Below are 115,343 nucleotides of genomic sequence, written 5' to 3'. Positions count from 1 at the left end.
ACGACCCTGGTGAAACTGCTGGCCCGGCTCTACTCGCCGGATGCCGGTGCGGTGCGCGCCGACGGCGTCGACCTCGCCGACCTGCCGGCCCGGGACTGGCAGCGGCGGATCGCCGTGGTGTTCCAGGACTTCGTCCGCTACGAGCTGTCGGTGGCGGCCAACATCGGGTTCGGCGCGGTGGAACATCTCGACGACCGGGCCGGGATCCGCCGCGCGGCGGAGGCGGCCGGGCTGCTCGACACCCTCGACGCGCTGCCGGACGGCCTGGACACGCTGCTGTCGCGCGCGTACGACGGCGGGGTCGACCTGTCCGGCGGGCAGTGGCAGCGCATCGCCATCGCCCGGGCCCTGTTCGCGCTCTACCACGGGAGCACGGTGCTGGTGTTGGACGAGCCCACGGCGGCGCTGGACGTGCGGGCCGAGGCCGAGTTCTTCGCCAGGTTCGCCGAGCTGACCCGGGGCCGCACGACGGTGCTCATCTCGCACCGGCTGTCCAGCGTGCGGCTGGCCGACCGGATCGTCCTGCTCGACGGGGGGCGGGTCGTCGAGCAGGGCAGCCACGACGAGCTGATGGCGGCGGGCGGCCGGTACGCGGCGATGTTCACCCTCCAGGCGGAGCGGTTCGCCGACGACGAGGCCGAGCGGGACACCGGCGGGGACGACCGGGAAACCGACGAGGGCGCCGGTCCGCTGGCGCAGCGGGTGGGCTGAGCGATGATGCGGGCGATCACCGGGCTGCTGCGGCTGTCGTGGCGGCAGGACCGGCGCAAGATGGCCGTGGCGCTGGCGTTGATGCTGGGCAACGCGGTGGCGGTGCCGGCGAGCGCGGTGGCGCTCAAACACCTCACCAACGCGGCGGCGGCCGGCCGGGCCGGGGCGGCGGCCTGGGCCGGGCTGGCCGTCGCGGTGGCCGCGATCGCGGCGCTGACCTGCGCGCACTTCGCCCACATCGGGTACTTCGAGGTGTCCGAGCTCAACGTGCTCAGCACCGACGAGCAGCTCATCGAGATCAGCAACGGCACCCCGTACCTCGACCACCACGAGCGGCCCGAGCACGCCGACCGGATGGCGTTGGCCCAGGACGAGCTGCAACGCATCGGGGAGGGCCTCCAGGCGCTGCTGACCGGGGGGTCGCTGGCGGTCGGCCTGCTGCTGACCACCGTGCTGCTCACCCTGACCCATCCGGCGCTGGTGCTGCTGCCGCTGCTGGCCGCGCTGCCGGTGCTGGCCGGTCGCCGGGCCGAGGCCGCCGCCGACCGGGCCCGTGCGGACAGCGTCGTCGACACCCGGCAGGCCCGGCACCTGTTCGAGCTGACCACCACGGCGGCCTCGGCCAAGGAGCTGCGCCTGTTGGGCCTGGTGGGTCACCTCCAGCAGCGCTACGCCACGCACTGGCAGCGCGCCACCGCCCGGCTGTGGCGCGGCGAGCTGGCCGCCGGCCTGTGGCGCGCCGCCGGGCAGGCCGTGTTCGCCCTCGGCTACGTCGCCGCCCTGGTCCTGGTGGTCCGCGACGCCGTACGCGGCCGGGCGGACGTCGGCGACGTGGTGTTGGCGATCATGCTCGCCTCGCAGCTCAACCACCAGGTCGCCGCCGCCGTGACGATCACCCAGCAGTTGGCGCGCAGCGGCCGGTCCCTGCGCCGCCTGGACGAGGTGCGCGAGCTGGTGCCGCAGCCGGTCACCCCGCCCGACGCGCCCGCCACGCCCCTGCTCCCACCCGCGCGCCTGCTGGAGGGCATCCGGCTGCGGCAGGTGAGCTTCACCTACCCGGGCGCGGCCACCCCGGTGCTGCGCGACGTCGACCTGCTGCTGCCCGCCGGCAGCACCGTGGCGGTCGTGGGCGAGAACGGCGCGGGCAAGACCACGCTGGTCAAGCTGCTCAACCGGTTCTACGAACCCGACCGGGGCGCGATCCTGGTCGACGGGGTCGACCTGCGGCATCTCGACCTGGCCGCCTGGCGGGCGCGGACCACCGCCGCGTTCCAGGACTACGCACGGCCGGAGCTGACCGCCCGGCTGGCGGTCGGCATCGGGGACCTGCCCCGGGCCACCGACGACGACGCGGTCCGCACCGGCCTGGCCCGCGCGCACAGCGAGGTCGCCGACAAGCTGCCGTACGGGCTGGACACCCGGCTGGGGCGCAGTCACGCCGACGGCGGGGTGGACGCCTCCGGCGGGCAGTGGCAGCAGTTGGCGCTCGGCCGGGCGATGATGCGCGACGCCCCGCTGCTGATGGTGCTGGACGAGCCGGCGTCGGCGCTGGACGCCGAGGCCGAGCACCGGTTGTTCGCCAGGTACGCCGACGGGGCGGCCCGGGTCGCCGCCGACAGCGGCGGGGTGACGGTTTTCGTGTCGCACCGCTTCTCGACGGTCCGCACCGCCGACCTGATCATCGTGATCGGCGACGGCGGGGTACGCGAGGTGGGCACCCACGACGAGCTGATCCGCCTCGACGGCGTGTACGCCACCCTCTACGGCACCCAGGCCGCGGCCTACCGCTGAGGGTGGCGTCGGAACGGGGCGGTGGCGTCGGGGAGGATGGCGGGGTGACGGTGGATGCGGTGGTGTTCGACCTGGACGGCGTGATCGTGGACTCGGAGCCGGTCTGGGAGGAGGTGCGCCGGGCGTACGTGGCGGCGCGGGGCGGCACCTGGCAGCCCGACACCCAGCGGCGGCTGATGGGGATGAGCACCGGCGAGTGGGCCGAGTACCTCAGCGGTGAGCTGGGCGTCGACCGCAGCGCCGAGCAGGTCGCCGTGGACGTGGTCGAGGAGATGGCCCGGCGGTACGCGGTGCGCGTACCGCTGATCGACGACGCCGACCTGGTGGTGCGCCGGCTGGCCGCGCGCTGGCCGCTGGGGCTGGCCAGTTCCTCGCCGACCCGGCTGATCGCGGCGGCGCTGACCGCCGCGGACCTCACCGCCGAGTTCCGGGTGACCCTGTCGACCGAGCGGACCGCCCGGGGCAAGCCCGCGCCCGACGTGTACCTGGCCGTCGCCGAGCGGCTCGGGGTCGACCCGGCCCGGTGTGCCGCCGTGGAGGACTCCTCCAACGGGGTCCGCTCGGCCGCCGCCGCCGGGATGCGGGTCATCGCGGTGCCGCACGGGTCGTACCCGTTGGACCCGGACGCGGCGGAGCTGGCCGCGACGGTGCTCTCCTCGGTGCACGACCTCACCCCCGAGGTGGTGGACCGGCTCGGCTGAACCGCCTCCGCGACCCGGCCGGGCCGCCTAGCGTCGGACCCATGAGAGCTGTGGTTTACCAGGGGCCGCACGAGGTGACGGTCGAACAGGTCGAGGACCCGCGCATCGAGCACCCCGACGACGTCGTCGTGCAGATCACCACGACCGCGATCTGCGGCTCGGACCTGCACATGTACGAGGGACGCACGCTCGCCGAGCCGGGCATCGTCTTCGGCCACGAGAACATGGGCACGGTGGTCGAGGCCGGCACCGGGGTACGCGGGATCAGGGTCGGCGACCGGGTGTCGATGCCGTTCAACGTGGCGTGCGGGTTCTGCCGCAACTGCCGGGAGCAGAAGACCGGCTTCTGTCTCACCGTCAACCCCGGCTTCGCCGGTGGCGCGTACGGCTACGTGGCGATGGGGCCGTACCGGGGTGGGCAGGCGGAGTACCTGCGGGTGCCGTTCGCCGACTTCAACTGCCTGAAGCTGCCGCCCGGCACCGAGCACGAGAACGACTACGCGATGCTCGCCGACATCTTCCCCACCGGCTACCACGGGGTGGCGATGACCGGGCTGCGGCCCGGCGAGCGGATCACCGTGATGGGTGGCGGGCCGGTCGGGCTGATGGCCGCGTACTCGGCGGTCCTGATGGGTGCCGCCGAGGTGTTCCTGGTGGACCGGGTGCCGGACCGGCTGCGGCTGGCCGAGTCGATCGGGGCGACCCCGATCGACTTCTCGGCCGGGGACCCGGTCGCCCAGATCCTCGACCGGACCGACGGGGTGGGCACCGACCACGGGGTGGACGCGGTCGGCTACCAGGCCACCGGAGAGGGTGGCGCGGAGCAGCCGGCGGCGGTGCTGAACAGCCTGGTCGAGGTGGTCCGGGCGACCGGCGCGATCGGCGTGGTCGGCCTCTACCTGGCCAACGACCCGGGTGCGCCGGACGAGCACTCCGGCAGGGGTGAGCTGCTGTTCAAGGTGGGCAAGCTCTTCGAGAAGGGCCTGCGGATGGGCACCGGGCAGGCCAACGTGAAGACCTACAACGAGTACCTGCGGAATCTGATCATGGCGGGGCGGGCCACCCCGAGCTTCGTGGTGAGCAAGGAGCTGCCGTTGGACGCCGCGCCGGACGCGTACCGACGTTTCGACCGCCGCGAGGAGGGCTACTCGAAGGTGGTGCTCAAACCGGCGGCCTGAGGAGACGGCATGCAGACGATCGTGTACGAACGCACCGGTGACCCGTCGGTGCTCCAGTTGGTCGACCGGCCGGTGCCCGAGCCGGGTCCGGGGGAGGTGCTGGTCCGGCTGGCGGTGGCCGGGGTGAACCCGACCGACTGGAAGAGCCGGCGACAGCAGCCGCTACCGGTCGGCTGGCAGACCCCGGGGCAGGACGGGGCGGGCGTGGTGGAGTCGGTCGGCGCGGGGGTCGACCAGGGTCTGACCGGGGAACGGGTGTGGGTCTGGGAGGCCGCCTGGCAGCGCCCCTGGGGTACGGCCGCCGAGTACACGGTGGTGCCGGTCCGGCAGGTGGTGCCGCTCGGGGACGCCTCCTTCGACCTCGGCGCGTGCCTGGGCATCCCGTTCCTCACCGCGCACCGCTGCCTGACCGCCGGGGAGTACATGCCGGACACCCTGCACGCCGGGGCGCTCAGCGACCACGTGGTGCTGGTGCAGGGCGGGGCGGGTGCGGTGGGCAACGCGGCGATCCAGTTGGCCCGCTGGGCCGACGCCTGCGTCATCGCGACGGTCAGCAGTCCGGAGAAGGCGCAGTTGGCGGCGGCGGCCGGGGCGTCCTTCGTCATCGACTACCGGGAACAGGACGTGGCCGACGAGGTCCGCAAGGTAGCCCCCGACGGGGTGCACACCATCGTCGAGGTCTCCGCCGCCCGGAACGCGGCCACCGACGTGCAGGTGCTGCGGGCCGGCGGGGCGGTCTGCGTCTACGCCGACGACGGTGGCGGCGAGGTGACCCTGCCGATCCGGCCGTTGATGGCCCCGAACGCCCGCTGGCAGTTCGTGCTGGTCTACACGGCACCGAAGGCGGCCAAGGCGCAGGCGGTGACCGACGTGGCGGCGGCGGTCGCCCAGGGGGCGGTACGGGTGGGCGCGGAGGCGGGCCTGCCGCTGCACCGTTTCGGCTTGGCGCAGGCCGCCGACGCGCACCGGGCGGTGGAGGACGCGGTGGTGGGCAAGGTGCTGCTGGACACCGCCGGACAGTAGATCCGGACACCGCCGACCGGTGAATCTGAGGACATTTCGCAATCGCCCGGACAGACGCGAGTAATTCTCGCAACAATGACATGGCGGGTCACCCCGCAAGGAAGGGCGGCCCCGGCGCGGTGCGAACGCCGGGGCCGCCCCTGGGGAGGGATGTTTCAGGAGTGACGTCCCTACCCCATCGGCGACGGATCGCCGAAAAGTGTTACGGCCCCGCCAGCTCCCGTACCTCCAGGTCGCCGGCGGCGTACCGCGAACGCACCACCTTCTTGTCGAACTTGCCGACGCTGGTCTTCGGCACCACGTCGATGACCGCCCAGCGCTCCGGTAGCTGCCAGTGTGCCACCGAACCGGCGAGGAACGCACGGAGCTGCTCCACACTGGTCGACGCGCCCTCGCGGACCACCACGGTGGCCAGTGGACGCTCACCCCACCGCTGGTCGGGCACCCCCACCACGCAGGCCTCCTGCACGTCCGGATGGGCCATCAACGCGTTCTCCAGCTCCACCGAGGAGATCCACTCCCCACCGGACTTGATCACGTCCTTGGCCCGGTCGGTGAGGGTGATGAACCCGTCCGGCGAGAGCGTGCCGACGTCACCCGTACGCAGCCAGCCGTCGCGGAACTTCTCCGGATCGGGGGCGTCGTCGCCGACGTACCTGGCGGTCACCCACGGCCCGCGAACCTCCAGCTCCCCCACGGACGTCCCGTCGGCGGGCAGCGGCTCGCCCAGCGGGCCGACGATCCGGGCCGCCACCCCGGCCGGCACCCGCCCCTGCGTGTAGCGGTACCGCCAGGCGTCGTCGCCGGTCACCCCGGCCGGTGCCCGGGACACCGACCCCAGCGGGGACATCTCGGTCATCCCCCAGGCGTGGATCACCTCGATGCCGTGCCGTTCGGCGAACGCGTGCATCAGCGCGGGCGGGCACGCCGAGCCGCCGACGATCACCTCCTTGAGCGACGAGGTGTCCACGTCGTTGGCGTCCAGGTGGGCCAGCAGGTCGTTCCAGATGGTCGGCACCGCGCCGGCCAGGGTGGGCCGCTCGGCGGCGATCATCTCGGCGATCGGCGCGGCCTGGAGGAACCGGTCCGGCATGATCAGTGACGCGCCGGAGAGGAACGCCGCGTACGGCAGCCCCCAGGACATCGCGTGGAACATCGGCACGATGGCCAGCTCCCGGTCGCCCGGCCCGAGCCCGAACCCCTCCGGCAGGCACACCTGCAACGAGTGCAGGTAGATCGACCGGTGCGAGTAGGCGACACCCTTGGGGTGGCCGGTGGTGCCGGAGGTGTAGCAGAGCGCGGCGGCGTCCCGCTCGTCGACCTCGGGCCAGTCGTAGTGCTCGGGCCGACCGGCCAGCAGCTCGTCCCAGTGGTGGAAGGTGACCCGGTCACCGGCGACCGCCCGCAGCGGCCCGGGGTCGCCCCCGCCGACCACCACGACGTGCCGCACCGTGGTCAGTTCGCCGAGCACCCGGGCCAGCAGCGGGATCAACGTCGAGTCGACGAGCACCACCCGGTCCTGCGCGTGGTTGGCGATGTAGGCGACCTGGTCGGGGAAGAGCCGGATGTTCAGGGTGTGCAGCACCGCGCCCATGCTCGGCACGGCGAAGTACGCCACCAGGTGCTCGGTGTTGTTCCACATGAAGGTGGCGACCCGCTCGTCGCCGGTCACCCCGCACTCGTCGCGCAGCGCGTGGGCCAGCCGGGCCGCCGTCCGTCCCACCTCGGCGTACGACATCCGGCGCGGCTCGGCCCCCGTCCAGGTGACCACCTCGGCCGTGCCGTGCACGGTGACACCGTGTTCGAGGATCCGGGCGACCTGCAGCGGGGCGTCCATCATCGTGCTACGCATGGGTGACAAGCTAGTGTCGCCGGTCACACGTTGGGAACCCCCGGAACGTCGAACCGTCCCCGGAATGCTGCGTAGATTGTCCGGGTGAGTATCTCCTGGGCCGACTCGTACGTGGGACAACTACGCGCCCTGGCCGGTGACCGGACGCTGATGTTCGTCGGCGCCCGGGCCGTGGTGCGCGACGACGACGGCCGGGTGCTGCTGATCCGGCGCTCCGACAACGGCCAGTGGGCGCTGCCGGCGGGCGCGATGGAACTCGGCGAGTCGATCGCCGACTGCGCGGTGCGGGAGGTGCGCGAGGAGACCGGCCTGCGCGCCCTGCGGGTCAGCGCCTTCGCCCTCTACACCGGCCCGGACCGCACCCACACCAACATGTACGGCCACACCTACCAGATCTTCACCACCGCGTTCCGGGTCGACGAGTGGGACGGCGAGCTGGCCCGGGTCACCGACGAGACGACCGACGCGGCCTTCCTGCACCCGCACGAGTTCCCGGCCCCGCTCTCCCTCTCGGTCCCGGAAACCCTCGCCGACCTCGACGTCTTCACCCAGACCAACCGCCTCATCCTGAAGTAGCCCCCGCTACCCCCTCCCCCTTCCCCCACTTCCCCCGCCTCCCCGGTGATCAAGAGGTTTGCGTCAGCCTCGGCGCGATTTCTGACGCAAACCTCTTGATCACCGGAGCGAGCCGGGGTGGGCCGGAGCGGGACAGAGCGGGAGAGAGCGGGCGGAATGGGGTCGAGCCGGGCCGGGCGGGACCGGGTCAGAGCATGGTTTGGGATTTGGCGTTGAGGTCGGCGGCGGCTTCCTCCTTGGACTCCCGGGTCAGGGGCTTGCCGCCGGGGGCGGGGGCCGTTCCACCGAGCGGGTCGGTGCCACCGGTCGCGCCCTCCGGGCCGGCACCCCGGAGCTGGTCGTTCGGCAGGGCCAGGGTGACCAGCACGGCGAGCAGCGCGATCAGGCCGGTGGTCAGGAACACCAGGTGCAGCGCGTCGACGAAGGATGCCTGGATGGCCGCCCGGACCGGGCCGGGCAGGACCAGGATCGTCGCCGGGTCGTTGATCGAGATGTTCGTGCCGCTGCCCGCCACCGCCGCCCGCTGCTCGGGCGGGAGCTGGGCGATCGCGCCGGGCAGCCGGTCGGCCAGGCCACCGGCGAGCCGGGAGGAGAGCACCGCGCCCAGGATGGCCACCCCGAACGAGCCGCCCAGCGACCGGAAGAACGTCGCCGAGGAGGTCGCCGCGCCGAGGTTCCGGACGTCCACCGCGTTCTGCACGCCGAGGATGAGCGACTGCATGCACAGGCCCAGCCCGACGCCGATGACCACCATGTAGCCGAACGCCGCCCAGAGCGAGCTGTCCACCTGGAGCCGGGTGAACAGCAGCATGCCGGCGACCAGCACCACCGAGCCGGCCACCGGGAACCACTTGTACCTGCCGATCCGGCTCATCGCCCGGCCGCTCACGATCGAGGTGACGATGATGCCGGCCATCATCGGCAGCATCAGCAGGCCACTACGGGTGGGCGAGGCGCCCTTGACGATCTGCAGGTAGAGCGGGATGAAGATGATCGACCCGAACATCACCAGACCGAGCACGAAACCGGCCGAGTTGGCCAGCGCGAACGTCGCCGAACGGAACAGCCCGAGCGGCAGGATCGGCTCGCCGACCCGGGCCTCCTGGAGCACGAACGCCACCCCGAGCACCGCGCCCGCCACGAACAGCCCGACGATCGTCGGCGAACCCCAGGCGTACGAGTTGCCGCCCCAGCTCAGCGCCAGCAGCAACGCGCTCACCCCGGCGACCAGCAGCGCCGCGCCCAGCCAGTCCACGGTGTGCTCCCGCCGCTCGAACGGGATCAACCGCAGCACGTGGTAGCAGACCACGATCGCCAGCAGCGCCAGCGGCACGTTCAGATAGAAGATCCACCGCCAGCTCGTCTCGGCGAAGTAGCCGCCGACCAGCGGCCCGGCCACCGAGGAGACGCCGAAGACCGCCCCGAACAGCCCCTGGTAGCGGCCACGCTCCCGGGGCGACACCACGTCCGAGATGATGGTGAACGCCAACGTCATCAGGCCACCCGCGCCGATGCCCTGTACGCCCCGGGTCACGATCAGCTGGGTCATGTCCTGCGACAGGCCGGCCAGCAGCGAGCCGAGCAGGAACGTGCCGATCGAGAAGAGGAAGACCGGGCGGCGGCCGTACAGGTCGGCCATCTTGCCGTAGAGCGGGGTGGAGGCGGTCGAGGCGAGCAGGTAGGCGGTCACCACCCACGAGTAGTGGTCGATCCCGCCCAGCTCCCCGACGATGGTGGGCAACGCCGTACCGACGATGGTCTGGTCCAGCGCGGCCAGCAGCATGCCGGTCATCAGACCGAACATCAACAGGCGGAGCTGGCGGGCCTGGAGCACCGGCTGGCCGTGGGTCTGGGCGGTCATCCCGCCTTCTTTCCCGCTCCCCCGCGAACATGCCTGCGGGCCGGGGAAACCTGCCCCCGGACCCACCGGCGGGCACGCGGGCGGACCCCGCGTGCCCGTCGTGGTACGACTCAGTCGCCGGCGGCGAACCGGTCGACGATCGTGGCGCAGAACGCCGGCAGGTCGTCGGGCTTGCGGCTGCTGACCAGGTTGCCGTCGGTCACCACCTGCTCGTCGACCCAGGTCGCGCCGGCGTTGGTCAGGTCGGTACGCAGGCTCGGCCAGCTGGTGATCCGGCGGCCCGCCACCACACCCGCCTCGACCAGGGTCCACGGGCCGTGGCAGATCACCCCGACCGGCTTCCCGGCGGTGAAGAACGCCTGCACGAACCGGACCGCGTCCGGGTCGGTGCGCAGGAAGTCCGGGTTGGCCACCCCACCGGGCAGCACCAGCGCGTCGTAGCCGTCGGCGTCCGCGTCGGCCGCCGTCACCGCCACGTCGTACGTCCCGCCCTGGTCCAGGTGGTTGAAGGCCTGGATGGTGCCGGGCTTGAGCGACACCAGCTCGGCGGTCGCGCCCGCCTTCTCGACCGCCTCACGCGGCTGCACGTACTCGACCTCCTCCACGCCGTCGGTGGCGAGGAACGCGATCCGCTTGCCCTGCAATGTCGTGGCTGCCATGTCGGTTTTCCCCTCTCCGGATACCTCTGGTCGGTTCCCGGGGCGTAGGGCCCGAAACGTGACCCCGGTCGCCGGTCGCGGCGGAGGGTTTGGCCTGGTCGGGGCGGGGGACCCCGGTGGGCATGGCAGGAGCAGCAGCGGAACAGCGCCGGCTCGCCACCGTCGTGGCGAGCTGGCGGGAACGCGCCGTCCTCGTCGTCGGTGACGCCATGCTCGACGAGTGGCGCTTCGCCGAGTCGGAGCGGCTGTGCCGGGAGGCCCCCGCGCCGATCCTCACCCTGCGCCGACGGATCACCGCCGCCGGTGGGGCCGCGAACACGGCGGTCAACATCGCCACCCTCGGCGGGCGGGCCCTGCTCGTCGCCCCGGTCGGCGCGGACGTGGCCGGCGACGAACTGCACGACTGCCTGGACCGGGCCGGCGTCTGGGACCGTACGGTCAGCGAACCGCACCGGCCGACGCCGGTGAAACGCCGGATGCTCGCCGGCAACCAGATCCTGCTCCGCGAGGACTCCGGCGACCCGGACGACCCGCTCGACGACGACGGGGTCGGCCGGCTGCTCACCGCCCTGAGCTGCGCCACCGAGGAGCTGCGGGCGGTGGCCGACGGGGCCGCGCCCACGCTGGTGGTCTGCGACTACGGCCTCGGTGCGCTGCCCGCCCCGGTCCGCGCCTGGCTGGTCGCCCACCGGCACCGGTACGCCACCGTCGCACTGGACGCCCACGACCTCGCCGACTGGCGGGGGCTGAACCCGACGGTGGTCACCCCCAGTTTCGCCGAGGCGACCCGGCTGCTGGCCCGCGCCGCAGCCGGCTTCGGCGCGCCGCCCGCCCCGGCCCGTACCGGCGGCACCGGCCTGCACCTGGACCACCCGCCCAACGACCCGGCGGACGGGCCGTCGGAGCTGGTCGTGGGCACCGCCCCGGGCGGCGTCGGCCGGGCCACCGGCCCGACCGGGGAGCCGACCCCGGGCGAGGGGCGGGTCGCGATGACCGGGGACGGGCTGAGCGTGACCGGGGCCGGGGTGACCGTCAACGCCACCGTCGGCGAGGGGGTCGACCGGGCCGGGCTGGCGCAGGCGCGGCTGGCCGAGCTGCGGGCGCACACCGGCGCGGACGTGGTCGCGGTGACCCTGGACACCGAGGGCGCCATCGTCGGCGGCCCGGACGGTGCGCCCCGGCGCAGCCACAGCACCCCCGTCCCGGCCAGTCACGCCGTCGGCGCGGGCGACGCGTACCTGGCGGCGATGACCCTCGCGCTGGCCGCCGGGGCGCCGCTGCCGACCGCCGCCCAACTGGCCCAGCTCGCCGCCACCATCACCGTCTCCGACACCGGCACCTGCGTGTGCCGCCGGGAGGACCTGCTCGACGCGCTCGGCGGCACGTCCGGCGGCGGCACCCATCCGACGCTGGTCGGCACCGGGGAGCTGGACGCGATCGTCGCCGACCACCGGCGGGCCGGCCGGTCCGTGGTGTTCACCAACGGCTGCTTCGACGTGCTGCACCCGGGGCACGTGCGTTACCTGGAACAGGCCCGCGCGCTGGGCGACCTGCTGGTGGTGGCGGTCAACTCCGACTCCAGCGTCCGCCGGCTCAAGGGGGCCGACCGGCCGGTCAACCCGGTGGAGGACCGGATCGCCCTGCTCGCCGCGCTGTCCTGCGTGGACCACGTGGTGGTCTTCGAGGAGGACTCGCCGGCCGGCCTGATCGAGGCGGTCCGCCCCGACGTGTACGTCAAGGGCGGCGACTACCCGCCGGAGATGGTCCCGGAAGCACCGCTGGTGCGCCGCCTCGGCGGTCAGGTGCGCACCCTCGGCTACGTGCCGGACCGGTCCACCTCGGCGATCATCGACCGGATCCGCGCCCAGGCCGCCGTCGTCCCGACCACCGGCCGGGCCACCGCCGCCGACCGGCCCGGCACGGTGCCGTCCGGCGTCGATCCGCCGACCACACCCGGCCCGGCGTCGACCCCGGCCACCCCGACCCCGACCGCCGAACACCTGGGCAGGACCACGTGAACCGACCGCTCGACCTCGGCTCGACCGGGGAGTTCCGCCGACCCCGTCGGCTCGACGTGCTGATCCCCACCCGCAACCGGCCGGCCGAACTGGCGGTCACCCTGGCCGGGCTGGCCGCCCAGGTCGAGGTCCCCGACTTCGGGGTGGTGGTCAGCGACCAGTCCGACCACGACCCGGCGTACGCGCACCCGGCGGCGGCCACCATGGTCCGGGCGTTGCGCCACCGGGGGCACCCGGTGCTGCTCACCCGGCGGCTGCCCCGGCGCGGGCTGGCCGAACACCGGGCGTACCTGCTGGACCGGTCGGTGGCCCGGTACGTGCTCTGCCTCGACGACGACGTCTGGCTCGAACCGGGCACCCTGGACCGGCTGGTCACCGCGATCGGGGAGCTGGGCTGCGGGTTCGTCGGCAACGCGGTGCACGGCCTGTCGTACGCCGACGACGTCCGCCCCGAGACGCACCGGCACTACGAGGAGTGGGACGGGCCGGTGGTGCCGGAACGGGTCCGCCCCGACACCCCGCAGTGGCAGCGGGCCGCCATCCACCCGGCCGCGAACCTGCTGCACGTCCAGCAGAAGCTGGGCCTGCCGGCGGGGGCGTGGCGGGCGTACAAGGTCTCCTGGATCGGCGGTTGCGTGCTCTACGACCGGGCGGCGCTGGTCGACGCGGGCGGCTTCGAGTTCTGGCGGCGGGTGCCGGCGAACCACCAGGGCGAGGACGTCGCCGCCCAGCTCGCGGTGCTGGCCCGGTACGGCGGCGCGGGTGTGCTGCCCAGCGGCGCGTACCACCTGGAGTCACCGACCACCGTGACCGACCGTGACGTCGAGGCGTGGGAGGTCGTCGCCGCCGACACCCCGCAGCCGGCCTGAGCCCTGCCGGTTCCGGCCGCCGACCCGCCGGGCTCGCCCCGGTCCGGGGCCGTCGACCGACCCGCCCCGGCCGGGGCCGTGGACCGGCGTGACCACCGGGCTGAGGCCGTCAGCCGGCGGCGCTGCCCGGTCCGGGGCGGAGCAGGTCGGCGGCGGCTTCGAGCACCTCGGCCACCGGCACGTCGGCGACGAACGAGTCCCGGTGGGGGCAGTTGCCGTCGCCGGGCCGGTGCGGATAGATCCCGGGCGTGCAGTCGACCCCGCAGACCGGGCAGCGTGTCGTCCAGGCGGCGATCGGGCGGTGCCGGGCGCGCAACGGCGTCGCCCCGTTGATCATGTTGCCGACCCAGTAGACGCCCACCGTCGGGGCCCCCACCGCGCCGGCCAGGTGCAGCGGGCCGGTGTCGTTGGAGACCACCAGCCCGCATCCGGCGTACGCGGCGGCCAACCCGCCGAGGCTGAGCGTGCCGACCTGGGGACGGACCGGCACCCCGGCCGCCGCGACCACCTCGTCCACCACCGCCCGCTCGGCGGGGGTGCCGGTGACCAGCACCTCGTACCCGTCGTCGTGCAGCACCCGGGCCACCTCGGCGAACCGCCGCGCCGGCCAGCGCCGCCGGGTGTCGGTCGCCCCCGGGTGCAGCGCCACCCGGGGCCGGTCCGGCTCGCCCAGCACCGCGAGCGCCTGCGCCCGGTCCGCGTCGGTCACCGTAAGCGTCGGTACGACGGTGACCGCCTCCGCCCCGACCAGACCCACCACCTCCAGGTAGCGGGTCACCTCGGGCTGGTAGTAGACGTAACGCAGCCAGCGGTCCAGCGGTGGGGCGTCCTCGGCGCGCAACCCGGCGGTGACCCGGGCCCCCAACCGGCTCATCACCGGATTCGAGTTGGCCCCGCCGCCGTGCACCTGCAACGCCAGGTCGTAGCCCTCCCGGGCGGCGTCGGCCAGGAAGTCGTCGAGCGACCCGGGCGGTTCGTCGGGGCCGGGCTCGCGGATGCCGGGGGCCGGCGGCACGACCAGCACCCGGTCGACCGGGCCGGGCCGGTCCCGCCAGAACGCCGCGTGCCACGGCGCGCCGAACAGCACGATCTCCGCCGCCGGGTACGCGGCCCGCAGCGAGTCCAGGGCGGGCAGCAGGAAGACGAGGTCGCCGAGCGCGTTGGCCCGCAGCACGGCGATCCGGGCCACGTCGGGCACCCGCTCCCCCAGCGGGCCCCCCAGGGCGGGGCTGGCCACCGGGGCCTACGGCCGGTCGAGCGGGTCGACGGCGGCACCCGGGTGGTGCAGCTCCCGGTCCGCCGCCGGGTCCACGCCGGTGGGCGTACCGGTGCGGGTGGGGCCGGGCGGGTAGCCGGCGCGGCCGACGGTGATGGTGCGCGGCGCGGGCCGGGCCGCCCGGGGCAGGTGGACCCGGAGCAGGCCGTGGTCCATCACCGCGTCGATGGCGTCGGGGTCGACCCGGGACGGCAGGTCCACCCGGTATTCGAAGCCCCGGGTCTCGAACCCGCCGGGGATGCCCTGGTCGGCGTTGACCTCGGCCTCGGAACGGGCCCGGACGCAGAGTTCCCGGTCGTCGAGTTCGACGGCGACCTCCTCCGGCGCCACCCCGGGCAGCCGGACGACCACCTGCCAACCGTCGGCGACCTCGGTCAGCTCGACGTCGGGCGACGCACCCCGGCCGCCGACCAGCCGGCTCAGCTCGGCGCGTAACGCCTGGAGCTCGCCCATCGGGTCCCAGCCCTGCTGGCGGCTGCGCCAGCCCCGGCCCGGCTGCTCGCTCACCGCACCTCCCCCACCGGTCGGCCGGTCGCGGCGGGCCGCAGCGAGCTGGGGGCGTCCAGGCCGGCGTCGGAGTCGACACCCACCCCCAACCGGTCGACCAGTTCCCCGCCGAGCCAGGCGCTGACGCCGAGGATGGCCAGGCCGACCACCTCGATGGCGATCAGCGCGCCGCCGGCCGCCCGGGATTCGGCGTTCAACCGGACCGCCCAGACGGCGGCGAAGAGCAGGATCACCGCGACGTTCGCCGCCGCGTGGGTGAGCGCCACCCGCTTGGCCCGGGTGCCGGCCGGGATGGCCAGCAGGTCGAACGTGCCGGCCCCCGCGGCCAGCAGGCCACCGACCAGGCCGACGGTGATGTTCCAGTACGCCACCTCGGCGAGGAAGTCGGGCCCGCCGACCGTGTCCACGATGTCGAAGAGGGTGCCGGTGACCAGCAGCGCCACCGGGAACATCACCAGCATCGGGTGCACCGGGTGCCCGAGCACCTTCAGTCGGCTCTCCATGGCGGCCCTTCCCCTGCGTCGTCGCGGGCGGGTGGAGCCGGTACCCGCCGTCCGGGGCGGACCCGCTCGCCACGCCCGCCTAGGCTGACGGACGGCGGCCGGTGTGCCACCGTCCGCCACCGGGACCAACGGACGGGGGAGGCGGACGTGACGGCAGAGATCACCTCGCACGAGGAGTTACGCGCGCTGCTGGGGGCACCGATGCCCCGCGCGGCGGCCAAGGAACGCACCGTGCTGCACGAGCGGGACCGGCAGTGGCTGGCTGCGTCGCCGTTCTGCCTGGTAGCCACGGCCGGCGCGGACGGCAGCTGCGACGTCTCGCCCAAGGGCGACCCGGCCGGCTTCGCGCTGGTGCTCGACGACCGGACGATCGCCGTCCCGGAGCGGCCGGGCAACCGGCGGGCCGACGGCTACCGCAACATCCTCGACAACCCGCACGTCGGGCTGATCTTCCTGATCCCGGGCCGGACGGACACCCTGCGGATCAACGGTCGGGCGAAGCTGGTGCGCGACGCGCCCTACTTCGACGACATGCTGGTCCAGGGGCACCGGCCGGTGCTCGCCGTCGAGGTGGCCGTCGAGCAGATCTTCTACCACTGCGCGAAGGCGTTCCTCCGCTCCGCGCTGTGGCAGCCGGAAACCTGGCAGCCGGACGCGCTGCCGTCGCGGGCCCGGCTGGTCAAGGAGGTGGAGACGCCGACCGAGAGCCTGGCCGACCTGGAGCACTACTACGGCCCGACGTACGCGGAGAAGCTCTACCGGGGGTGACGGCCCACGGCCGGTGGGGATTCAGCGTTGCCAGGGTGGCGGGACCCGGACCGAGGCCATGCCCGCCGCCGTCGCCGCCGCGACCCCCAGGTCGGTGTCCTCGAACACCAGGCACTGCTCCGGCGGTACGTCGAGCAGCCGCGCCGCCATCAGGTAGCACTCCGGGTCCGGCTTGGCCCGCGCGTAGTCCTCCGCGCAGACCAGCACGTCGAACCGGTCAAGCAGGCCGAGCGCGGTCAGCGAGGCGGTCACCGACTCCCGGGTGCTGCCGGACACCACGGCGAACGGCACCTGCCGGTGTGCCCGTTCGATGTGCGCCAGCACGCCCGGCACGGCGGTGAGCTGCGGCAGGAAGCTCTGGTAGGCGTCCTCCCGGCGACGGGCCACCACGTCGACAGGCATCGCCAGCCCGTGCCGCGCGTTGAGGTCGACGACGATGTCGGCCACCGGCCGGCCACCCCAGGCGTAGAACAGGTCCTCCGGCAGGTCGCAGCCCCACTCGTCGAGCGCCGCCCGCCAGGCCAGGTGGTGCACCGGCATGGAGTCGACGATGGTGCCGTCGCAGTCGAACAGGTAGGCCCGGAAGTCGCCGGGCGGCAGGGGCAGCACGCGCCCAGGATAGCCACGGCGGGACCTGCCCCTTCGCCCGCGCCGGCTGCCGCCGGGCGGCGTGGTGGCCGGTCAGCGGTCCGGGTCGGTGCGGGTCAGGTCGCGCAGCGCGTCCTGCGGGGCGGCGCGGCGCAGGTAGTCGCGGCGCATCCGGCGACGGTCACGCCGGCACCGGCCGCACGCCCAGGGCAGCGGCCACCACCGGCCACAGAAGGCACATCTCATCGAGGGGTCCCATCCTCGTATGCGTACGGTAGCCGACTGCTGACCTTAGCCGTACCGGACAACGGGCATCGACCGGTCCCGTTGCGATGGTGACCGGCGGCCCTGCGGGCCGCGGAACCGGCGACCCGGGCCGCCCGGAGTCCGACGGCACGTGGGGACCGCGCCGACCACCACCGACAGGTTCGGGCCCCGTGCAACCCTGAGCCGAACGGAGGGGTCAGGTGGGTGTGAGACAGGACAGCAGCTCGGGCACATCCGAGCGCGACCAGAAGTTCCCCGAGTTCGTGGCCGGCCGGCGTCCGTGGATGCTGCAGACCGCGCGGCTGCTGACGGCCAATGATCCGCACCTGGCCGAGGACATCGTGCAGACGGCACTGACCAAGCTGTACGTGTCCTGGTCGGCGTACTGCCGGGCGGACAACCCGGACGGCTACCTGCGCCGGGTGCTGGTGAACGCGTTCCTGAACGAACGCCGCCGCTCGTGGTGGCGATTCGAGCGGCCGACGGAGCGGCTGCCGGAACACGCCGCCGTGGGGCATGCGCCAGCCGACCTGGATCCGCAGCTGTCGCGCGCGTTGGGCGAGTTGCCACGGCGGATGCGGGCCACGGTCATCCTGCGGTTCTTCCACGAGCTGGACGTCGCCGAGACAGCGGCGGCGCTGGGCTGCTCGACCGGAACGGTCAAGAGTCAGACCGCCCGGGCCCTGGACAAGCTGCGGACAGCGCTGCAGCCAGCCGGGGTGCCTGATGTTCCACCTGTGCCGTACACCATCCTTCCCGAACAGAGGTTTGCCAGATGATGGATCTTCACAGCCGTTTGCAGCGCCTCGCCGGCCCGGCCGACGAGACGCCGACCACCGTCATTCAGGGCGACCTGGCTCGCGGACGTCGGGCCGTACGGCGTCGCCGGATCGCGCAGAGCGGCGCCGGCTCCATGTTCGCCGTCGCGGCGGTCGTGGCCGCCCTGTCGCTGTCCGGCGGGACGGCCCACGGTCCCGCCGCACCGGCCACGGCGCACGACGCCGGTCTCGCCACGGCCACGACCGCAGGTGTCCAGTTGGTCAGTTACACGGGCGAACAGCCCCACCTGTTCACCATCGACACCGTGCCGCAGGGCTTCTTCGTCCAGAGCCAGAACGAAGACCACCTGCTCCTCGCCCCGGAGAGGGCGAAGACCTTCGACCCGACCAAGCCGCACCTGTCGGACCCCGCGGTGTACACCGACAAGATCGGCGTCTATCTGCAGAACAAGGACTACACGGTCGACCCCACCGGCGACGAACAGTTCACGATCGGCGGCAGGGCAGCCGCGCTGCGTGTCGTCCACACCGACGAGGGGACCCCGAGCGAGGGAACCATCGTCGAGGCCACCCAGATCTACGTCGTCCAGTCGCCCAGGGTCTACCTCACCGTCCAGTTCGACGCCAGTACCGGCCTGACCAAGGAACAGATGATCAAGGTCGCCGGTGGCATCAACCTCACTGCCGAGGCGGTCGGCAAGGCCGAGAAAAGGTACGCCGCACAGACCGAGAACCCCAAGACCCGCGGCAACTGAAGCCCACCCCTCCCGCAACGGCCGCGTCGGCGATTCGCCGGGGCGGCCGGAGCGCTGGCACCGCACCCGCTCCGGCGGCAGGTTCTTCTCGGGTCTCGTCCCGGCCACCTTCCGCCACCGGGCACCGGGCGTCGATGAAAGAGACGTAGCAGACGGCTCTCCCCGTTCGCCCCTGGATCAACCGTGGCCGCCCGGGGTGACGGGCACGATCAGTGCAGCCGCCTGGAGTTCGGGGATGGTTCCCGCTCTCACCTACCAGGGCGCGCTGCGTCTCCTCGGCCGGCACGACTCGAAGGCGCTGACCCTTCTGGACAGCCTGCTCGGCGGCGTGATCCTGGCGGCGGGGCCGGCAGCGGTCGGCGGGGCGCAGGCGGCACCGCACGCTGTATCTCCAACTCGCGACCGACGTCAGGGAGTTCCTGATCTGGGCGATCCTGGCCGGACAGGACTCGCTGCGCGCCGACCTCGCCCGTCAGACCGGTGCGCAGTCGGCCGGGTTGGCGCGACTCACCGCCCTGCTGACGCCACCCGGGCCCCGCCCGGACCCGGCCGGGCAGTCGGTCCTGGTGCACCACGCGAACCTGGCCGTCCTGCGCCGGCCCCCGATCGCCGCCGACACGCTGCGGCCGGGCGAAGCTGGCTGTCGCCACGCAGCGGCCGGGTGAGCTGATCTCGGCGGCACCGCAAAAGGCCCCGCGACCGTGGCATTTCGCCTGGTCACGGGGCCTTTCGGCTACCGAGCCGCCTGACGGAATCGAACCGTCGACCTACGCATTACGAGTGCGTCGCTCTAGCCGACTGAGCTAAGGCGGCAACGATCGTCAAGTGTACGGTACGACCCCCGGCGCGACCGAGGGGGTTCCCCGCCGGAGGACCCGGACATCAAGGGACATCCGTGTCGGGCGGGACGGCTAGGCTGCCCGGGTGAGCGACGACCCCGCCACCCCCGAGCGCCCCGCCGCCCCCGGACGTCCCGCCGATCCGCTCGGCCCCGGAACGGACCCGGACGCCGAGCACGCCCCTGGTGAGCGGGCCGTCCGCAGGCCACGCGGCACCGATCCGGTGGAGCTGGGTTTCACGCCCCGCAAACCGGTCCCCTGGCTGGCGCCGTTCCTGCTGATCAGCACCGGCATCCGTACCCTGCTGGCGATGCTGTTCGGGGCGTACCTGGACAAGCGGGAGCTGCAGAACGCGCTCGACGCCAGGATCGGCACGCAGGTCGGCCCGGACGGGGGTCTCTGGCTGGATTACGTGGCCGACCTGGGCGACGGCTTCGACGCCACGTACTCGGTCGCGTACCTGCTGGCCCAGCCGGAGCTGACCGTGGACGGGCACCGGCTGCCCCGGGCGCAGACCCTGGTGATGGGCGGCGACCAGGTCTACCCGTCGGCGGCCTACGAGGCGTACGAGGACCGGTGCAAGGGGCCGTACCAGGCGGCGCTGCCGGTGGCCCCGCCGCAGCGGCCGATGCTGTTCGCCGTGCCCGGCAACCACGACTGGTACGACGGGCTGACCGCGTTCCTGCGGCTGTTCGTCCGCTCCCGGGACCGCAACTTCGGCGGCTGGGGCACGGGCCAGTCCCGGTCGTACTTCGCGGTGGAACTGCCGGCCGGGTGGTGGCTGCTGGGGCTGGACGACCAGTCCGGGTCCTACCTGGACGACCCGCAGTTGTCGTACTTCGACGAGGTGGCCCGCCGGCTCGGCCCGGAGTCCCGGGTGATCCTGGCGGTGCCGGCACCGACCTGGGTGAAGTCCGTCGACCATCCCACCGCGTACGACTCGATCGACTACTTCGTCCGGACGATCATCGCGCCCACCGGTGCGCACGTGCGGCTGCTGCTCTCCGGCGACCTGCACCACTACGCCCGGTACGCCGGCCCGGAACGGCAGTTGATCACCTGCGGTGGGGGTGGCGCGTACCTGTATCCGACGCACACCCTGCCCGAGCGGATCGAGGTGCCACCGAAGGACACCCTGTCCCGCCGCGCCAGCCGCACCCGGGCGTACGACCTGGTGGCCCGGTTTCCGGACGCGGCCCGCTCCCGCCGCTACGGCTGGGGGATCTTCCACCGGCTGCCCCGGCGCAACCCGGGTTTCGGGACCCTGCTCGGCACCCTGCACACGCTGCTGATGCTCGCCATGGCCGGGGTCGCGGCGAACCGGACCGGCACCGAGCAGCGGCTGTTCAGCGTCCCGTTGGTGATCATGTTGGGGGTGACGCTGCTCGGCGCGGCCTTCTTCGCCCAGCCGCCCAGCGCCGGCGGCAAACGGCACGTCCGGCACTGGCTGCTCGGTATCGGTCACGGCCTGGCCCACGTGGCACTCGGGGTCGCCGGCACCTGGGCGTGGCTGCACCTGCCGTTCTACCACTGGCCGTGGCCGCTGCCGGCGGTCGCCGCCGCCGTGGTCTACGGCCCGGTGATCGGCCTGGTCGCCACCCAGCTGGTGGCCGCTTATCTGCTGGTGGCGGGGGCCTTCGGGGTCAACGTCAACGAACTGTTCGCCGGGCAGGGCATCGAGGACTCGAAGTCGTTCCTGCGGATGCGGATCGACCCGGACGGCACGCTGACCGTCTATCCGATCGCCGTCGACCGGGTCTGCCACGACTGGCAGCTCAACCCCGACCAGTCTCCGACCGCCTCCTGGCTGACCCCCCGCACCCCACTGACCCCCCGCCTCGCCGAACCCCCGGTGACCCTCACCTGACGTCCCGGCCGCACCCGGGCCGCACCCCGGCACGGACCGCGCCGCCCACCCCGCGCCACCAACCGACCGCCGCCCGACCACCCGCCGCTCGCCGCCGCCCGTCGAAGTCGACGACCAAGAGGTGTGCGTCACCCGTCGCGCCCCTTCGGCCGGACATTCACCCTCGCCGACCCCGACGGCTACCAGGTCACCCTGCACGACCGCGCCTGACGGGCCGTGCCCGACACCCGTGAACCGTCGGTCAGCGCGCGGCCCCTCCGGGGCCGGCCGGGTCGCGGCTCTCGTAGGCGCTCCGGGAGCCACAGACGTCCGCGCGGGAGCACATGGAGCGCGAGCCGTCAGCGTCCAGGCGGACGGTCACCGCGTCCCTCGGGACGCTGTGGCCGACCACCCGGCCGTCCCCCTCGGGCGTGCTGACCCGGCTGCCGATCGCCGGGGCGGACTCGGTGAACGTGGTGTACAGCGGGTGCTCGTACTTCAGGCAGCACATCAGCCGGCCGCAGGCGCCCGAGATCCGCAGCGGGTTCAGCGGGAGGTCCTGGTCCTTGGCCATCCGGATGGTCACCGGCTCGAAGTCGTTGAGGAAGGTGGCGCAGCACAGGTCCCGGCCGCAGGAACCGATGCCACCCTGCACCCGCGCCGAATCCCGGGCGGAGAGCTGCCGCAGCTCCACCCGGCAGTGCAGGGTCGCGCCCAGGTCCCGGACCAGCGAGCGGAAGTCCACCCGGTGCGGGGCGGTGAAGTAGACGGTCGTCCGGTCCCCGGTGCCCTCGGCGGCGGCGAGGACGTGATCCACCGCGACCACCTTCATCGGCAGGCCGTGCTCCCGGATCAGCCGCTTCGCCGCCACCTTCGCCTCGGCCTTGCGCCGCCGCAGCAGCTCGTCGCGGCGCAGGTCGTCGTCGCCGGCCAACCCGGCGAGCTTCGGGAAGCCGTCGGTCTCCTCGGCGACCCACTGCGCCGCCCAGACGCACTCCGCCACCTCGGGACCGTCGTCGGTGGGGACGAGCACCCGGTCACCGACCTGCGGGCTGAACTCCCCCGGGTCGAGGTAGTAGAGCCGCCCGTACCGGTTGAAGCTGACCGCGCAGAGCATGCCCATGCGTTCAGCCTACGACGGATCGACGGAACCGGTCCGGGCGCGACGGGCGGGCCCCCCGCCGGGTCGGTCGGCCCATCACCCGATCCGCACCGGGCCGCCGTGGTACGACGGCCCGCCGGTCGGCCGCCAGGTGAACTCGGCGAGGCTGGGCGACCACTGGCGCAGCAACGTCTCCGCCCCGTCGTAGGCCACCCCGAGCACCGCGAGCACCCGGGTGGCGATCTCGGCCGCCGCGGCCGCCCCGGCGGGCCCGGCACCCGCCCCGGCGGCCGCCCGCACCCGGACCGCCTCGCTGGAGCCGAGCACCTCGGCCAGCACCCGGGCCACCGCCAACCGGCTGCCCTCCACCCAGTCGGCGAGCGCGTCGGCGTAACCGGCGGTGGACTCCAGCCGGCCCACCAGGCTCTCCGGGCCCTCGTCCAGGTGGCGCAGCAGGGCGGTACGGGCCTCGTCGTAGGACGCCCCGGCCGGGCCCGACCAGATGCCCGGATCGGTGAGGGCGGCGCACGCGTCGTCGTACCCCCGCACGAGACGGCGCACGGCGTGGCCGGCGGTCGCCAGCGGCGCGGGATGCAGGTCGAGGAAGGCGCGCAGGGCCTCCCCCGGCAGCAGCTGCATCCGGCGCAGCAGCGGCCAGACCGGGTGCGCCTCGGGCGCACCGGCGGCGAGCAGCGTGTCGACCCGGGCGAGCAGGTCCAGGCCGGGCTCGGCGAGCCGGTCCAGCGGGTCCATCACGCCTCCCCGGCCAGCCGGCGGCGGGCGGCCTCGTCGCTGGACGTGTAGCGGTCGGCGGCGCTGCGGACGGCCGACGCGGCGGCGGCCAGCCGGGCGGCGGCGGCACCCGCCTCGCGGGCCCGGCCGTCGGTGGCGGTCGTCCACTGCCGGTGCAGGGCCCGGCCGACCTCGCCGGGACGGCCGGCGGCGTGCGCGCCGAACGCCGGGTGCGGCGGGTCGGTGGCGGTGACCGTCCGGGACAGCGCGGCGAGGGTGGCGCTCGCCTCGTCGAGGCGGTCGGCGAGGGCGCGCAGGGGATCCATCTCACGCCCCCGCGAGCGGACGGTAGGCGGTGAACGTCTCGTTGTGCAGCTTCTCCCGGGCCCACTGGGCGGCGTCGGCGGCGGCGGTGACGGCGGCCTGCACCGAGCCGGCCACGTCCCGGGGGTGGCGGTTGTGCAGCGGCCCGAGGAAGCGCACGTCGGTGATCCGCCCACCGGCGGTCACCACCACCTCGACCAGCCCGTCGGGCGAGCGGACGGTCACCTCGACGGTCTCCACCGCCCGGTCGAACTCGGCCTGGAGGGACTCGATCCGGCGGTACCGCCGCACCGCCTCCTCGATCCACGCCTCGTCGATCTCGCCGCGCGGCATCCGATCTCCCCCCAGGTCGACCTCACCCTGCGTGCCACCACGATCACCGCGGCCCACCGGGACCGTACCGCACCCCGTCAACACGTGTCGATGGGCGGGAACCGGGGGTCAGCCGCGCCAGAGCGAGAGCATCATCGCCTCCACGGCGATGCGGGGTTTGACGTTCGCCTCGATCGCGGCCCGGCACTCCAGGACCGCCTCCAGCCGGCGCAGCGCCCCCTCCGGGGCCCACTTCTGCCCGCCCGCCTCGGCCAGCGCGGCGGTGTCGGTGTGCACCGGGGCGACCGGCGCGCGCAACGACGAGGTGAGCGCGTCCCGGTAGAAGCCGGCCAGGTCCACCAGGGCCCGGTCCAGGGCGTCCCGCTGGGCCCGGGTGGCCCGCGACTTTTGCCGCTTCTCCAGGTCCTTGAGCTGGCCGGCGGAGCCGCGTGTCGCGCCCGCCGCACCCCGGCCGGTGCCGCCCGCGCCCAGCGCGGTCTGCAAGGCGGCCCGCTCCGCCGCGTCGGACTCCGCCACCGAGGCCGCCGCCTCGGCCTCGGCCGCCTCGATCAGCGCCGACGCCGCGTCCAGCGCGGTGCCCACCCCGGTCAGCCGGCGCGGCACCGCCAGCACCGCGTCCCGGCGCTGACGCGCCTCGGGGTCGCGGGCCAGCCGTCGGGCCCGCCCCACGTGCCCCTGCGCGGCGGCGGCCGCCCACTGCGCCACGTCGGGCGCGATGCCGTCCCGCCGGACAAGCACCTCGGCGACCGCCGCCGCCGAGGGCTGCCGCAGCGGTACGACCCGACACCGCGACCGGATCGTCACCGACACGTCCTCCGGGTGGGTGGACGGGGCGCAGAGCAGGAAGACCGTCCGCGGTGGGGGCTCCTCGACCGCCTTGAGCAGCGCATTGCCGGCCGCCTCGGTGAGCCGGTCGGCGTCCTCGATGATCACCACCTGCCAGCGCCCGCCGGACGGGGTGCTCGCCGCCCGCAGCACCAGGGCGCGCATCTCGCCGACGCCGATGGAGAGCCCCTCGGGAGCCACCAGGCGGACGTCGGCGTGCGTGCCGGTGAGCGTGGTGTGGCAGCCGGAGCAGGTGCCGCAACCGGTGCCGTGCACGCACTGGAGGGCGGCGGCGAAGGCGCGGGCGGCCACCGAACGGCCGGAACCGGGCGGGCCGGTGAAGATCCAGGCATGGGTCATCCCGGCCCCCGGGTCGACGGCCGTGCCGGTCCCCCCGGCTTCGGCCCCCTCGTCGGCCTCGGCCAGGGCGGCCAGGTCGTCGTCCGGGTCGACGGTGGCGGAGGGTGCCGGGAGGTGGGCGGCACGCAGCACGGCGGCGGCCGACGCGGCGGCCCGGCGCAGGGTGTCGACCGCGTCGTCCTGGCCGACCAGCTCGGCGAAGACGTCCGGCATCAGGTCCGGTGCTCCATCCCCACCAGCTCCGTGTCGGATAACTCGGGCTGGACCGAGGTGTCCGGCCCGTGCGCGGGACGCGGGTGCACGATGCCGGCCGGGTCCACCAGGAACTCCTGCACCCGCCGGCCGACCTGGCCGGCGATCTCGTCGACCGGGCGGGCCGCGTCGAGCACCAGGTAACGCTTCGGGTCGTTGGCCGCGAGGTCGAGGAAGGCGTAGCGGACCCGCTCGTGGAAGGCCACGGACTCGGCCTCCAGCCGGTCGGCCCCCTGGTTGCGGGCGGCGGCCCGGGACAGGCCGGTGCGCGGGTCGACGTCGAGCAGCACCACCAGGTCGGGCTTGAGCCCGCCGGTGGCCCAGGAGGAGAGCCACGAGACCTCGTCGACCGGCAGCGTACGACCCGCGCCCTGGTAGGCCAGGGACGAGTCGACGTACCGGTCGCTGATCACCACCGCGCCCCGGATCAGGGCGGGGCGGACCACGGTGGCGACGTGGTGGGCCCGGTCGGCGGCGTACAGCAGCGCCTCGGCGCGCGGGGAGGGGGCGTCCGCGCCGGAATCCTCAAGCACCAGGGCCCGGATCCGCTCACCCACGGCCGTGGCACCCGGTTCCCGGGTCACCACGACGTCCCGGCCCTGCTCGCGCAGGCGGGCGGCGAGCTTCTCCAACTGGGTGGACTTGCCGGCCCCCTCACCACCCTCGAAGACCACGAAGAGACCGTTGGAGACGAACGGCTCGGCCGGCATCAGCGGCCGACCGCGCATCGAGCCCCACAGGTCGGCCAGGACCGGCACGCCCTTCTTGTCGTCCATCTGCCCGAACGCGCTGATCCCGGCGAAGATGCCGGCCAGGCCGGCGGCGAGCAGCAGCAGCCGGGTGGAGGAGACCGAGATGCCCAGGTCGGCGATGGTGAGCTGACGCGAGCCGCCGACCCCGACCAGCAGGCTGCTCAGCGCGATCGCCAGGATCAGCACCAGCCGGGTGCCGATCTGCACCACGGCGAAGACCCGGCCGCGTACCTCGTCGGCGACCTCGCCGCCGAGCAGCGTGGTGCCGGCGAGGAAGGCCATGCCGGCGCCCGCGCCGACCATGATCGCACCGAGGATGGCCATCGACAGGTGGATGGCGAAGGCCAGCACCAGTACGGACGCGCTGGCCAGCACGATGCTCATGCCGAACCAGCGGCGGCGGGACATGTCCCGCACGATCATCGGGCCGAGCCCGATGCCGACCGCCAGCCCGATGAAGATCGCGCCGAACAGCATGTAGAACGCGGCGTCGCCGGCACCGAGCGAGGCGGCGAAGAACTTGGCGGTGCCGATCACGATGCCGCCACCGGCGAACGCGCCGAAGATGCCGAGCACCAGGCCCCGGACCAGCGGGGTCTGGCCGATGAACCTCCAGCCCTCGGTGAACTGGCTGAACATGCCCTGCTCGGCGCGCTCACCGCGTTCCCGGGCCTGGGCCTGGCTGATCTCCTTGATGCCGAAGGCCACCACCAGCGCGGTGGCCAGCCGGGAGAAGGCGTTGAACCAGAGGGCGAGCTGGGCGGGCTCGGCCCAGCTCGGCATCTCGCCGCCGGTGACCCCGCGCACGCTGCGGTCCAGCACCGCCAGGGCGATCGCGGCGGCGACCGGCGTCAGGCCGTACGTGGTGATCAGGGTGAGCTGGTTGGCGGTCTCCAGCCGGGCGCGCGGGATGAGGTTGGGGACCGCGGCCTCCTTGGCCGGGATCCAGAGCAGGGTGATCGACTCGATCAGGAAGGTGGCGATCGCCGCCCAGGTGACCACCACGCCACCCCGGACGCCGAGCAGCGCGACCAGCGGGATCGAGGCGAACAGCAGGAAGCGCAGCAGGTCGCAGATGACCATCGTCCAGCGCCTGTCGAACCGGTCGGCGAGCACACCGGCCACCGGCCCCAGCACCAGCGCCGGGAGCAGCCGGATGGCGATCACGCCACCGAACACCGCCCCCTGGGCGGTGCTGCCGGAGACCTGCGCGGCGGCGAAGACGGAGGTGGCGAGCAGGCCGAGCCAGTCACCGAAGGAGGCTGCGCCGAGGACGATCCAGAGCCGCCGGAACGGCCGGATGCGCAGCACGGACCGGATCGCCGCAGCCCCGGACCGGTCGGTCTGGGCGGCGGCTCCGGCGGGCCCGGACGACGACGCGCCGGACGACTCGCCGTTCTGCTGGCTTTCGATGGCCGTACCTCCACGCGCCGGCCCAACACTGGGCAGTCCCGGTGCAACACTCTAGACCCGGTGGGGGCCTCCCCACCGGCGACATTCTCCTGCTCGCCGAGCCTAGGCCGCTGACGCCACCGTCCGCAGCCCGGTAGGACGTGAGGGTATTTCGCATTGCCGTCCGGACAGTTAGCGTGCATTCGTGGCCATCGACAGCGACACCCTGCGCGAACGCCTCGACAAGGCGACCGCCCACCTCGACCCGCCCTACGCCGTGGTGGACCTCACCGCCTTCGACGCCAACGCCGCCGCACTGGCCGCCCGCAGCGCCGGTAAGCCGGTCCGCGCCGCCAGCAAGTCGATCCGGTCCCGCGACCTGCTCGACCGGGCGCTCGGCCGGGCCGGCTGGGCCGGCGTGATGGCGTTCACCCTGGCCGAGGCGAACTGGCTGGTCCGCTCCGGCGCGACCGGCGACGCGCTCGTGGCGTACCCCACCGCCGACCGGGGGGCGCTCGCCGCCCTGGCCGGTGATCCGCAGCTCGCCGCGGCGGTCACCCTCATGATCGACAGCACCGAGCAGCTCGACCTGATCGACACCGTGTGTGCCCCGGGCCGCCGACCCGAGATCCGGGTCTGCCTCGACCTCGACGCCTCCTGGCGACCCCTACGCGGCCGGGTGCACGTCGGGGTCCGCCGCTCGCCGGTGCACAGCGCCCGGGCAGCCGGCGCGCTCGCCGCCGCCGTCGCCCGTCGGGCCGGCTTCCGGCTGGTCGGCCTGATGTCGTACGAGGCACAGATCGCCGGGCTCGGGGACGCCCCGCCCGGACAGGCCGCGCTCAGCGCAGCGATCCGGATCGCCCAGCGCGGGTCGTACCGGGAGCTGCTGGCCCGACGGGGTGCGGCGGTCGCCGCCGTCCGCGAACACGCCGACCTGGAATTCGTCAACGGCGGTGGCACCGGCAGCGTGGCCGCCACCAGCGCCGACCCCTCGGTCACCGAGGTCACCGCCGGCTCGGGGCTGTACGGCCCGACGCTGTTCGACGCCTACCGCGCCTGGCGACCGACCCCGGCGGCGTTCTTCGCCTGCTCGGTGGTCCGCCGCCCGACGCCGGAGATCGCCACCGTGCTCGGCGGCGGTTGGATCGCCTCCGGACCGGCGGCGACGAGCCGGCTACCGCGGCCGTGGCTGCCGGCCGGGCTGGAACTCGTCGGCACCGAGGGCGCGGGCGAGGTGCAGACCCCGCTCACCGGCGCCGCCGCAGCCGCCCTGCGGATCGGCGACCGGGTGTGGTTCCGGCACGCCAAGGCCGGCGAACTCTGCGAACGGGTCAACGACCTGCACCTGGTCGACGGGGACAGCGTGGTCGCCACGGTGCCCACCTACCGGGGTGAGGGCCACGCCTTCCTCTGATCCGCCCCTCGCGGTGCCGGTCCCGGGCCGGCCGTCGACGGCACGGAACCGGCTACGGCCGGCCCAGGGGCGGCTTCGCGGGCCGGCCGGGGCGGTCGGTCAGGGCCGGTCGGTCAGGGCTGGGCGGCGGGTTCGGTCGGGGCCTCGACGTGCCGGTGAAGGTACTCCCGGATGAGCGCCTTGGCCTCGGCGAGGACCCGTTCGTCGCCCTCCTGCTTGCGGCGGAACGCCAGCTTGATCAGGGCGTCGGCGGCCTCGACGGCGATCTCCAGGCAGAACCGCAGGCGCGGCTCGTCGACCATGCCGAACCGCTCGGTGAGCACCCGGGCCAACTGGTCGGCGATCACCCCGTTGTTGTCCCGCTGCTCGTCGAGCAGGTGCAGGTCGACGACGTCACCGAAGTGCAGGGTCCGGAAGCCCGGGACCGTCCGGTGCATCGAGATGTACTCGTCGATGCCCGCGTCGACGCCGTCCCACCAGTGGGTCAGGTCGTCGGAGGCGAAGCGCTCGTCGAGCCGCTGGAGGTAGGACTCCATGGTGCGCAGCGTCAACGCCTGCACTATCGCCCGCTTGTCCGGGAAGAACTGGTAGACCGACCCGATCGCCACCTCGGCCCGCTCGGCGAGCAACGTGGTGGTCAACCCCTCGTACCCCACCTCGTCGACGAGCTCGGCACAGGCGTCCAACATCCGTTGGACGCGCGCGACACTTCGACCCTGCACCGGAACGCGGCGCAGCGGCCCGGTCGTGGCGGCTGGTGTGGACACTCGACGCCACCCCCCTTCGACGGAAGAACATATCCACATGTCACGAGGCCGTGACTACCGGTACAACGAGCGGACCTCGATTGCGGTATTTACCAGGCACAACGTTCCTGATATGAAGTCAGTTCACGTTCATGTCGAGGAGCGCCGATGGCCGGTAACACCACCGCTTGGTCCAACTGGGCGGGCAACCAACGCAGTGTCGCCACCGCCATCCTGCGCCCTACCACCGTCGAGGACACAGCCGAGGCGGTCCTCGACGCGGCGGGCGCGGGTGAGCGGATCAGGGTGGTCGGCAGCGGTCACTCGTTCACCCCCATCGCCCTGTCCGACGGCCGGCGGATGGAATTGTCCGCCCTCGACACCGGCGTCCGGGTCGACCGGGACGCCCGACTGGTCACCGTGCCCGCCGGGATGACCCTGCAGGCGCTCAACGCGCTGCTCGCCGGGCACGGCCTGGCCATGCCCAACCTGGGCGACATCGACGCGCAGACCATCGCCGGGGCGATCTCCACCGGCACCCACGGCACCGGCGCCGCGTACGGCTGCCTGTCCACCTTCGTCGAGGCGCTCACCCTGGTCACCGGCACCGGCGAGGTGCTGCACTGCTCGGCCGAGGAACACCCGGACATCTTCGCCGCCGCCCGGGTCGGCCTGGGGGCGCTCGGCGTGCTCGTCGAGGTCACCCTACGCTGCGTCGACGCGTTCACCCTGCGCGCACACGAACGCCCCGCCCCGCTCGACGAGGTGCTTGGCGACCTGTCCGGTCTCATCGGCCGGCACGACCACGTCGAGTTCTACTGGTTCCCGTACACCGACCGGGTGCAGCTCAAGACCAACGACCGGGTGCCCACCGACGACCGGCCGCTGCCCCGCTGGCGGGGCTGGCTGGACGACGAACTCCTCGCCAACACCGTCTTCGCCGGGGCCTGCCGGCTGGGTCGGGCCGTCCCGACGCTGGTGCCCACGATCAGCGCGGTCTCCGCCCGCGCACTCACCGAACGCACCTACACCGGCCGCTCCGACACCGTCTTCTGCACCCCGCGTCGGGTCCGCTTCGTGGAGATGGAGTACGGCATCCCGCGCGCCGCCCTGCCGCAGGCGCTGGCGGAACTGCGCCGCCTCGTCGACCGGCTGCCGTTCAAGGTGCTCTTCCCCGTCGAGGTGCGGTTCACCGCAGCCGACGACATCTGGCTGTCCCACGGCTACGGCCGCGACTCCGCCTACCTCGCCGTCCACCAGTACGTCGGCATGCCCTACGAGCCGTACTTCCGGGCCTTCGAGGAGGTCGCTGCGGGGCTGGGCGGCCGACCCCACTGGGGCAAGATGCACTACCGGGACGCAGCCTCCCTGGCGACCGTGTACCCGAAGTTCGCCGACTTCCAGGATCTGCGGGCCCGCCTCGACCCCGGCCGGGTCCTCACCAACCCCCACCTCGACCACATCCTCGGCCCCTGACCGACGACCCATCGGGATCCTGGAGGAAACGGCCTCAGGGGGCCGTCTGCCTCCAGGATCGCCGGGTGGGTGGCCGGGGACGGGTGGGTCACTCGGCCGCGGTGGTGGCCTTGCGGGGGGCGGCCTTCCTGGCCGGGGTCTTCTTCGCCGTCGTGGTCGTGGCGGTGGTCGTCTTCTTGGCGGCCGTGGACTTCGCGGCGGCGGTCTTCTTCGCCGTCGTCGCCTTGGTCGCCGTGGCCTTCTTGGCCGCCGTCTTCTTGGCGGGGGCCTTCTTCGCCGCCGCCTTCTTCGGGGCCGGGCCCTTCGCCCGCTTCTCGGCCAGCATCTCCGACGCCTGCTCGATGGTCAGCTCCTCCGGGGTCTGCCCGCGCCGCAGCGACGCGTTGAACTCCCCGTCGGTGACGTACGGCCCGAACCGGCCGTCCTTGATCACCAGCGGCTTCTCGGTCAGCGGGTCGACGCCCATCTCGCGCAGCGGGGGCGCGGCGGCCCGACGCTGGCGGGTCTTCGGGGCGGCCAGCAGGGCCAGCGCCTCGTCGAGGGTGACGGTGAACATCTTGTCTTCCGAGTCCAGCGAGCGGAACTCGTCACCGCGCTTGACGTACGGGCCGTAGCGGCCGTTGTTGGCGACGACCTCCGCGCCGTCCGGGGCGACCCCGATCACCCGGGGCAGGCTGAGCAGCTTCAACGCCTCGTCGAGGGTGAGCGAGTCCGGGGTCTGCGTGCGCAGCAGCGACGACTTGCGCTCGCCGCTGGCGACGTACGGGCCGAACCGGCCGGACTTGAGCACGATCGGCTCCCCGGTGGCCGGGTCGTCGCCGAGCTTGCGTTCGCCGCCCCCACCGAGGAACAGCTCGTGCACCTTCTCCGGGGTCAACTCGTCGGGGGCCAACCCCTCCGGGATCGGCGCCCGGTCGCCCTGGCTGCCGCCCTCCTCGCCGTCGGCCTTCGGTGCCGGCTGCTCGCCGGGCAGGGCCCGTTGCAGGTACGGCCCGAACCGACCGACCCGGACGACGACCTCGCGCCCCTCGTCGTCGGTGTGCAGCGGGATCGAGTTGACGCTACGCGCGTCGATCTCGCTGAGGTTCTCGGTGACCAGCTTCTTCAACCCGCCCGCGTGGGCGATGGCCTGGTCCCCGGTGCCGTTGCTGCTGCCGAAGTAGAACGCGGTGAGGAAGTCGACGGCGGCGTGGTCGCCCCCGGCGATCTCGTCCAGCTCGTTCTCCATGCTGGCGGTGAAGTCGTAGTCGATCAGGCGCGGGTAGTGCCGTTCCATCAGACCGATCACCGCGAACGCCAGGAACGTCGGGATCATCGCCTGGCCGCGCTTGGTGACGTAGCCCCGGTCCTGGATCGTCTGCATGATCGACGCGTACGTCGACGGGCGGCCGATGCCCAGCTCCTCCAGTGCCTTGACCAGCGACGCCTCGGTGTAGCGCGACGGCGGCTGGGTGTGGTGGCCCTGCGCGGCCAGCTCGTCGGCGGTCAGCGGCTGGTCCTTGACCAGGGTGGGCAGCCGGCGCTCGGCGTCCTCGGCCTCGGCGTTCTCGTCGTCGCTGGACTCGACGTAGGCCCGCAGGAAGCCCGGGTCGGTGATGGTCTTGCCGGTGGCGCCGAAGTCGGCCTCCTCCTGCGCGACGGAGACCGCCCGGATGCGCACCGACACGCTGGAGCCGACCGCGTCGGTCATCTGCGAGGCGATGGTGCGCCGCCAGATCAGCTCGTAGAGCTTGAACTCCTCGCCGGACAGCTCCTTGGCCACGTCGCCGGGGGTGCGGAAGTTGTCACCCGCCGGGCGGATCGCCTCGTGCGCCTCCTGGGCGTTCTTCACCTTGCCGGTGTAGCGACGTGGCTCCGGCGGCACGCTGCGCTCGCCGTACAGCTCGACGATCTGCCGGCGGGCCGCCGCGATGGCCGTCTCGGAGAGGTTCACCGAGTCGGTACGCATGTAGGTGATGTAGCCGTTCTCGTAGAGCCGCTGCGCGGTGCGCATCGTCTGCTGCGACGAGAACCGCAGCTTGCGGGCCGCCTCCTGCTGGAGGGTGGAGGTGATGAACGGCGCGTACGGGCGGCGGCGGTAGGGCTTCTCCTCGACCCGGGTGACGGTGAACGGCCGCCCGTCGAGGCGGGCCGCCAGGCCCCGCGCCCCGCTCTCGTCGAGGTGCACCACGCCCGCTCCGGGCCGCACCCGGCCGGTGGTCGGCTCGAAGTCCTTGCCGGTGGCGACCCGGTCACCGTTGAGCGCGACCAGGGTGGCGTTGAAGGTACGCGGGCCCTCGCCCGGGTTCGCCACCGCGAGGGTGGCGAGGATGTCCCAGTACTCGGCGGTGCGGAAGGCCATCCGCTGGCGCTCCCGCTCGACCACGATCCGGGTCGCCACGGACTGCACCCGGCCCGCCGAGAGCCTCGGCATGACCTTCTTCCACAGCACCGGGGAGACCTCGTAGCCGTAGAGCCGGTCGAGGATGCGGCGGGCCTCCTGGGCGTCGACCAGGTCCCGGTCGATCTCGCGGGGGTTCGCCACCGCCGCCTGGATGGCCGGCTTGGTGATCTCGTGGAAGACCATCCGCTTGACCGGCACCTTGGGCTTGAGGGTCTCCACCAGGTGCCAGGCGATCGCCTCGCCCTCGCGGTCCTCGTCCGTGGCCAGGAAGATCTCGTCGACCTCCTTGGCCAGCTTCACCAGCTTGCTGATCTGCTGCTTACGGTCGGCCGAGACCACGTAGAGGGCGTGGAAGCCGTTGTCGACGTCCACCCCCAGCCGGGCCCACGACTCACCCTTGTACTTGGCCGGCACGTCAGCGGCGTTGCGGGGTAGGTCCCGGACGTGGCCGAAGCTGGCCTCCACGACGTACCCCGGGCCGAGATAGCCCGAGATCGTCTTGGCCTTCGCCGGAGACTCGACGATGACCAGACGGGTGGTTCCAGCTCTGCTCGGCACGTCTCTCCCCGACCTCGCTCCTGCTCCAGGCCCGTTTCGGGCCGTGTTGCGCCCGCCGGACCACCGTCGGTCCGGATGTCCAACGTAACGCGCCACCCTGGTTCCGGGCCCCGGGGGCGGCAAACAGCGTCCGCGCGGCGGCACCGCCGGCGCCGCGCGGCCTCAGTGACCGGACGGCGCCACCGTACACCGTGGGTAGGCCCCGAAGTGGGCCACGGTGACGACGCCGCCCCTCCGACCTGGGCGAACCCAGGTGTTCACAGAGTGAGACGACTAGCATACTCTCCGCGATACCGTCCATGATCGGACGCCCGGCCGGTCTCGGCTGATGACTCCACTGGGCCGAAGTGGCGGCATCCGGTCGCTCCGATACCGCAACACAGCCCCCGTAGAGCCGATCACCACCCGTCCCCCGGGCGGCCGGCGGGCCCGGGCGGGGCGGTCACGGCCAGAGGTCGGCGGGGGCGGCCGGCGGGCGGTCGCCGACCAGTTCGGCCAGCCGGGCCAGCCGCCGCCCACCGATCCGGTACGCCGGGCCGCCCGCCTCCGGCTCCAGCAGCGCCGCCGGCAGGCCCACCACCGCGAGCGCCGCCCGCACCACCGGCCACCACGGCTCGTCCCGCCGGTCCAGGCGCAGCAGCAGCCCGGCGTCGTCGGCCGCCCCGGCGGCGGCCAGCCACAGCCGCAGCCGCCGGCCGTGCAGGTGGAACCGGGGCGGTGGCCGCTTCACCCCACCGGCCAGCCAGGCCGTCGCCAACGGCGCCAGCGTGGTCAGGTACGGGGTCCGCACGACGTAACGCTGCTCCCCGGTCGACTCCCAGCCCGCCGCGAGCCCCCGCCGGGCCAGCTCGTCGACGAGCACGTGCACCCGCCAGGCCGCGTCCACCCCGACGGACAACCGGGCGGTTCGGCCCATCCGGTGCACCTCCCCCGGGCCGGCGAGCAGACCGGCCAGGTCGGCGACGGACGGGTCGGCCGCCTCGGTGCCGAACAGCGACAGCTGACGCCCCGGTTCCCCGGGCGGGTCGGCACGCCTCAGCGACACTCCGGAACCTCGTCGAAGGCCTGTTTGAGTTCTGTCGAGTTGAGCCGCCCGGTGTCCAGCGCGCTCGCGTCGTACTCCTGGTTGAGCGTGTCCACCGCGGCCTGGACGCCGTCGTAGAAGGCGGCGGCCCGCGTGGTGTCCAGGGCGTCGATGGTGTCCCCGGCGCGACCGTAGGCGTCCCTGATCTTCGCCAGGGAGGTGCGGAACCCCTTCGACACCTCGTCGCCGCGGTCGGTCTCCGGGATGCCCGCGTCGGCGATCCGGCGGCGGGCCGTCTCGCTCGCCTGTTCGGCGCCGCCGAAGAGCCGCACCAGGTTCTCCTTCGCCTGCGCCGGGGTGGTCTGCGCGGTCATCTGCTGGTGGGTGCTGCTGGTGAGTTTGCTGATCTCGGCCCGCCACGGGGTGAGCGCCTCGCAGACCGACGCCGCCCAGGCCCGGGGGCTGGGCCCGCCACCGCACCCGGCCACGACGAGTACGACCGTGACGAGGACCGCCGTGAGCTTTCCGGCGTCACCCGCCCGACACGTACGCATGCGTTGCAGCGTACGGCCTCCGGGCGATTGCGCCAGCGGTCAGGTTTCGGGGTGCACCGCCCGACGCGGCGGGCCCCCGCAGGACGGGGACCCGCTGCGTCGTGACTCAGGCGTTGGCGGTTTCGACCCGCTTCGGGTCGTTGCCCGTGCCGGTGCCGCCACCGTCCGGGTTGGAGTCCATGGCGACGCCCTTGCGCTTGCTGAACACCACCGCCGCGACCACGATCAGGGTGGCGACCACCGCGATCGTCAGGCGCAGCGGGGTGTTCCGGTCGTCGCCGACGCTCCAGGCCACCACGGCCGGCGCGATCAGCAGCGAGACCAGGTTCATCACCTTGATCAGCGGGTTGATCGCCGGGCCGGCGGTGTCCTTGAACGGGTCGCCGACGGTGTCGCCGATGACCGTCGCCGAGTGCGCCTCGGAGCCCTTGCCGCCGTAGGAGCCGTCCTCGACGAGCTTCTTGGCGTTGTCCCACGCGCCACCGGAGTTGGACAGGAAGACCGCCATCAGGGTGCCCGCCCCGATCGCCCCGGCCAGGTAGGAGGCCAACGCGCCGGGGCCGAGGCCGAAGCCGACCGCGATCGGGGCGAGGATGGCCAGCAGGCCGGGGGTCATCAGCTCGCGCTGCGCGTCCCGGGTGCAGATGTCGACGACCTTGCCGTACTCGGGGCGCTGGGTGCGGTCCATGATGCCGGGCAGCTCACGGAACTGCCGGCGGACCTCCATCACCACCGCGCCGGCCGAGCGGGACACCGCGTTGATGGCCAGCCCGGAGAAGAGGAAGACCACCGCCGCACCGATGATCAGACCGACCAGGTTGCGCGGGTTGGCGACGTTGAGCGCGTTGAGGATCTCGCTGCCGACGTCCCCGACGCCCGCGTCGGAGTACGCGGTACGCAGCGTGTCGGTGTACGAGCCGAACAGCGCGGTGGCCGCGAGCACGGCGGTGGCGATCGCGATGCCCTTGGTGATCGCCTTGGTGGTGTTGCCGACCGCGTCCAGTTCGGTGAGGATCCGCGCGCCGTTCTCGTCGATGTCGCCGGACATCTCGGCCACGCCCTGCGCGTTGTCGGAGATCGGGCCGAAGGTGTCCATCGCGACGATCACGCCGACGGTGGTGAGCAGGCCGGTGCCGGCCAGCGCGACCGCGAACAGCGACAGGGTGATGGAGCTGCCGCCGAGCAGGAACGCGCCGAAGACCCCGGCGCCGATCAGCAGCGCCGAGTAGACCGCCGACTCCAGGCCGACGCTGATGCCGGCGAGGATGACGGTGGCCGGGCCGGTCTGCGAGCTCTTGCCGATGTCCTGCACCGGACGCCTGTTGGTCTCGGTGAAGTAGCCGGTCAGCGCCTGGATGGCGGCGGCCAGCACGATGCCGATGACGACCGCGCCGATGGCGACCACGCGGGGGTTCTGGTCGACGTCGGTGAGCCCGCCCTCCAGCTCGCCGAAGCTGGCCGGGAGGTAGAGGAACGCGGCGACCGCGACCAGCACCGCGGAGAGCACCGCGGAGAGGTAGAACGCCCGGTTGATGGCGGTCAGGCCGTTGCGGTCGGAGGTGCGCAGCCGGGTGATGAAGACCCCGACGATGGCGATCAGCACCCCGATGGTGGAGATGATCAGCGGGAAGACCAGGCCGTCCTCGCCGAACGCGGCCCGGCCGAGGATCAGCGCGGCGACCAGCGTGACCGCGTACGACTCGAAGAGGTCGGCGGCCATGCCGGCGCAGTCGCCGACGTTGTCGCCCACGTTGTCGGCGATGGTGGCGGCGTTGCGCGGGTCGTCCTCGGGGATGCCCTGCTCGACCTTGCCGACGAGGTCGGCGCCGACGTCGGCGGCCTTGGTGAAGATGCCGCCGCCGACCCGCATGAACATGGCGAGCAGGGCGGCACCGAAGCCGAAGCCCTCCAGCACGGTCGGCGCGTCGCCCTTGAACAGCATGACCACGAGCGCCGCGCCGAACAGGCCGAGGCCGACGGTGAGGAAGCCGACCACGCCACCGGTACGGAAGGCGATCTTCATGGCGGCCTCCCGGCCGCCTGCCGCCTCCCGGGCCGCGGCGGCGACCCGCAGGTTGGCCCGGGTGGCCAGCCACATCCCGGCCCCGCCGATGAACGCGCTGAACAGGGCGCCGACCACGAAGAACGCGGACCGGCCGATCTTCACCGCCAGTTCGCTGCCGTCGGTGTCGTGCACCGGTAGCAGGAAGAGCAGCACGACGGCGACGACCACGAAGATCGCCAATGTCCTGAACTGCCGGAGCAGATAGGCGGAGGCGCCCTCCTGCACCGCGCCGGAGATCTCCTGCATGTTGGTGGTGCCCTTACCGGCTGCCAGCACGGCCTTGGTCAAGGCGGCGGCGAAGACGAGTGCCACCAGCGCGATGACCGCGGCGATGACGACGTACGTCACGTTCTCTCCGGTGAGGGACAGCGCGCCGCCTTCGGCGGCCAAGGTCCCGGACATCTATGTCCTCCTGTACCGAACACTGTCGCGCCGGCCAGTGGACGTATGACCGACGCCTGGATGCGGTGGCGCACGTGCTCTGAACCCGCCGCCACGGAAGATGATCAACATCCATATCCGCTGGCTGCGGGAACGATCACGTACTGACAACCCACAGACTGTAGCCCTGGCCAGTGTTGGAGGTCACACCTGGGGGACACCGTGTCCGGATGATCTCCGTAACTGTGTTATGAGGAAAAATCTGATATGGGAGGCCATCAACACTACGAGGCCGCGACCCACCAAGGGTCACGGCCTCGTACACGTACAGTGAAATCAGCGACCGACCGGCCACACCATCCGGACCTCGGTTCCGATGCCCTCGGCCACCGGCCGCACCTGGAGGTCCTCCACGAAACCGGCGAGCAGCGCGAAGCCCACGCCTGTGGTCAGCGCCTCGTCGGTCAACGCCTCGTTGGCCAACTCGTCGGCGTTCAACGCGGCCAGGCCCAGCCCCGCCTCGATCGGCGCCCGGTCCACCACCCGCACCGAATACGCTCCGGAGTCGGACATCTCCACGAGCACCGGGTCGGCCAGACCGTACTGGTGGTGCAGCGCGACCGCCCGGGTGCACGCCTCACCGATCGCCAGCCGCACCTCGTCGAGCAGATCCTCCCGGACCCCGGCCCGACGGGCCACCGCCACACCGACCAGGCGGGCGGTGCGCACGTGCACCGGCGCCGGTGAGAAGGAGAGCCGGACCGTCGCCATCACGCGCCGGGGACGGTGGGGTCGGCGGCGATCGCCGCGTCCACCGTCGGGTGCAGGGGGAAGACCTGGTCCAGGGCGGTGATCCGGAAGATCTTCAGCAGCGGCTCCTTGTCGCAGACCAGGGCGAACGACCCCCCGGCCGACCGCAGCCGCTTCAGGGCACCGACCAGCACACCCAGACCCGTGGAGTCGAGGAAGTCCACCCGCCCCAGGTCGACGACCACCCGCCGGGCACCGCCGTCGATCAACTCCAGGAGCCGTTCGCGCAGTCGGGGTGCGGTGTAGACGTCCACCTCACCGCCGACCTCGAGCACCGTGTGTTCCCCCACGGTGCGGGTCGCCAGCGACAGCTCCATCAGTCCTCCTCCGAGAGCCGTAAACTCTCCTGGGCATCTAACCATCCCCGCCCGACGGCCTGACGAGGTCACCGGCGGCGACTCCTCCATACCCACCGGCCCGGTTGTTCAGCACCGAACACCAGTGCGAGAGTGCAGGACGTGAACCCCGCAGCCACCGTCACCGCAGGCCCCGGCACCGGGCGAGGCCCGGCCGAGCTGCTGCACCGGCTGCGCACCCGCCACCCGGTCGACCCGGTCACCCACGTCGAGCGGGTGCCGGCGCGCGCCGGGCAGCAGGCGCCGTGGCCGCAGTGGGCCCCCGAGGAGCTACGGGCGGCGTTCGCCCGACGCGGCGTCACCGCCCCCTGGCGGCACCAGGCCGAGGCCGCCGAGCTGGCGTACGCCGGGCAGCACGTGGTGGTGGCCACCGGCACCGCGTCCGGCAAGTCCCTGGCGTACCAGCTCCCGACGCTGGCTACCCTGCTGGCCGACCCCCGGGCCACGGTGCTCTACCTGGCCCCCACCAAGGCCCTCGCCGCCGACCAGCTCCGCGCCGTCGCCGGTCTCGACCTCGACGGGGTACGCCCCGCCACCTACGACGGGGACACCCCGCGCACCGAACGGGAGTGGATCCGCCGGCACTCCCGGTTCGTGCTGACCAACCCGGACATGCTGCACCACGGCCTGCTACCCGGGCACACCCACTGGTCGGGGTTCCTGCGCCGGCTGACGTACGTGGTCGTCGACGAGTGCCACACCTACCGGGGCGTCTTCGGCTCGCACGTGGCGCACGTGCTGCGTCGGCTGCGCCGCCGGTGCGCCCAGTTCGGCCGTACCCCCGTGTTCCTGCTCGCGTCGGCGACGTCGGGCGATCCGGCGGCGACCGCCGGACGGCTCACCGGCGTGCCCGTCACCGCCGTCACCGAGGACACCTCGCCGCGCGGCGGGGTCACCTTCGCGCTCTGGGAACCGCCGCTGTTGCCGCCGCCCGCCGACGTCGGGGCCATCGCCGGCGTCGGAGCCGCCGTCGACGACCTGACCCAGGTCCGCCGGTCGGCACTGCGGGAGACCGCCGACCTGCTCGCCGACACCGTTGCCGAGGGGGTACGCACGCTCGCCTTCGTCCGGTCCCGGCGCGGCGCGGAGGTGGTCGCCGCGAACGCCCGCCGGGCGCTGGACGAGGCGGTGCCCGGCCTCGGCGAGCGGGTCGCCGCCTACCGGGCCGGTTACCTGAAGGAGGAACGCCGGAAACTGGAACGGGCCCTGCTCCACGGCGACCTGCTCGGGCTGGCCTCCACCAACGCGCTGGAGCTCGGCGTCGACCTGGTCGGGCTGGACGCGGTGCTGATCTGCGGCTGGCCGGGCACCCGGGCGTCGCTGTGGCAGCAGGCCGGGCGGGCCGGGCGCTCCGGCGACGAGGCGCTCGCCGTGCTGGTGGCCCGGGACGACCCGCTCGACACCTACCTGGTGCACCACCCGGAGGCGCTGTTCGGTCGCCCGGTCGAGGCGACGGTGCTCGACCCGGCCAACCCGTACGTGCTCACCCCGCAGCTCGCCTGCGCCGCCGCCGAGTCCCCGCTCACCCCGGCCGACCTGGAACTGTTCGGTGACGGGGCGAAGGAGGCCGTCGACGAGCTGGTGCAGGCCGGTGACCTGCGGCAGCGGCCCACCGGCTGGTACTGGCGGCACCGGGAACGCCCCGAGATCGACCTACGCGGCCAGGGCGGGGCGCCGGTCTGCGTGGTGGAGGCGTCCACCGGGCGGCTGCTCGGCACCGTCGACGGCGGCTCGGCGCACTTCCTCGTCCACCCGGGGGCGGTCTACCTGCACCAGGGCGTCTCGTACGTGGTCGACGCGTTGGACCTCGACGACGGGTGCGCGCTGGTGCACGCCGAGGAGCCGGACTGGTCCACCCACGCCCGGGACGTCACCTCGCTCTCGGTGGTGTCGGTCCGCTCGTACCGGGACGCCGGGCCGGTCGGGCTCTTCCTCGGCGAGGTGGACGTCACCAGTCAGGTGGTCTCCTACCAGCGTCGCCGGATCGCCTCCGGCGAGGTGATCGACACCCGCCCGCTGGACCTGCCGGCCCGGGAGCTGCGGACCGTCGCGGTTTGGTTCACGCTCTCCCCGCAGTCGCTGGCGGCGGCCGGGGTGGAGTCGGCGGACGTGCCGGGGGCGCTGCACGCCGCCGAGCACGCCGCGATCGGGCTGCTGCCGCTGATGGCCACCTGCGACCGGTGGGACATCGGCGGGCTGTCCACCGCCCTGCATCCGGACACCGAGGCACCCACCGTGTTCGTCTACGACGGGCACCCCGGCGGGGCCGGCTTCGCCGAGCGGGCCTACCGGACGGCGGCGGCCTGGCTGGGCGCCACCCGGGACGCCGTCGTCGAATGCGGCTGCGAGTCGGGCTGCCCGTCCTGCGTCCAGTCCCCGAAGTGCGGCAACGGCAACAACCCGCTGTCCAAGTCGGGCGCGGTCCGGGTCCTCGACGTGGTCCTGGCCAACCTGTCCGCCACCGCGCCCGCCCAGCCCGGCCCGGCCGACCGGTAGCGGAGACCAGGCCGGCGGTCTCACTGCGTGGGGCGGGCCGCCATTGAATCCTGGGATCGTGCTTGGGCGGAACGACATCTGGGCATTGATGCATGGGAGCGCTTCCATCGATAATCGGAAGTGCCTCTCACCGCCGACCCTGCCGTCCATGCCGACCCGGAGGAGACAGCCGTGGCCGACACCATCGCCGAGACCGTCGACCTGCTCTACACGATCGACCAGGACAATCTCACCCCCGACCAGTTGATCGCGCTGGGTGCCGCCCTGGCCGGCCTGGCCCAGGCGGAACGCCTGGACCAGATCAACGAGCGGCTGCGGGGCATCCACCAGGTGCTCAACACCTGGGCCCTCAAGGCGACCGCCGACGGACGCTGACGGCGGTCGCTGATCGCGGGTCGGGCCGCCCGGCGACGCCGGGGACGGCTGGTCGGCGACAGCAGTCGCAGAGGTGGCCGGCTGCCGGCGATGACGGGGTGCGGCCGATCGACGTCGGCGGGCGCTGGTCGGTGGGTTGTGCGAGACTCCGGCGCACCCTTCGGAGGAGTTCTCATGCAGTTGGACAGTTTGCAGGCCCAGCACCAGTTCCACGTCCGGCAGCGGATCCGGATGATGGTCAACCAGTACGAGGTCCGGGCGGTGGCGGCGGACGGCACCGAGGGTGAGTTGCTGGCGTTCGCGCAGCAGAAGCGGCTCGCCTTCAAGGAGCAGGTCACGATCTACTCCGACGACTCCAAGCAGCACCCGCTGCTCGGTTTCAAGGCCCGTCAGCGGCTCGACCTGGGTGCCACATACGACGTGACCGATCACGCCGGCACACCGATCGGGCTGTTTCGCAAGGACTTCGCCCAGTCGCTGCTCCGCTCGACCTGGCACGTCGAGCAGGCCGGTCTGCCGCCGATGACCGGCCAGGAGCGCAGCATGCCGGTGGCCCTGCTCCGCCGGTTCGTCGACTCGCTGTCCTGGCTGCCGTACCACTTCGACTTCACCGCCGGTGGTCAGCCGGTGTTCTCGGTGATCAAGAAGTGGGGGCTGCGGGACCGTTACGTCGTCGAGGTGCCGCACCCGCAGATCGACAGGCGGCTGGTGATCGCCATGGCCATCGGCCTGGACGCGCTCCAGGGCCGCTGAGACACCCACCGCCCGGTTGCGGGTCGGGCCGGTCCATCCTGCTCCCAGGTTGGCCGGCCCGACCTGCTTCGAGGCGGCCCGCCTTGTTCCGGAGTCGTCCGGCGCGCCCTGCTCCGGGGTCGGCCGGCCCGCCGTGTCACAGGGTCGTCCGGCGCGCCCTGCTCCGGGGTCGGCCGGCGCGCCGTGTCACGGGGTCAGCGGGCCCGTCGTGTCACGGGGTCGGCCGGCCCGCCGTGTCACGGGGCGCCGGCCCGATCCGGCTGGTCTCAACACCGGTCCGGGGCTGACCGGTCAGTCCCGGACCGGGCCGGCGCGGGCGGTGGTGGTCGCGTACCGCCGCAGCCCCGGCAGCGGGGTGACCGCCACCTCGACCGTCACCACCACGTCGAGCCCGTCCGCCCGGCAGGTGACCAGCCGGGCGGCATTGGCGCGGACGAACTCGTCGGCGGTCGCACAGGCCACCCCGGCACCCTGCGGCGCAACGCCGGCCCCCGCGAGGGCACCGAAGTCGGCAGCGACCCGGGCCTGGTGCCGCGCCAGCCGGGCCGCGCCGATCGCCGCCCCGAACAGCCCGACCAGCACGAAGACCAGTCCGATGGCGAGCACCAGCACGGTGGCCCCACCCCGGTCGGCGACGCCAGCGGGCCTCTCCCCTCCGGAACCGGGCACCCCGACACGCTGGGGCCGGCAGGCGCGGCTCACGAGCCGGTTCCCCACTCGCCTGCCCCAGGTCCCCCCGGAGCGGATGCATCCGGGACGGGCGTATCGGGGATTCCTGCCTCCAGGACTGGTACGGCCGGTGCCCGTACGCCAGGTTGCGGCATTCCGGGCTGGGGTGCGCCAGGTCCCGGCGGGCCTTGCTGGGGTGCCTGCGGTCGCGGTGGGCCCGGTTCCGGTGCGGGCAGTTCCCACATGCCCGGTTGCGGTGCACCCGCTTCCGGTGCGCCTGGCCGTGGTACGCCGGGTTCGACGGCGGCGACCGTGCCGGCCTCGACGGTGAGTCGGGGCAGCCGGGCACCGAGCGCACGGACCGGGGCGCGGACCGTCGCGGTGACCCGCCCCTCGTGCACCGCGATCGACACGTCCGCCGCCTCGGGAGAGATCCGGGTGCCCGCGCCGGTGCCGTCCTCGCCCCGGGAGGCAGCGAGCGCCGCCTCCCGGGCCGCATCCAGGCAGGCCGCCTTCGTGGTGACCGCGTCGACAGCGGTGATTCCGGCGAACAGGAGCAGGAGCAGCGCCGGCAGGCCGGTCGCCAGTTCGGCGGTGAACGAGCCCCGGTCCCGACCGGCCGGCCGGCGCGGTCTCACTTCAACGCCCGGTCGATGACGGCCGTCAGTGCCGCCTGCACGTTGCCCGAGGTGAGCACCTTGAGCAGGATGCCCGCGAAGGCGACGGCGGCGAGGGTGCCCACGGCGTACTCGGCGGTGTTCATCCCCGCGTCCCCGCGCAGCCGGCTGAGGAGTTTGCGCATCGTTCGTTCCCTTCTCGATGTTGGGTCACAGCACGTCACCGAGGACGGCGACGATCACCGGCACCAGGCCGGCGAGAATGAAGGCCGGCAGGAAGCACAGGCCCAGCGGCAACACGATCAGCACGCCGGCCCGCCGGGCGGACGCCTCCGCCGCCGTGGAGCGGTCGGCCCGCAGATCGTCGGCGACGCGGCCGAGGGCACCGGCCAACGCCGCCCCGCTGCGCGACGAGCGCAGTGCGGCGGCCACCATCCGGTCCGCCCCGGGCACCGGTGCCAGGTGGGCCCACGCCTCCGACGGCTCGCCACCGAGCAGCAGCGTCCGCCCGATCCGAGCGAGTCGGGCGGCCAGTGGGCCGTCCAACGCGTCGGCCACCGCGAGCACCGACCGGTCCACCGGGGCACCGGCCCGCATCGCCGCCGCCAGCAGGTCAGCGGCGAGCGGCAGGTCAGCGGCCTCCCGCAACCGGCGCTCCCGCACCGCGGGCGGGGTGATCCGTCGCAGTAACCGGTCCGCCACCGGGGCGGTCACCGTGCCGCCCAACGCACCGGGCCAACCGCCCACCAGCAAAAGGACCGCCACACCCGCCAGGGCGGCCCCGAGCCGTATCCGGTCCGGCCACCAGCCCGGCCGACTCCGGGCGGCACGCCGGCCGGTCAGGCCGTTCCACCGCCGGCCGGCCCGGTTGCCGCGCACCGCGACCAGCAACGCGGCCAGGACCAGGCACCCGGCCGACAGGTGCGTCGGGGACATCACCCGCCTCCGCCGGGGACGGTGCCCAGCCGCTCGGCCCAGAGCAACCCGCCGGCCTGCAGGCCCATCGCGACAACGGCACACCCGGCCCCGACCGGGGTGTGCAGCAGCACCGCCAGCGGATCGACGCCGATGCCGTAGCCGAGGGCGATGCCGCCGAGCGGAAGCGCGGCCAGCAGCAGCGCGGTGGCGTTGGCCCCTGCCGCCTGGGCGGCGGCACCGGCCAGTCCCCGGTCGAACGCCCGCGCGTCGGCCTCGACGCGTTCCAGGAGTTCGGCCAGGGGCGCTCCGGTGCGGTCGGCGAGCCGGACCGCCGACCGGGTCAGCCGGGCGAGCCGGTCCGTCCCGGCCGGATCGTCGTCCGGACCGGCCGCCCCGGGTTCCACGCTCGGCGCGGCGTCACCGGGAACGGGCAGGCCGGCCCGTAGGTCGGCGGCGAGCGCCCCGAGCCGGTCCAGGTGGCGACGACGTTCCCGGCCGACCTGCCCGGCCAGCCGCCGCCGGTGCACGGCACGCGCCCCGAGCATCCCGTAGCCGGCCAGGAGGATCGCGGCGACCGGCCCGGCGGCGAGGCCGCCCGTACCGGCACCGACGAGACCGGCCAGCAGCAGGACCCGCCTCGGCGGGCCGGACACCAGCCGGGTCAGCAGCCGTCGACCGGATGCCGGCCGGTGGGGGTCGACAGGCTCCGCCCCGGGGTGTCGCGGTGCGGAGAGCACGCTGTGGCGTCGGCGTCGGCTGCTGTGCACCGGCCAGGCGACCACCAGGGCCGCGCCGGTCAGTAGAGCCGCAACCAGCGACAACGGCATCATGTCCGCCCCGTCGTACCGGGTCGGGGTGCCCGCAGCAGGGGCGGCACCGGTACTCCCCGGTCGCGGAGCAGCATCGCCAGACCGGGTCCGGCCGGGCCGACGCCCTGCCCGCGTACCCAGGCGGGCACCACCGTCACCAGCCGGTCGGGGCCGTCGGCCAGCAGCAGACAGATCGACTCCAGCAGTCGGCCGTCGGGGCCCCGGCGCACCTGGACCAGCACCTGGAGAGCCGCAGTGACCTGTGCGTGCAGTGCCGCCCGGGGCAGTCCGCCGAGCAACCCGAGCGCCTCCAGCCGGGCCGGCACGTCGGCCGGGGTGTTGGCGTGCAGGGTCCCCGCCCCTCCGTCGTGGCCGGTGTTGAGCGCGGCCAGCAGGTCGACCACCTCGGCACCCCGGCACTCGCCGACGACCAGCCGGTCGGGACGCATCCGCAGTGCCTGCCGGACCAGCTCGCTCAACCCGATCACGCCCGCGCCCTCCACGTTGGCCGTCCGGGCCTGGAGACCGACCACGTGCGGGTGCACCGGGTGCAGTTCGGCGGCGTCCTCGACCAGCACGATGCGTTCCGTCGTCGGCACCAGGCCGAGCATCGTGTTGAGCAGGGTGGTCTTGCCCGAGCCGGTGCCGCCGGTGACCAGGTAGGCCAGTCGGGCGGCCACCACCGCGGCGAGGACCGGGGCGACCTGCTGCGGCACGGTGCCCTGCCGGACCAGTTCGTCGAGGGTGAACGGCCGGTGCCGGAAGGTGCGCAGCGACAGGTAGGGCCCGTCGGTCGCCACCGGCGGCAGCACGGCGTGCAACCGGGTGCCGTCGGGCAGTCGGGCGTCCGCGCAGGGCGAGCCGTCGTCGAGCCGACGCCCGGCGGCGGCGGTGAGCCGTTGGGCCAGCCGGCGTACGTCGTCGACCGTGCCGAGCGGCAGCGCCACCTGGTGCAGCCCGGCACCCCGGTCGACCCAGACCCGGAGCCCGTTCACGAGCACGTCGGTGACCTCTGGATCGGCGAGCAGCGGGGCCAGTGGCCCGGCACCCACCAGATCGTCGTGCACCCGGTCGGCGATCCGCAGCACGGCGGTGTCACCGAGGACGGCGGCGGACGGTTCGGCGCGTACGGCGGAGACGATCGCCGCCGGGGTGACAGGTGTGGTCGTGTCGGCCATCCGCTGCCGGACCCGGGCGGCGAACTCCTCGGGTCGCCCGGTCACGCCGCACCCGGCACGGGCAGCCCGGTCAGGTCGGTGACCAGTTGACGGCAGAGCGCGGCGAGCGGTCCCCGACCGGCGGCGGCCGGTGCCTCGCCGCGTTCCAGCCCCCGGCACAGGGCCGGTTCGGGGCGCAGCGTGCCGGCCAGCGGCAGCCCGAGGGCGCGGGCCACCTCGGCCGCCCGCAGCCGGCCGGGGGCGGGACCCCGGACGATCACCGCCAGTGCGGCGCAGTGCGGGGCCGTCGCCGCGACCACCCGGGCCGCCGCGGCGGTCGCCCGCAGCTCGGCGGGCACCACCACGTACGCCTGGTCGGCGGCCTGGAGGGCGAGCACGGCCGCGTCGTCGAGCTGGCGCGGCAGGTCGACGACGACGAAGTCCCGACCCCGGCGGGCGGCGTCGAGGGTGGCGGCCATCGCCGGGGCGGGCAGGGCCAGCGGCTCGCCCCGGTCCCAGGAGAGGACGACCAGGTCGCCCCGGTGCGGCAGGGCGCGGACCAGGGCGGGCGGGTCGACCCGCCCGTCGGCGTCGGTGAGCGACGGCCAGCGCAGTCCGTCCAGGTCCTCCCAGCCGAGCACCAGGTCGAGCCCGCCGCCGAGCGGGTCCGCGTCGACCAGCAGGGTCCGCAGCTGGGCGCGGGCGGCGGTGACGGCCAGGCCGCCCGCGAGGACACTCGCCCCGGCCCCTCCCCGGCCGCCCAGCACGGCGACCGTCCGGGCCGGGGCCGCCGGTTCGCCGCCGGGCGCGCACTCGGTGAACCGGTCGACCAGCCATGGTTCGGCGGCGGGCAGGGTGGCGACGTGCTCGGCCCCGATCAACTCGGCGATCTCCCAGCCCGGGTCGAGTTCCCCCGATCGTCCGACCAGCACCGTCCGGGGCCGCCGGGCCAGGCGGGCCCGCAGGCAGGCCTGGGCCTGGTCACTGCCGATGAGGACCAGGGGTGCGGGGAGCCAACGGGACCGGGCGGCGGCCGGATCGGCGGCCACCTCCACCTCGGTGCCGCCCGCCGCGGCGAGCCGCAGCAACTCGTCGAGGAGGTCACCGTCGGAGGTGACCAGCAGCGGCAGTCGCCGGTACGGCGGAAGGGAGGTACGGGGTGGCATCACGGCCTCCAGCGCTCGGGGTTGCTGGGACAGACCCTGCGCCGTCGTCGCCGGTCCGCGCCGCCGATGCCGGCTCACCTGTGGACGACGGGGCGGCCTGTGGACAACCCCCGCCACGGTCGGTGATCTGTTATGCCGCCCCGGTGGTGGGGATCGCGGGCCATGCTCGTCGTCGGGGCGTCCCGGTCAGCCGTTCGACGCCTCCGTCGACCCGGCAGGAGGGGGTGACCTGCACCGGAGGCAGCTCCAGCACACCGCGCGGAGCGTCGGAACGACCGAACGACGCCGGCAGCAGCGGTACGGTCCCGACGAAGAACGCGAAAAAATGTCCTGTTCACCCCGCCGGAGTGATTGACGGCATACCGCCTCGTACGCCGATAATCGTGACCGCCACCGCGACGGTGGCATCCGCCGCTCTCGGAAACGGGGCCATGGCCGACTCATCCGACGACACACCCCCCACCCTGCGCATCGGTGGTTGGCTGCCGGCACCCCGGTACCGCCAGACGCTGCCGCCCTACCTCGTCCCCCCGGCCGGTCGGCATCTGATCGACGTCCCGACGTCCGGATCACCGGGCAACCCGTTGCCGTCCCCCGTGCACGCCGTCGAGCCCGCCGGCATCGGACGGACCCTGCTGTTGGCCGGAGTGGCGTTCGGCCTGGTCACCAGCCTCGTCCTGGCGCTGTCACCGTTGTGGTCCGGGCCGAAGCGGGACGACGCCGCCCTCCCGATGACACCCTCGTGGGTCGCCGACCGCCCGGATCTCGCGGCCGTGGAGAGCCCCACCCCGGTCGCCGACTACTCGCCCGCCCCGGCGTCGATGGCCACCCGCGCCGCGACCCCGGCCGCGCCGCCCCGTCGGCCACACCAACCCGCCACGGGTACGACGTCCCGCCCCGCCGCGACCACCACGCCACCCCGGCCGACTCCGACGACCGCCGCGCCCCGCCCCACGCCGAAGCCGCCGACGAACCCGCCCGGGCCGGCCGAGTTGACCCCGCTGCCGGGCTGGCAGGAACACTCGCTGCGGTCCACTTCGAACGGCCCCTCGACGTACGTCGAGTTCGTCAACGCCCGTGGTGCACGGGTCGTCGTCTACTGGCTCGACCACCAGGGGCAGCGCCGGCAGTACAAGGTGCTCGACGCGGGCCGGTCCTACCGCCAGCAGACGTACGTGGGGCACCCGTGGGTGGTCACCGACCGGCACGGCCGGGCCCTGGCCTGCTTCCTGCCTGCCCGGACGACGATGCGGGCGGTCGTGCGGTAGCCAGGCCCGCCCCGCACCTCCCATGGACAGCCGCTGAGCAGGGACTCTTCAGTTGACCGAGTGTCAGCCACCCGACAGACAAATCGTGGGCCTTGTGCTATGCCGCCGCACGCGGGATGCTTGACCGGTCGATCGGCACAGCGCCGCCACAGCACAGCGGCGCCCGGCTGCAACCGGACGCCGCATTCGACTCGACCGCGTGCAACGGAAGGAGTCGGCTTGACTGTAACCCGTCGGGGCCGGGACTTTGAAGGGCCGAACAGCGGGGACGACGAGGGCCACGGCCGCGTGGACCCGGCGTACGCGCCGGAGCCCGACCACGCCCCCATCGTCGCCGGATTCGCCACCACCACCGGAGCGGCAATTCGCTAGCGAAGCAGCCCCGTGCCCCGTTCCCGCGACAGGGACGGGGCTGTTTTCATCCGGTCGACCGGCTACCGCACAAGTATTCGCCGGTCGACCAGCACCCGGAGCCCTCGCGGAAAGGGACGACCCCCGTCGGGGGGAGACGGGGGTCGTCGAATGGTTCGGCTCCGGGGGGGTTGAGCCGAACCGGCCCGGCGGTCACGGGGGGTGCGACCGCCGAGGGTCTCTCAGCTTTCCGGCACATGAATCGTTGTCGTGGGGACAAGTCTGCCCGAGCGGACTGTTCACGTCGAGTGCTGTCGACCCCACTCATTGCGAAATTATGATCGGAGCGTGTGACTGCGATCACGTTGAGCATTCGCCGCCGGAGTGCTCCCGCAGGTCGAGGGGGTATTCGCCCCACGGCACCCGCCGACCCTGGAGCATCGGACTAGACTTGCGCGCCGTGGGCCGAAGTGCCGCTTTCTTCGATCTGGACAAGACCGTCATCGCCAAGTCGAGCGCCTTGGCATTCGGTCGGCCGTTCTACCGGGACGGGCTGATCACGCGACGGGACGTCGTGAAGTCGGCGTACGCGCAGCTGATGTTCCGGCTGGGCGGCACCGACGAGCAGACCATGGCCAGGACCAGGGATTACCTCGCCGCACTCTGCAAGGGTTGGCGGGTGGAACAGGTCCGCCAGATCGTCGCGGAAACGCTCCACGAGCTGATCAACCCCTACGTCTACGCCGAGGCCGCCGCGCTGATCGAGGAGCACCAGGCGGCCGGCCGGGACGTCGTGCTGGTCTCCGCCTCCGGTGAGGAGATGGTCCGCCCGATCGGCGCACTGCTCGGGGTGACCGACGTGATCGCCACCCGGATGAGCGTGCAGGACGGCCGTTACAGCGGCGAGGTGGAGTTCTACGCGGCCGGTCCGAGCAAGGTCGAGGCGGTCAACGAGCTGGCCGCCGCCCGGGGTTACGACCTGGCCGACTCGTACGCCTATTCCGACTCGTACAGTGACCGGCCGTTGCTGGAGTGCGTGGGGCACCCGAGCGTGGTCAACCCGGACCGGGCGCTGCGCCGGCTCGCCGTGGAGAACGCCTGGCCGGTACTGGAGTTCCGGCACCCGATCCCGCTGGGCCGGCGGCTGCGGGAGCGCCCGGCCGTCCCGGTGGCCGCAGCGGCGCTCGGCGTCGGCGTCGGGGTGGCGATCGGCATCGCCTGGTACGGCCGGCACCGCCGCACCCGCGCCGTCCAGGCCGCCTGACGACCCCGGCCGTCCAGGCCACCTGACGACCCCGGCCGCCCAGACCACCTGACCGACGCGCGGTACCCGGCCCGACCGACCGCCCCTCGCCTCCGGGGTACGCCGACCGGTCCCACCGTCGCCGACCGCACCGCCCGCCGGGTGGCCGCCGGAACCTCTGCGCGGCACCCGGAGTGACGACCGGCACCCGACACCACACGGCGCTTTCCCTGCGCACCTCCGTTTGAGCGGTCGCTCAAACAAGCCTATGCTCGGTTTGAGCGAGTGCTCAAATCTGGGAGGTAGCGATGAACGAGCAGGATCGACCGCCCCGACGGACCGCCGCGAACTGGGTGCTCGCCGGCCTGATCTCGGCCTTCGGCATGGTGGTGTTCGTCGCCACCGTGCTCGACGGGCGGGCCGACAGCGCCCTGCTCTTCGTGCTGCTCCCGACGGCCCTCGCCGCCACCCTCGCCCTGCTGCCCGGTCGCACCGCGCACGGCCGGGTCTTCGTGATCACCACGATCGCCCTGCTGCTGGCGGCGGTCGCGCTGCACGAGGGGGCGATCTGCGTCATCCTCGCCGCCCCACTTGTCTACGCGGTGTCCCACGGGACCACCGCCCTGATCCGCGCGCTGCGCGACGCCTCCCGCCCGTACGCCGTCATCGCGGTGCCGTTGCTGCTCCTGCCGGGGCTGGAGGGCAGTGGACCGGCACCCCGGATCGCACCCGACCAGTCCGTCGAGGTGGCCCGGGTGGTGGCCCTGCCGGTCGACCAGGTGGCCGCCCGGCTCACCGCCGGTCCTCGCCCCGTACCGGTGCGCTCGGTCCCGCTGCGGCTGCTCGGCGTGCCCACGCCCGGCCAGGTCAGCGGGGACGGGCTCGACCCGGGCGACAGGTGGATGTTCGGCTACCACGGCAGCGCGCACGGCCCCGGCGGTCACCTCCTCGCCGAGGTGGAGACGGTGGGGGTGCAGCGGGTCGGGTTCCGGTTCGTCGAGGACAGCTCGATCACCGCGCGCTGGTTCAGTTGGCGGCACGCCACGCTGAGCTGGCGGGCCGTCGACGGGCGGCACACCGAGGTGCGCATCCGGGTGGACTACACCCGGGGGCTCGACCCCTCCTGGTACTTCGGGCCGATCCAGCAGGTCCTGCTCGGCGCGGGAACGGGACACCTGCTGGACATGATGGCGCTGCGATGATCGTCGCCCGCTACCTCAGCCTGGCGGTGCCGTTGCTGGCCGTGCTCGCCGCCGCCCGCGTCGACCGGAGCCGCGCCGGGGTCGACCGGAGCCGCGCCGGGCGGGCGGGGGCGCTGCTGGCCTTCCTCGCCGCCGGCATCGGCATCGCCGCCCTCGACGAGCTGGCCCGGCACGCCGGCTGGTACACGTTCACCCCGGTCCGGGGAAACTACCGGGGCATGCCGGTCGACCTGTGGATCGGCTGGGCCGTGCTCTGGGGCCCGCTGCCCGTGCTGCTGCGCCGGAGCCTCCCGTTGCCGGTGGCGCTGGGCCTGCTGCTCTGGGTCGACGCGGTAGCCATGCCCGCGCTGCACCCGCTGGTCCGGCTCGGCCCGGACTGGCTGGTCGGCGAACTGGTCGGGCTGCTCGTGGTGGCCCTGCCGGCGCAACTGCTCGGTCGCTGGTGTGCCGACCGGCGATATTTGGCGGCCCGCACGCTGCTCCAGGTCGGGCTCTTCACCGCCCTGCTGCTGTGGTTCGTCCCCAGCCTGGCCTTCGAGGTCGGCGACGGGTCCTGGGCGACGGCGGCCGAACTGCCCCGACCCGTCCTGCTGCTCCTCGCCCAGGTGGCGCTGGTGCTGGCCGCCCCGGCGCTCGCCGCGGTCCGCGAGTTCGTCACCCACGGTGGCGGCACGCCGTACCCGTGGGACCCGCCCGTACGGCTGGTCACCACCGGGCCGTACGCCTATCTGGCCAACCCGATGCAGACCTGCGCCGTGGCCCTGGTGCTGCTCACCGCCGCGCTCACCCGCAGTTCCGCGCTGGTGCTGGCGGCGGTGGTGGCGGTCGCCTTCAGCGTGGCGGTGGCCCGCCCGCACGAGGAACACGACCTGGCCGACCGGCACGGCGGGGCATGGCGCGCGTACCGGCGGCAGGTCAGGGACTGGTGGCCGCGTCGGCGGCCGTACCACGTGGGGCCGGCAGCGGTCCTGTTCCTCGACGACACCTGCGGTCCGTGCGCCGCGACCTGGCGGTTCGTCGCCCGTCGCCGCCCGGTGGGTCTGCTGCTACGTCCCGCCGCCGAGGCCGACGGGGTGCTGTGGCGGGCGGCGTACACCGACGGCGGCGGCCGGTCGGAACGGGGGGTGGCCGCCGTCGCCCGCGCCCTCGGGCACCTGCACCTCGGATGGGCGGTGGTCGGCTGGGTCCTGCGGCTGCCCGGGGTCGGTTGGCTGGCGCAGCTGGTGACCGATGCGATGATCGCACCACCGCATCCGGCGGGCCCACGAGGAGGACGATGTCCGGCACCAAGCAGCGACTCCTGGACGGCGCCATCACCGCCATCCGCACGCACGGCATCGCCGGTGTGTCCGCCCGCACCATCGCCGCGGCCGCCGGGGTGAACCAGGCGCTGGTCTTCTACCACTTCGGCACGGTCGACGACCTGCTCACCGCCGCCTGCCGGGCCAGCACCGCCGACCGGCTCGCGCACTGGTCGGACCGGCTGGCCGGAGTGGGCTCGCTGCGGGAACTGCTCGCCGTCGGGCAGGAGCTGCACGAACAGGAACGCGAGCTGGGCAACGTCTCCTTCCTGGCCCAGCTGCTGGCCGGGGCGCAGACCGACGAGCGGCTCGCCGCGCCCACCGCCGCCGCGCTCCAACTCTGGGTGGACGAGATCGAGTCGGTGCTGCGCCGGCTGCTCGCCGGGTCACCCTTCGCCGAGATCGCGGACGTGCCCGGCCTGTCCCGGGCCGTCTGCGCCGCGTTCGTCGGGCTGGAACTCTACGACGGGGTGGACCGGGCGGGCGTACGGCAGGCGATGTCGGCACTCGACCAGCTCGCCGTGCTCATCGAGATCGTCGACGACCTCGGACCGGTCGCCCGGCGGGCGCTGCGCTCGCGGGTGAACCGGGCCGCCCGCCGGGACTGACCGCGCACCCAGCACCGGTCGGGTGGGACGGCGGGGACGGCCACCGGGTCAGGCGGCGGCGATGATCTCGTCGCCGACGACGGTGAGCTGGTCCGCGCCGACCTCGACGGCGGTCAGGTAGTGCCGCAGCCAGGAGCGCAGGCCGTCGGGGGTGCCGGTGGCGAAGGCCCCGGCCGCGCCGACGTACTCGGGTTGCCGTTCCCGGTGGCCCACGTCGACGGCGACCAGGCCGCGCGGGTCGAACCCCCGGGACATCAGCACCAGCCGGGCGGCGGCGCGGGCCACCACCCCGGACGGGCCGGCGAAGGGCCGCAGGTTGAGCAGCTCGCCGTGCACCACGGCGGCGAGGACCAGCGGGGAGACCGTCGTCCCGCCGGCGACCAGCCCGGCCAGCCCGTCGAGCCGGGCGGCCACCACCGGGTCGGCGACCGGACGCCCCAGTTCGTCCTCGGCGACCACGTCCCGGGCGGCGAGCACGTGCAGCCGGGCCAGCGCCTGCCGGGGGGCCTTCGGCCACAGCTCGGTCAACCCGGGCAGCGCCCCGGCCACCCGCAGCGCCCCCTGGAGCACCGGTTCGGTGACGGTGCCGGCGCGGACCGCCTCGCGCTCGTGGTCGTACCCCTCCAGGGCGGCACTGGCCACCGCGCTGCGCAAGCCGACCTCGGCCGCGACCTGGCCGCCGTGGCGGCGCAGCGCGCGGTGCCGCATCGCCTGGTCGACCCGCTCGCGGGCCCGCTCGACGGCGGGGGCGATGTCGGCGAGCGCGAGCAGCGGGGCGAGCGGATCGGTGGTCACCCCGCCACGCTAACGACCGGGTGACTCCGGGGCGGACGCCACCCACCACCGGGACCTCGGGTCCGATCCTGATCAGGGTGGCAGGGGTGGGCCGCCGAGCGCGCCGGGACGCCCGCTGAGCGCGCCGGACGGCACCGGGGGTGTCGCGGTCCCGCGCGGCCCGGACTAACCTCGGCCGGGTAGAGACGCAGGTCACCGACGAAGGAGTCACCGCATGAGCGAGGCCTTGGCCAACCTGCTGAACGAGACGCGCCAGTTCCCGCCGCCGGCCGCACTCGCCGCCCAGGCCAACGTCACCGCCGGCGCGTACGACGAGGCCGGCGCGGACCGGCTCGCCTTCTGGGAGCGGCAGGCCGGCCGGCTGGCCTGGGCCAGGCCGTGGGACGAGGTGCTCGACTGGTCGAACCCCCCGTTCGCGAAGTGGTTCGTCGGTGGCCAGCTCAACGTGGCGTACAACTGCCTGGACCGGCACGTGGAGGCCGGTCGGGGCGACAAGGTGGCGATCCACTGGGAGGGCGAGCCGGGCGACACCCGCACCCTCACCTACGCCGACCTGCACCGGCTGACCTGCCAGGCGGCGAACGCGCTGACCGACCTGGGGGTGGTCGCCGGTGACCGGGTGGCGATCTACCTGCCGATGGTCCCCGAGGCGGCGGTGGCGATGCTGGCCTGCGCCCGGATCGGCGCGACCCACAGCGTGGTCTTCGGCGGCTTCTCCGCCGACGCGTTGAGCAACCGGATCCAGGACGCGAGCGCCAAGGTGGTGATCACCGCCGACGGCGGCTACCGGCGGGGCAAGCCGTCGGCGCTGAAGCCGACCGTGGACGAGGCGGTGGCGAACTGCCCGTCGATCGAGCACGTCCTGGTGGTCCGGCGCACCGGCGAGGAGGTCGCCTGGTCGGCGAAGGACCACTGGTGGCACGAGACCGTCGAGACGGCGTCGGCCGAGCACGTCGCGCAGCCGTTCGACGCCGAGCACCCGCTGTTCATCCTCTACACCAGCGGCACCACCGCCCGCCCGAAGGGCATCCTGCACACCACCGGCGGCTACCTCACCCAGGCCGCGTGGACGACGCACGCGGTGTTCGACCTGAAGCCCGACAGCGACGTCTACTGGTGCACCGCCGACATCGGCTGGGTCACCGGGCACTCCTACATCGTGTACGGGCCGCTGGCCAACGGCGCCACCCAGGTGATGTACGAGGGCACCCCGGACACCCCGCACAAGGGCCGGTTCTGGGAGATCGTCGACAAGTACAAGGTCAGCATCCTCTACACCGCGCCGACGCTGATCCGCACCATGATGAAGTGGGGCGAGGACATCCCGGCGGGCTTCGACCTGTCGTCGCTGCGCCTGCTGGGCAGCGTCGGCGAGCCGATCAACCCGGAGGCGTGGATGTGGTACCGCCAGCACGTCGGCCGGGACGAGCTGCCGATCGTGGACACCTGGTGGCAGACCGAGACCGGCGCGATCATGATCTCCCCGCTGCCGGGGGTGACCGCGGCCAAGCCGGGTTCGGCGATGACCCCGCTGCCCGGCATCGTCGCCGACGTGGTGGACGACCAGGGCCAGTCGGTGCCCAACGGCGGGGGCGGCTACCTGGTGCTGCGTGAGCCGTGGCCGTCGATGCTGCGCACCATCTGGGGCGACGACAACCGGTTCATCGAGACGTACTGGTCCCGGTTCGAGGGCATGTACTTCGCCGGGGACGGCGCCAAGAAGGACGACGACGGGCACATCTGGCTGCTCGGCCGGGTCGACGACGTGATGCTGGTGTCCGGGCACAACATCTCCACCACCGAGGTGGAGTCGGCGCTGGTGTCGCACCCGGCGGTGGCCGAGGCGGCGGTGGTCGGCGCGACCGACCCGACCACCGGGCAGGCGATCGTCGCGTTCGCCATCCCGCGTGGCACCGCCGACACCGCGGGCGAGGCGGGTGAGCAGCTCATCGCCGAGCTGCGCAACCACGTCGCGAAGACGCTCGGCCCGATCGCCAAGCCCCGGCAGATCATGCTGGTGCCGGAGCTGCCGAAGACCCGCTCCGGCAAGATCATGCGCCGGTTGCTGCGGGACGTGGCGGAGAACCGGTCGCTGGGTGACGTGACGACGCTCCAGGACTCCTCGGTGATGGAGCTGATCTCCTCCGGGCTCAGCGGTGGGAAGTCCGACGAGGACTGACGACAGCCGTACCCGACGGTGGGTGCCGGTCCGTGAGGGCCGGCACCCACCGTCTTTTTAGGGGTACGAATCGGTCGGTAGGCCGAGCCGACTCGGGCTGAACGGGCAGAGGCACCGTCGCCCCCTTCCGGGTGAGAACCCTTCTCATTTAGGTTCAGCGATATCGACTGGGCTCGACAGAGGTCTCACCGGCGATCCCTTTCCCATGCCCGAGAAACGGAGTGGCATGAACATTCTCCCGTCCACCAGGGCACGTCGACGGCTCCTCGTCGCGTTGCCCGCCCTCGCTCTCGTCGCCTCGTCACTGACCGTGACCGGCAGTGCGGCGGCCCAACCTGCCGGGCCGGCCACACCGACCCGGATCGGGGCCGACGAGCATTACCTCAACTACGCCGAGCCGGAGGTGCAGCCGGACACCGCGGGTAAGGAGGTCCGGGGCGCCGACGGGATCCGCACCCCGGCGGCGGACGAGGCGCGCGCGTACGACCGCAAGTTCGCCGGCGGCAACCCGCTGGCCGCCCGGGAACTGGCCCGCAACGAGGCGCGGGCGATCCGCACCGGGCAGAGCCCGCGCGCGTTCAAGAAGGCCAAGAGCACCCAGACGGCCAAGCTGCTCACCCTGCTTGTCGAGTTCAACGACCAGGCCAACGACGACTTCACCGGGGTGATGGTCCCCAAGACGGTGTTCGAGGACCGCACCTGCGTGCCCGGCACCGTCCAGAACGGACCGAAGCACAACAACATCCCCAACCCGGCGACCCTGCCGCACGAGGACAACAACTCGATGTGGGTGCCGGACTTCTCGCCGGCCCACTTCGACAAGATGCTCTACACCAAGCAGGGCATCACCGAGCGGGTCCGTAAGGACCTCAAGGGACCGGACGGCAAGAAGGGCATCGACCTGTCCGGCCGCACCATGCACAACATGTACCTGGAGATGTCCAAGGGCGCGTACACGGTGGACGGGCAGGCCAGCCCGTGGATCACCGTGCCGCACTCGGAGGGCTGGTACGCGGCCTCGCGCTGCTTCCAGGACGAGACCGGTGCCTGGGTCGCCGGCCGGCAGCAGGCGATGAACGGCCACCCGGACAACCCGCAGGGCGCGGGGCGGCTCGCCACCGACGCGATCGACGCGCTGGCCGCGGCCGACCCGAACTTCCCGTGGGCCGACTACGACATCGAGGACCAGGGCGACCGGGACGGCGACGGCAACGTCAACGAGCCGGACGGCGTGATCGACCACCTGGTGCTGGTGCACGCCGGTCAGGGCAAGTCCCGGGGCGGCGGCGACCAGGGCGTGTACGCGGTCTGGGCGCACTCCTCGACGGTCGCCGGCGGCTACACCATCCCCGGCACCAACCTGAAGGTGTCCAACTACATCGTGCAGCCGGAGGACGCCGGGGTCGGCGTCTTCGCCCACGAGTTCGGCCACGACCTGGGTCTGCCGGACCTCTACGACACCTCGGGTAACGCCGACTCGGACGTCGACTTCTGGGACCTGATGGCGTCCGGCTCGCACACCGGTGAGATCTTCCAGGCCCTGCCCACCCACATGGGCATCTGGGACAAGTGGGTGCTGGGCTGGGCCGATCCGCTGACCATCGCCCCCGGCACCCGGACCCGGACGGCATCGCTCGGGCAGACCTCGCGGACCCCGGTCGGCACCCAGGACGGCATCAAGATCGACCTGCCGGACAAGGTGGTCACCCTCGCCCAGCCGCACAGCGGCACCGGCATGTGGTACAGCGGGGCCGACCAGGCATGGGCGGACGTCAAGCTCAGCCGGCAGGTGGCCGTCCCGGCCGCCGGTGACGCGAAGTTCTGGATGTGGAACAACTACGTCATCGAGGAGGACTGGGACTTCGGCTTCGTGGAGGTCTCGACCGACGGCGGGGCCACCTGGGCCGAGCAGAAGGTCTACGACGAGGCCGGCGCGCTGGTCTCCACGAACGACGGTTACGCCGACCCGAACGGCCGCATGGTCGACTTCGGCAACAAGAAGTACGGCCTGACCGGCAGCACCGACGGCTGGCGGCACGACTGGATCGACCTGTCGGCGTACGCCGGAACGACCGTGCAGGTGCGGCTGCGGTACGCCACCGACGAGGCGTTCCAGGAGCGGGGCTGGTTCGCCGACGACATCTCGGTCACCGGCGGCGGGGCCACCACGTTCAGCGACAACGTGGAGAGCGGCACGAACGGCTGGACGCAGACCGTCGGCACCTTCACCGACACCACGGGCGCGGGCTGGCACATCGACCCGGGCACCCAGGTCAAGGCGCAGTACTACCTGGCCGAGTGGCGCAACTTCGACGGCTTCGACATGGGCCTGAAGTACGCCTACGACACCATCTACTCGCACGAGGCGTGGAAGGTGGACCGGATCTCGTACAACGCGCCGGGCATGCTGGTCTGGTACCGGGACACGATGCTGGGCGACGTCAACCACGTCACCGGGCAGATGACCGCGCTGCCCAGCTACGGGGCCAAGGGCGGGCTGCTGATCGTGGACTCGCACTACGACCCGCTGCGGCGTACCGGTGAGGCGGCGGCGAAGGACCCGTCGGTGCTGGACAACCTGCCGAGCCGGCCCCAGTCGGCGAACGCGGCGTTCTCGCTGAACCCGACGTACCCGTTCACCGAGTGCCTGGAGGCGGCGGACGAGCCGTACAGCGCGTACTGCACCAAGTTCCCGCGGCAGCGCCCGGTGTCGGGCTTCAACGACGCCAAGGGCTGGTACCCGGGCATCGAGATCCGCGACGGCTCGCCGTACGCCCGGGACAACGACGCCTCGGTGGTCGTCCCGTCGCGGGGCAACAAGCCGTACACCACCCGGGTGGTGAACCCGGACGGCACGCCGGCCACCGAGTTCTACGGCGTGACGCTGGGCGGTGGGGCGATCGTGCTCGGCACCGGCAACCCGTCGGACTCGAAGGTCCGCAACGGGGTCTCCATCAAGATCGAGTCGGCCGCGCCGGACAACTCGTACGCGGTCGTCCGGATCACTCCGGCGAAGTACTGAAGTCACGCGTCGGGTACGCCCGGCGATGCGGTGGTAAGGGTCAGTAACTGACTGATTCGGTGAACGGTGGGCCGTCGGCGGACAAGCCGGCGGCCCACTGTTTCCCGCATCCCGGCAACGGAATCGAAATACATCACTACGATTCTCCACCGGGCCGTCCGCGCTGCTCATGACCGTTGGTGAACACCCGGTGTGTGACGGTGAAAAGCGTTCCCATCAAAATCTTGCAACAAATCGACGCGGACATCTTCCCACCCGTCCCAGCAGTGTCTATGTTCACCATGGGTCCCACTAGTGGGACGTCCATGCCGGCCCGTACCCCCGTTGGGCCGGTTCCCTCACACCGGAGGTACCACGTGCGCAAAGTCGCAGTGGGTCTGCTCGGGCTCTCGCTGACGGCGACAGGTCTGGTGACGGGTACGTCCGCCAGCGCCGCGCCGACGCCGAAGCTCCCGACGGCGGCCCCGTCGGTCGCGGAGCCCGCTAACGCGGACCACGATCTGCCCAACCCGCTCGAAACCAAGCGGCGGGCGCTGCGTCAGGAGGGCCTCAGCGAGGTCCTCTCCGGCAAGGCCAAGGCGCAGAAGATCAACGGCAGCACGGTCGTCAAGGTCGGCAAGACCCAGGCTGCGGGCAAGAACGCCCGGACGACGGCCTCGGGCGTCGCCCAGACGCAGGACCAGTACGTCGAGCTGGGCCGCGAGCGGACCGACAAGATCTTCGTCATCCTCGCGGAGTTCGGCAACGAGCGGCACCCGAGCTACCCGGACCAGGACACGGCCCCGGCCGTCCCCGGCCCGACCCGGTTCGACGGGCCGCTGCACAACGAGATCCCGGCCCCCAACCGGGCGGTGGACAACTCCACCGTCTGGCAGGCCGACTACAACGCCGACCACTTCCGGAAGCTGTACTTCGGCACCGGGCAGGGTGACGAGTCGCTGAAGCAGTACTACGAGGCCCAGTCCTCGGGTCGCTACAGCGTCGAGGGCGAGGTCACCGACTGGGTCAAGGTGAAGTACAACGAGGCCCGGTACGGCCGTTCCAACGGCTACCCCTGCGCCTCGAACGTCTGCAACAACACCTGGGCCCTGGTCCGGGACGCCGCCAACCAGTGGGTCGCCGACCAGAAGGCCGCCGGCCGCACCGACGCCCAGATCGCCGCCGACGTCAAGTCGATGGACGAGTGGGACCGGTACGACTTCGACGGCGACGGCAACTTCAACGAGCCGGACGGCTACATCGACCACTTCCAGATCGTCCACTCCGGCGGCGACCAGGCCGACGGCGACCCGATCCAGGGTGAGGACGCCATCTGGAGCCACCGGTGGTACGCCTTCGCCAGCGACCAGGGCAACACCGGCCCGGCGAACTTCCCGGCCGGCGGCACCCAGATCGGCAACACCGGCGTCTGGATCGGCGACTACACGATCCAGCCGGAGAACGGTGGCCGGAGCGTCTTCTACCACGAGTACGGTCACGACCTCGGTCTGCCGGACGACTACAACGTCATCAACAGCGGTGACAACAACAACGAGCACTGGACCCTGATGGCCCAGAGCCGGCTCGGTGCCAAGAACGACCAGGGCATCGGCGACCGGGGCGGCGACCTCGGCGCGTGGAACAAGCTCCAGCTCGGCTGGCTCGACTACGAGGTCGTGGTGGCCGGCCAGCAGAAGACCCTCAACCTGGGCCCGCAGGAGTACAACTCCGACAAGGCGCAGGGTGCCGTGGTCGTGCTGCCGCAGCGGGAGTACAGCTTCCAGAACGGCAAGCCGTTCGAGGGGACGAAGCAGTTCTTCTCCGGCAACGACGACGACCTGAACACCACGATGACGCGGACGATCGACCTCACCGGGAAGACCAGCGCCGCGCTCACCATGAAGGGTCGTTACTCGATCGAGGCGGACTACGACTACCTCTTCTTCGAGGCCAGCACCGACGGCGGCCAGACCTGGGCCACCCTGCCGGGTACCGCCAACGGCAAGGCCCTCAAGGAGATCTCCCCCGGGCGCTTCGCCCTGGACGGCTCCAGCAACGGCCAGTGGGTCGACGTCAACATCCCGATGAACGCGGCCGCCGGCAAGGTGGTGCAGTTCCGGCTGCGCTACCAGACCGACGGTGGCGTCTCCGAGGGCGGCTTCTACGGTGACGCGATCACCATCACCGCCGACGGGCAGACCGTGCTCACCGACGGTGCGGAGGCCGGTGCCGCCGGTTGGACCCTCAACGGGTTCAGCGTGGTTGCCGAGACCTACATCCGCAAGTTCGACAACTACTACATCGCCGGCAACCGGTCGTACGTGTCGTACGACCAGTACCTCAAGACCGGCCCGTACTACTTCGGTTACGCGAACAGCCGCCCGGACTACGTGGACCACTACGCGTACCAGGAGGGTCTGCTGATCTCCTACTGGAACCTCCGGTGGGCCGACAACGACACCTTCGACCACCCGGGCGAGGGTCGGAACATGATCATCGACGCGCACCCGGAGCCGCTGTACAACCTGACCGGCGCCCCGTGGCGGGCCCGCGTCCAGGTGTACGACGCGCCGTTCAGCCTGAAGAAGGCGGACTCGTTCACGCTGCACATCAACAGCGTGCCGCAGTACGTCCGCGGCCAGGCCGCGCAGCCGCTGTTCGACGACACCAAGCAGTACTGGTACCCGGAGCTGCCGAACCACGGCGTCAAGCTCCCGGCCACCGGCACCAAGATCAAGGTTGTGGAGCAGAACGGCACCTCGCTGAAGGTCCGCTTCTCCTGATCCGCTGATCAGCCGCACCACCTGCTGTAACCCGATGCCCGGGCAGGACTCCTGCCCGGGCATCGGCCCGTCCGGGCTGGCCGGATGCCGCTGCACCGCTGCCGTGGCAGGCTGGCTCTGCGCGTACCCGTGGCGGGTGCGCCGGGAACGGAGGCGACCGTGACCGACGACCGGACCCCGACCACCGATCCGCCGGCCGGCACCCGCGCACCGGCCCCGCCCGCCGATGCACCGGCCCCGCCCCCCGGCGCACCGACCACGCCCGGCGGCTCACCAACCATGCCCGCCGGCGCAGCGGCCCCGGCCGCCGGACGACCGGCACCGCTCTCCGCCGCACCGCCGCCCGCCCCGCGCCGGCCCGCCGCACCCCCACGGCACCCCACCGACCGACGCCGGCCGGACCGGCTCGCCGGCCGGATCACCCGGGGCGGCGACGGCCCCTGCTACGGCCTGGTCACCGACGACGGCCACGAGTACGCGCTGCACGGTCCCGGCCTGGGCACCGTCACCGCCGGCAGCACCGTCGTGGTCACCGTCGACCCGGCCGCGCCACCGGCCGCCTGCGGCCCCGGCACCCCGGTCGGCGTCGTCCGGATCAGCGTCGTCCGCTGAGTCCGCTCAGCCCGCCGGACTCCGGTCCGACCCCGGGTACGACCGCCCGGCCGGGTCGGCTGGGCGATCGACAGGCGCCGAGGTCCTAGGCTGTGCCCATGACCGAGCAGCGTGGCGGGCCCACCGACGAGTCCTGCGTCCTCACCGAGGGGCCGTGGACGCACCGGTTCGTCGGCGCGAACGGCAGCCGGTTCCACGTCGTCGAGGCGGGCACCGGGCCGATGGTGCTCTTCCTGCACGGCTTCCCCGAACACTGGTGGGCCTGGCACGCGATGCTCCCCGCCATCGCCGACGCCGGCTTCCGGGCCGTCGCGGTGGACCTGCGCGGTTACGGTGCCAGCGACAAACCACCCCGGGGGTACGACGGGTACACCCTCGCCGCCGACGTCGCCGGCCTGATCCGCGCCCTCGGGGAACGGTCGGCCACCGTGGTCGGCGCCGGCTCGGGCGGGCTGATCGGCTGGACAGCCGCCTCGTTCCATCCCACCCTGGTCCGCCGGCTGGTGGTGCTCGGCGCGCCCCATCCACTGCGGTTGCGCGCGGCCATCTTCGCCGACCCGCGCGGGCAGTTCGCCGCCTCCACCCCGGCGCTGAAGTTCCAGCTCCCCCGGTACGAGCACGTGCTCACCCGCAACGACGCCGCCGAGGTGCAGCAGATGCTGAGCCGCTGGGGCGGCCCCCGCTGGGTGGACGGCCCCGACTTCGCTGGGTACGCGTCTCGCTGCCGGGAGGCGATGCTGATCCCGCAGGCCGCCTTCTGCGCGCTGGAGGGCTACCGGTGGGCCTTCCGCTCGGTGCTGCGGCTGCACGGCTACCGGTTCGTCCGGCTGATGCAGAAGCCCCTGGTCACCCCCACCCTCCAGCTGCATGGGGCGGTCGACGTCGCGTCCCTGCCGCGCACCGCTCAGGGCTCCGGCCGGTACGTCAGCGCCCCCTACGAGTGGCGGCTGCTCGACGGGGTGGGCCACTTTCCCCACGTGGAAGCCGGCGACGTGGTGCTCGGCGAGATCCTGCGCTGGACCAAGTCCTGACCCGAGCGGCCCGGTCGACGGTCCCCTGTCGACGGTCCCGGACGGGCCGGGGCCGGGCCTCCGGGGCGGACTTGCCGGCCAGGGTCGGGGCGGCGGTCAGACGCGCTGTTCGCGCAGGTCGGCAACCTCGCCGGCCGGTGCCCAGCCCTGGTAGACGCCGAAGTCGAAGACCTCCAGCCCCATCGCCTGCGCCACCGGCCAGCGACCGCCCGTGTACTCGACCCGCAGCCACCCGTCGTGCTCGCCGAGCACGATGAACGGCTGCCCCTGCCAGGTGCAGGTGGTCCGCACGTACGCCAGGTCCTCGACCTCGCCGGCCGGCACCACCCGCACGTACCGGCCGGGGCGTACCTCCTCGAAACCGTCGGCGGGTTCCGGCTGGTAGATCCGCACGTGCTCGCCGTCCGGACTGACCTGGTACTCCCGTCCCTGCCAGCGGGCCACGTAACCGTCACGCATCACGGCTCGCCCACCCGTCGCCAGACCAGCGCGTCGGTGTCCAGGATGGCGATCACCCGTTCGGTGCCCTCCGTGCCGATCCGCCAGAGCTGTGCGCCGTGCGGCAACCGGGCGCTGTCCACCTTGAACTCGGCCACCACGTCGCTGCTCTCCCCGGGGGCGAACCCGTTACCCCGGAACGGCGCGCGCTCGATCACCCAGCCCTCCATGGCCCGCATCGCCGCCTCGTTCTGCCCGCCGTACGGGATGCGGTAGAGACTCGGCCGGTACGCGGGCCAGCGCAGCACGTAGGTGGCCTCGGCGTCGCGGGCGAAGGGCGAATCGGGGTAGCCCAGCCCCAGGGCGTCGTGCAGCTCCGCAGGGGTGGTCAGGTGGGCCAGTTCGCCGGCCCGGTGCACGAACCCGGAGACCCGGTCGTAGCCGCGTTCCAGGTAGTAGGCGAGTTGGCTCGGGGCGACCGCCTTCTGCATCACCACCGGACGGGACGGGTCGGTGACGGGCGGGGCGTACCGGGTGCGTTCGGCGGGTGCCTCGGCGGCGGCCACCGGCTCCACGTCCGCCTCGTCGCCGAGCCCGACCTCGGCCGCCCAGCTGGCCAGGGCCACGATCTGCTCACCGGGGAGCTTGGCCCCGACCGGGGTGCCCGGATTGACGGCGAACGCCCAGCTCGGGTTCGGCCACCGCCGGATCAGCTGCACGAAGCGCACCTCGATCGTGTCGACCGGTGGCACGTCGTGCTCGGCCAGCCGCTCCGGTGAGGTGTAGACCACCACGTACGTCTCACCGTCGGTCGTCCCGGTACGCCACTGGAAACCGGGCTCGCCGGGGCGGCTGCCGGCCACCGAGTCGGGGTTGACCGGAAGCAGCACCCGGGCCAGCAGCAGGGTGGAGAGGAAGCCGTCGGTGCTGCCCGCACCGACCGCGTCCAACAGGTTCTCCTCGACCTCGTTGGCCGGCAGGAACGGCTCGTCGGCGGTCGTCGGGGTGTCCGCACCGGCGGACGTCGACGGGGCCCCGGGCGGCGTGCTGCCGGTCGCGGCCGGATCGGCGGCCGGACCCGGTGCCGCCGGGGAGGTCGGCGCGGCGGTGGTCGGCACGACCGGGGAGGTCGGCGCGGCGGTGGTCGGTGCCGCCGGAGAGGTCGGCGCGGCGGTGGTCGGTGCCGCCGGGGAGGTCGGCGCGGCCCGTTCGGCGGCGGGGGTCCACAGGTCGACCGGGGTGGAACGCGGGTCGGCGCCGTCCGCGTCCGGAGCGGCGGCCGTCGGGGCGGTTCCGGCGGCGGGTCGGGCCGGCGCACCGTTGGTGACGCCACCTGCGGCGTCCCCCGTCGGGGCGGGGGCGACGGACCCCGCCGCCGGGCTCCCGGCGGGCGCGCCGCCCGCCGCCACGTCGTCGGCCGTCGGAGCGGCCCACGCCTGCCCCGCAGCCGGCCCGGTGACCGGTGCCGCCGGTGCGGATGCGGACGGTGCCGGGGTGGGCGGTGCCGCCGATGCGGAAGGTGCCGGTGCCGGCGTGGACGAAAGGACGGTCGGAGCGCTGACCGGCGGGGTCGCCGCCACCGGTGGGGCTGCCGCGTCCGGTGGGGCCGCCGCCACCTCCGCTCGGGCCTTCGCGGCGGCCCGCTCGGCGGACGGGGTCCACAGGTCACCCGGAGCAGGGCGGGACCGGGCGACCGGTGGCGGGCCGGCGGGCGACGGCGGGGGAACCGGCCCGGGTGCGGACGGACGGCCGGGAGCGCCGAACGGCCCGGCCGTTCCGTTCAGGTTGACCGTGTCCTCGGCACCCGGACCCCCGGCCGGCGGCGCTGCGGGCGCGGGTGCCGACGTCGGCACCTGCGGCGGCGCGGGAGCGGCCGGGGGCACGAACGGCGCGGCGGCCGGCCGGGGGACGACCGGCGGCACGGAGGCCGCCGGGGGGACGAACGGCGGTCCCTGGGCGGCGGACGGGGCCGGCGCGGGGGCGACCGGGAGGTCGCGGGACTCCAGGATCACACCCTCTATCACGATGGGCATGAACCCCCGGCGGGACACCGGCGGCGCGGAGACCGGCTCGGCGACGGAGGGCGGCAGCTCCTCCGCCTCGCCCCGGGCGGGACCGGCCGGAGCGGTCGGCCCGGCCGGGCCGGTCGGAGCAGCCGGGCCGGTCGGAGCAGCCGGACCGGCAGGTGGGGCGGCGAACGGGTCGACCGGTGGGTGTGGCTGGCGCACCCCGGAGGAGGGCCCGTCCGGGGTGGGCTGCCGGCGGGGCAACGCCTGGTTGGCCTCCGCCGCCGGTGGTGGTGGCGTACGGAAGGCGCGGGTCGCCTCCTCCTCCGCCGCCGGGCCGACGTGGAAGGCCCGGGTGGGCTCGCCACCGGGCGGGTCCACCCGGAAGGCCCGGGTCGGCTCCTCGGCCAGCGGGTCCGGGAAGCGGCCGGCCGGGGGCACCCCGTTGCCGGGACCGGACCGGGCCGGCGGATCGGTCACCCGGAACGCGCGGGCGGCTTCGTCCTCGCCCGGTTGGGTGGGTGCGGGGCGACGTCGGGGAAAGGGTTGACCGCCCATCCCGGGCCGGGTCGGTGGGGCCGCCCGCTCACCCGAGCGCAACGGATTGTCCCGGGGTGACCGGGTGGCACCACGGGCGCTGGACGGCTCGAAGAACGAGGTGCGCCCGTTGGCCGGGCCGGCGGGCTCCTCGCCCAGCAACCGGCGGCGGGGAACCGCCGGCCAGCCGGCGTTGGTCGTCCCCGGCACGGCGGGGGGATCGGGGAAGGCGGGTCGGCCCTGCTCGGGCGGACCGGCGGTGGTGGTGCGCGGGCCACCACCGGGCGGGCCACCACCGGGTGGGGCGACCGGACGCCCCCGCTCGTCGGTCAGCGACGCGCCCGTCGCCGGGCGGATGCCACCCCCGGCGGGTGGCGCGGCGGCGGACGACGCCGGCCGGGGTTGGGCCCGGCCGGCGGAGAGGTCGGCGGTCGGCTCGACGTCGGCCGGCCTACCGGGCGTGGTCCGCACCGGCGTCTGGTCGACCTCCCCCCGGGGGCGCGCCCCCGGGGCGCGACCGGGCAGCCGGACGTCACCCCGGGAGAGCTGCGAGACGAACCAGGCGGGCAGGTAGCCCTCGATCGGCAGCCCGGGGTTCACCGCCAGCCACCACTCGTGGTTGGGCCACTCGGCGGCCAGGTCGGCGTAGCGGCTGCGCCGGTAGGGGCCGGCGGAGGACCCGAGACAGGCGTACATCGCGGCGGCCGAGGTGAAGGCCAGCACGTGGGTGCGGCCACCGGTGGTCCAGGTGCCCCAGCCCATCGGCGTCGCACCGGCGAGGGCCTGACCGGAGACCGGGAGGAAAAGCTCCGAATCGGCCAGAATCCGGAAGTAGAACTCCTGGTCACCGGCGTGCAGCGCGTCCCGCATCGCCGTCTCGGCCTCGGTAGCCGGCTCCCAGTCGGTCACGGCCACCTCTCCTCCCGGATCAGGCCACAGGCGTCGCGTACAACCTACAAGGTGAAAACAAGATCACGATAAGTCGGTCACCGGCCGGGCGGCCTGGTAGCGGACCGGGCGCTAACATCCCGTTGCGGAGTCGACACGATACGGAGGCGGTCGATGTCCCGATCCGGCAGCCGACGACCGTTCGTCACCCTGGCAGCAGCCCTGCTCGCCGTACCACCGGCGGCCGTCGTGGCGTCGGTCACCCCGGCCCGCGCCGCCCCCGGCTGCGCCACGTCGCCCGCGCCGGCCCGTCCGGTCGCCGCCGCCCCGTGGCCCCAGCGACGGTACGCCCCGCAGCGGCTCACCCCGCTGGCCACCGGTTCCGGCGTCACCGTGGCGGTGGTCGACTCGGGCGTCGACAGACGGCACCCCCAACTGCGGGGGCGGGTCCTCGACGGCGCGGACTTCCTCGACCCGGGCGGTGACGGCACCCGGGACTGCGCCGGTCACGGTACCGGGGTGGCCAGCATCATCGCCGCCGGGGAGGGCTCCGGGGTGGCCTTCCGGGGGCTCGCACCCGACGCCCGCATCCTGCCGGTACGGGTGAGCGAGCAGCAGGTCGTCGAGGGGCGGGAGTCGGGGCGTACGGTCAGCGCCGCCGGTTTCGCCCAGGCGGTGCGGTGGGCGGTGGACCACGACGCCGACGTGCTCAACCTCTCCGTCGTCCTGTACGCCGACAATCCCGCCGTACGCGAGGCGATCGACTACGCGCTGCGGCGGGACGTGGTGGTGGTGGCCGCCGCCGGCAACCTGCACGACGGCGGGGACCCGCTGCCCTATCCGGCGGCGTACGACGGGGTGCTCGGCGTCGGCGCGGTCACCCCGGACGGTGTGCGCGCCTCGTTCTCCCAGGTCGGCCCGTACGTCGATCTGGTCGCGCCGGGCGGCGACGTGCTGATGGCCGCGCCGGGGCAGGGTCACCGGCGGGCCGAGGGCACCAGTTACGCCGCCCCGTTCGTGGCGGGCACCGCCGCCCTGCTGCGGCAGTACCGGCCGGACCTGAGCGCCGCCGAGGTGACCCGCCGGATCGTCGGCACCACCGATCCGGCACCGGGTGGCCGGGAGGGCGGTTACGGTGCCGGCGTGCTCAACCCGTACCGGGCGGTGGTGGAGACCGGTGGTGCTCCCCGGCCGGTCGCCCGCCCGACGACGGTCCTGCCGGTGCCGCAGGCCGACCCGGCGTCGCTGGCGCGGGGGCAGCGGCGGGCGGCGGCCCGGCAGCGGGCGTTGCTGGTCGCCACGGCTGTCGGCGGGACGGTGGTGGTGGCGGTGCTGCTGGCCGTGGTGCTTCCCCGGGGCGTCCGCCGTCGCTGGCACCCGGCCGGCCCGGCCTGACGGTGACGCCCGACCGTCGGCCGGCCGGGCGTCACCGCCGGGGAACCGCCGGCAGCGTCACCCTCGCGGAGCCGCCAGGGCCGCCGGAGCCACCAGGGCCACCGGAGCCACCGGAGCCGCCAGGGCCGCCGGAGATCCGCCGGACGGCCCGTTCACTGGAACAGGCCGGTGTTGCGCTTCTCCGTGTCGAGGTAGTCGGCGGCGGAGTCGTCCACGGCGAGCTTGATGTCCCGCAGCATCGCCTGGAGATCCTGCGATGCGGAGCGCCACCGCGCCTGCCGCTGCTCGTACGCCCGGCGGGCCTCGCCGTCCCAGCCGGCGACCAGCGGGGCGGCGTCCCGTTCGAGCTGGCCGAGCTGCGCGTCGAGGGTGTTCAGTGCCTTCTGGATGTCCGCGCCCGCCTGGTGCAGCGCGGCGAAGTTGACGACCAGCACACCGTGGTCCATCGGATCGTTCCTCCCCGGGGTTCTGGTTAGAGCGGCAGTTGGATGCCGCGACTGGTGCCGGCGACCCGGCCGGCGGCCTCGGTGTCCGAGGCGTCGTACTGGCGGCCGGCGGTGCGGATGGCCGTCGCGGTCTCCCGCAGCGCCCGTTGCAGCGCGGCCTGGTCCCGCCCCCACTGCTGTTTGACCTGCTCGAAGGAGCGCCCACCGGCACCCCGCCAGGCCTGCTGCAACACTTCCAGCTCGGCCATCAGGCCGGTCAGCATGGCCTGCAACGACTGGTCCACCTGCTCGAACCTGGTGGCGGTGTGGTGCATCACCGCCGCTTCTGCCTGGGTCTGGGACACCCGGACGTCACCTCGTCTCCCCGGTCGGGGCCGACCGCCGGCCGTCCACCACGGACGCGCCGTCCGTCGGTATGGGACCGGACGGACCTGGTCGGCGAATCAGTCGCTGACGGTAGTCGTACCGTCGCCGTTGTGCTACCCCGCCCACCTCCCCTGTGGACAACCCATCCGACGCCGGGCGGACGGGACCCCCACCGGGTCAGCCGACCACTACGATGGGTCACGCTCCCGTCGCGTTCCGGTCTCGGCCGGAGAATCCTGGCGGGGCACCCGACAGCCGGTGACGGGCGGGCACACGGAGGAGACGCGGTGACGGCGAGCACGACCGACCGACCGCTCCGGCGGGCCACCCAGGGCCCGCCCCGGCACCGCCCCGGCACCGCCGTACACCCCGGTCAGGTCGTCGCCACGCAGGTCGCGCTCGCGTTACCGGTGGCCGCGTACGGTCGCGGGCCGGTGCCCACGGTGCTCGCCGCGGTCGGTGCGGTGGTCCTGGCCGGTCTCGGCTGGGGGCGCTGGCACGGGCGGTGGCTGTTCGACTGGTGGGGCACCGCCGTCGGGTTCCTCACCCGCCGGCACGCCCTGCCCGCCGGCACCGCCCCGGAGGCACTCCTGGGCCTGCTGCTTCCCGACGCCGCGCTGGCCGGCGTGGAGTTGGCCGACGGGCCGGCGGGGGTGGTCGACGACGCCACCGGGCTGGCCGTCCTGCTCGACCTGGGCGACCCGGGCGATCTGCTCGGTGACCGGTCCCACCCGTTGCCGGCGCCCGGCACGCTGCTCCCGCCGGCCGGGCCGGAGCAGCCGCCGGTGCGGGTGCAGGTGCTGCTGCACGCCGTGCCGGCCCCGGCGGCGGCCGGTGGCGCGGCCGGCACGTCGTACCGGCAGTTGACCGAGGGGCGGGTGCCGGGTCAGGAGCGGGCCCTGCTCGCCGTCCGGGTGCTGCGGGCACCCGGCTGGTCCGACGCGGACCTGCGTCGGGCGCTGGCCGGCACGGTGCGGCGGATCGTCCGCCGGGTGGGGCCACTGCCGGCCCGTCCGCTGGGCGGGCACGCCGCGCTGCGGGTGCTGGCCGAACTCGCCCATCACGACCCCGACCGGCCGGTGCGCGAGAGCTGGTCGAGGTTGTGCACCGGCGACCAGCACCAGGCCACCTTCCGGTTGGTCCGCTGGCCGGACGCCCGGGTCGATCCGGGTCGCCGCCTGGTGTCCCGACTGCTGGCCCTGCCGGCGACCGCCACCACCGTCGCGGTCGGGGCCGGCCCGCGCGTCGGCGACGCCGCACCGGCGACGTGCCTGACGGTACGGCTGGCCGCCACCACCCCGGTCGCGCTGGAACACGCCGCCGAGGGGTTGTCCCGGCTCGTCGCCGACGCCGGTGGTGAGCTGCGTCGACTCGACGGGGCGCAGTTGCCCGGCCTGGCCGCCACGTTGCCGTTGGCGGCGCCCGGGGTGGCCACGCCGGGGGTCGAGCCGCCGGAGCTGACCCTCGGCGGGGCGGGGCTGATGGTGGGGGCCAACCGGCAGGGCGGCGCGGTGACGGTCCGGTTGTTCCGCGCCGAGGGCACCCGGTTGGTGCTGGTAGGCGGGCTGGCGGCGGCCCAGTTGCTGGTGCTGCGGGCGTTGGCGCTGGGGGCCGGGGTGCTGGTGCAGACCGGTCGGCCACGCGCCTGGGAGCCGTTCGTACGCGGGGTCGGCGGGCAGCAGGGCGGGGTGGTGGTGGTGCCGAGCGGGCGGGCGGTCGGCGTCACCGGCTCCCCGCTGCGCCCGCTGCTGGTGGTGGCCGACGCGGGTACGGCTGCCGGCGAGCCGCCGCCCGGGGCGGGGTGGGTGTCCACCCTGGTGGTCCGGGACGGGTTGACCCCGGCGGACGTCGACACCCTCGGCCGGGCCGACCTGGCGGTGCTGCAACCCCTCGACCCGTCGGAGGCCGCCCTGGCGGGCACCGCGCTGGGGCTGGGCGGTGCGGCGGAGTGGTTGACCCGCATCCGGGACGACATGGTCGCGGTGGTCAACCGGCGGGCGCTGCGCTGGGCGCTGCTCTCGCCCACCCCGATCGAGTCGCAACTGGTCGGTCGGCCCGGCCGGCGCTGACCGCACGGGTCACCGTGGTTTCCCTGGCTGGACGGCACGTGACACGATCCCGGCCATGGATTTTCTGAAGGGTCTTCTGATCCGGCTGGGCTCCACGGTGGTGGCGTTCTGGCTGGCGACGCTGCTCATCCCCGGCATCACGCTCGACACCGGCTCGGCCGGCGAGGCGATCGTCACCCTGGTGCTGGTCTCGGTGATCTTCGGCGTGGTCAACGCCGTGCTCCAGCCGGTCATCAAGACCGTCGGCTGCGGCTTCTACCTGCTCACCCTCGGGCTGATCGCCCTGGTCGTCAACGGGCTGCTGTTCCTGCTCACCAGCTGGATCGCCGGGCAGGCGGACCTGCCGTTCCACGTGGACGGGTTCTGGCCCGAGGCGGTGCTGGGCGCGCTTCTGGTGGGCATCGTGACCTGGGTCCTCGGGGCGATCCTCGACCGCGACTGAACCGGTGGCCGGCCGCCGCTCCCGCGGGGCGGTGGCCGGCCGGCGTCGCCCCGCCGGGGCGGCCACCGGACGGGCACTGGTCGGCGGGACGGCCACCGGGCGGGAATTGGCTGGCGGGACGGCCACCGGACGGGGTTAGCGTGGCGGGGTGTTCTCGTTGACCCATCCCGACGGCTGGCAGCTCGACACCGACCCGGAGCGCATCGACCGGGACCGGGTGCACCACTGGCTCTCCACCGACGCCTACTGGGCGCTGGGGCGCAGCCGGGAGACGACGGAGCGGGCCCTCGCCGGCTCGACCCCGTACGGCGTCTACCGACCGCAGGACGGCGGGCAGGTCGCGATCGCCCGGGTGGTCACCGACCGGGCCACCTTCGGCTGGCTCTGCGACCTCTACGTCGACCCGCAGGCGCGGGGGCGCGGCCTGGGCACCTGGCTGGCCGGCTCGATCCGCGACCATCTCGCCGGGTACGGCGTACGCCGGATCGCGCTGTCGACCGCCGACGCCCACGGGGTGTACGCGAAGCTGGGCTTCACCCCGGCGTCCCCGGCGCGGTGGATGGAGTGGGTGCACCAGCGGTGACCCCGCTCACCGGAAAGGAGCCCGATCCGGCCGTACCCCTTACGGTGGGATCGTGACTCCGCTACGGCTCGGCTACCTGTACGGCTTCGGCGCGTACCTGCTCTGGGGTTTCATCCCGATCTACCTCAAGCTGCTCCGGCCGGCCGGGCCGTTGGAGATCCTCGCCCACCGGATCATCTGGTCGGTGGTGTTCGTCGCGCTGCTGCTCGCCGCCCTGCGCAACGTCGGCTTCCTGCGGTCGCTGGCCCGCCGCCCCCGGACGCTGGCCGGGATCGTCGTCGCGGCGGCGCTGATCGCGGTGAACTGGGGCACCTACATCTACGGGGTGAACTCCGCCCGGGTGGTGGAGACCGCCCTCGGCTACTTCATCAACCCGCTGGTGTCGGTGCTGCTCGGGGTGCTGGTGCTGCGGGAGCGGCTGCGCCCGGCACAGTGGGTGGCGCTCGGGGTGGGAGCGGCGGCGGTCGCGGTGCTCACCGTCGACTACGGCCGGCTGCCCTACCTGGCGTTGATCCTGGCGGCCAGCTTCGCCGGCTACGGGTTGACCAAGAAGCGGCTCGGGCTGCCGGCGGCGGAGGGGCTGTTCGTCGAGTCGGCCGTGCTGGCGCTGCCCGCCCTGGGCTACCTGGGCTGGTTGGTGAGCCGGGGTGGGTCGACGTTCGGCGAGGTCTCGGCCGGGCACACCGCGCTGCTGGTGGCGGCCGGGGCGGTGACGGCCGTCCCGCTGCTGCTGTTCGCGGGCGCGGCCAACCGGCTGCCGCTGACCGCGCTCGGCATGCTCCAGTACGTGGCCCCCGTCCTCCAGCTCGGCTGCGGCGTGCTGATCTTCCACGAGCCGATGCCGCCGGCCCGGCTGGCCGGCTTCACCCTGGTCTGGCTGGCCCTGGTGATCTTCAGCCTGGACGCGCTGCGCAACGGTCGACGCACCCGGGCCGCCGCCCGCGCCGCCGATCCGCTGCCCGCCACCGTGCACTGAACCACCCGACCGCCGCGCGGCCTACGGGGATCAGCGGACGTCGTAGCTGAGCACCAGCGTCCCGTCGGCGCGCAGCAGTTCGAGGCGGACCAGTTCGGCGTCGGTGAACCGGGTCGCCCCGCGCAGGTTCACGTCGTCGCCGGGGGCGGCCAGCCAGGAGGCGATCTGCTCCGTCGCGTCGTCCGGCCCCCGGGCCACCAGCCGGAACGTGTACGCCTTGCCGTAGCCGGCCGTCGCGTCGTACCCGCAGTGCATGGTGACCTCGGTGCCCCACTTGGTGCCGCTCAGCCCGATCTCGGCGTGCACCGCCGGGGTCTTGGCCGCGACCGGCGCCATCGACACCATCCGTACCGCCTGGGTGGTCGGCGTGGGCGTCGGGGCCGGACGCAGGGCGGACGCCCCGGCGACGCCCAGCACCAGGGCGAACCCGGCGGCGACGAGGGCGGTCAGCGCGTACCGTCGGCGGCTGCGGGTCCGCTCCCGACGGCGACGGTCCCGGGCGGTGGCGATCAGGTCGGGCACCCGGCTGACCTCGGGCGGTGGCGGAAGGAACTCCTCCAGCGTGGTCGGGTCGAGCCGGCCCAGCAGACCCGGCAGCACGGCGATCTCGGCCACCGCGTCCCGGCACGCCGCGCACCCGCCCAGGTGCCGCTCGTAGGCGGCCCGGTCGGCGGGGGCGAGCGCACCCAGCACGTACGCGCCGTCGTCGTGTGCGAACTCGCAGCGGGTCATCCGGTCACCCCCATCTCGGCCAGGGCCAACCGTAGTGAACGCAACGCGTAGTGGGTGCGGGACTTGACCGTCCCCGGTGGCACCCCCAGCCGGGCCGCCGCCTCGGCCACCGAACGGCCCTGGTAGAAGCACTCGACCAGCACCTCCCGGTGGGTGGGGCTGAGCCGGCTCAGCGCCTCGGCGATGGTCCAGGCCTCCACCGCGCGCTCCGCTTCGTCCACCGTCTCGGGCGGCTCGGGAAGGTCGTCGGTGAACACCTCGCCGACTCGGGTCGACCGTCGCCGCCAGGCGTCGATCGCCAGGTTGCGGGCGGTCGTGAAGAGCCACGCACGGACCGAGCCGCGACGCGGGTCCAGCGACTCGGGGTGCCGCCAGGCCCGCAGCAGGGTCTCCTGCACCAGGTCCTCGGCCCGGGTGCGGTCCCCGTTGACCAGCCGCAGCGCGTGCGCGTAGAGCGCCTCGGCGTGCTCGTCGTGCAGGGCGCGCAGCAGTTGGGCGTCGTGGTCGCTGATGGTGATCCCCTCGCTTCCCGCCCGACGGGTCCGGCGAACGTGTCCGCCGGTTATTACGCGCCGTGACCCCGAACGGTTCAGCGGTGACTGCTGTTCACATCCGGTTCACACCGAGTCCGGTGGCCGCTCACCCCGTCCTGGCAGCGTCCGGCCGGTACGCACGTCGCGCAGGTGACAACGGCGTGCCACCGACCTGCTTCCAGGAGGCTTTCTTCCATGAGCGACCGCCCCCGGCTGCTCCCGCTGCTCGGCACCACCCGGCACGGCAGCCGCGATGCGATGACCTGCCTGTACCGCTGCGGCAACGCCTGCGACCATCCGGTACCCAACACCTCCGACAACACCTACTTCGGCGACCTGGTCGAGGGGGAGGTGACCCGGCGGGGCGTGGTCCGGGCGGGTGCGGTGGGCGCGCTGGTGCTCGGCTTCGGCGGTGCCGCCGCCGGTGCGCTGGCCGGGGCCGTCCCCGCCGCCGCCGCGCCGGCCACCCCGGTGGTGCCGGAGGTGGCCGACCCGACCGCGCCGCAGCGCGGCGTCGGCAACGGCGCGCTGACCTTCAAGCCGATCCCGCCGAACCAGCTCGACACCCTGGTCGTCCCCAACGGGTACGACCACCACGTGGTCATCCGCTGGGGTGACCCCGTGCTGCCCGGTGCGCCCCGGTTCGACCTGCACGGGCAGACCGCCGCCGCCCAGGCCAAGCAGTTCGGCTACAACAACGACTTCGTCGGGGTGCTGCCGCTGGACCGGCGGGGCAGGCGGGCGCTGCTCGTGGTCAACCACGAGTACACCAACGAGGACCTGATGTTCCCCGGCTTCACCGGCCTGGACAACCTCACCGTCGAGCAGCTGCGCACCGCGATGGCCGCGCACGGCATGTCCGTGGTGGAGCTGGAGCGGGTCGACGGCACCGGGCAGTGGCGGGCGGTGGGCCAGGGCCGGCGGCCGTACAACCGACGGGTCACCGCGCTGGCCACGAAGTTCGAGCTGACCGGCCCGGCCGCCGGCTCGGCGTGGCTGCGTACCGCCGCCGACCCGAAGGGCCGCACGGTGGTCGGCACCCTGAACAACTGCGCCGGTGGGGTCACCCCGTGGGGGACGGTGCTCTCCGGCGAGGAGAACTTCAACCAGTACTTCGTCGGCGCCGACGCCGCGCCCGCCGAGCTGAAGCCGAAGTTCGACAGGTACGGCATCACCACCGCCGCCCGCCACCCCAGCGGCAGCCGGAAGTGGGAGCGGGCCGACGAGCGGTTCGACCTGGCGAAGCACCCCAACGAGGCGCACCGGTTCGGGTGGATCGTCGAGATCGACCCGTTCGACCCGGAGAGCCGCCCGCGCAAGCACACCGCGCTGGGCCGGTTCAAGCACGAGGGCGCCAACGTCATCGTGGCCCGCGACAAGCGGGTGGTCGCGTACATGGGTGACGACGAGCGCTTCGACTACCTCTACAAGTTCGTCTCCGACAAGAAGTTCATGCCTGGCGACTCCTGGGTGGCCCGCAAGAACAACCTGACCCTGCTGGAGTCGGGCACCCTCTACGTGGCGCAGTTCGCCCAGACCAGCGCCGCCGAGATCGACGGCTCGGGCAGGCTGCCCGCCGACGGCGCGTTCAACGGCACCGGCCGGTGGATCAGGCTGGTCAGCGGCAACCGCTCGTACGTCGACGGGATGACCGCCGCCGACGTGCTCACCTTCACCCGGCTCGCCGGGGACAAGGTCGGCGCGACGAAGATGGACCGGCCGGAGGACGTCGAGCCGAGCCTGCTCACCGGCAAGGTGTACGTGGCGCTGACCAACAACTCCGACCGGGGCAAGGCCGGCAAGCCGGCGGCCGACGAGATCAACCCGCGCAACCTCAACAAGCACGGGCAGATCCTGGAACTGGTCGAGGACCGGGGCGACAACACGGCCGAGTCCTTCACCTGGTCGCTGCCGATCGTCGCCGGTGACCCGGCCGACCCGTCGACCTACTTCGCCGGGTACGACAAGACGAAGGTGTCGCCGATCTCCTGCCCGGACAACGTCGCCTTCGACGCCACCGGCAACCTCTGGATCTCCACCGACGGCAACGCGTTGGGCAGCAACGACGGCCTGTTCGCCACCGCCGTCGAGGGACCGGAGCGGGGGCACCTGAAGCAGTTCCTCACCGTGCCGCTGGGTGCGGAGACCTGCGGGCCGTTCATCACCGGCGACAACCGGTCGGTGTTCGTCGCCGTGCAGCACCCCGGTGAGATCACCGGCGCGTCGGTGGAGAAGCCGGCGTCGACCTGGCCGGACGGCGACTACGCCAAGCCGGGCGTGGTGGTCACCTGGCGGCTCGACGGCGGCCCGATCGGCAGCTGACGCGCCCGTCCCGGGTCGGCCCCCGCCGGGCCGGCCGCGAAGGCCCTCTCCCGCTTCGGTCCGGGAGGGGGCCTTCGCCCGTACGCCGGGCTGTCAGAGGTCGGCGGCGATGCCGTCGGCGACCGCGCGGGCGGCGGTGAGCAGCTTGGCGCGGACCACCCGGGCGGAGGTCATCATCTCGCTGGCGGGCAGGGCGCAGGCCAGCACCACCCGCCGTTCCATGTCCTTGTCCGGGGTGACCAGGACGGCGGCGCACGCCACCCCCTGCCGGAACTGCCCCAGCTCCAACTGCATGCCCCGCCGGTCGCCGGCGGCCAGATCCGCCTCGAACGCCTCGGGGCTGGTCAGGGTGGCGGTGGTGAACGGCCGCATGCCGTAGTCGCGCAGGTAGCGCAGGCGCTGCTCGGTGGTGAGGGTGGCCAGCAGCGCCTTGCCCAGGGCGGTGGCGTGCGCGCCCTCGTCGAAGCCGGGGACCATGTCCTCCAGGTACGGCGAGCGGGCCCCCTCGGCGACGGCGGTGACCGCCACCTGGCCGCCGACGAACCGACCCAGGTAGTGGCTCCAGCCGGTGTCGACGGCGGCCCGCCGCAGCGACTCGCCGACGGCGGCCGGGCCCCGGAACGCGGTGACCAGTTCCCGGTACCGGTCGGCGATCTCCAGTCCGACGATGTAGGTGCCGTCCTCCCGCCGGATCACGTAACCCTCGTAGGCCAGGGTGCGCACCAGGTGGTACGTGGTGGCGACGGTCAGCTCGCAGCGCCGGGCGATCTGCTTGACGGTCAGGCCCTTCGGGGCACGACCGACCGACTCGAGCACGCGTAGCGCGCGGGACACACTTCGGATCAGATCCGAAGGTTCCGCCAGGGGGTCACGCACAACCACCTCCGCAGCCGGGGACTTACACCATATGAAAAACCCGGCCAAGACGGAACGCCCGTTCGGGTGGAGGATGCCAGATCAGGCGGTATACGGCGGGTTCCCAGGCGACACGCCGAGCGTTGTCAGGAACACGACTCGCGTAGGTTGGGCCCACGATGACCGACACCGCCCTCAGCCGTACGCCGGCCGTACGCCCCCTGCGGGCCGGCAGCGGGGCGGTCGCCACCACCATCGCCAGCGTCCTGCCGGTCTTCCTGGTCGGCGGGCTCGCCGTGCAGATGGGCGACGACCTCGGCTTCTCCCCCGCCGGACTGGGCCTGGCCGTGTCGGTCTACTTCGGCGTCAGCGCGCTCGCCGCGGTGCCGTCGGGCCGGCTGGTGGAGCGGGTCGGCCCGGCCGTGGTGGCCCGCGCCGCCGTCGGACTCGCCGCCGGCTGTCTGCTCGCCATCGCCGGACTGGCCCGCTCGTACCCGGTCCTGGTCGGCCTGCTCGCGCTCAGCGCCGCCGCCAACGCGCTCGGTCAGCTCGCCAGCAACGCCGCGCTGGCCCGGCACGTGCCCGCCCGGCGGCAGGGCCTGTCGTTCGGGGTGAAACAGGCCGCCATCCCCGCGTCCACCCTGCTGGCCGGGGCGGCGGTACCGGCGATCGCCCTCACCGCCGGCTGGCGCTGGGCGTTCGTGGCCGCCGCCGGGGCCGCGTTGGCCGCGCTACCGGCCGTACCCCCGCAGCCGGCCGGACCGGTACGCGAGCGCGCGGCGGAACGCGGCGGTGGGGCCACCACGGCGCTGGTGGTGGTCGGCGTGGCCGCCACCCTCGCGGCGGGCGCAGCCAACGCGCTGGGCACCTTCGTGGTCGACTCGTCGGTGCACCGGGGCCTCGCCCCCGGCCCGGCCGGACTCGTGCTCACCCTGGGCGGCGCGGTCTGCGTGGCCGCCCGGATCGGCGTCGGCTGGCTGGCCGACCGGCGGGACACCGGTCACGTCGCGCTGATCGCCGTGATGCTGGTGCTCGGGGCCGTCGGGTTGGGGCTGCTGGCGGTGACCGGGGCGGTGCCGCTGACCGTCGGCGTGGTGCTCGGCTTCGGGTTGGGCTGGGCGTGGCCCGGCCTGCTGAACTTCGCGGTGGTCCGGCTGCACCCGCAGGCCCCGGCCGCCGCCACCTCGATCACCCAGACCGGGGTGTACGCCGGCGGCTGCCTCGGCCCGCTCGGCCTCGGTGCGCTCGCCACGGCCGGCGGCTACCCGGTGATGTGGCTGACCGCCGGGGTCGCCATGCTCCTCGCCGCCGTCCTCATGCTCACCGGCAGCAGGTTGCTGCGCCGCTCCGCAACGGCCTGAGCGGACCGGACCCGGGTGGCGCGGGGTTCAGCTGGTGCGGTCGGCGATGTAGTCGCAGAGCGACTCCAGCGCCTGCCGGGCCGGAATCCGGGGCAGCGGCGTCAACCGGGCGCGGGCGTCCTCGGCGTAGCTGCGGACGGTCTCCCGGGCCCGCTTGAGCGCCGGGGACTCCCGGAGCAGGCCGAGCGCCTCGGTGTGCAGCGCGTCGTCGACCAGCGGGCCGGTGGCCAGGATCTCCCGCAGCCGCACCGAGGCCGCGTCGGAGTCGTCGCCGGCCAGTGCGTAGAGCACCGGCAGGGTCGGCACCCCCTCCCGCAGGTCGGTGCCGGGTGTCTTGCCCGACTGCATCGACTCGGAGGCGATGTCGAGCAGGTCGTCGGAGAGTTGGAAGGCCACCCCGATGGTCTCGCCGTAGCCGGCGAGGGCCTCGGTGTGCTCCCCGGCCGCCCCACCGAACATGCCGCCGAACCGGGCCGAGGTGGCGATCAGGGAGCCCGTCTTGTCGGCGATCACCCGCAGGTAGTGGTCGACCGGGTCCTCCGTGCGGGGGCCGACGGTCTCGGCGATCTGCCCGTGCACGAGCCGGGCGAAGGTGCGCGCCTGGAGCCGTACCGCCTCCGGGCCGAGGTCAGCGGCGATGTCGGCGGCCCGCGCGAAGAGGTAGTCGCCGACCAGGATGGCCACCGAGTTGGTCCAGCGGGAGTTCGCGCTGGGCGCTCCCCGCCGCACGGCGGCCTCGTCCATCACGTCGTCGTGGTAGAGGGTGGCGAGGTGGGTGAGTTCCATCACCACGGCCGCCGGCACCACCTGCGGGCCCGCCGGGTCGCCGAACTGCGCGCCCAGCGCCACCAGCAACGGCCGGAACCGCTTGCCGCCCGCCTCGACGAGGTGCCGGGCCGCCTCGCTGACGAGCGGGTCGGCGCTGGAGACGCTGGCCCGCAGCTCCACCTCGACGTCGTCCAGCAGGCCCAGCACGGACGCCTCGACCCGCGGATCGGCCAGGTGCACACCGAGCGCACCCACCTGACCCGTGCCCGCCCGGCCCCGACGACCACCGGAGCCGACGGCACCTGAACGCTCCCCCGTCGGAATCACCACGCCATCAACCATGCCACACCCGTTCGACCTGCTCCGGCCGGGGGATACGGCCGTGGGGCCGGCACGCCTGAGCGCACCGGCCCCACGGCCGAACGGAACGGATCACCTGACGAATGCTGCGGCGTCCGTCGCCAGGTCGAGCAGGGGAGCCGGCAGCACGCCGAGGATCAGGGTGGCGGCCACCCCGATCATCAGCGCGGTGGCGGTCAACCCGCCCGGCACCGCGACGGTCGGGGTGCTCTCGCCCGGCTCGGAGAGCCACATCATCACCACGACCCGCAGGTACGGGAAGGCCAGCACCATGCTGGTCAGCACACCGGCCACCACCAGCCAGGCGTGTCCGCTCTCCAGCGCCGGACCGAAGACCGCGAACTTGCTCATGAAGCCGCTGGTCAACGGGATACCGGCGAAGGCCAGCAGGATGAAGGTGAAGACCCCGGCGTAGAACGGCGAGCGGCGGCCCAGCCCGGCCCAGCGGGACAGGTGGGTGGCCTCCCCGTCGGCGTCCCGGACCAGGGTCACCACGGCGAACGCGGCGAGCACCGAGAAGCCGTACGCGGCCAGGTAGAACATCGTGCCGGAGACGCCCGCGCCGGTCGGGGCGAGCACCCCGACGAGCAGGTAGCCGGCGTTGGCGATCGACGAGTACGCCAGCAGCCGCTTGATGTCCGTCTGGGTGACCGCCAGCACCGCGCCGATCAGCATGGTGAGCACCGCCACCACCCCGAGGACCGGGGTGAAGTCCCAGGCCGCCTGGTCGAACGCCACGTGGAAGACCCGCAGCAGGGCACCGAACGCGGCCACCTTCGTGCAGGCCGCCATGAAGCCGGTTACCGGGGTGGGCGCGCCCTGGTAGACGTCCGGGGTCCAGACGTGGAACGGGGCGGCGGCGGCCTTGAACAGCAGGCCGATGGCGATCAGCGCCATCCCGGCGAACAGCAGCACCTCGCTGGCCGGGGACTCGTTCACCGCGGCGTGCACGGTGGCGAAGTCGACGCCTGCCGAACGGCCCGGGATGCCGGCGGTGAAGCCGTACACCAGGGCCACGCCGAACAGGAAGAACGCCGAGGCGTACGCGCCGAGCAGGAAGTACTTCATCGCCGCCTCCTGGCTCAGCAGCCGCCGGCGACGGGCCAGCGCGCAGAGCAGGTAGAGCGGCAGGGAGAAGACCTCCAGCGCGATGAACATGGTCAGCAGGTCGTTCGCCGCCACGAAGATCAGCATGCCGCCGATCGCGAAACTGGTCAGCGGGTAGACCTCGGTCGCCCCGTTGCGCCCCTCGGCCTGCTGCCGGTCGTCGGCCGACTCGGCGGTCACCGCCGCCTGGGCGACGAACGCACCGCCGCGCTCCACCGACCGCTCACCGATCAGCAGCAGCGCCATCGCGGCGAGCACCAGGATGGTGCCCTGGAGGAAGAGGGTGGGGCCGTCCACCGCCAGCGCGCCGCCCGCCGTGACCCGCCGGACGTCGGCGCTGAGCACCACCATCACCAGCGCGGCGAGCACCGCCAGCAGGGACAGCGAGAGCTGCACCAGGTGCCGGCGGCGGCGCGGCACGAACGCCTCCACCAGGACACCGAGCAGGGCGACCCCCAACATGATCAGGATCGGGGCGATCGCCGCGTAGTCGATCGACGGCAACTTGAGTTCGGTCACTGCGGATGCCGCCTTTCGTTCGCGACTGCGGCGCTCACTTCGCAGCCTCCTGGACGCTGCCGACCTCAGGGGCGGGATCGGTCTTGCCGACGTCCTGCATGGTCGCCTGGACGGCGGGGTTGATCACATCGGTGACCGGCTTGGGGTAGAAGCCGAGCAGCACGATCAGGGCGATCAGCGGAGCGACCACTGCCTTCTCGCGCAGGGTGAGGTCGCGGTGCATCGCCTTGACCTCGGTCAACTCCGGGTTGAGCGTGCCCTGGGTGGTGCGCTGCACCATCCACAGCACGTACGCCGCCGCCAGGATGATGCCCAGCGTGGCGATCACCGCGACCGGCTTGTTCACCGTGAAGGTGCCGATCAGCACCAGGAACTCGGAGACGAACGGCGCGGTGCCGGGCAGCGCCAGCGAGGCCAGACCGGCGAAGAAGAGCACCCCGGCCAGCAGCGGGACCAGCTTGCCCGCCCCGCCGAAGTCGGAGATCAGCGACGATCCCCGGCGGGCGATGAGCATCCCGACGACCAGGAACAGCAGGCCGGTGGCGAGCCCGTGGTTGAGCATGTAGAGCACCGCGCCGGTACCCGCCTGGGTGGTGAAGGCGAAGATACCGACCCCGATGAACCCGAAGTGCGCGATCGAGGTGTACGACACCAGCCGCTTCAGGTCGGACTGGCCGACGGCCAGCAACGCGGCGTACAGGATGCCGATCAGCCCCAGTGCCAGCGCCCAGGGGGCGAACCACTTCGACGCCTCCGGGAACAGCGGCAGGCAGTACCGCAGGATGCCGAACGTGCCGACCTTGTCCAGCACGCCGACCAGCAGCGCGGCGGCACCCGCCGGGGCGGCCCGACCGGCGTCCGGCAGCCAGGTGTGGAACGGGAAGAACGGCGCCTTGATCGCGAAGGCGAGGAAGAACCCGAGGAACAGCCAGCGCTCCGTGCCGGTGGAGATGTCCACCTGGGTCAGCGTCTGCCAGTCGAAGGTCTTCCCACCGACCACCCACAGGCCGATCACCGCGGCCAGCATGAACAGCCCACCGACCAGCGAGTACAGGAAGAACTTCACCGCCGCGTACTGCCGCTGGTGGCCGCCGTAGCTGCCGATCAGGAAGTACATCGGCACCAGCATGACCTCGAAGAACACGTAGAACAGGAAGACGTCGGCGGCGGCGAAGACGCCGATCATCGTGGATTCGAGGACGAGCAGCAGGGCGAAGTAGGCCGGCACCGAGCGCTTCGACGCGTCGGCGTCGTGCCAGGACGCCAGGATCACCAGCGGCACCAGCACCGCGATCAGCATCAGCATGACCAGCGCGATGCCGTCGACGGCGAAGGTGAAGTTGACGTCCCAGGTGGGGATCCACGGGTACGACTCGCGGAACTGGAGCCGGTCACCGTCGGCCTGGAAGGAAACCCACATCACCACCGACAGCGCCAGCACCAGCAGCGACCAGCCGAACGCCACCTGCTTGGCCAGGTCGGGCCGGCGACGTGGCAGGAAGGCCACGACCAGGGCGCCGACCAGCGGTGCCACGGTCAGCACCGAGAGGAACGGGAAGTTGGACATTATGCGGCCTTATCTCCGTCGTGGATGCGGGGTCCGCCGGCGGGGGCGGTCGCCTTGAGGTCGATCACGCCAGCCACCCCGCCTGCACCGCCAGGAACGCCGCCACCACGAGCAGCGCGCCGGTCAGGATCGAGGTCGCGTACGACCGGACGAAGCCGGTCTGCCACCGCCGGAGCCGACCCGACCCGCCGCCGACCCCGGCGGCCAGGCCGTTGACCAGGCCGTCGACGCCCCGGTTGTCCAGGAAGACCAGCGCCCGGGTGAGGAAGATGCCCGGCTTCTCGAAGACCACCTCGTTGAAGGCGTCCGTGTAGAGGTTGCGCCGGGCGGCGGTGACCAGCACCCCGGCGGGCTGCGGCGCGGTGGCCGTGCCGTTGCGGAACAGCGCCCAGGCCAGCCCGGCACCGAGCACCGTCACCACCAGCGACAGCGCGGTCAGCAGCCAGTGTGGCAGCACCGCCGCGTGCTCGGCGTGCTCGCCGCCCAGCCCGGCGGTGGCGGTCAGCCAGTCCGGGACGGAGGTGGCGAGCAGGAAACCGGCACCGACCGAGCCGATCGCCAGCAGGATCAGCGGGATGGTCATCAGCTTCGGCGACTCGTGCGGGTGCTCGATGTCCTCGGTCCACCGCTTCGGGCCGTGGAAGGTCAGCACGAACAACCGGGTCATGTAGAAGGCGGTCAGCCCCGCGCCGAGCAGCGCCGCCCCGCCGAACAGCCAGGCCGTCCAGCCCTCCCGCTCGAACGCGGCCACGATGATCGGCTCCTTGGAGAAGAAGCCGGAGAACGGGAACATGCCGATGATGGCGAGCCAGCCCATCATGAAGGTGATCCAGGTGATCTTCATGTACTTCGACAGCCCGCCGAAGCGGCGGATGTCCACCTGGTCGTTCATGCCGTGCATCACCGAGCCGGCGCCGAGGAACATGTTGGCCTTGAAGAAGCCGTGCGCCAGCAGGTGCACGATGGCCAGCGCGTACGCCGCGCCGCCGAGGCCGACGCCGAGGAACATGTAGCCGATCTGGCTGACCGTCGACCAGGCCAGCACCCGCTTGATGTCGTCCTTGGCCGCGCCGATGACGCAGCCCATCAGCAGGGTGAGCGCGCCGACGCTGACCACCACGAGCTGGAGCGTCTCGTTGGCCGAGAAGATCGGGTTGGACCGGGCGATCAGGTAGACGCCCGCGGTGACCATGGTGGCGGCGTGGATGAGGGCCGACACCGGGGTCGGGCCCTCCATCGCGTCCGGCAGCCACGCCTGGAGCGGGAACTGACCGGACTTGCCGGCCGCGCCGAGCAGCAGCAGCAGACCCAGCACCAGCACCGTGCCGCTGGCCAGCCCACCGACGGAGGAGAAGACCTCGTCGTACTGGGTGGTGCCGAGGGTGGCGAACAGGATGAAGATGCCGATCGCCAGGCCGGCGTCGCCGACCCGGTTCATCAGGAACGCCTTCTTGCCGGCGGTGGCCGCGCTCGGCCGCCCGTACCAGAAGGAGATCAGCAGGTACGACGCCAGACCGACGCCCTCCCAGCCGAAGTAGAGCATCACGTAGTTGTTGCCGAGCACCAGCAGCAGCATCGCGGCGACGAAGAGGTTGAAGTACGCGAAGAACCGTCGCCGGCCCTCGTCGTGCGCCATGTACTCGACCGCGTAGAGGTGGATCAGGAAACCCACCCCGGTGATCAGCAGGACGAAGACCGCGGCCAGCGGGTCGAAGAGCAGACCGAAGTCCACCCGCAGGTCACCGACCGTAATGAAGTCCCAGAGGCTCAGCTCGACGGACTTGTTCTCCAGCCCGCGCAGCTGGAAGAACGAGGTGAGCCCCAGCACGAACGCGGCGCCGATCGCGGCCACGCCCAGCCAGTGCCCCCAGCGGTCGGCCCGCCGGCCGAGCAGCAGCAGGATCGCCGCGCTCGCCAACGGGATCGCCACCAGCAGCCAGACGCTGCTCAGCAGCCCGTCCGCCGCCGCGTAGGTGACGGCGCCGGCCGGCTCTGCCTGGGCGTACGTCAGAATCTCATCCACCGCAGGGCCCCTTTAGTACTTCAGCAGGTTGGCGTCGTCGACGCTCGCGGAGCGCCGGGTCCGGAAGATCGACATGATGATCGCGAGCCCGACCACGACCTCGGCCGCCGCCACCACCATCACGAAGAACGCCATGATCTGTCCGTTGAGGTCACCGTTGATCCGGCTGAAGGTGACCAGCGTCAGGTTGGCCGCGTTGAGCATCAGCTCGACGCACATGAACAGCACGATCGCGTTGCGCCGCACCAGCACGCCGACCGCGCCGACGGTGAACAGCACCGCGGCCAGGATCAGGTAGTAGTCGGGGGTCACCGGACCGACCTTTCGTTCGCGACTGCGGGGCTCCGCTTCGCTGCACTCCTCGCGCTCACCGTTCCGTCCCCTTCAGGGTGGTTTCCTCGGCGGTCAGCTCCCGCTGCGGCAGGATCGCCGGGGTGCTGCGGTCGGTCAGCCGGCCGTCGGGCAGCCGGGCCGGGGTGGCCACCGAGGAGGAGGTGGCGAAGACGCCCGGACCGGGCTTCGGGCCGGGGTAGTTGCCGGGGCGGAACCGGGCCTTCATCGTGGCGACCTGGTCCATCTTGTCTTCCTTGCGCCGCTCGATGTGCGCCAGCACCATCGCCCCGATCGCCGCCGTGATCAGCAGCGCGGAGGTCAGCTCGAAGGCCAGGACGTACTTGGTGAACAGCAGCCGGGCGATGCCCTGCACGTTGCCCTCCGCGTTGGCCTGGTCCAGGCCGACGGCGGTGACCCCGTTCAGCGCCCGGTACAGGCCGGTGCCGACCAGCCCGGCGAAGCCGAGTCCGAGCACCACCGCGGCGACCCGCTGGCCGCGCAGCGTCTCGATCAACGAGTCGGAGGCGTCCCGGCCGACCAGCATCAGCACGAACAGGAACAGCATCATGATCGCGCCGGTGTAGACGATGATCTGCACCATGCCGATGAACGGCCCGGCCTGGAGCACGTAGAACACGCCCAGGCAGAGCATGGTGAGCACCAGGAACAGCGCCGAGTGCACCGCGTTGCGCGCCCAGACCATGCCGATCGCGCCGATCAGCGCCAACGGGGCGAGGATCCAGAAGGTGACCTCCTCACCCCCGGACACCTGGCCCGCCGCGGCGAGCACCGTGGACGTGTTCATGCTCCGGCTCCCTTGCCCGCCGCCCGCTGGGCCGCCTGCTCGGCACCCGGGAAGGTCACCCCGGGGTGCTCCTCGACCTGGTAGCGGCCGGGCCCCATCGGCGACTGCTCGGCACCGGCCGAGGTGCCCGGGTTGGTCAGCGCGCCGACGTAGTAGTCCTTCTCGCTGTCACCGAGCCGCATCGGGTGCGGCGGCTGCTCCATGCCTTCGAGCAGCGGAGCGAGCAACTGCTCCTTGGTGAAGATCAGGTCCTGCCGGTTGTCCCGGGCCAGCTCGTACTCGTTGCTCATGGTCAGCGAACGGGTCGGGCAGGCCTCGATGCAGAGCCCGCAGAAGATGCACCGGGCGTAGTTGATCTGGTAGACGCTGGCGTACCGCTCGCCCGGCGAGAAGCGCTGCTCGTCGGTGTTGTCGCCACCCTCGACGTAGATCGCGTCCGCCGGGCAGGCCCAGGCGCACAGCTCGCAGCCGATGCACTTCTCCAGGCCGTCCGGGTGCCGGTTGAGGATGTGCCGCCCGTGGTAGCGCGGCGCCGAAACCGGCGGCTTGAACGGGTAGTCGGTGGTGACGACCTTCCTGAACATGTGCGAGAAGGTGACCCCGAAGCCCTTGAACGTTCCGGTGATCGCGCCCACGTCACACCTCCCTGGAGTCCGAGCCGGTGGCGATGTTGGCCGGCTCCCGCTCGGCGACCACGCGCTTGGTGCGCGGGCTCGGTGGTACCTGTAGATCCAGCGGGGGCAGCGGGAAGCTGCCGTACGGCCGGTTGTCGGCCTGTTCCTGCGGGGTCGGCTTCGGAGCCGGCTTGCGGCTCGGCCACAGCAGCGTCGCCAGCAGCAGCACGCCCGCGCCGATGGCGGTGGCGAGCAGCCGGTCCCGCGACTGCCAGTCCTCGATGGAGCGCAGCCCGGAAAGGACGAGGATCCAGACCAGGTTGATCGGCAGCAGCACCTTCCAGCCGAAGCGCATGAACTGGTCGTAGCGCAACCGGGGCAGGGTGCCCCGGAGCCAGACGAAGACGAAGACCAGCATCAGCACCTTGCCGAAGAACCAGAGCATCGGCCACCAGCCGGTGTTGGCGTCGGCCCACAGGGTGATCGGCCAGGGGGCCCGCCAGCCGCCGAGGAACAGCGTCGTGGTGACCGCGGACATGGTCACCATGGCGACGTACTCGGAGAGCATGAACAGCGCGAACTTCAGCGAGCTGTACTCGGTCATGAAGCCGGCGACCAGCTCCGACTCCGCCTCGGGCAGGTCGAACGGTGCCCGGTTGGTCTCACCGACGGTGGCGATGAAGAAGATGATGAAGCTGGGCAGCAGCAGGATCGCGTACCAGCCCGGCGCGGGGATCTCGACGCCGCCGATGGTGAGCCGGGTGGCGTCCCCCTGGGCGGCGACGATCCCGCTGGTGGACATGGTGCCGGCGGTCATGAACACCGCGACGATGCTCAGCCCCATCGCGACCTCGTACGAGATCATCTGGGCGCTGGAGCGCAGGCCACCGAGCAGCGGGTAGGTCGAGCCGGAGGCCCAACCGCCGAGCACGATGCCGTAGACGGCAAGCGACGAGCAGGCCAGCAGCACCAGCACCGCCACCGGCACGTCGGTGACCTGCAACGGGGTCCGGTGGCCGAAGATGCTCACCATCGGGCCGAACGGGATCACCGACAGCGCGGTGACCGCACAGACCACCGAGATGACCGGGGCGAAGAAGTAGACCACCTTGTCGGCGGCCTTCGGGAGGATGTCCTCCTTGAAGGCCATCTTGAGACCGTCGGCGAGGGTCTGCAGCAGGCCGAACGGGCCGACCTGGTTGGGGCCGGGCCGGACCTGCATGTAGCCGACGACCCGCCGCTCGAACCAGACGCCGAGCAGGGTGGCGAGCAGGCCGAAGACGAAGGCAAAGACGATCTTGATAAGGACCAGCCACCACGGGTCCCTGCCGAAGTCCGCCAGTGTCGGGTCCTGCGCCAGGAGGGTGTTCACTGTGCACCTCCGGAGATCCGGACCACCGTGCCGGACGCGACGCCGAGGCTGCGCCGTACGGTCGAACCGGGCGAGTTGGTCGGCAGCCAGACGACGCCGTCGGGCATCTCGGTGATGGCCGCCGGCAGGGTGACCGCACCCCGGTCGGTGCCCACCGTGACCGGGTCACCGTCGGCCACGCCGAGCGTCTCGGCGGTGCCCTTGCCCAGCCGGACCACCGGCGGACGGGCGGTACCGGCGAGGTGCTCGTCGCCGTCGGTGAGGCTGCCCAGGTCGATCAGCTGGTGCCAGGTCGCCAGCACCGCCTCGCCCGCACCCGGCTGGGGCACGGTCGCCGGGGCGACCGACGGGCTGACCGGCCGGTCCGCCCGGGTCGGCGGCAGCGCGCCCAACTCCCGGCGGATGCTCGACACGTCGCCGGTGCCGAGCCGGACGTCGAGCTGCGCGGCGATCGCGTCCAGCACCCGCGCGTCGGTCATCGCGGCGGTGTGCAGCACCGCCTCGAAGGTGCGCAGCCGGCCCTCCCAGTCCAGGAAGCTGCCGGCCTTCTCGACCACCGGGGCCACCGGCAGCACCACGTCGGCCCGACGGGCCACCGCCGAGTTGCGCAGCTCCAGGCTGACCAGGAAGGGCACCGCGTCGAGCGCCTGCTCGGCCAGCCTCGGGTCGGCCAGGTCGGCCGGGTCCACGCCGGCCACCACCAGGGCGCCGAGCTGACCGTTCGCGGCGGCGGCCAGGATCTGGTCGGTGTCCCGACCGGCCTGGCTGGGGATCACCCCGGCCGGGATGTCCCACGCCTCGCCCAGCTCGGCGCGGGCCGACGGCTCGGTCACCGGACGCCCGCCGGGCAGCAGGTTGGGCAGGCAGCCCGCGTCGACCGCACCCCGGTCACCCGCGCGCCGCGGCACCCAGGCCAGCTTCGCACCGGTACGCCGGGCGACGTCCGCGGCGGCGGAGAGGCCACCGGGCACACCGGCCAGCCGCTCCCCGACGAACAGGATCGCGCCCTCGGCGCTCAGCGCCTCGGCCACCGTGTCGTGCTCGGCGAGCACGCTCGCCTCCTCGCCCGGCACCACCCGGGCCAGCTTGGCCCCGAGCTTCTCCAGGCCACGGGTGGCGAACGGGGCGATCGCGTAGACCGTCAGCTTCTTCTTCAGGTACGCCTTGCGCAGCCGCAGGAAGAGGATCGGGCACTCCTCCTCCGGCTCCAGCCCGACCAGCACCACCGAGGACGCCTTCTCCACGTCGGCGTAGGTCACGTCGGTGACCCCGGCGACGGTGCTGGCCAGGAAGTCGGACTCCTCGCGGGAGACCGGCCGGGCCCGGAAGTCGATGTCGTTGGTGTTCAGGGCGACCCGGGCGAACTTCGCGTACGCGTAGGCGTCCTCGACGGTCAGCCGGCCGCCGGTCAGCACCGCCGTGCCGCGACCCTCGTCGCGGGCGGCCCGCAGCCCGTCGGCGGCCCGGGTCAGCGCCTCGCTCCAGGACGCCTCCCGCAGCTCACCGGACTTCTCGTCGCGGACCAGCGGGGTGGTGAGCCGGTCGAAGGCGCGGGTGTACTGGAAGCCCCACCGCCCCTTGTCGCAGTTCCACTCCTCGTTGACCTGCGGGTCGTCCCCGGCGAGGCGACGCAGCACCTTGCCCCGCCGCCAGTCGGTGCGCTGCGCGCAGCCGGCCGAGCAGTGCTCGCAGACGCTCGGGCTGGAAACCAGGTCGAACGGGCGGGCCCGGAACCGGTACTGCGCCCCGGTGAGCGCGCCGACCGGGCAGATCTGCACGGTGTTGCCGGAGAAGTACGAGTTGAACGGGACGTCGCCGGAGTCGCCCTCCGCGCCGTACGCGTCGTCCCGGTAGATGTTGATCTCCTCGGCGGACGACCGGCCCATCAGGTCGATGAACTTGTCGCCGGCGATCTCCTCGGAGAACCGGGTGCAGCGCTGGCAGAGCACGCAGCGCTCCCGGTCGAGCAGCACCTGGGTGCTGATCTCCATCGGCTTCTCGTACTCCCGCTTGTGCTCGTGGAAACGGGAGTCGGTGCGGCCGGTGGACATCGCCTGGTTCTGCAGCGGGCACTCACCACCCTTGTCACACATCGGGCAGTCCAACGGGTGGTTGACCAGCAGCAGCTCCATCACCCCCTCCTGCGCCTTCTTGGCGACCGGGGAGGTGAGCTGGGTGCGGACCACCATGCCCTCGGCGACGGTCTGGGTGCAGGAGGCGACCGGCTTGCGCTGCCCCTCCACCTCGACCAGGCACTGCCGGCAGGCGCCGGCCGGGGCCAGCAGCGGGTGGTCGCAGAACCGGGGGATCTCGGTGCCCAACTGCTCGGCGACCCGGATCAGCAGCGCCCCCTTGGGAGCGGTGACCTCGACGCCGTCGATGGTGAGCGTCACGGTCTCGGTCTGCCTGGCTACGTCAGTCATCAGAGTCGCCTTCCCTTCGCGACTGCGGGACTCGCAAGCTCGTTCCTCGCGCTCATCAGTGGGCTCCAACCAGAGACTTGTCGGAGAGCTTCGGCGCGGTACGCCCCTCGATGTAGTCGAGGTAGTCCTGCTTGAAGTACTGCAACGACGAGGTCACCGAGCTGGTCGCGCCGTCACCCAGGCCGCAGAACGAGCGGCCGAGGATGTTGTCGCAGGTGTCGAGCAGGGTGTCCAGGTCCTCGTGGGTGCCCTGGCCGGCGAGGATGCGCCGGTAGACCCGGACCATCCAGTAGTTGCCCTCCCGGCACGGGGTGCACTTGCCGCACGACTCGTGGTGGTAGAACTCCAGCCACCGGTAGGTCGCGTAGACCGGGCAGTCCTGGTCGGAGAAGATCTGGGTGGCCGTGGTGCCCAGGATCGAGCCGGCCGCCGCCACTCCCTCGAAGTCCAGCGGCACGTCCAGGTGCTCGGCGGTGAGCAGCGGGGTCGACGAGCCACCAGGCGTCCAGAACCGGAGCTGGTGACCGGGCTGCATCCCGCCGGCCAGCTCGATCAGCTCGCGCAGGGTGACGCCCAGGCCGCACTCGAACTGACCCGGGTTGGCGATCCGGCCGGACAGCGAGTAGATCATCGGGCCGGACGACTTCTCGGTGCCCATCGACTTCCACCAGTCCGCACCGCCCAGCACGATGTACGGCACGCTGGCGATGGTGCCGACGTTGTTGACCACCGTCGGGCTGGCGTACAGGCCGTGGGTGGCCGGGAACGGCGGGCGGAGCCGGGGCTGCCCCCGGAACCCCTCCAGCGAGTCCAGCAGCGCCGTCTCCTCGCCGCAGATGTACGCCCCGGCACCGGAGTGCACCACCAGTTCCAGGTCGAACCCGGTGCCCAGGATGTTGCGCCCGAGGTAGCCCTTGGCCTGCGCCTCGGCCACCGCGTTACGCAGCCGGCGGGCGGCGTGCACCGCCTCGCCCCGGATGTAGATGTAGGCCCGGCTGGCCCGGATCGCGTACGAGGCGATGATGACCCCCTCGACCAGCGAGTGCGGGTCGTGGGTCATCAGCGGCAGGTCCTTGCAGGTGCCCGGCTCGCCCTCGTCGGCGTTGACCACCAGGTAGTGCGGCTTGCCGTCGCCCTGCGGGATGAAGCCCCACTTGAGGCCGGTGGGGAAGCCCGCGCCACCCCGCCCACGCAGCCCGGAGTCCTTGATCAGCTGGATCAGGTCGTCCGGGTGGGCCTTGAGGGCCTTGCGCAGCGCGGCGTAGCCGTCGAGCTTCTCGTAGGCACCGATCCGCCAGGCGTCCGGGGAGAGCCAGCGGCGGGTCAGCACCGGGGTCAGCTTGGCCAGGGTCTCCGGCCGGGGAGTGGTCACTTCTGGGCCCCCGTCTCGCTCGCGACGGCGGAGCCCGCGCCCGCAGCGCCCGTTTCCGCCTCGGCTTCCTTGAGGTTGCGCTCCTGCGCGCCGGCCTCGTCGCCGGCGGGCTTGCCGTCACCGGCGGGGGCGTTCGCGGCCACCCCGGCCGCCTGCGCCGCCTGCGCGTCGCGGGTGGCCGGTGGTGCGCCGTCCGTCGGGACCTTGGTGCCGGGGGCGTCCGGCACGGCGGTGGCCGCGTCGGGCTGCCGGGTCTCGGCGGTACGCACCTGCGGCGACTTGTCGTCCGGGGCCTTGACGTCCGGCGCGGTGCTGCCGGTGACCTGCTCCGGCTTCGCCGCCGGGGCGGCCGGTGCGGGGGCCTTGGCGGCCGGTGCGGGGGCCTTGGCGGCCGGTGCGGGGGCCTTGGCGGCCGGTGCGGGGGCCTTGGCGGCCGGTGCGGGGGCCTTGGCGGCCGGTGCGGGGGCCTTGGCGGCCTCGGCCTTCGCCTTGGCCTCGGCGGCGGCCCGGTCGGCCTCGGCCTTGCTGCGGATCGGGGTCTTCGGGTCGTAGCCCGGTGCCGTGATGCCGTGCTGCTCGGCCAGGCGCAGGCCACGCAGGGTGGCCTCGCCCGGTCCGCCGTCGGCGACCGCGCCCTCACGCTCGTCGGCGAAGCCGGCGAGCTGCACCGCCATCTCCTTGAGCGTGCAGAGCCGGGCACCCCGGGTCGGCATCGGCCGGCCACCGGCGCGCAGCTCGTCCACCACGTCGAGGGCGCCCTGCGGGTCGACGCCGTCGAAGAAGTCGTAGTTGACGGTCATCACCGGGCCGTAGTCGCACGCCGCCAGACACTCGGCGTGCTCCAGGGTGATCTTCCCGTCGGCGGTGGTCTCGTCGTGCCCGACGCCGAGGTGCTCGGCGAGCGTGTCGTAGACCTCCTGCCCGCCGAGCACGTTGCACATCGTGTTGGTGCAGACGCTGACCAGGTAGTCACCGGTGGGCCGGCGCTTGTACATGGTGTAGAAGGTGGCCACCGCGCCGACCTGGGCCTTGTTCAGCCCCAGCACCTCGGCGCAGAACGCCACCCCGGCCGGGGAGACGTAGCCCTCCTCGGCCTGCACCAGGTGCAGCAGCGGCAGCAGCGCCGAGCGGGACCGGTCGGCCGGGTACCGGGCGATGATCTCCCGCGCCCGCTCGCGCGTGGTTTCGTTGAAGACGGTCATCGGTCACATCCACCCATCACGGGGTCCAGCGAGGCGCCACCGGCGATCACGTCGGCGATCAGGCCGCCCTCGGCCATCGCCGGAAGGGCCTGGAGGTTGACGAAGCTCGGCTCCCGGTAGTGCACCCGGTACGGCCGGGTGCCGCCGTCGGAGACCGCGTGCACGCCCAGCTCGCCCCGGGGCGACTCGATGCCGACGTACACCTGGCCCGGCGGGACCCGGAAGCCCTCGGTGACCAGCTTGAAGTGGTGGATCAGCGACTCCATCGACTGACCCATGATCTTGGCGACGTGTTCCAGCGAGTTGCCCATGCCGTCCACGCCGATGGCGAGCTGCGCCGGCCAGGCGATCTTGCGGTCGGCCACCATCACCGGCCCCGGCCGCAGCCGGTCCAACGCCTGCTCGACCAGCTTGAGCGACTCCCGGATCTCGGCGAGCCGGACCAGGTAGCGGCCCCAGACGTCGCCGTCCGGGTGGGTCGGCACGTCGAACTCGTACGTCTCGTAGCCGCAGTACGGCATGGTCTTGCGCAGGTCCCAGGCCAGGCCGGCGGAGCGCAGCACCGGGCCGGTGACACCGAGCGCGACACAGGCGGTCACGTCGAGCACCGCGACGCCCTGGGTGCGCTCGGTCCAGATCGGCTGCCCGGAGAGGAGGTCCTCGTACTCCTTGAGCTTCTTCGGCATCATCGTGAGGAACTCGCGGATCTTGACGATCGCGGCGTCCGGGACGTCCTGCGCCACCCCGCCCGGCCGGACGTACGCGTGGTTCATCCGCAGGCCGGTGATGGTCTCGAAGATGTCGAGGATGTACTCCCGCTCGCGGAAGCCGTACAGCATGATCGAGATGGCACCCAGCTCCATGCCGGTGGTGGCCAGCCAGACCAGGTGCGAGGAGATCCGGTTCAGCTCCATCATCAGGACCCGGATCGTGGTGGCCCGCTCGGTGATGTCGTCGGTGATGCCGAGCAGCTTCTCCACCGCGAGGCTGTACGCCGTCTCGTTGAAGATCGGGGAGAGGTAGTCCATCCGGGTCACGAACGTCGAACCCTGCACCCAGTTGCGGTACTCGAGGTTCTTCTCGATGCCGGTGTGCAGGTAGCCGACGACCGAGCGGGCCTCACGGACCGTCTCGCCCTCCAGCTCCAGGATCAGCCGGAGCACGCCGTGCGTCGACGGGTGCTGCGGACCCATGTTCACGACGATCCGCTCGTCGTTGATCGGGTCGGTGCCGGAGACGACCTGGTCCCAGTCCCCACCGGTGACGGTGAAGACCCGGCCCTCGGTGGTCTCCCGCTCGGTCGCGTAGTTGGACGTGGTCACAGCACCGGCCTTCCGTTCGCGACTGCGGGGCTCCGCTCCGCTGCACTCCTCGCGCTCACTGGTACGACCTCCGGCGGTCCGGCGGCGGGATCTCCGCGCCCTTGTACTCGACGGGGACGCCGCCGAGCGGGTAGTCCTTGCGCTGCGGGTGGCCCTCCCAGTCGTCGGGCATCAGGACCCGGGTCAGGTTGGGGTGGCCGTCGAAGATGACCCCGAACATGTCGTACGCCTCGCGCTCCTGCCAGTCGGCCGTCGGGTAGACGGCGGTGACGCTGGGCAGGTGCGGGTGCTCGGCGGAGACTGCCGCCTCCAGCCGGACCCGACGCCGGTAGGTCATCGAGGTGAGCTGGTAGACCACGTGCAGCCGGCGCTCGTCGGCACCGAGGTAGTCCACCCCGGACACCGAGGAGCACAGCTCGAAGCGCAGCGCGAGGTCGTCCCGCATCACCTGGCACACCTCGGCGATCCGCTCCGGGCGGACGTGCAGGGTCAGCTCGCCCCGGTCGACGACGACCTTCTCGATCGCGTCGCCGAACTGCGGGTACGCCTCCTCCAGCGCGTCCCGCACCTCGTCGAAGTAGCCCCCGTACGGCCGGGGGGCCTCCTCGATCGGGGTGCGCTGGCGGACCAGGCCGCCGTAGCCGGACACGTCGCCGGTGCCCTGCATGCCGAACATGCCGCGCCCGGCGGGGCTGGACGGCGGCAGCTCGGCGGGAGCACCGCTGGTCGCACCGGCCGGGGTGACCGGTACCGGCACCCCGCCGTCGTTGGTGCGGTCGTCGGTCACTTGGGGCCCCTCTGCGACTGGAGGTGGTTCTGGGCGTTCATCCAGTTCTCGATCCGCAACTGCTCCTCGCGCCCCTCGCGGACCGCCTTCGTCCACTCGGCACGACGGGCCTTGTCGTTGCGGTACGACGACGGCATCGAGCCGTACGGCACCACGGGCACGTCGCCGCGCTCCAGGCGGGCCGCCTGCATCTTGCGGCCGTTCGGGCCCAGCGGCTCGTACATGATCTTCTCGCGCAGCTTGAGGATCGCGTCGATGAGCATCTCGGGGCGGGGCGGGCAGCCCGGCAGGTACATGTCGACCGGGACGACGTGGTCGACGCCCTGGACGATCGCGTAGTTGTTGAACATGCCGCCGCTGCTGGCGCAGACGCCCATGGAGAGCACCCAGCGGGGCTCGGCCATCTGGTCGTAGATCTGGCGCAGGACCGGGGCCATCTTCTGGCTCACCCGGCCGGCCACGATCATCAGGTCGGCCTGACGCGGCGAGGCGCGGAAGACCTCCATGCCCCAGCGGCCCATGTCGTAGTGCGGGCCACCGGCCGCCATCATCTCGATGGCGCAGCAGGCCAGGCCGAAGGTGGCGCCCCAGACGGACGACTTCCGCGACCAGTTGACCAGCTTCTCCACGGAGGTGAGCAGGACGCCGGCGGGGAGTTTCTCCTCGATGCCCATCTGACGTTCCTCCCTCAGTCCCAGTCCAGCCCGCCGCGCCGCCACACGTAGGCGTACGCGACGAAGACCGCGACGATGAACAGGACCATCTCCACGAAGCCGAAGATCGGCAGGGCGTCGAAGGAGACCGCCCAGGGGTAGAGGAAGATGATCTCGATGTCGAAGACGATGAAGAGCATCGCCGTCAGGTAGAACTTGATCGGGAACCGTCCCCCGCCCACCGGCTGCGGGCTGGGCTCGATCCCACACTCGTACGCCTCGAGCTTGGCCTTGTTGTAGCGCCGGGGACCGGCGAAGCGGGCGGCGGCCACGGAGAACAGCGAGAACGCCGCGGCGAGGGCGAACAGCCCGATGATCGGTGCGTAAGGCGAGAGCGACATCTTTTCTCCTGCTCGTCCTTCCCCTGCCCCAGGTGCTTGACAAAATTCACACTATTCACGTCCCTCGTGACTGCCGTCAGCGGGGGTCGATCCCTGCCCGTGCCGGTGCCGCCGTTGGCCCTGGCCCGGTCACGCCTCACACGGCCGGGGCCGCCTTCGTCATCGCGTTGATGACCCGGTCCATCGCGTCCCCGCCGCGCGGGTCGGTCAGGTTGGCCAGCAGCTTGAGCACGAAGCGCATCAGCATCGGGTGCGGCATGCCGTGCTTGGTCGCCATCCGCATCACCTCGGGCCGGCCGATCAGCTTGACGAAGATCCCGCCGAGCCGGTAATAGCCACCGAACCGGGCCTTCAGCTCCTGCGGGTACGCGGTCAGCGCCCGCTCCCGTTCCGGGCCGGCCGGGCGGGCCAGCGCCTGCACGATGACCTCGGCGGCCAGCTCGCCGGACTCCATCGCGTACGCGATGCCCTCGCCGTTGAACGGGTTGACCATGCCGCCGGAGTCGCCGACCAGCAGGACCCCCCGGGTGTAGTGCGGCACCCGGTTGAAGCCCATCGGCAGCGCCGCGCCGAGGATCGGGCCGTCGGCGTTCGCCTCGTCGGTCATCCCCCAGTCGTCCGGGGTGTTGGCCAGCCAGTCGGTGAGCAGCCGCCGGTAGTTCGTCTTGCCGAACGCGGAGGAGGAGTTGAGCACGCCGAGGCCGACGTTGACCCGACCGTCGCCGAGGCCGAAGATCCAGCCGTAGCCGGGCAGCAGCGCGTCGCTGCCCTTGCTGCGCAGCTCCAGCCAGGACTCCAGGTAGTCGTCGTCGTGCCGGGCCGGCGAGCGGTAGTAGCGGCGCACGGCCACGCCGATCGGCCGGTCCTCCCGCTTGGCCAGGCCGAGGGCGAGCGGGAACCGGCCGGAGACGCCGTCCGCAGCGACCACCAGCGGGGCGTGGAAGGTGGCCGGCTCCCGGTCGGGGCCGACCTCGGCGGTCACCCCGACCACCCGGTCGCCGCCGTCGAGCACCGGGCCGATGACGTTGACGTTGGTGCGCAGCTCGGCACCGGCGGAGACCGCCCGTCGGGCGAGCAGGTCGTCGAAGTCCAGCCGGGTGCGGACCAGACCGTAGTTGGGGAAGCTGGCCAGGTCGGGCCAGTCCAGTTCGAGGCGTACCCCGCCGCCGATCACCCGCAGGCCCTTGTTGTGCAGCCAGCCGGCCTCGGGCGAGGTGTCCACGCCCATCCGGATGAGCTGCCGGGTCGCCCGGGGGGTGAGCCCGTCCCCGCACACCTTCTCGCGGGGGAACTCGGTCTTCTCCAGCAGCAGCACGCGTACGCCGTGCCGCGCCAGGTGGTACGCCGTCGCCGATCCGCCGGGACCGGCGCCCACCACGATCACGTCGGCGTCGTTCTCCACCGATGTCATCTGCGCCTCCTCCCGCACGCTCGTGAAATGCTTCACAAGCCCGATCGGGTTGGAGTCTATGACCGTGGTTACTCCGCTGCCGGGTGAGGGGTACCTAACTTCCTGGAAACATGCCGGTCGGGGTGGGTCCGCCCCTCAGTTCGGGGCGACGTCGAGCCCGCCCTCGGGCCGGATCGCCGCCGGCAGGTGGTCACGCAGCGCTCCGCCGGCCGCCCGGTCGAGCGCACCCAGCACCTCGGCCACCACCTGCCGGACCTCGGTCGGGTCCGCGCCGGCCAGCTCCCTGAGCTGGGCGACCAGCTCGGCGGCATCGTCGTCGGCGGGGGCCGTCGGGTCGGTGGGCGCTACTCCGGTCATGCCGGGAAGCTTACGTGCCAAAAAGCGATAAATATGGACATCAGCGAAAGATGTCGTTCACCCTCCGTCAGGTCCGGACGGCCCGGTGCAGGGCCACCACCCCGCCGGTCAGGTTGCGCCACGCCACCCGACCCCAACCGGCCGCACCGACCCGGGCCGCCAGGGCCGCCTGGTCCGGCCAGGCCCGGATCGACTCGGCCAGGTAGACGTACGCGTCGGGGTTACTGGACACCGTCCGGGCCACCACCGGCAACGACCGCATCAGGTACGACAGGTAGACCGTCCGGAAGGCCGGGTTCACCGGCGTGCTGAACTCGCAGACCACCAGCCGCCCGCCCGGCCGGGTCACCCGGGCCAGCTCCCGCAGGGCCGCGTCGGGGTCGTTGACGTTACGCAGGGCGAAGGAGATCGTCACCGCGTCGAAGGAGGCGTCGGCGAAGGGCAGCCGCAGCGCGTCCCCGGCCAGCAGCGGCACCTCCGGCCGGACCCGCCGGCCGGCGTACAGCATGCCCTGCGACAGGTCCACACCCACCGCGTACGCCCCGGAGCGGGCCAGTTCCTGCGTCGACACCCCGGTGCCGGCGCCCACGTCCAGCACCCGCTCGCCGGGGAGCAGCCCGAGCGCCGCCCGGGTGGCCCGTCGCCACGACCGGTCCTGCCCGAAGGCCAGGACCGTGTTGGTCAGGTCGTAACGGGCGGCCACCCCGTCGAACATCGCGGCGACCTCGGGTGGCGACTTGTCCAGGCCGGCGCGCTGGCCCTGCGGGGTACGACTCACCCCTCCACTCTGCCAGCCCGACCCCACCCACCCACCGCTGGGTCCGACCGACCCGGGGTCGACCGGCGACGTACCGGCGCGGGGGTGGGGCGGACGCGCGGCGGGCGGGGTGGATGACCACCCCGCCCGCCGTCCTACCGTGGTGCGGAAGACCTGCCTCCGGTCAGCTCCGCGGCTTCTCGTCGCCCGGGGTCACCAGCACGAGCCGACGCCGACGGGCGAGCATCAGCAGCGCGCCGCCCGCGAGCAGCACGACGGCGCCGATGCCACCGATCAGGGTGGCCTGCGCGCCGGTCACCGGCAGACCGCCGTCGCCACCACCGGTGCCACCACCGGTCGTCGGGCTGACGCTGGTGCTCGGGCTCGGCTGACCGCTGGTGCTCGGGCTCGGCTCACCGGTCGGGCTGGGGCTCGGGCTCGGGCCGGTGCTCAGGTCGACGAACACGTCGAACAGCGACGTGTTGTCGACGTCGTCGGTCTCGGTGAAGACCTTGCGCTGCGCCTTGCTGGCTACCTGCGGCTTCTCCTCCGGGGTGCCCTCGGCCTCGGTCAGCCCGGCGGCGAACAGGACGCCCGGGGTGAGCACCTTCTCGGTGACGCCCGTGCCGACCTTCACCCGCACGTCGGCGGTGTAGAACTCGCCAGGCCGCAGCACCGCGCCGGAGTCCTCGCAGTACGCCACCACGCCGCCCAGGTCCTGCGTGACGCAGCTCTCCGGCAGGTCGACGAAGCTGGCACCCTCCGGCAGGGCGATCCCGTAGAAGACGCCGGTGGCCCGGCGGCTGCCGCCGTTGTAGACCGCCCAGTCCAGCGGGGCGGTGCCGCCGGGCTTGACGCCGGTCAGGCCGGTTTCGCCGGCGTCGTCGCCGTCGACCACCACGTCGGCGTAGACGTCCTGCACCCAGGTGGTCAGGTCGTAGCCGGGCTTGACCACCATGATGTCGTGGTCGACCGAGTCCGAGGTGGTGTTGGACCCGCTCACGGTCACCTTCAGCACGCCACCCTTGCCGCGCGTGTCGGTGCCGAACAGCGGGATGCCGAACTCCTCGGTGGTGCCGGCGGCGATGTCGTCGGTGGTACCGCCCAGGTCGGACAGGGAGCAGGTGAAGGCGGTGCCGCTGACGGCGCAGCCGTCCGGCACGAGCACCCCGACCTTGTTCGCCTTCAGGCCCGCGGTCTCGACGGTGACCTTCACGTCCTTGGCGTCGACCGTGCCGCGGACGTTCTGGACGGAGAACTTGAACGGCTTGGCCTTGGCCTCCTTGACGCCCAGGGCCAGCTGGGAGCTGAGCGGGACGAGGTCGAGCGTCGCCTGGTCGGCGGCGCTGGCCGGGGCGGCGACGGTGGCCAGGCCACCGACGGCGAGCAGGGCCACGGCACCGAGGCGGGCCAGGGCCGAGCGGTGGAACAGAGTCATCGATCCCCCGGGGGGCTAGGGACTGCTGGGAAAGGTGGGGCTGATGTGGCGAACCGAGCGGACGTTATCCGAGATCGACGTCGGTACGCCAGCCGTGACGTGCGATTTTGCCCCAGACGGGGCCGAACGGACGAGGAGCGGGGGCGGGACGGTCACCCGTCCCGCCCCCGTTTTATATGAACGGCCCTCCCGGGCCGATGGAGGACGTACGACACTCGTCATCCGCTCGCCGCAGGCGGTGGGCGGAGGTACGTCGGGCGCACGTTAGCGGGCACCGCCGCGCGACGCCAACCCCCGCGCCGGGGCGCCGGAAGCGGGACATCCGCCCAGCGTGCCGCACGCCGCCCCAATTGCCGCGTCTTGTGGGGGCTGGTCCCGCGCCGCCTCGGCCGAACGGCGACCACGAATATCCCCCGGGCCGACACCCGGACCCGTTCAGCCAGTCACCGGAACAGCCCGATCAGTTACTCGGGGTGACGGTCGGGGTGGCTCAGCGGGCCTCGACGAGCGGCAGCGTACGGCCGGCGCCACCGCCGGGCATGGCGATCGAGGAGAAGTGCGACACCACCCGGTCGTCGGTCGGGTCGTCGGCGGGGGTGTGGTGCACCGCCAGCCGACGGTAGAGGGTGTCCCGCTGGGCCGGGATCCGGTCGGCCGAGCGGATCATGCCGATCAGCTCGTGCAGGTTGGAGCGGTGCCGCGCGCCGGCCGAGGAGATGACGTTCTCCTCCAGCATGATCGAACCGAGGTCGTCGACGCCCATGTGCAGGGCGAGCTGCCCGACGTCCTTGCCGGTGGTCAGCCAGGACGCCTGCAGGTGCGGCACGGTCTCGAAGAACAACCGGGCCACCGCCACCAGACGCAGGTACTCCAGCGTGGTGGCCTGGGTGCGGCCCTTGAGGTGGTTGTTCTCCGGCTGGTACGTCCACGGGATGAATGCCCGGAACCCCCGGGTGCGGTCCTGCACGTCGCGGATCATCCGCAGGTGCTCGATCCGCTCGGCGTTGGTCTCGCCGGTGCCCATCATCATCGTGGCGGTGGACTCCAGGCCCTGCCGGTGGGCCAACTCCATGACCTCCAGCCAGCGCGCACCGGACTCCTTGAGCGGGGCGATCGCCTTCCGTGGCCGGTCCGGCAGCATCTCGGCCCCGGCGCCGGCGATCGAGTCCAGCCCGGCGGCCTTGATCCGGGCGATGGCCTCGTCCAGGCTGACGCGGGAGACCTTCGCCATGTGCAGGATCTCGCTCGGCCCGATCGAGTGGATGGCGAGCTGCGGGTACGCCGCCTTGACCGAGGAGAACAACTCCTCGTAGTACTCCACGCCGTAGTCCGGGTGGTGGCCGCCCTGGAGCATGACCTGGGTGGCGCCCAGCTCGACCGCCTCGCCGCAGCGACGCAGGATCTCCTCGGTCGGGTGGGTCCAGCCCTCGGCGTGCTTGGGCGCCCGGTAGAAGGCGCAGAACTTGCACGCCGTCACGCAGACGTTGGTGTAGTTGATGTTGCGGTCGATCAGGTAGGTGACGATGTTGTCCGGGTAGCGCCGCCGGCGTACCGCGTCCGCCGCCTCGCCCAACGCGTGGAAGGGCGCCTCGGTGTAGAGCAGCAGCGCCTCCTCGGGCGTGATCCGCCCGCCGTCCGCGCCGCGCTGCAGGATGTCGTCGATCTCCCGGTTCGCCGTCACGCCTCCGAGCGTACGCCGACCTCCCGCCCCACCCTCTGGTGGTGCGTCGACCGTGACGCGTCCCGCACCACCAGCCTCGGGCACTCGCCCAAGCGCGGCGGGGAGCAGAGGCGTGGGTGTCCGCCGCAACACTCGACACCAAATGCTGGAATCATTCCGGCATCACGCCTGACTCCGACGCTGACGAGCGCATCCTGGCCGAGTTGGAGACGATGCGGGAGGCCCTTCGCTACCAGGTCGCCGAGCCACGCCGATGGAGTGGGGCGTCCGGGCCGGCACCCGCTTCAGAACAGAGGGCTGTCCTCCGCGCTGGCTGACGGGCCCCGCCCCGATCGACGCCGGCCGACCGCCGGAAGCGCCGGGCCGGGGCCGTAGGTAACCGAGGGCCCCCGGCGTGACTCGGAAACCCGCACCAGAGTCCCCCGCTCGACCAGGTCGCTGAGCAGTCGTGACGTCGCCTGAGCGTCGACGTCGAGAGCGATCCGCACCATCCGTGCGTTGATCTGGCCAGCAGCCCGCAACAGCTCGACGACCTTGCGCTCGGCGTCGTCGCCCTGTCCTCGGCGATAGCGGACCGCCGGGCCGAGAGCGCTCAGCACCGGGCTACGCAGCCGATAGTTCGGGGCCCGCCGTCGGGCGGTCTCCCGCGTGGGCTCCAGCATCGCCACCGGCTCGGTGCTCAGTCGCAGCAGCACCTCCTGCGACTCGACCACGTCCTTCTGCAGGAGTGGGGCCGCGTCGACGGCGGACACGACGCGATGGGTCAACAGGTGGTAGAGGATCAGCAGGGTATCGGCGTCGTCCTGCTCAGCCTCGGGCAGCGCCGCGACGTAGCGGGTGACATGCCGGTTGGGTGCGCCGCCGAGCAGGGTGACGGTCACCTGGTCGGGTTCCTCGACGTACCGTGGCGGTTGGTGGCCCACCCGGACCATCTCCCGGTACATCCGATCCACCCCGACACCCGCCTCCTCGGCGAGCCCCAAGACCCGCACAGCCCTGGCCAGCGCCGGGTTCCGTGGCCGGGAGGTGGTGGTCAGGATGTTCTCCACAGTCACTCCGAAGACCAATGGCCCGGGTGAGGCCACGAGCAGTCGGGTGGGGGCATGCTCGATACGCACCGGTCCGCCAAGGCGGTAGTCACGGTGGACGAGAGCATTGACCACCGCTTCCCGGACCGCCGCCTCCGGCAGATCGGCCAACTGCACCTGCTGGCCACCGGGCAGGTTGACCGGTGTCTTGTCCACCCGGGCGTCGATGATCTCCAGCACCCGTACCAGGGTGCGCAGCAGCGGCCCGGCGATCCGCTGCACGACGGTCGGCTCACCCGCAGGGGTCTTACGGAACTGGTAGACCGCGAGATCCCGGGCATCCTGCTGGGGGCCGGGATCCACCAGCAGGAGCGCACCAGCGTGGTTGAGACGACCCTCGGGACCGAGCAGGCCCAGGATCCGTAGCAGGTCGCCGTCGGTTTCGGAGGCGTAGCGCCGCCGCGCCGGGTCGGGACTCTGCCGGAGCAGCCCCCGCGCGATGTCGAGCGCCACCGGCGACACATCCGACCTGTCCAGTTCCGCATCGCCAGCGGACCAGTCGACGCTGTGTCGATCGGCCAGTGCGGAAGCAATCTGCGCTGCGGTCATCGGCACGCAGGAGGTGCCGACCCGATGGGTCGTACGCTGATCAACCTGGTGGATGTCGGGGCTGCGGGGAACGGAGACCATGAGAAGCCGACGCCCCGCGTACTCGATCTCGTGGCTGGAGACGATGAGCGACGGCTCGGTGAGTTCGTAGATCCGCTGAACGACCCGGAGCGGATCGAGGTCGGTGCCCTCGAACGCCTCCGAACCGGCGATCCGGTCGTGCACTCCGACCACCAGCACGCCGCCGATGTCGTTGGCGAAACAGGCCGCTGCCGCCGCCAGCATCCGGAGCGCATCCTCCCGGGACCGGCCCTGCCGCTTGAAGTCCAGCGTCCTCGACTCAAGCGAGTCGGCGGTCTCCCCCGCGAGGATGCGGGCGAGCGCCTCTGCTGGCTCCTTGCCGGTCATCGGAGTTTCCCATCAGTTTTAGCGAACCCTTCCCAGCAAGGGTAAGACAAAACTACGGGAAAACCCGGCAACGGCGGGGATTCTGCAGCCCATCTGGCTGCGGCCGTACGATCCGGCTGACTCGCCCGGTCCGATCCCGTCCGGGGTCGAGCGGTTCCGGTGACGCAGGCGGGACGAGCCGGAGCCGCCGAGCGAGGCCGAGCGGGAGGCCGCCCGCTACACGGTGGTGCCGGTGTCACCCGACGCCGCGCAGGCGCTCGGCGACGATCGGGGCGAGGTCGGGCTGCAACTGTTCCGCGACGAGGACCGGGACGGCAATCCGCCGCACCTGGACGAGGCGGTCAAGCTGATCGAGGAAGCCTGCGGCGAGCGGGTCTCCCTCACCGAGCACCACTCCGACCTCACCTACTGGACCGCCCACCTCCGCACCGACTGACAGGGCGCCGGGGCCGCGAATCCGGCACATAACCATCGATCCCGGGCGAGTCGCTGACGTCATCAGCTCGACAGGGCCCGCAACAGACACAGGACCCCCGCCCGAGAGCGAGGACAGGGTCACCGGCCCCCGGAGGCTCGAAACCACCGCCGGCAGTGCCGCCGACCCGGCTATCCGTCGTAGTCGACCGTCAGGGTGTCGGTGGTCGGGCTGGACTGGCAGGTCAACACGTACCCGGCGGCCACCTCGTCCGGCTCCAGGGCGTAGTTGCGGGCCATCGTCACCGCGCCGGAGACCACCTTCGCCCGGCAGGTCGAGCAGACCCCACCCTTACAGGCGTACGGCAGCTCGCCGCGCACCTTCAGCGCCGCGTCCAGCACCCGCTCGTCGCGGCCCATCGTGAACTGGGACGACCGGCCGTCCAGCACGATGGTCACTTCCGCGCCGCCGGTCGACTCGCCGCTGCGGCGGACCGGCTCCGGTGGGGTGTCGACGTGGAACAGCTCGGTGTGCACCGCCGACTCGGCCAGGCCCCGGCCGGTCAGCACCGCCTTCGCGTCCAGCACCAACTGGTAGGGGCCGCAGAGGAACCACTCGGCGATCGCGTCGCCCGGCACGATGGTGTCCAGCAGCCGGCCCAGCCGCTCGGCGTCGATCCGGCCGGACAGCAGCGGCGACTCACCCGGCTCCCGGGACAGCACGTGCACCAGGTGCAGCCGGGTCGGGTAGCGGTCCTTCAGGTCCGCCAGCTCCTCGGCGAACATCACCGTGTTGGCCGTGCGGTTGCCGTACACCAGGGTGAAGGTGCTGGCCGGCTCGACGGCCAGCGCGGTCGCGACCAGCGCGAGCACCGGGGTGATCCCGGAACCGGCGACCACCGCGCCGTAGTGCCGCACCCGGTCCGGCGCGAACGCCGTGGTGAAGTGCCCCAGCGGGGGCAGCACCTCGACGGTGTCACCGTGCCGCAGCGCGCCGCAGGCATAGCTGGAGAACGCGCCGCCGGGGATCTCCCGCACCCCGATCCGCAGCCGGCCGTGCCGGGCCAGGTCGTCAGGTGTCGAGCAGATCGAGTACGACCGCCGCACGTCCGCACCGGCCCCGGGCCCGCCGCCGGTGCCGGCCGCGTCCGACGGCGGCGCGGGCAGCCGTACGGTCAGGTGCTGGCCGGCGGAGAACGCGAAGGTCGCCCGCAGCTCCTCGGGCACCGCGAAGGTGATCGCCACGGCGTCGTCGGTGAGCCGGTCCACGGCGGCCACGGGCAGCGGGTGGAAGGCCGGCCTGCGGCGCACCGGGCGGGAGATCGTGACAGTCACAGCGCCTTCAGGTGGTCGAAGGGTTCGGAACAGGACCGGCAGCGCCACAGCGCCTTGCACGCGGTGGAGCCGAACCGGCTGAGTTGGGTGGTCTCCGGCGAGCCGCAGCGCGGGCAGCGCACCGCCAGGGTCACCGGCACCGCCGTGCCGTCGCCGCGCGGGGCGGGCGGGGCGATGCCGGCGGCGGCGAGCTTGGCGCGGCCGTCGGCGGAGATCCAGTCGGTGCTCCAGGCGGGGCTGAAGACCGTGCGGACCTCGGCGTCGGGATGCCCGGCGGCGGTCAGCGCCCGCCGGATGTCGTCCCGGATCACGTCCATGGCGGGGCAGCCGGTGTAGGTGGGGGTGATCGTGACGACCACCCGCCCGGTGGCCGGGTCCTCGTCGACCGCCCGCAGGATGCCCAGCTCGTCGATGGTGATCACCCGGATCTCCGGGTCCACCACCGCCGCGACGGCCGTCCTGGGGTCGGTCACCGCCGCCGTCCCCGGCCGGACCCGCTCACCACCGGGCCCCGGGGTGGGCGCGGTGCAGCACCTGCATCTCGGCCAGCAGGAAGGACAGGTGCTCGGTGTGCACACCGTCGCGGCCGCCGCCCGGCGTCCAGCCGGTCTCCGGCCGGGTCAGGGTGGCCTCGGCCAGCACCGGGTGCACCACGGCCTCGAAGTCGGCCCGCAGGGTGGCCGGGTCGACCGGGGCCGCCGGGTCCGCCGTGAACAGCTCGTGGTGGTACGGCCAGAGCTGGTCCAGCGCGGCCTGGGCGCGGCGGTGCGACTCGTCGGTGCCGTCGCCGAGCCGCTTCACCCACAGCGCGGAGTGGTCCAGGTGGTAGGCGGACTCCTTGCGCGCCTTCGCGCCGATCGCGGCGAGCCGCTCGTCGGGGCAGCCGGCCAGCGCGGTGTAGAGCGGCACCTGGTACGCCGCGAGCAGCAGCAGTTTCACCATGGTCACCGCGAAGTCGCCGTTGGGCAGCTCGACCAGCAGGCAGTTGCGGAACTCCCGGTCGTCGCGCAGGTACGCCAGCGCGTCCTCGTCCCGGCCGGCGCCCTCCAGCTCCCCCGCGTACGACAGCAGCAGGCGGGCCGCGCCGAGCTGGTCGAGGGCGATGTTGGCCAGGGCGATGTCCTCCTCCATCTCGGGCGCGCGGGTGGCCCACTCGCCGAGCCGCTGGGCGGCCACCAGCGCGTCGTCGCCGAGGGCGAGGGTGAAGTCGAAGGGGCCGTTCACAGGGCCGGTCTCCGTTCGCGACTGCGGGGCTCGCAAACCCGGCTCACTCCTCGCGCTCACAGGTGGGCCACGCCGTCAGGCACCTCGTAGAAGGTGGGGTGGCGGTAGACCTTGTCGGCGGCCGGGTCGAAGAAGGCGTCCTTCTCGTCGGGGCTGGACGCGGTGATCGCACCGGCCGGCACCACCCAGATGGAGACGCCCTCCTGTCGCCTGGTGTAGAGGTCCCGGGCGTTGCGCAGGGCCAGCTCGGCGTCGGGGGCGTGCAGGCTGCCGACGTGGGTGTGGGACAGCCCCCGTCGGGCCCGGACGAAGACCTCCCACAGCGGCGAGGTCACCGCCGCCCGGGGCGGTTCGTTCTGCTCGCTCACGCGGCCACCTTCTCCCGCTGGTCCGTGGCCCGGCTCTGCGCGGCCCGCTTCGCGGCGTACGCCGTGGCGGCGTCGCGTACCCAGGCGCCGTCGGCGTGGGCCCGTCGCCGGTGTTCCATCCGTTGCCTGTTGCAGGGGCCCTCACCGGAGATCACCCGCATCAGCTCGTCGTAGTCGGGCTGGGTGAAGTCGTACGCCTGCCGCTCGTCGTTCCAGCGCAGGTCGGGGTCGGGGATGCGGAGGCCGAGGACCTCCGCCTGCTGCACGCACATGTCGACGAAGCGCTGCCGCAGCTCGTCGTTGGAGAACCGTTTGATCTTCCAGGCCATCGACTGCGCGGAGTGGGTGGAGTCACCGTCCGGCGGGCCGAACATCGCCAGTGACGGGTACCACCAGCGGTCGAGCGCGTCCTGCGCCATCGCCCGCTGGGCCGGGGTGCCGTGCGCCAGGGTGTGCAGGATCTCGTAGCCCTGCCGCTGGTGGAACGACTCCTCCTTGCAGACCCGGATCATCGCCCGCGCGTACGGCCCGTAGGAGCAGCGGCACAGCGGGACCTGGTTGACGATCGCCGCGCCGTCCACCAGCCAACCGATCGCGCCCACGTCGGCCCAGGTGAGGGTGGGGTAGTTGAAGATCGAGCTGTACTTCTGCCGACCGTCGAGCAGCAGTTCGACCAGTTCGTCGCGGCTGACGCCGAGGGTCTCGGCGGCGGCGTAGAGGTAGAGGCCGTGGCCGGCCTCGTCCTGCACCTTGGCCAGCAGGATGGCCTTGCGCTTGAGCGAGGGGGCCCGGCTGATCCAGTTCCCCTCGGGCTGCATGCCGATGATCTCGGAGTGGGCGTGCTGGGCGATCTGCCGGACGAGCGTCCGACGGTAGGCGTCGGGCATCCAGTCGCGGGGTTCGATCTTCTGGTCGGCGTCGATCACGTCGGCGAAGTACGCCGCCGGGTCCACGCCGGGCGTGGCGGTGCCCTCCCGGGCGCGGGCCGCCGCCTCGCGCAACGCCGCCTCGGCGGCCTCGACCTGACCGAGCAGGCCACCACCGGGCGTGTCCTGCTCCGGGGCGAAGTCGTTGCCATACATTCGTCAAGTGTTACAGCTCGCCTCCGATGACACCAGAGGGTGTAACAGGATTTGAGTAGCGGCTTCCGTTACCAGGTGGATGCGCTCGGTCGATACCAGGACACCTCCTCGGATATGACTTGGGTCACTGATCAAAGATGAATACCCACAAGGGGCGCAAACCGTGCCTATATCTCGACTTACCGGCAGTTTGCCGTGCGTCGGATTCTGGCGAGTCGGCTGTCCGGACGTAGACTTCCCCGGTCACCACCGATCGGCTACCGACGATCGCCAGCGAGACACAGGCCACTCCCCCGGCCTCGGCGGTCGAGCCGACACCCGCGGAAGCAGCCGGTCCCCCCGGCCTGACATCTGGAGTTCACCCACGCATGCGATCTCGCGTGATCATGGTGCTCGCCGTTATGGCGGTGCTGCTCGGCACCGGCCTGCTGGTGCCGACCGCGTACGCCAAGCTCGCCGGCGACGACCCGACCGGCGGTACCGGCGGCGGCACGGCGGAGAAGGTGCCCGCGCCCGCGCCGACCGCGCCCCCGGCGCCCACCCTGGCCGCCGCCCCGGTCTCGGTGACCTTCAAGGGGGAGTTCTTCGCCTGGGCCCTGCAGGACCGCAAGACCGGTCAGGTCTCCGGCTCGAAGAACATGACCTCGACCAGCTCCACCGAGTCGATGCTCAAGGTCTGGATCGTCTCCGACTTCCTGCGCGAACTCGGCGACGAGAAGCCAGCTGCATCGATGTTGAAGCTCGCGAGCCTGGCCATCCGGGACAGCGACGACGACGCCACCAACAAGCTCTACGCGAAGGCGGGCGGCTCGTACCGGGCGCTGGACAACGGCCAGCCCGGCCCGGTGCTCAAGCGGGCGATCACCATCTGCGGTCTCAAGGACACCAAGCCCGGCAACGTCCCCGGCTACGAGGGCTGGTGGAGCTTCACCCGGATGTCCCCCCGCGACGCGGCCCGGCTCGGTGACTGCGTCGCCGACGGCAAGGCCGCCGGCCCCCACTGGACCAAGTGGGTGCTCAACGAGATGGCCCAGGTCCGGGGCAGCGTGGGCAAGCAGCTGGCCCGCTCCGGCGGCGGCCGCTGGGGCATCATCGACGGCCTGCCCGACGAGATCACCAAGCAGGGCCCGGTCGCGATGAAGAACGGCTGGACCCCCCTCAGCTACGACAGCAACTGGCACGTCAACTGCCTCGCCGTCACCGACAAGTGGAGCCTCGCCGTGATGATGCGCTACTCGATCAGACAGCCGCTGAGTTACGGCGCCAAGGTGTGCGCCAGCGTCGCCACCCAACTCGTCACCCCGCAGCCCGGCGCCGCGCTCAAGGTGCCGCAGCCGCTCGGGAAGCTCTGATGCCGGGCAGCCGGCGGCCCGGCCGCTCCGCCCGGCGGGACCACCGCCCGCTGAAGATCGTCGCGGTCGCCGCGGTCCTCACCGGCCTCGTGCTCGTCTCGCTGCGGCTGCTCCCCGGCTCGCCGATGGAGTCCACCGCCGCCTCGCGCTGGGGTGACGCGTCCACCGCGTCCCGGTCCACCGGGTCGGCCGTCGACCGCCGCAGCCGGCCGACCCCGGCACCGTCGCCGACCCCCTCGCTCACCCCGCTGCCCTTCGCGGACCGGGACCTCGACATCGACATCGAGGGCTGGTACGCCTGGAGCGTCCTGGACCGCCGCACCGGCACGATCATCGGCTCGGACAACATGGCCGAGACCAGCACCACCGCCTCGCTGATCAAGTCGTGGATCGTCGCCGACTACCTGCGCCGGGCGGCCGAGAAGGGGCAGACCCCGAGCGACGCCAAGCTCGCCGACGCCACCCGGATCATCCGGGACAGCGACAACACCCGGGCCGAGCAGTTCTACAACGGGGTCGGCCGGTCCGCCTCGATCAAGCGGCTGCTCTCGCTGTGCAAGCTCACCGACAGCAGCGTGGCCGACGACGGTGGCTGGAGCCGGACCAACCTCTCCCCCCGCGACGCCGCCCGGCTCGGCAACTGCATCGCCGACGGTCGCGCCGCCGGCCCGACCTGGACCAAGTGGCTGATCAACGAGATGCGGCTGGTCCGGGGATCGGGTGACTTCGGCATCCGCAAGGCGTTCCCGGCGGCCCAGCAGAAGAAGATCGCCATCAAGAACGGCTGGATCGACCGGACCCGCGAGCAGGAGATGCACATCAACTGCCTGGCCATCGGCGACACCTGGACGATGGGCGTGATGGTCCGCTACCCGATCAACCTGGGCTACGAGTACGGCATGAAGAACTGCCAGAAGATCACCAAGGCCCTGCTCGGCCCCAGCACCTGACCGGCTCGATCGACTCCGGGTTGATCGACTCCGGAACGCCGATGTAGCGGTATCCCCGGCCAGGGATACCGCTACATCGCCGCACAACCAGTTGGGTCAGCCGGCGAAGAACTCCGGGCCGCCCTCGGGCAGGGCGGGGGCCTCGCCGGTCGCCGCCGCCCGCCGGGCGAACTCGCGCAGGCCGGCGACCTGCCGCTCACCCAACGAGAAGTCGAGGGCGCGGAAGTACGTGGCCAGCGTCGCCGCGTCGAACGGCTCCCAGCGGGCCGCCGCCTCGGCCACCTGGTCCAGCTCGGCCAGGCACAGGTCACGGGAGCGCAGGAACGCCTCGTGCACCTCCTTGACCAGGCCCGGGTGGGCGGCGGCGAAGTCCCGGCGGACCGCCCAGACGGCGAACACCATCGGCAGCCCGGTCCACTCCCGCCACGCCTGACCGAGGTCGGTCACCGCGAGCCCCCGACCCGGTGCCTCGTAGAGGGCGCGCAGCGCCACGTCACCGATCAGCACCCCGGCGTCGGCCTCCAGCAGCATCTGGGTCAGGTCGGGCGGGCAGCGGAAGTACTCCGGGTGGACGCCGTACCGGTCGGCGAGCAGGAGCTGGGCCAGCAGCACCCCGGTCCGCGAGGTCGAGCCGAGCGCGACCCGCCGGCCGTCCAGCTCGGCCAGCGGCCGGGTGGAGACCACGTTGACCGAGAGCACCGGCCCGTCGCTGCCCACCGCCAGGCCCGGCAGGAGCAGCAGCTCGTCGGCGTGCCGCAGGTATTCCACCTGGGAGATCGGGCCGATGTCCAGGTCACCGGCGACCAACGCCGCACTGAGCCGGTCCGGCGAGTCCTTGTGCAGGTCGACGTCGAGCAGCGCGCCGGAACGCATCAGCCCCCAGTAGATCGGCAGGCAGTTCAGGAACTGGATGTGCCCGACCCGGGGACGTGCCACGCGCTCAACCATGCCCCGACCGTATCCCCGCCGGCCCGTACCGGCTCACCGGGAGGCCCGGACAGTGGCCAACCCCGCACCGCCGGCACCGCGCCGACCTGGTCGGATCGAGGACCGCCCGCTGCCAGGCCGTAATTCGGTTGCCGGGACGGCCCGCGGTAGTAGGCTACTTTGTCCCGCCCGACGGCCGAGGTGTGTAGCACCGCAGCGGACGTCCCCGCGCCGACCCCGGGTCGGAAACGCGAGCGGCAGTGTTCTTCCCGTGTCGAGGAGTACGAGGATGACCCTGCACGCCCCCGAACAGTCCCTGGACGACGAGCTCGCCGCCGAGCGGGCCCACCTGGCAACCTCCCGGCAGGCGCTACGACGGATGCGCGACCGCGCCGAGTCGCTCTTCGCCACCGGTGACAAGGTCGCCGGGGACGCGTACACCGCCGAGCAGCTCGGCCGGCACCTGGCCCGACGGGTCGCCGAGCTGGCCGACGACCCGACCACCGCGCTCTTCTTCGGCCGCCTGGACTTCGGCCCCGCCGACCCGGAGCACGCCGGGCGCGGCTACCACGTCGGCCGGCGGCACGTCACCGACGACCGGGGCGAACCACTGGTGCTGGACTGGCGGGCCCCGGTCTCCCGCTCGTTCTACCGGGCCAGCGCCCGGGACCCGCAGGGCATCGCGGTACGACGGCGGTTCGGGTTCAACGCCGGGGCGCTGACCAGCTTCGAGGACGAGCACCTGGACCGGGGTGAGGAGCTGGGCACGGCCAGCCGCATCCTCACCGCCGAGATCGAACGCCCCCGGGTCGGGCCGATGCGGGACATCGTCGCGACCATCCAGCCCGAGCAGGACGAACTGGTCCGGGCCGACCTGGCCGACTCGATCTGCGTCCAGGGTGCGCCGGGCACCGGCAAGACGGCGGTCGGGCTGCACCGCGCCGCGTACCTGCTCTACCTGCACCGGGAGCGGCTGCGCCGGGCCGGGGTGCTGATCGTCGGCCCCAACCGGGCGTTCCTTGCGTACATCGCGGCGGTGCTGCCCGCCCTCGGCGAGGTCGAGGTGGCCCAGGCCACCGTGGAGGACCTGGTCGCCCGGGTGCCCGTCCGCGCGGTCGACGATCCGGCGGTCGCCGTCCTCAAGCACGATCCCCGGATGGCCGGGGTGCTGCGCCGGGCGGCGGACCAGCGGATCACCGCGCCGACCGAGCCGATCATGGTGTCGGACGGGTCGTTCCGCTGGCGGATCGGTCTGGAGCCGCTGCACCGGGTGATCGAGGAGACCCGGCGGGAGGGCCTGCCGTACGACACCGGGCGGGAGCGGGTCCGGGCCCGGGTGGTCGGGTTGTTGCAGCGTCAGGCCGAGGCCCGCCGGGCCGAGTCGCCGGGCGACGCCTGGCTGCGCCGGATGGGCAGGGCCCGCCCGGTGACCGCCTTCCTCGACGCGGCCTGGCCGGCGCTCACCCCGGAGGGCCTGGTGCACTCGGTGCTCGGCGACCCGGCCGTCCTCGCCGCCGCCGCCGACGGCCTGCTCACCGCCGACGAGCAGGCCCTGCTGCGCGGCGGGGCGACTCCCACCGATCCGACCGGCACCGACCCGACCGGTGCCGGGCCGGTCAGGAGCCGGTCGGGGGCCGGCGCGGCGGGCACGAAGCTCGGCCGGACGCCGAAGGCGACCCGGTGGACCGCCGCCGACACGGTGCTGATCGACGAGGCGGCCGGGCTGATCGAACGGCCCGCCGGCTTCGGGCACGTCGTCGTGGACGAGGCGCAGGATCTCTCGCCGATGCAGTGCCGGGCCATCGCCAGGCGCAGCGAGCACGGATCGATCACCCTGCTCGGCGACCTGGCCCAGGGCACCGCGCCGTGGGCGGCGAGCGACTGG

At 72.9% G+C, this 115,343-nt stretch carries 102 protein-coding genes, 1 tRNA gene and 2 pseudogenes (2 of these 105 cut by a window edge); 41 read left to right on the top strand and 64 right to left on the bottom strand.

Features of this window, described 5'->3' with window-relative positions; all coding sequences use genetic code 11:
• The 5 genes in view from ACN261_RS11475 to ACN261_RS11455 are tightly spaced (at most 44 nt apart) and all read left to right on the top strand, a layout consistent with a single transcriptional unit that may run on beyond the window.
• Positions 1-711, top strand: the 3' end of a protein-coding gene (locus tag ACN261_RS11475) for an ABC transporter ATP-binding protein (RefSeq protein ID WP_425849938.1). 1,215 nt of this gene lie to the left of the window's left edge; only the last 711 of its 1,926 coding nucleotides appear in the window; its start codon lies off the left edge, out of view; the stop codon is at positions 709-711.
• 6 nt (positions 712-717) lie between these two features.
• Positions 718-2,502, top strand: a complete 1,785-nt coding sequence (locus ACN261_RS11470) for an ABC transporter ATP-binding protein (RefSeq protein ID WP_425849936.1) — start codon at positions 718-720, stop codon at positions 2,500-2,502.
• A gap of 44 nt (positions 2,503-2,546) precedes the next feature.
• Positions 2,547-3,203 carry an HAD family hydrolase gene (locus ACN261_RS11465; protein WP_421485155.1) on the top strand — a complete coding sequence of 219 codons (657 nt, stop codon included), beginning with the start codon at positions 2,547-2,549 and terminating at the stop codon, positions 3,201-3,203.
• 41 nt (positions 3,204-3,244) lie between these two features.
• Positions 3,245-4,381: a glutathione-independent formaldehyde dehydrogenase gene (locus tag ACN261_RS11460; RefSeq protein ID WP_421485154.1), complete on the top strand. Its 1,137-nt coding sequence runs from the start codon at positions 3,245-3,247 to the stop codon at positions 4,379-4,381.
• 9 nt (positions 4,382-4,390) lie between these two features.
• On the top strand, positions 4,391-5,404 hold the full coding sequence (locus ACN261_RS11455) for an NADPH:quinone reductase (RefSeq protein WP_425849932.1): 1,014 nt from the start codon (positions 4,391-4,393) through the stop codon (positions 5,402-5,404).
• 202 nt (positions 5,405-5,606) lie between these two features.
• On the opposite strand, the gene ACN261_RS11450 is transcribed toward ACN261_RS11455, so the two are convergent.
• Positions 5,607-7,256 carry a fatty acid--CoA ligase gene (locus ACN261_RS11450; protein WP_425849929.1) on the bottom strand — a complete coding sequence of 550 codons (1,650 nt, stop codon included), beginning with the start codon at positions 7,254-7,256 and terminating at the stop codon, positions 5,607-5,609.
• Positions 7,257-7,340: 84 nt separating this feature from the next.
• On the opposite strand from ACN261_RS11450, the gene ACN261_RS11445 reads away from it, so the two are divergent.
• Entirely contained in the window at positions 7,341-7,832 is a 492-nt protein-coding gene (locus tag ACN261_RS11445; protein WP_145917586.1) for an NUDIX domain-containing protein, read from the top strand.
• A gap of 187 nt (positions 7,833-8,019) precedes the next feature.
• On the opposite strand, the gene ACN261_RS11440 is transcribed toward ACN261_RS11445, so the two are convergent.
• Together ACN261_RS11440 and ACN261_RS11435 are read right to left on the bottom strand one after the other, a co-directional pair.
• A complete protein-coding gene (locus ACN261_RS11440; RefSeq protein WP_425849925.1) occupies positions 8,020-9,693 on the bottom strand; it encodes an MDR family MFS transporter in 1,674 nt (557 codons plus the stop codon).
• A 110-nt stretch (positions 9,694-9,803) separates the two neighbouring features.
• Positions 9,804-10,352: a type 1 glutamine amidotransferase domain-containing protein gene (locus tag ACN261_RS11435; RefSeq protein WP_421485150.1), complete on the bottom strand. Its 549-nt coding sequence runs from the start codon at positions 10,350-10,352 to the stop codon at positions 9,804-9,806.
• A 122-nt stretch (positions 10,353-10,474) separates the two neighbouring features.
• Here ACN261_RS11435 and rfaE2 point away from each other — a divergent pair, with 122 nt between their 5' ends.
• Positions 10,475-12,370, top strand: a complete 1,896-nt coding sequence (gene rfaE2, locus ACN261_RS11430) for a D-glycero-beta-D-manno-heptose 1-phosphate adenylyltransferase (protein WP_421485149.1) — start codon at positions 10,475-10,477, stop codon at positions 12,368-12,370.
• Positions 12,367-13,239, top strand: coding sequence for a glycosyltransferase family 2 protein (locus tag ACN261_RS11425; RefSeq protein WP_421485148.1), 873 nt, complete (start codon positions 12,367-12,369; stop codon positions 13,237-13,239). Before rfaE2 ends, ACN261_RS11425 begins: the two co-directional genes overlap by 4 nt.
• A gap of 109 nt (positions 13,240-13,348) precedes the next feature.
• Here the strand turns inward: ACN261_RS11425 and ACN261_RS11420 are convergent, their stop codons facing one another.
• The 3 genes from ACN261_RS11420 to ACN261_RS11410 are packed head-to-tail and all read right to left on the bottom strand — an operon-like array spanning position 13,349 to position 15,525.
• Complete coding sequence (locus tag ACN261_RS11420) at positions 13,349-14,476, bottom strand: glycosyltransferase family 9 protein (RefSeq protein WP_421485147.1); 1,128 nt, start codon at positions 14,474-14,476, stop codon at positions 13,349-13,351.
• A gap of 6 nt (positions 14,477-14,482) precedes the next feature.
• Positions 14,483-14,968 carry an Hsp20/alpha crystallin family protein gene (locus tag ACN261_RS11415; RefSeq protein WP_421486981.1) on the bottom strand — a complete coding sequence of 162 codons (486 nt, stop codon included), beginning with the start codon at positions 14,966-14,968 and terminating at the stop codon, positions 14,483-14,485.
• 50 nt (positions 14,969-15,018) lie between these two features.
• Positions 15,019-15,525, bottom strand: coding sequence for a DUF2231 domain-containing protein (locus ACN261_RS11410; protein ID WP_420118397.1), 507 nt, complete (start codon positions 15,523-15,525; stop codon positions 15,019-15,021).
• A gap of 147 nt (positions 15,526-15,672) precedes the next feature.
• Here ACN261_RS11410 and ACN261_RS11405 point away from each other — a divergent pair, with 147 nt between their 5' ends.
• Positions 15,673-16,293: a pyridoxamine 5'-phosphate oxidase family protein gene (locus ACN261_RS11405; RefSeq protein ID WP_421485146.1), complete on the top strand. Its 621-nt coding sequence runs from the start codon at positions 15,673-15,675 to the stop codon at positions 16,291-16,293.
• A gap of 21 nt (positions 16,294-16,314) precedes the next feature.
• Here the strand turns inward: ACN261_RS11405 and ACN261_RS11400 are convergent, their stop codons facing one another.
• Complete coding sequence (locus ACN261_RS11400) at positions 16,315-16,902, bottom strand: HAD family hydrolase (RefSeq protein WP_307826212.1); 588 nt, start codon at positions 16,900-16,902, stop codon at positions 16,315-16,317.
• 72 nt (positions 16,903-16,974) lie between these two features.
• The gene (locus tag ACN261_RS11395) at positions 16,975-17,127 is read right to left on the bottom strand and encodes a hypothetical protein (protein WP_168222372.1); all 153 of its coding nucleotides are present in this window, start codon (positions 17,125-17,127) and stop codon (positions 16,975-16,977) included.
• A 221-nt stretch (positions 17,128-17,348) separates the two neighbouring features.
• Here ACN261_RS11395 and ACN261_RS11390 point away from each other — a divergent pair, with 221 nt between their 5' ends.
• From ACN261_RS11390 to ACN261_RS11380, 3 genes are all read left to right on the top strand, one after another.
• The gene (locus ACN261_RS11390) at positions 17,349-17,927 is read left to right on the top strand and encodes a SigE family RNA polymerase sigma factor (protein WP_421485144.1); all 579 of its coding nucleotides are present in this window, start codon (positions 17,349-17,351) and stop codon (positions 17,925-17,927) included.
• 134 nt (positions 17,928-18,061) lie between these two features.
• Positions 18,062-18,682 carry a hypothetical protein gene (locus ACN261_RS11385; RefSeq protein ID WP_425849921.1) on the top strand — a complete coding sequence of 207 codons (621 nt, stop codon included), beginning with the start codon at positions 18,062-18,064 and terminating at the stop codon, positions 18,680-18,682.
• A gap of 235 nt (positions 18,683-18,917) precedes the next feature.
• Positions 18,918-19,352, top strand: a complete 435-nt coding sequence (locus tag ACN261_RS11380) for a hypothetical protein (protein WP_425849918.1) — start codon at positions 18,918-18,920, stop codon at positions 19,350-19,352.
• 69 nt (positions 19,353-19,421) lie between these two features.
• On the opposite strand, the gene ACN261_RS11375 is transcribed toward ACN261_RS11380, so the two are convergent.
• Positions 19,422-19,495, bottom strand: a tRNA-Thr gene (locus tag ACN261_RS11375).
• A gap of 111 nt (positions 19,496-19,606) precedes the next feature.
• Here ACN261_RS11375 and ACN261_RS11370 point away from each other — a divergent pair.
• Both ACN261_RS11370 and ACN261_RS11365 read left to right on the top strand, forming a co-directional pair.
• Positions 19,607-21,388: a metallophosphoesterase family protein gene (locus ACN261_RS11370; protein ID WP_425849917.1), complete on the top strand. Its 1,782-nt coding sequence runs from the start codon at positions 19,607-19,609 to the stop codon at positions 21,386-21,388.
• Positions 21,389-21,529: 141 nt separating this feature from the next.
• Positions 21,530-21,598: pseudogene (locus ACN261_RS11365) on the top strand (VOC family protein); the annotation flags it as partial.
• Positions 21,599-21,629: 31 nt separating this feature from the next.
• On the opposite strand, the gene ACN261_RS11360 reads toward ACN261_RS11365, so the two are convergent.
• From ACN261_RS11360 to tmk, 6 genes are all read right to left on the bottom strand, one after another.
• A complete protein-coding gene (locus tag ACN261_RS11360) occupies positions 21,630-22,490 on the bottom strand; it encodes a PSP1 domain-containing protein (RefSeq protein ID WP_421485141.1) in 861 nt (286 codons plus the stop codon).
• A gap of 75 nt (positions 22,491-22,565) precedes the next feature.
• Positions 22,566-23,222: a hypothetical protein gene (locus tag ACN261_RS11355; protein WP_421485140.1), complete on the bottom strand. Its 657-nt coding sequence runs from the start codon at positions 23,220-23,222 to the stop codon at positions 22,566-22,568.
• Complete coding sequence (locus tag ACN261_RS11350; RefSeq protein WP_425849915.1) at positions 23,222-23,527, bottom strand: hypothetical protein; 306 nt, start codon at positions 23,525-23,527, stop codon at positions 23,222-23,224. The genes ACN261_RS11355 and ACN261_RS11350 overlap by 1 nt, the downstream gene beginning before the upstream one ends.
• A 1-nt stretch (position 23,528) precedes the next feature.
• Positions 23,529-23,858: a YbaB/EbfC family nucleoid-associated protein gene (locus ACN261_RS11345; protein ID WP_088643476.1), complete on the bottom strand. Its 330-nt coding sequence runs from the start codon at positions 23,856-23,858 to the stop codon at positions 23,529-23,531.
• Positions 23,859-23,966: 108 nt separating this feature from the next.
• On the bottom strand, positions 23,967-25,256 hold the full coding sequence (locus ACN261_RS11340; protein WP_425849913.1) for a DNA polymerase III subunit delta': 1,290 nt from the start codon (positions 25,254-25,256) through the stop codon (positions 23,967-23,969).
• Positions 25,256-27,367 (bottom strand): dTMP kinase, encoded by a 2,112-nt coding sequence (gene tmk / locus ACN261_RS11335; RefSeq protein ID WP_421486980.1) that lies wholly within the window; start codon positions 27,365-27,367, stop codon positions 25,256-25,258. The genes ACN261_RS11340 and tmk overlap by 1 nt, the downstream gene beginning before the upstream one ends.
• A gap of 277 nt (positions 27,368-27,644) precedes the next feature.
• On the opposite strand from tmk, the gene ACN261_RS11330 reads away from it, so the two are divergent.
• Complete coding sequence (locus ACN261_RS11330; RefSeq protein WP_204925809.1) at positions 27,645-28,853, top strand: amino acid deaminase/aldolase; 1,209 nt, start codon at positions 27,645-27,647, stop codon at positions 28,851-28,853.
• Between the two features lie 113 nt (positions 28,854-28,966).
• Here ACN261_RS11330 and ACN261_RS11325 read toward each other — a convergent pair whose 3' ends face one another.
• Positions 28,967-29,542: a TetR/AcrR family transcriptional regulator gene (locus ACN261_RS11325; protein ID WP_204925808.1), complete on the bottom strand. Its 576-nt coding sequence runs from the start codon at positions 29,540-29,542 to the stop codon at positions 28,967-28,969.
• 225 nt (positions 29,543-29,767) lie between these two features.
• On the opposite strand from ACN261_RS11325, the gene ACN261_RS11320 reads away from it, so the two are divergent.
• A complete protein-coding gene (locus ACN261_RS11320; RefSeq protein ID WP_425849910.1) occupies positions 29,768-31,075 on the top strand; it encodes a D-arabinono-1,4-lactone oxidase in 1,308 nt (435 codons plus the stop codon).
• Positions 31,076-31,163: 88 nt separating this feature from the next.
• On the opposite strand, the gene topA is transcribed toward ACN261_RS11320, so the two are convergent.
• The 6 genes from topA to ACN261_RS11290 form a co-directional block, all read right to left on the bottom strand.
• Positions 31,164-34,016, bottom strand: coding sequence for a type I DNA topoisomerase (topA, locus tag ACN261_RS11315; RefSeq protein WP_421485136.1), 2,853 nt, complete (start codon positions 34,014-34,016; stop codon positions 31,164-31,166).
• Positions 34,017-34,458: 442 nt separating this feature from the next.
• Complete coding sequence (locus ACN261_RS11310) at positions 34,459-35,061, bottom strand: hypothetical protein (RefSeq protein WP_421485135.1); 603 nt, start codon at positions 35,059-35,061, stop codon at positions 34,459-34,461.
• Positions 35,052-35,594 (bottom strand): hypothetical protein, encoded by a 543-nt coding sequence (locus ACN261_RS11305; RefSeq protein WP_421485134.1) that lies wholly within the window; start codon positions 35,592-35,594, stop codon positions 35,052-35,054. The genes ACN261_RS11310 and ACN261_RS11305 overlap by 10 nt, the downstream gene beginning before the upstream one ends.
• Positions 35,595-35,700: 106 nt before the next feature.
• A complete protein-coding gene (locus tag ACN261_RS11300) occupies positions 35,701-38,061 on the bottom strand; it encodes a sodium-translocating pyrophosphatase (protein WP_421485133.1) in 2,361 nt (786 codons plus the stop codon).
• 315 nt (positions 38,062-38,376) lie between these two features.
• A complete protein-coding gene (locus ACN261_RS11295; RefSeq protein ID WP_204925977.1) occupies positions 38,377-38,811 on the bottom strand; it encodes an ATP-binding protein in 435 nt (144 codons plus the stop codon).
• On the bottom strand, positions 38,811-39,167 hold the full coding sequence (locus ACN261_RS11290) for an STAS domain-containing protein (RefSeq protein WP_204925803.1): 357 nt from the start codon (positions 39,165-39,167) through the stop codon (positions 38,811-38,813). The genes ACN261_RS11295 and ACN261_RS11290 overlap by 1 nt, the downstream gene beginning before the upstream one ends.
• A gap of 132 nt (positions 39,168-39,299) precedes the next feature.
• Here ACN261_RS11290 and ACN261_RS11285 point away from each other — a divergent pair, with 132 nt between their 5' ends.
• The 3 genes from ACN261_RS11285 (at position 39,300) to ACN261_RS11275 (ending at position 42,830) form a co-directional block, all read left to right on the top strand.
• Positions 39,300-41,702: a DEAD/DEAH box helicase gene (locus ACN261_RS11285; protein WP_421485132.1), complete on the top strand. Its 2,403-nt coding sequence runs from the start codon at positions 39,300-39,302 to the stop codon at positions 41,700-41,702.
• Between the two features lie 171 nt (positions 41,703-41,873).
• Positions 41,874-42,077, top strand: a complete 204-nt coding sequence (locus ACN261_RS11280) for a hypothetical protein (RefSeq protein ID WP_204925801.1) — start codon at positions 41,874-41,876, stop codon at positions 42,075-42,077.
• A gap of 174 nt (positions 42,078-42,251) precedes the next feature.
• Entirely contained in the window at positions 42,252-42,830 is a 579-nt protein-coding gene (locus tag ACN261_RS11275) for a hypothetical protein (RefSeq protein WP_088643463.1), read from the top strand.
• 291 nt (positions 42,831-43,121) lie between these two features.
• Here the strand turns inward: ACN261_RS11275 and ACN261_RS11270 are convergent, their stop codons facing one another.
• From ACN261_RS11270 to ssd, 7 genes and pseudogenes are all read right to left on the bottom strand, one after another.
• Positions 43,122-43,499 carry an Rv3654c family TadE-like protein gene (locus tag ACN261_RS11270; protein ID WP_425849903.1) on the bottom strand — a complete coding sequence of 126 codons (378 nt, stop codon included), beginning with the start codon at positions 43,497-43,499 and terminating at the stop codon, positions 43,122-43,124.
• Positions 43,500-43,741: 242 nt separating this feature from the next.
• Positions 43,742-44,137 (bottom strand): annotated as a pseudogene (locus tag ACN261_RS11265) (TadE family type IV pilus minor pilin); the annotation flags it as partial.
• Entirely contained in the window at positions 44,134-44,301 is a 168-nt protein-coding gene (locus ACN261_RS11260) for a DUF4244 domain-containing protein (RefSeq protein ID WP_204925799.1), read from the bottom strand. The gene ACN261_RS11260 and the pseudogene ACN261_RS11265, both read right to left, overlap by 4 nt.
• 25 nt (positions 44,302-44,326) lie before the next feature.
• The gene (locus ACN261_RS11255; RefSeq protein WP_421485130.1) at positions 44,327-45,052 is read right to left on the bottom strand and encodes a type II secretion system F family protein; all 726 of its coding nucleotides are present in this window, start codon (positions 45,050-45,052) and stop codon (positions 44,327-44,329) included.
• Positions 45,052-45,861 carry a hypothetical protein gene (locus ACN261_RS11250; protein ID WP_425849901.1) on the bottom strand — a complete coding sequence of 270 codons (810 nt, stop codon included), beginning with the start codon at positions 45,859-45,861 and terminating at the stop codon, positions 45,052-45,054. The genes ACN261_RS11255 and ACN261_RS11250 overlap by 1 nt, the downstream gene beginning before the upstream one ends.
• On the bottom strand, positions 45,861-47,066 hold the full coding sequence (locus ACN261_RS11245; RefSeq protein ID WP_425849898.1) for a TadA family conjugal transfer-associated ATPase: 1,206 nt from the start codon (positions 47,064-47,066) through the stop codon (positions 45,861-45,863). Before ACN261_RS11245 ends, ACN261_RS11250 begins: the two co-directional genes overlap by 1 nt.
• A complete protein-coding gene (ssd, locus tag ACN261_RS11240; RefSeq protein WP_421485127.1) occupies positions 47,063-48,166 on the bottom strand; it encodes a septum site-determining protein Ssd in 1,104 nt (367 codons plus the stop codon). Before ssd ends, ACN261_RS11245 begins: the two co-directional genes overlap by 4 nt.
• A gap of 431 nt (positions 48,167-48,597) precedes the next feature.
• Here ssd and ACN261_RS11235 point away from each other — a divergent pair, with 431 nt between their 5' ends.
• The 6 genes from ACN261_RS11235 to ACN261_RS11210 all read left to right on the top strand — a co-directional run bounded on the left by ACN261_RS11235 (position 48,598) and on the right by ACN261_RS11210 (position 54,139).
• On the top strand, positions 48,598-49,434 hold the full coding sequence (locus ACN261_RS11235; RefSeq protein WP_421485126.1) for a hypothetical protein: 837 nt from the start codon (positions 48,598-48,600) through the stop codon (positions 49,432-49,434).
• A gap of 219 nt (positions 49,435-49,653) precedes the next feature.
• A complete protein-coding gene (locus ACN261_RS11230) occupies positions 49,654-49,806 on the top strand; it encodes a hypothetical protein (RefSeq protein WP_425849895.1) in 153 nt (50 codons plus the stop codon).
• A 430-nt stretch (positions 49,807-50,236) separates the two neighbouring features.
• Positions 50,237-51,049, top strand: a complete 813-nt coding sequence (locus ACN261_RS11225) for an HAD family hydrolase (RefSeq protein WP_194823264.1) — start codon at positions 50,237-50,239, stop codon at positions 51,047-51,049.
• A 287-nt stretch (positions 51,050-51,336) separates the two neighbouring features.
• Entirely contained in the window at positions 51,337-52,230 is an 894-nt protein-coding gene (locus ACN261_RS11220) for a hypothetical protein (protein ID WP_425849893.1), read from the top strand.
• A complete protein-coding gene (locus tag ACN261_RS11215; protein WP_425849892.1) occupies positions 52,227-53,612 on the top strand; it encodes a methyltransferase in 1,386 nt (461 codons plus the stop codon). Before ACN261_RS11220 ends, ACN261_RS11215 begins: the two co-directional genes overlap by 4 nt.
• Positions 53,507-54,139: a TetR/AcrR family transcriptional regulator gene (locus ACN261_RS11210; RefSeq protein WP_421485123.1), complete on the top strand. Its 633-nt coding sequence runs from the start codon at positions 53,507-53,509 to the stop codon at positions 54,137-54,139. The genes ACN261_RS11215 and ACN261_RS11210 overlap by 106 nt, the downstream gene beginning before the upstream one ends.
• Positions 54,140-54,187: 48 nt before the next feature.
• Here the strand turns inward: ACN261_RS11210 and ACN261_RS11205 are convergent, their stop codons facing one another.
• Entirely contained in the window at positions 54,188-54,934 is a 747-nt protein-coding gene (locus ACN261_RS11205; RefSeq protein WP_421485122.1) for an oxidoreductase, read from the bottom strand.
• A 214-nt stretch (positions 54,935-55,148) separates the two neighbouring features.
• On the opposite strand from ACN261_RS11205, the gene acs reads away from it, so the two are divergent.
• The 5 genes from acs (at position 55,149) to ACN261_RS11180 (ending at position 64,540) form a co-directional block, all read left to right on the top strand.
• A complete protein-coding gene (acs, locus tag ACN261_RS11200; RefSeq protein WP_421485121.1) occupies positions 55,149-57,113 on the top strand; it encodes an acetate--CoA ligase in 1,965 nt (654 codons plus the stop codon).
• A gap of 226 nt (positions 57,114-57,339) precedes the next feature.
• Positions 57,340-60,135, top strand: a complete 2,796-nt coding sequence (locus tag ACN261_RS11195; protein WP_425849887.1) for an immune inhibitor A domain-containing protein — start codon at positions 57,340-57,342, stop codon at positions 60,133-60,135.
• Positions 60,136-60,506: 371 nt separating this feature from the next.
• Positions 60,507-62,897 carry an immune inhibitor A domain-containing protein gene (locus tag ACN261_RS11190; RefSeq protein WP_421486979.1) on the top strand — a complete coding sequence of 797 codons (2,391 nt, stop codon included), beginning with the start codon at positions 60,507-60,509 and terminating at the stop codon, positions 62,895-62,897.
• Between the two features lie 159 nt (positions 62,898-63,056).
• Entirely contained in the window at positions 63,057-63,509 is a 453-nt protein-coding gene (locus tag ACN261_RS11185; protein WP_425849885.1) for a hypothetical protein, read from the top strand.
• A 98-nt stretch (positions 63,510-63,607) separates the two neighbouring features.
• Positions 63,608-64,540 carry an alpha/beta fold hydrolase gene (locus ACN261_RS11180; protein ID WP_421485118.1) on the top strand — a complete coding sequence of 311 codons (933 nt, stop codon included), beginning with the start codon at positions 63,608-63,610 and terminating at the stop codon, positions 64,538-64,540.
• Positions 64,541-64,636: 96 nt separating this feature from the next.
• On the opposite strand, the gene ACN261_RS11175 is transcribed toward ACN261_RS11180, so the two are convergent.
• Positions 64,637-65,002, bottom strand: a complete 366-nt coding sequence (locus tag ACN261_RS11175) for a hypothetical protein (protein WP_421485117.1) — start codon at positions 65,000-65,002, stop codon at positions 64,637-64,639.
• Entirely contained in the window at positions 64,999-68,430 is a 3,432-nt protein-coding gene (locus ACN261_RS11170) for an SseB family protein (RefSeq protein WP_425849882.1), read from the bottom strand. Before ACN261_RS11170 ends, ACN261_RS11175 begins: the two co-directional genes overlap by 4 nt.
• Before the next feature lie 153 nt (positions 68,431-68,583).
• On the opposite strand from ACN261_RS11170, the gene mycP reads away from it, so the two are divergent.
• Positions 68,584-69,804, top strand: a complete 1,221-nt coding sequence (mycP, locus tag ACN261_RS11165; RefSeq protein WP_421485115.1) for a type VII secretion-associated serine protease mycosin — start codon at positions 68,584-68,586, stop codon at positions 69,802-69,804.
• 152 nt (positions 69,805-69,956) lie between these two features.
• Here mycP and ACN261_RS11160 read toward each other — a convergent pair whose 3' ends face one another.
• Both ACN261_RS11160 and ACN261_RS11155 read right to left on the bottom strand, forming a co-directional pair.
• Positions 69,957-70,250: a WXG100 family type VII secretion target gene (locus ACN261_RS11160; protein WP_088646135.1), complete on the bottom strand. Its 294-nt coding sequence runs from the start codon at positions 70,248-70,250 to the stop codon at positions 69,957-69,959.
• A gap of 26 nt (positions 70,251-70,276) precedes the next feature.
• Complete coding sequence (locus tag ACN261_RS11155; RefSeq protein WP_421485114.1) at positions 70,277-70,594, bottom strand: WXG100 family type VII secretion target; 318 nt, start codon at positions 70,592-70,594, stop codon at positions 70,277-70,279.
• A gap of 309 nt (positions 70,595-70,903) precedes the next feature.
• Here ACN261_RS11155 and eccE point away from each other — a divergent pair, with 309 nt between their 5' ends.
• From eccE to rarD, 4 genes are all read left to right on the top strand, one after another.
• Positions 70,904-72,685 carry a type VII secretion protein EccE gene (eccE, locus tag ACN261_RS11150; RefSeq protein WP_421485113.1) on the top strand — a complete coding sequence of 594 codons (1,782 nt, stop codon included), beginning with the start codon at positions 70,904-70,906 and terminating at the stop codon, positions 72,683-72,685.
• 55 nt (positions 72,686-72,740) lie between these two features.
• Positions 72,741-73,127, top strand: a complete 387-nt coding sequence (locus ACN261_RS11145) for a phage holin family protein (protein ID WP_425849879.1) — start codon at positions 72,741-72,743, stop codon at positions 73,125-73,127.
• Positions 73,128-73,275: 148 nt separating this feature from the next.
• A complete protein-coding gene (locus ACN261_RS11140; protein ID WP_421485111.1) occupies positions 73,276-73,710 on the top strand; it encodes a GNAT family N-acetyltransferase in 435 nt (144 codons plus the stop codon).
• A 52-nt stretch (positions 73,711-73,762) separates the two neighbouring features.
• On the top strand, positions 73,763-74,686 hold the full coding sequence (rarD, locus tag ACN261_RS11135) for an EamA family transporter RarD (RefSeq protein ID WP_421485110.1): 924 nt from the start codon (positions 73,763-73,765) through the stop codon (positions 74,684-74,686).
• Positions 74,687-74,716: 30 nt separating this feature from the next.
• Here the strand turns inward: rarD and ACN261_RS11130 are convergent, their stop codons facing one another.
• On the bottom strand, positions 74,717-75,418 hold the full coding sequence (locus tag ACN261_RS11130) for an anti-sigma factor family protein (protein ID WP_425849877.1): 702 nt from the start codon (positions 75,416-75,418) through the stop codon (positions 74,717-74,719).
• On the bottom strand, positions 75,415-75,909 hold the full coding sequence (locus ACN261_RS11125; protein WP_245854939.1) for a sigma-70 family RNA polymerase sigma factor: 495 nt from the start codon (positions 75,907-75,909) through the stop codon (positions 75,415-75,417). The genes ACN261_RS11130 and ACN261_RS11125 overlap by 4 nt, the downstream gene beginning before the upstream one ends.
• A gap of 237 nt (positions 75,910-76,146) precedes the next feature.
• Between ACN261_RS11125 and ACN261_RS11120 the strand changes: the two genes are divergently transcribed.
• On the top strand, positions 76,147-78,273 hold the full coding sequence (locus tag ACN261_RS11120; RefSeq protein ID WP_425849874.1) for a PhoX family protein: 2,127 nt from the start codon (positions 76,147-76,149) through the stop codon (positions 78,271-78,273).
• 93 nt (positions 78,274-78,366) lie between these two features.
• Here ACN261_RS11120 and ACN261_RS11115 read toward each other — a convergent pair whose 3' ends face one another.
• Complete coding sequence (locus ACN261_RS11115; protein WP_088646144.1) at positions 78,367-79,149, bottom strand: IclR family transcriptional regulator; 783 nt, start codon at positions 79,147-79,149, stop codon at positions 78,367-78,369.
• Between the two features lie 158 nt (positions 79,150-79,307).
• Between ACN261_RS11115 and ACN261_RS11110 the strand changes: the two genes are divergently transcribed.
• On the top strand, positions 79,308-80,489 hold the full coding sequence (locus tag ACN261_RS11110; protein WP_425849872.1) for an MFS transporter: 1,182 nt from the start codon (positions 79,308-79,310) through the stop codon (positions 80,487-80,489).
• Positions 80,490-80,516: 27 nt separating this feature from the next.
• On the opposite strand, the gene ACN261_RS11105 is transcribed toward ACN261_RS11110, so the two are convergent.
• From ACN261_RS11105 to ACN261_RS11005, 21 genes are all read right to left on the bottom strand, one after another.
• Complete coding sequence (locus ACN261_RS11105) at positions 80,517-81,599, bottom strand: polyprenyl synthetase family protein (protein ID WP_421485106.1); 1,083 nt, start codon at positions 81,597-81,599, stop codon at positions 80,517-80,519.
• Positions 81,600-81,689: 90 nt separating this feature from the next.
• Positions 81,690-83,243: an NADH-quinone oxidoreductase subunit NuoN gene (gene nuoN, locus ACN261_RS11100; RefSeq protein ID WP_204925777.1), complete on the bottom strand. Its 1,554-nt coding sequence runs from the start codon at positions 83,241-83,243 to the stop codon at positions 81,690-81,692.
• A 34-nt stretch (positions 83,244-83,277) separates the two neighbouring features.
• Positions 83,278-84,810, bottom strand: a complete 1,533-nt coding sequence (locus tag ACN261_RS11095) for an NADH-quinone oxidoreductase subunit M (protein ID WP_421485105.1) — start codon at positions 84,808-84,810, stop codon at positions 83,278-83,280.
• Between the two features lie 64 nt (positions 84,811-84,874).
• Positions 84,875-86,833 (bottom strand): NADH-quinone oxidoreductase subunit L, encoded by a 1,959-nt coding sequence (nuoL, locus tag ACN261_RS11090; protein ID WP_145917471.1) that lies wholly within the window; start codon positions 86,831-86,833, stop codon positions 84,875-84,877.
• A 12-nt stretch (positions 86,834-86,845) separates the two neighbouring features.
• Positions 86,846-87,145, bottom strand: a complete 300-nt coding sequence (nuoK, locus tag ACN261_RS11085) for an NADH-quinone oxidoreductase subunit NuoK (RefSeq protein ID WP_067300503.1) — start codon at positions 87,143-87,145, stop codon at positions 86,846-86,848.
• Between the two features lie 55 nt (positions 87,146-87,200).
• Entirely contained in the window at positions 87,201-87,971 is a 771-nt protein-coding gene (locus ACN261_RS11080; RefSeq protein WP_088646150.1) for an NADH-quinone oxidoreductase subunit J, read from the bottom strand.
• Positions 87,968-88,606 carry an NADH-quinone oxidoreductase subunit NuoI gene (gene nuoI / locus ACN261_RS11075; RefSeq protein ID WP_088646151.1) on the bottom strand — a complete coding sequence of 213 codons (639 nt, stop codon included), beginning with the start codon at positions 88,604-88,606 and terminating at the stop codon, positions 87,968-87,970. Before nuoI ends, ACN261_RS11080 begins: the two co-directional genes overlap by 4 nt.
• A gap of 1 nt (position 88,607) precedes the next feature.
• The gene (gene nuoH / locus ACN261_RS11070; RefSeq protein WP_421485103.1) at positions 88,608-89,957 is read right to left on the bottom strand and encodes an NADH-quinone oxidoreductase subunit NuoH; all 1,350 of its coding nucleotides are present in this window, start codon (positions 89,955-89,957) and stop codon (positions 88,608-88,610) included.
• Positions 89,954-92,380, bottom strand: coding sequence for an NADH-quinone oxidoreductase subunit G (locus ACN261_RS11065; protein ID WP_421485102.1), 2,427 nt, complete (start codon positions 92,378-92,380; stop codon positions 89,954-89,956). Before ACN261_RS11065 ends, nuoH begins: the two co-directional genes overlap by 4 nt.
• 55 nt (positions 92,381-92,435) lie before the next feature.
• Positions 92,436-93,752: an NADH-quinone oxidoreductase subunit NuoF gene (gene nuoF, locus ACN261_RS11060; protein ID WP_421485101.1), complete on the bottom strand. Its 1,317-nt coding sequence runs from the start codon at positions 93,750-93,752 to the stop codon at positions 92,436-92,438.
• Positions 93,749-94,954 carry an NADH-quinone oxidoreductase subunit NuoE gene (gene nuoE / locus ACN261_RS11055; protein ID WP_425849866.1) on the bottom strand — a complete coding sequence of 402 codons (1,206 nt, stop codon included), beginning with the start codon at positions 94,952-94,954 and terminating at the stop codon, positions 93,749-93,751. Before nuoE ends, nuoF begins: the two co-directional genes overlap by 4 nt.
• A complete protein-coding gene (locus tag ACN261_RS11050) occupies positions 94,951-96,276 on the bottom strand; it encodes an NADH-quinone oxidoreductase subunit D (RefSeq protein WP_421485099.1) in 1,326 nt (441 codons plus the stop codon). Before ACN261_RS11050 ends, nuoE begins: the two co-directional genes overlap by 4 nt.
• Positions 96,277-96,331: 55 nt before the next feature.
• A complete protein-coding gene (locus ACN261_RS11045) occupies positions 96,332-97,063 on the bottom strand; it encodes an NADH-quinone oxidoreductase subunit C (RefSeq protein WP_088646157.1) in 732 nt (243 codons plus the stop codon).
• Positions 97,060-97,737: a NuoB/complex I 20 kDa subunit family protein gene (locus ACN261_RS11040; RefSeq protein WP_088646158.1), complete on the bottom strand. Its 678-nt coding sequence runs from the start codon at positions 97,735-97,737 to the stop codon at positions 97,060-97,062. The genes ACN261_RS11045 and ACN261_RS11040 overlap by 4 nt, the downstream gene beginning before the upstream one ends.
• Positions 97,738-97,751: 14 nt before the next feature.
• Positions 97,752-98,117 carry an NADH-quinone oxidoreductase subunit A gene (locus tag ACN261_RS11035; protein WP_067300536.1) on the bottom strand — a complete coding sequence of 122 codons (366 nt, stop codon included), beginning with the start codon at positions 98,115-98,117 and terminating at the stop codon, positions 97,752-97,754.
• A gap of 136 nt (positions 98,118-98,253) precedes the next feature.
• Positions 98,254-99,528, bottom strand: coding sequence for a geranylgeranyl reductase family protein (locus tag ACN261_RS11030; RefSeq protein ID WP_425849861.1), 1,275 nt, complete (start codon positions 99,526-99,528; stop codon positions 98,254-98,256).
• A 135-nt stretch (positions 99,529-99,663) separates the two neighbouring features.
• A complete protein-coding gene (locus tag ACN261_RS11025) occupies positions 99,664-99,885 on the bottom strand; it encodes a hypothetical protein (protein ID WP_425849858.1) in 222 nt (73 codons plus the stop codon).
• A gap of 67 nt (positions 99,886-99,952) precedes the next feature.
• The gene (locus tag ACN261_RS11020; protein ID WP_421485096.1) at positions 99,953-100,663 is read right to left on the bottom strand and encodes a demethylmenaquinone methyltransferase; all 711 of its coding nucleotides are present in this window, start codon (positions 100,661-100,663) and stop codon (positions 99,953-99,955) included.
• Between the two features lie 163 nt (positions 100,664-100,826).
• Positions 100,827-102,080 (bottom strand): LPXTG cell wall anchor domain-containing protein, encoded by a 1,254-nt coding sequence (locus tag ACN261_RS11015; RefSeq protein ID WP_425849856.1) that lies wholly within the window; start codon positions 102,078-102,080, stop codon positions 100,827-100,829.
• 490 nt (positions 102,081-102,570) lie between these two features.
• Positions 102,571-103,761 carry a cyclic dehypoxanthinyl futalosine synthase gene (mqnC, locus tag ACN261_RS11010; protein ID WP_425849853.1) on the bottom strand — a complete coding sequence of 397 codons (1,191 nt, stop codon included), beginning with the start codon at positions 103,759-103,761 and terminating at the stop codon, positions 102,571-102,573.
• A gap of 284 nt (positions 103,762-104,045) precedes the next feature.
• The gene (locus ACN261_RS11005) at positions 104,046-105,806 is read right to left on the bottom strand and encodes an ATP-binding protein (RefSeq protein WP_425849851.1); all 1,761 of its coding nucleotides are present in this window, start codon (positions 105,804-105,806) and stop codon (positions 104,046-104,048) included.
• Positions 105,807-106,038: 232 nt separating this feature from the next.
• Between ACN261_RS11005 and ACN261_RS11000 the strand changes: the two genes are divergently transcribed.
• On the top strand, positions 106,039-106,242 hold the full coding sequence (locus ACN261_RS11000) for a hypothetical protein (RefSeq protein WP_425849848.1): 204 nt from the start codon (positions 106,039-106,041) through the stop codon (positions 106,240-106,242).
• Between the two features lie 170 nt (positions 106,243-106,412).
• Here ACN261_RS11000 and paaE read toward each other — a convergent pair whose 3' ends face one another.
• The 5 genes from paaE to paaA are packed head-to-tail and all read right to left on the bottom strand — an operon-like array spanning position 106,413 to position 110,229.
• Entirely contained in the window at positions 106,413-107,555 is a 1,143-nt protein-coding gene (gene paaE / locus ACN261_RS10995; RefSeq protein ID WP_421485091.1) for a 1,2-phenylacetyl-CoA epoxidase subunit PaaE, read from the bottom strand.
• Positions 107,552-108,028 (bottom strand): 1,2-phenylacetyl-CoA epoxidase subunit PaaD, encoded by a 477-nt coding sequence (paaD, locus tag ACN261_RS10990; RefSeq protein WP_421485090.1) that lies wholly within the window; start codon positions 108,026-108,028, stop codon positions 107,552-107,554. The genes paaE and paaD overlap by 4 nt, the downstream gene beginning before the upstream one ends.
• 25 nt (positions 108,029-108,053) lie before the next feature.
• Positions 108,054-108,815, bottom strand: a complete 762-nt coding sequence (paaC, locus tag ACN261_RS10985; RefSeq protein ID WP_425849845.1) for a 1,2-phenylacetyl-CoA epoxidase subunit PaaC — start codon at positions 108,813-108,815, stop codon at positions 108,054-108,056.
• A 20-nt stretch (positions 108,816-108,835) separates the two neighbouring features.
• Complete coding sequence (paaB, locus tag ACN261_RS10980) at positions 108,836-109,147, bottom strand: 1,2-phenylacetyl-CoA epoxidase subunit PaaB (RefSeq protein ID WP_204925759.1); 312 nt, start codon at positions 109,145-109,147, stop codon at positions 108,836-108,838.
• Positions 109,144-110,229, bottom strand: coding sequence for a 1,2-phenylacetyl-CoA epoxidase subunit PaaA (gene paaA / locus ACN261_RS10975; protein WP_425849843.1), 1,086 nt, complete (start codon positions 110,227-110,229; stop codon positions 109,144-109,146). The genes paaB and paaA overlap by 4 nt, the downstream gene beginning before the upstream one ends.
• 368 nt (positions 110,230-110,597) lie before the next feature.
• Here paaA and ACN261_RS10970 point away from each other — a divergent pair, with 368 nt between their 5' ends.
• Complete coding sequence (locus ACN261_RS10970; RefSeq protein WP_425849842.1) at positions 110,598-111,581, top strand: hypothetical protein; 984 nt, start codon at positions 110,598-110,600, stop codon at positions 111,579-111,581.
• Complete coding sequence (locus ACN261_RS10965) at positions 111,581-112,531, top strand: hypothetical protein (RefSeq protein WP_425849840.1); 951 nt, start codon at positions 111,581-111,583, stop codon at positions 112,529-112,531. The genes ACN261_RS10970 and ACN261_RS10965 overlap by 1 nt, the downstream gene beginning before the upstream one ends.
• A gap of 96 nt (positions 112,532-112,627) precedes the next feature.
• Here the strand turns inward: ACN261_RS10965 and ACN261_RS10960 are convergent, their stop codons facing one another.
• Entirely contained in the window at positions 112,628-113,479 is an 852-nt protein-coding gene (locus ACN261_RS10960; protein WP_421485085.1) for a menaquinone biosynthetic enzyme MqnA/MqnD family protein, read from the bottom strand.
• Between the two features lie 268 nt (positions 113,480-113,747).
• Here ACN261_RS10960 and ACN261_RS10955 point away from each other — a divergent pair, with 268 nt between their 5' ends.
• Positions 113,748-115,343 carry the 5' portion of a HelD family protein gene (locus tag ACN261_RS10955; RefSeq protein ID WP_425849837.1) on the top strand. 552 nt of this gene lie beyond the right edge of the window, so 1,596 of the gene's 2,148 nt are visible here — the first part of the coding sequence; the start codon lies at positions 113,748-113,750; its stop codon lies beyond the right edge, outside the window.

The sequence above is a fragment of the Micromonospora sp. WMMD723 genome (assembly GCF_049863385.1).
Lineage (GTDB): Bacteria > Actinomycetota > Actinomycetes > Mycobacteriales > Micromonosporaceae > Micromonospora > Micromonospora wenchangensis.
Note: the sequence above shows the minus strand (reverse complement) of the source record. Positions and strands in the feature narration are given on the sequence as shown.

Coding starts and splice junctions, on each gene's coding strand:
- ACN261_RS11215 (WP_425849892.1), top strand. CDS start 52,227: ATGATCGTCGCCCGCTACCTCAGCCTGGCGGTGCCGTTGCTGGCCGTG.
- ACN261_RS11110 (WP_425849872.1), top strand. CDS start 79,308: ATGACCGACACCGCCCTCAGCCGTACGCCGGCCGTACGCCCCCTGCGG.
- ACN261_RS11250 (WP_425849901.1), bottom strand. CDS start 45,861: ATGCCGTTGTCGCTGGTTGCGGCTCTACTGACCGGCGCGGCCCTGGTG.
- paaA (WP_425849843.1), bottom strand. CDS start 110,229: ATGTATGGCAACGACTTCGCCCCGGAGCAGGACACGCCCGGTGGTGGC.
- ACN261_RS11380 (WP_425849918.1), top strand. CDS start 18,918: ATGGTTCCCGCTCTCACCTACCAGGGCGCGCTGCGTCTCCTCGGCCGG.
- ACN261_RS11025 (WP_425849858.1), bottom strand. CDS start 99,885: ATGACCGGAGTAGCGCCCACCGACCCGACGGCCCCCGCCGACGACGAT.
- ACN261_RS11195 (WP_425849887.1), top strand. CDS start 57,340: ATGAACATTCTCCCGTCCACCAGGGCACGTCGACGGCTCCTCGTCGCG.
- nuoE (WP_425849866.1), bottom strand. CDS start 94,954: ATGACCGTCTTCAACGAAACCACGCGCGAGCGGGCGCGGGAGATCATC.
- ACN261_RS11355 (WP_421485140.1), bottom strand. CDS start 23,222: ATGGACCCGCTGGACCGGCTCGCCGAGCCCGGCCTGGACCTGCTCGCC.
- ACN261_RS11320 (WP_425849910.1), top strand. CDS start 29,768: ATGGCCGGTAACACCACCGCTTGGTCCAACTGGGCGGGCAACCAACGC.
- ACN261_RS11440 (WP_425849925.1), bottom strand. CDS start 9,693: ATGACCGCCCAGACCCACGGCCAGCCGGTGCTCCAGGCCCGCCAGCTC.
- rfaE2 (WP_421485149.1), top strand. CDS start 10,475: ATGGCAGGAGCAGCAGCGGAACAGCGCCGGCTCGCCACCGTCGTGGCG.
- ACN261_RS11275 (WP_088643463.1), top strand. CDS start 42,252: ATGCAGTTGGACAGTTTGCAGGCCCAGCACCAGTTCCACGTCCGGCAG.
- ACN261_RS11040 (WP_088646158.1), bottom strand. CDS start 97,737: ATGGGCATCGAGGAGAAACTCCCCGCCGGCGTCCTGCTCACCTCCGTG.
- acs (WP_421485121.1), top strand. CDS start 55,149: ATGAGCGAGGCCTTGGCCAACCTGCTGAACGAGACGCGCCAGTTCCCG.
- ACN261_RS11340 (WP_425849913.1), bottom strand. CDS start 25,256: ATGCCGGACGTCTTCGCCGAGCTGGTCGGCCAGGACGACGCGGTCGAC.
- ACN261_RS11180 (WP_421485118.1), top strand. CDS start 63,608: ATGACCGAGCAGCGTGGCGGGCCCACCGACGAGTCCTGCGTCCTCACC.
- ACN261_RS10970 (WP_425849842.1), top strand. CDS start 110,598: ATGCGATCTCGCGTGATCATGGTGCTCGCCGTTATGGCGGTGCTGCTC.
- ACN261_RS11295 (WP_204925977.1), bottom strand. CDS start 38,811: ATGGCGACGGTCCGGCTCTCCTTCTCACCGGCGCCGGTGCACGTGCGC.
- ACN261_RS11035 (WP_067300536.1), bottom strand. CDS start 98,117: ATGTCGCTCTCGCCTTACGCACCGATCATCGGGCTGTTCGCCCTCGCC.
- ACN261_RS11120 (WP_425849874.1), top strand. CDS start 76,147: ATGAGCGACCGCCCCCGGCTGCTCCCGCTGCTCGGCACCACCCGGCAC.
- ACN261_RS11260 (WP_204925799.1), bottom strand. CDS start 44,301: ATGCGCAAACTCCTCAGCCGGCTGCGCGGGGACGCGGGGATGAACACC.
- ACN261_RS11210 (WP_421485123.1), top strand. CDS start 53,507: ATGTCCGGCACCAAGCAGCGACTCCTGGACGGCGCCATCACCGCCATC.
- ACN261_RS11325 (WP_204925808.1), bottom strand. CDS start 29,542: ATGTTGGACGCCTGTGCCGAGCTCGTCGACGAGGTGGGGTACGAGGGG.
- ACN261_RS11300 (WP_421485133.1), bottom strand. CDS start 38,061: ATGTCCGGGACCTTGGCCGCCGAAGGCGGCGCGCTGTCCCTCACCGGA.
- ACN261_RS11130 (WP_425849877.1), bottom strand. CDS start 75,418: ATGACCCGCTGCGAGTTCGCACACGACGACGGCGCGTACGTGCTGGGT.
- ACN261_RS11470 (WP_425849936.1), top strand. CDS start 718: ATGCGGGCGATCACCGGGCTGCTGCGGCTGTCGTGGCGGCAGGACCGG.
- ACN261_RS11105 (WP_421485106.1), bottom strand. CDS start 81,599: ATGGTTGATGGCGTGGTGATTCCGACGGGGGAGCGTTCAGGTGCCGTC.
- ACN261_RS11290 (WP_204925803.1), bottom strand. CDS start 39,167: ATGGAGCTGTCGCTGGCGACCCGCACCGTGGGGGAACACACGGTGCTC.
- ACN261_RS11410 (WP_420118397.1), bottom strand. CDS start 15,525: ATGGAGAGCCGACTGAAGGTGCTCGGGCACCCGGTGCACCCGATGCTG.
- ACN261_RS11095 (WP_421485105.1), bottom strand. CDS start 84,810: ATGTCCAACTTCCCGTTCCTCTCGGTGCTGACCGTGGCACCGCTGGTC.
- ACN261_RS11435 (WP_421485150.1), bottom strand. CDS start 10,352: ATGGCAGCCACGACATTGCAGGGCAAGCGGATCGCGTTCCTCGCCACC.
- mycP (WP_421485115.1), top strand. CDS start 68,584: ATGTCCCGATCCGGCAGCCGACGACCGTTCGTCACCCTGGCAGCAGCC.
- ACN261_RS11395 (WP_168222372.1), bottom strand. CDS start 17,127: ATGAGATGTGCCTTCTGTGGCCGGTGGTGGCCGCTGCCCTGGGCGTGC.
- ACN261_RS11235 (WP_421485126.1), top strand. CDS start 48,598: ATGGCCGACTCATCCGACGACACACCCCCCACCCTGCGCATCGGTGGT.
- ACN261_RS11360 (WP_421485141.1), bottom strand. CDS start 22,490: ATGGGCATGCTCTGCGCGGTCAGCTTCAACCGGTACGGGCGGCTCTAC.
- ACN261_RS11005 (WP_425849851.1), bottom strand. CDS start 105,806: ATGACCGGCAAGGAGCCAGCAGAGGCGCTCGCCCGCATCCTCGCGGGG.
- ACN261_RS11015 (WP_425849856.1), bottom strand. CDS start 102,080: ATGACTCTGTTCCACCGCTCGGCCCTGGCCCGCCTCGGTGCCGTGGCC.
- ACN261_RS11220 (WP_425849893.1), top strand. CDS start 51,337: ATGAACGAGCAGGATCGACCGCCCCGACGGACCGCCGCGAACTGGGTG.
- ACN261_RS11345 (WP_088643476.1), bottom strand. CDS start 23,858: ATGCCGCGCGGCGAGATCGACGAGGCGTGGATCGAGGAGGCGGTGCGG.
- ACN261_RS11415 (WP_421486981.1), bottom strand. CDS start 14,968: ATGGGCGAGCTCCAGGCGTTACGCGCCGAGCTGAGCCGGCTGGTCGGC.
- ACN261_RS11160 (WP_088646135.1), bottom strand. CDS start 70,250: ATGGACCACGGTGTGCTGGTCGTCAACTTCGCCGCGCTGCACCAGGCG.
- ACN261_RS11450 (WP_425849929.1), bottom strand. CDS start 7,256: ATGCGTAGCACGATGATGGACGCCCCGCTGCAGGTCGCCCGGATCCTC.
- ACN261_RS10965 (WP_425849840.1), top strand. CDS start 111,581: ATGCCGGGCAGCCGGCGGCCCGGCCGCTCCGCCCGGCGGGACCACCGC.
- ACN261_RS11080 (WP_088646150.1), bottom strand. CDS start 87,971: ATGAACACGTCCACGGTGCTCGCCGCGGCGGGCCAGGTGTCCGGGGGT.
- ACN261_RS11255 (WP_421485130.1), bottom strand. CDS start 45,052: ATGTCCCCGACGCACCTGTCGGCCGGGTGCCTGGTCCTGGCCGCGTTG.
- ACN261_RS11065 (WP_421485102.1), bottom strand. CDS start 92,380: ATGACTGACGTAGCCAGGCAGACCGAGACCGTGACGCTCACCATCGAC.
- ACN261_RS11385 (WP_425849921.1), top strand. CDS start 18,062: ATGTTCGCCGTCGCGGCGGTCGTGGCCGCCCTGTCGCTGTCCGGCGGG.
- ACN261_RS11030 (WP_425849861.1), bottom strand. CDS start 99,528: ATGACATCGGTGGAGAACGACGCCGACGTGATCGTGGTGGGCGCCGGT.
- ssd (WP_421485127.1), bottom strand. CDS start 48,166: ATGCCACCCCGTACCTCCCTTCCGCCGTACCGGCGACTGCCGCTGCTG.
- ACN261_RS11350 (WP_425849915.1), bottom strand. CDS start 23,527: ATGGATCCCCTGCGCGCCCTCGCCGACCGCCTCGACGAGGCGAGCGCC.
- ACN261_RS10960 (WP_421485085.1), bottom strand. CDS start 113,479: ATGGTTGAGCGCGTGGCACGTCCCCGGGTCGGGCACATCCAGTTCCTG.
- ACN261_RS11145 (WP_425849879.1), top strand. CDS start 72,741: ATGGATTTTCTGAAGGGTCTTCTGATCCGGCTGGGCTCCACGGTGGTG.
- ACN261_RS11305 (WP_421485134.1), bottom strand. CDS start 35,594: ATGCGTACGTGTCGGGCGGGTGACGCCGGAAAGCTCACGGCGGTCCTC.
- ACN261_RS11460 (WP_421485154.1), top strand. CDS start 3,245: ATGAGAGCTGTGGTTTACCAGGGGCCGCACGAGGTGACGGTCGAACAG.
- ACN261_RS11455 (WP_425849932.1), top strand. CDS start 4,391: ATGCAGACGATCGTGTACGAACGCACCGGTGACCCGTCGGTGCTCCAG.